Below are 115343 nucleotides of genomic sequence, written 5' to 3' on the forward strand. Positions count from 1 at the left end.
TCTACTTTGATCATTGCCGGACGATCTTTCGCATTATCGTCTTTCCATGTCTTCGTTCCTTCTACTTTTGTTTGGCTTACTTTTGTATTCGTGATGTCATAACCTTTTACTTCGGATTGATATCCATCTACCGGTTGTTCTTTCACTTCATACTTGTATGCCTTACCTTCGGCATCGTATGCCGCTAAATCTTTGAATTCATACTTCCAACCGCTTGCTGCGCTCACTTCTTGCGTTGCGATTACTTTATTATTTTGTAGTAGGTCTACTTTGATTGTTTCTGGACGTCCTTCACCATTTCCGTCCTTCCACGTCTTCGTTCCTTCTACTTTTGTTTGCGCCACTTTTGTATTTGTAATGTCATACCCTTTGACTTCTGATTGATATCCATCTACCGGTTGTTCTTTTACTTCATACTTATATGCTTTTCCTTCGGCGTCGTATACCGCTAAGTCTGTAAATGCATATTTCCAATCGCTTGCTGCGCTCACTTCTTGCGTTGCGATTACTTTATTATTTTGTAGTAGGTCTACTTTGATTGTTTCTGGACGTCCTTCACCATTTCCGTCCTTCCACGTCTTCGTTCCTTCTACTTTTGTTTGCGCCACTTTTGTATTTGTAATGTCATACCCTTTGACTTCTGATTGATATCCATCTACCGGTTGTTCTTTTACTTCATACTTATATGCTTTTCCTTCGGCGTCGTATACCGCTAGATCTTTGAATTCATACTTCCAATCTTTTTCCGCTGTTACTTCTTGTGTTGCGATTACTTGGTCGTTTTGTAGTAATTCTACTTTGATCGTCTTCGGACGATCTGGTGCGTTATTGTCTTTCCATGTTTTCGTTCCTTCTACCTTTGTTGTTTGTACCACTTTTGTATTCGTAATATCATAACCATTTACTTCTGATTGATATCCATCTACCGGTTGTTCTTTTACTTCATACTTATACGCCTTACCTTCGGCATCATATGCCGCTAAATCTTTGAATTCATATTTCCAACCGCTTGCTTCTGTTACTTCTTGCGTTGCGATCACTTTATCATTTTGTAGTAAGTCGACTTTAATTGTTTTCGGACGATCTTTCGTATTATCGCCTTTCCATGTTTTTGTTCCTGCAATGGATGTAGTTTTCACTTTATTTGGAATTGGCAACTTAACTCCATTTACAACACCTGATTTAACTTCGAAACTTACTTTTGCTTGAGGATCGAAATCAACATAGTCTGGAGCTGAAACCTCTTGCACATAATATTTACCTGGTTGTAAATTAGGAATTTCGATTATACCTTGCCCATCTGTTGTATATACATCTCCAACTTGTTCACCCGACTCTTTATACAACTTAAATGAAACATTCGGTATGAATTTATCTTCATTCCCTTCAAGATACTTAACAATTTTTAGCGTTCCTTTTGAAGGCAAGTCACCTTCAGCACCACCGCCAGCTGTCATATTTTCGACTGGGTAACTACCCGATTCAGTAACTGGGTCTTTGTGCAGAACTTGGTAATCAATCGTATAATCATTCTTAAAAAACTCTTGCTTCTTTCCGGCTTCCGTTATAGTAGATGTATAACCAATCGAAAAGGAGGCAAGACGTGCTTTATCCTTATAAAGCACAACTTTAAATGATTTGTCACCAGTAAAGGTAATCGTTCCGTAACGTTGCTTTTCAAACTCTTGTAGCGTTAAAGATCGACGACCTATATAATCATCAATAATTATATAGAAACTATCCTTATTAAGTGTTTGACCTTCCTGTAAATTATCAGTCACAACAATATCGCGACTTAACTCTTCTTTATTTAAGTTTATATTCAAGAACCAACGTACTTCATTGTCCTTACCTGAGTTCATATCACCAGTTTTATAAAAAAACGGTGGCTTTCCAGGATCTGTACCACCACCACCGCTTGGGCCGGTAATTGTTACAGATTGCTTATCTACATTTGTACCGAAATTGGTTTCAATCTCTTTCTTTTGATCCGTTCCTACATTAGCGGCTTCCACGTAAAAGTTTAAATACCCTTTAATATTTTGATGTGTACTCACTCTATCATTAAATGTACATACCACAGTACCTGCAGTGACTTTACAAGTACCATAGTCATCTAATAGAAACTCTCTATCTAATCCTTTTAATTCTGGAGGCAGCGTTAATGTTAGTGTATCTACAGGCTTCAGCCTAAGTCCATTTTTTTCACTGAAGTTTACAGTTACTTTAGTCCGTTCTGTGGTCTGTAGATTTGTTTTACCAATCTGAAAACTATCCACAAACCCTGCTGTATTTAACTCTTGTGCATTTGCTACTATACCTAAAAAACTCTGACCTATAGTAAACATAAAAATCATTATAATCGAAAAAATCGAAGTTATTCTTTTTAAATACATGCTTTATGTTATCCTCCCTATAAAATTAAATGTTGCTAGATTCTGGTACAAACATACTATGACAAAGATTCTATTATTCAATGTCATTAAGCTATTTTATTTAAATATGTTTGATAGCTATTATCATCTTTTTCTCTTTTTTCAACTCTTCTATTGTTTAGAAACTTGAAATTTGCTTTTTATATAGATTCATCTAATTTCTCCCACATGTCTAAACTGTGTTATTTCTGGTCTATATTGTTTACCAAAAATAGATAAGGGAAAGGACAAACTTTGATAAAGGAATTCCAATTACAAATACACATGAATGGGCCATAGAACAGCTTCAGAGTCAGGAGAAGGCAATTCAACAAGCATTCACGATAAAACTCATGGCAGTCATTCGTCTTATTATGCCGTAGAGTTTCCTAAATTTCTTCATATCTAGCGCAAACGATTGCTCCATACGCAAAAAATTTTAGTGTGAGCAAGTATAGACGAGCTACTTCACAGCAAATATGCATTTGGTCAACCCCCATAATTATCCTCATAAAGAATAACAAGAAGTACAGCGTATAATCGAATTTAGCACCCCAGCCGAAGAGAGTTATGGCTTTGAAACGTGCTAGGATACTCGTATTCTAAAGGATGTCATTGAAGATATGTCTTCGTTTTCTGTCATCATGAGTTGAAGTGAAATTAGCCATATGTTAAAACGTTTTATGTTTCGTTGCACAACTGAACTACACACCGAAACAATCAGACAAGAAATGTTCCAATATAAACGCTATATGATTAAAAATGCTCCGGACGAAGTATTTTGCCTATGAAGATAAAAGTCATATTCTCCAAATCTGAATACAGTGGAACGAATTTGGGGGTAAATAAAAAAGAGTGTACTGGGCAACTAATTTCATGTGAATCGTGCAGAAATATGAAATTCAGCCTTTTCATTTTTGGAGTCTATAAATGAGTGTCGAGAAAAAGTAATTTACCTAATGGATCTATGGCTATGTCGAAGAATTAAAATGAACTTATACATACATTTCACTTACTCGCTAAGAAGAGTTAGCTTTTCTAGGGCGACATTACATTTTAATATCGAGAGATTTATATATATAAGTGATGATAATATCAAAATCGAGAGATTTATATCCTTTCATTATTTTTATCAAATCATGAAAACTTTAGTTGGACTATATGTACTATTTTAGACATAAAATCCCTAGTTTTTTGACTAGGTTGGAAGTTTTCAAGATTAATTACTAATTGTGTAGATACTTGGTTAGATGAAGTGTTAGTTTAGTATTTGGCATAGTTGTAACAACATCATTTACAACAATCACACCATTTACTGGTAACATTTCATCTACTAATACTACATGTATAGCTTTTTGATAATTTTACCCCCGACAACCTATTATTCTAGAATTGTTCTAAAAAATCAATAGTTAATTGATGTTTTTCTATTTTCACTTCATCACCATAACATATATTTAGAGTAGAAAACTGAAACAGAAAAAGAGATAGCTTTGCTATCTCTTTTTCTGCCCAGCTTCCCCTCATCAAGCCGTACGTGAGGTTCTCCCCCATACGGCTTTTCGATGGTCTGCTTTCTTTGCCATCTAATCAGTCTATAGACTGATCAGATGTTTTTATATCAACCTGTATATCACTTTTAAACAAAAATAAGCATCTTTTCTTTTGCCTATTACATTTTCTCAGGTGCAGATACACCAACTAATGCTAATGCATTTTGAAGTGTAATGCGTACTGCACGCATTAAGTCGTAACGAGCTTTACTTAATTCTAAGTTATCTGGGTTTAATACTTTTTCTGCATTGTAGAAGCTATGAAGCGCTGCTGCTAATTCAAACGCATAGTTTGTAATGCGGTGTGGCAGACGTTTTTGCGCTGCTTCTGCAACTGCTGCTGGGAATTCACCCAGTTTTTTCAGTAAGTCTACTTCTTTTTCAGAAGCAACAAGTTTGTAATTGATATCTCCACCTGCAGTTAATCCAAGTTCTTCACCTTGACGAAGGATACTGCATACACGTGCATGAGCATATTGTGCATAGTATACAGGGTTTTCGTTAGATTTTGATACCGCCAAGTCCATATCAAAGTCTAAGTGAGAGTCACCGCTGCGCATTGCAAAGAAGTAACGCATTGCGTCCACGCCTACTTCTTCCATTAGCTCACGAAGTGTAACAGCTTTACCTGTACGCTTACTCATTTTTACTTTTTCACCGTTTTGGTATAGTTGTACCATTTGGATGATTTCTACTTCTAACGTCTCTTTATCGTAACCAAGCGCTTGAATCGCTGCTTTCATACGAGGAATGTAACCGTGGTGGTCAGCGCCCCAAATGTTGATTAATTTATCAAATCCACGCTCTAATTTATCACGGTGATACGCGATATCTGGCGTTAAATATGTGTAAGAACCATCATTTTTAATTAATACGCGGTTTTTATCATCACCATAAGTCATAGAACGGAACCAAGTTGCTCCGTCTTCTTCAAATATTTCATCGCGCTCTTTTAATACCGCAAGAGCTTGATCAATTTTTCCATTTTTGTATAGTGATGTTTCAGAGAACCATACGTCAAACTTAACACGGAAGCTTTCTAAGTCTTTTTGAAGTTTTGCTAATTCGTATTTCAAACCGTACTCACGGTAGAATTCATAGCTTTCTTTCTCATCAGCTTTTGCATAACGATCGCCAAACTCTTCAGCTAAGCGTTGTCCGATTCCGATGATATCCGCACCATGGTATCCATCTTCTGGCATTTCTTTTTCTAGCCCTAATGCTTGCATGTAACGAGCTTCGACAGAAAGCGCTAAATTATGAATTTGGTTACCAGCGTCATTAATGTAGTATTCACGAGATACATCGTATCCTGCTTTTGCTAATACGTTGCATAATGTGTCACCTACTGCCGCACCACGTGCATGTCCTAAGTGAAGGTCACCTGTTGGGTTTGCAGATACGAACTCAACTTGTACTTTTTCACCTTTACCAGTGTTTGTTTCACCATAATTCGTGCCAGCTGTAACAATTACCGGAATTAAGTCTGTTAAATAGCTATTATCCATATAGAAGTTAATAAAACCAGGACCAGCAATTTCAATCTTTTCAATAGAAGCTTTTGCTTTATCGAAGTTTGCAATTAATTCCTCTGCAATCATACGAGGAGCTTTTTTTGCTACGCGTGCAAGCTGCATCGCCATGTTTGTAGAGAAATCACCATGCGTTTTATCTTTTGGAGATTCTAATACAACGTTTGGAATTTGTTCTTCTGTTGCTAACTCTGCTTTTAATACGGCAGCTTTAATTTCTTCTTTAATCAATTCTTTTACTTGTTCTAAAGAGTTCATTATTTTGCCTCCTTCAAATTAATCGTAATTGTATATCGACCCGCTTCTTGTTCACTTAGAAGCAATGCGTACGTTAAAAAGAGTTGTCCTTTTTTCTTCTCGTCCGACCATTTAAAAAGAACGTTATCAGTTTTCGTTTGCAATGCAAACGTACCAAGTTCACTCGTATACGTACCAGTTGTCCATTCACCTTTTGCATGCGTCTGACGCATAGAAACAGCACCTGAACGCATAATGAGAACTTGTTCACCTTGAATTTTAATGATTGTCTTTACTTCGCCTTGTTCGTTCGGCTCTTGAAACGTTACATATGTACCTTGACCTTTTACATAGTATTGACCATTTGCCTCAAAAGCAACGGTCTCCTTTCGTGCCCCTTCACGGATTTCTGTTACGAAATGAACGTGTACTGGCAAGCCTGCAAGTTGTTTCTCCACGTCTTGCACACCTTTCAATATGTTATAGATATTAAATAAATTTTATAATAAATCACTTTTCCTATCATATCAAAAAAAACCTATGTCTGTCTGCTGAAAAATCAGGAAAACCCTGTTTCGAAAAAACAATTTATAAAGATCTATCTCTTATGATAAAATGTCTTTTAAATCTAAATTTTCTTTCATTAAAAGGAGTGCTCCAAATGATACCACCAAAGTTAAAACAAGGTGATGAAATTCGAGTCATTTCACCCTCTTGTAGTTTAAGTATTGTCTCAGATTATAATCGTGAGCTTGCTATGAAACGAATAGCAGATATGGGATTTCGTGTTACATTTTCAAAAAACGCTGAAGAAATTGATCGTTTTGCTTCTTCTTCCGTTTCTTCTCGAGTTCAAGACCTCCATGAAGCTTTCGCAGACTCCAATGTAAAAGCAATCTTAACAACACTTGGAGGATATAATTCCAATGGGCTACTAAACCATATAAATTACGACTTAATTCGTAGCAATCCAAAAATTTTATGTGGTTATTCTGATATTACAGCTCTAGGCAATGCGATTTATGCAAAGACTGGTCTTATTACATATTCAGGTCCTCACTTTTCTTCTTTTGGAATGGAGAAAGGGCTCGATTATACGATAGATTACTTTTTAAAATGCATGACTTCTGAAGAGCCAATAGAAATACAACCTGCTGAAACATGGAGCGATGACTCTTGGTATATGGACCAAGAAAATCGCACTTTCTTCCAAAATGAAGGTTATATTTCCTTACATGAAGGTGAAATAGTTGGCGAAATTATTGGCGGTAATATGAGTACCTTTAATTTACTACAAGGCACAGCATATATGCCGAGCTTACGAAATAAAATATTATTTTTAGAAGAAGATGCTCTTACAGGGAAAGCTACAGTTAAGACTTTTGATCGTTACTTACACTCTCTCATCCAACAACCAGATTTTGAACATATAAAAGGCATTGTAATTGGAAGACTACAAAAAGGTTCTGAAGCTGTCATAGAAGATATTCAAGAAATGATTTATTCAAAACAAGAGCTTTCCCACATTCCTGTAATTGCAAATGCCAACTTTGGTCATACAACTCCAATCTTCACTTTCCCAATTGGCGGACGTGTAGAAATTGTTTCTACTCAAACAAACACATCGATTACAATTTTAAAACATTAAAAAAGGAGCGAACAATTCGCTCCTTTTACACTTTCTGTAATTGTTTTAAGGCTTTTTCTGGAATTTCTTCTTTTGAAATTTCAGCCCAGCCTTTTCCTTGCATGCCCTTAGCATAAATTTTTATAAAAGCACCTGAATGTAGCTGACGATTCATGATCTTTTTAATCGTTTGTTGCTTTCCATCCTCTGTATATCCTTTGAATGTATACAAATATTCATCGTCTATTTTCTCACCCTTATTTATAACTGCGTAATAATCTTGTATTTCTTTATTTGAAAAGAAGTTATCGACAAAAGCCTCTACACCTTCTGTTTTTGATTGTAAATAATATGCCGTACCACCTAAAAGAATGGCAAAGACGACTAACACTTTTATTACCAATTTCATATATAGCCTCCTGTTTATTCTTATCAGTCACATATTTATATCTGTATTATACAGATAAGGGCATACTATATACTATTGAAATGTATTACAATTTCCTTACACTATTGTAAGGAAAGCGCTCACAGTATTTTCCCAATAAAAAAATTTTCCGTTTAAACAACTTTTGTATTATTATTGAATAATACAAATTTTTATAAACAAAATTAAAAAGGGGACATTTTTCAAATGGCTATCTTGCAAGGTTTAGCACTACTACTCGTTGTACTTTTTCTTTTTACACTGTTTAGCTTTCGTGCTCCTTACGGAATGAAAGCAATGGGGGCCCTGGCCAATGCTGCAATCGCAAGCTTTCTTATTGAAGCATTTCATCGATATATCGGCGGCGAAATGTTTCATAACAACTTTTTACAATCGGTTGGACAAGCTTCCGGTAGTATGAGCGGTGTCGCGGCTGCTATTTTAGTAGCACTCGCAATTGGTGTATCTCCTGTATATGCTGTTTTAATCGGTATCGCCACTAGTGGATTTGGTATTTTACCAGGATTTTTTGCTGGATATGTATGCGCCTTTGTCGTTAAATTTCTAGAAAAGAAATTGCCAGCTGGTGTAGAATTTCTTGCCATTTTATTCGTTGCAGCACCACTTTCTCGCGGAATGGCTATGCTTATGGACCCCGTTGTAAATGCTACACTTGGAAAAATCGGCTCTATTATTTCAATCGCAACCACAGAAAGCCCAATTATTATGGGAATTATGCTTGGCGGACTCATAACAGTTATTTCTACATCTCCATTAAGCTCCATGGCGCTAACTGCTATGCTTGGATTAACAGGTTTACCAATGGCTATTGGTAGTCTTGCAGTAGCAGCCTCTGCTCCAATGAATTTTATTTTCTTTAAACGTTTAAAGATCTGTTCAAAGAAAGATACAATTGCTGTAGCAATTGAACCATTAACACAAGCCGATGTCGTAGCAGCAAATCCCATTCCAATCTATACGACAAACTTCGTGGGTGGTGCACTTGCTGGTATTATTACATCCTTATTCCAACTTGTGAACAATGCCCCCGGTACAGCATCACCAATTCCAGGACTCCTTGTTCTCTTTGGGTTCAACGATGTAATGAAAGTAGCCATTGCAGCTATATTATGTGGAATCGTGACCACAATTATTGGTTATATCGGAACAATTATTTTCCGTAAGTATCCAATTCGTTCCGCTGATGAAATTCGCGGAATCGCTTCGGAAGAAAAAGTTGCATAAGAAAAAAGGAGCTAGTTCCATCAGGTTGGACTAGCTCCTTTTTTCTTATACGTTTTGTAAACGGATGTCGAATTTTGCAGAAGCGTCGATATATCGATGCTGCGAGCCGGCTTCCGCTTTTACTTTATCCAGCTACAGCGGCTAGAATCTCTGGCCATTTCACACTCTCGGTCGAAGCCAAAAGCGCTTCTCGGTCGAGTGCTCCAATGACCTGCGATTCTGAGCAAACTGCCTCCGCTTTTACTTCACCCAACCAAGAAGCATTTCCCGCACGAATTTGCTTGCTGCGATTGGTGTTTGATCACTATGATCATAGACTGGAGCTACTTCTACTAAGTCTGCTCCAACTACTTTTATATTTGAATTTGCAATTGCTACGATGGAATCTAATAATTCTTTAGATGTGATACCACCAGCTTCTAGTGTTCCTGTTCCAGGAGCATGTGCTGGATCTAACACGTCAATGTCAATTGTGACATAAACTGGGCGTCCTGCAAGCTTTGGTAATACTTCTTTCAACGGTTCTAATACGTCAAATTTGTATAGGTTCATGCCCACTTCTTTTGCCCATTCGAATTCTTCTTTCATTCCAGAACGAATTCCGAAAGAATATACGTTTTCCGGACCAATTAAATCGCACACTTTACGGATGGGTGTAGAGTGAGATAAAGGCTCCCCTTCATATGACTCACGCAAATCAGTATGAGCATCCATATGAATGATTGCTAAATCCGGATATTTTTTTGCCATTGCCTTAAAAATTGGCCAAGACACTAGGTGCTCACCGCCAAGACCTAGTGGAAACTTACCGGCATCTAATAGTTTTGTTACATATTCTTCAATCATGTCTATACTGCGTTGTGGATTTCCGAATGGTAGCGGAATATCACCAGCATCAAAATATTTTACATCTTCTAGTTCACGATCTAAATATGGACTGTACTCTTCTAGTCCAATCGATACTTCACGAATACGTGCAGGACCAAAACGAGAGCCTGGACGGTAACTTACTGTCCAATCCATTGGCATCCCATAAATTACTGCCTCTGCATCTTCAAAACTTGGATGACTTTTAATAAATACTTTACCTGAATAAGCTTCATCAAAACGCATATTCTTTTCCTCCTTATGTGGAACTTAAGGTATCCCAACCTTTCATTATTTCTCAAATTTGGAGTGCTACACTCCTCTTTCTCGATTTACCTCAATCTTCTTTTAGCGATAGAAGATTATTTTATTATAATAGCGTCAGCAGCTAGCATGTCCGTTCTATCGCACACCTTGAATGAGCTGCTTCCGCTTTTCTTTTGTCCAGCTACAGCGGCTAGAACGCTCGGTGGCTTCGCTTCTTCCTACGAGGGCAAAAGACGCCTCTATGTCTGAAGCTCCATCCCCCTCCCATTCTGAACGAGCCGCTTCCGCTTTTAATTATTATTTAATTAAGTCTCCAACAAACTTCGGTAATACGAATGCTGCTTTATGCAGTTCTTTTGTGTAATATTTCGTTTCGATTTCGTGGAAACGCTCTTCGCTTACTTCTAATGGGTCATATTCTTTAGATCCAATTGTAAATGTCCACATTCCACTTGGGTATGTTGGGATATTCGCTGTGTATAAACGTGTAATTGGGAAGATTTCTTTTACGTCTTTAAACACAGTTGAAATTAATTCTGGTGTAAACCAAGGGTTATCCGTTTGAGCAACGAAAATCCCATCTGCTTTTAACGCTTTTGAAATTCCAGCGTAGAATCCTTTTGTAAATAAGTTTACTGCTGGTCCTACTGGCTCTGTAGAGTCAACCATAATTACATCGTACTCATTTTCGCTTTCTGCGATGTGTAGGAAACCGTCTCCTACTTTTACTTCAACACGCTCGTTATCTAACGCACCTGCAATTGATGGTAAGTACCGTTTAGAGTACTCAATTACTTTACCGTCGATTTCAACAAGTGTTGCTTTCTTTACGCTTGGGTGCTTTAATACTTCACGGATTACACCACCATCACCACCGCCAACAACTAATACGTTCTCAGGGTTTGGATGTGTAAATAAAGGTACGTGTGCCACCATTTCGTGATACACAAACTCGTCCTTCTCTGTTGTCATAACCATGCCATCTAAAATAAGCATGTTTCCGAACTCTTCTGTCTCAACCATATCAAGCTTTTGAAATTCTGTTTGCTCCGTATGTAATGTGCGGTTAATACGCGCCGTAATTCCAAAATGTTTTGTTTGTTTTTCAGTGAACCATAGTTCCATCGTACAATCACGCCTTTCATTGCAAATTTATAATAGGGACATCATTAATGTCCCCTAACAAAAATAAAACAAAACATACAAAATGTATAGTTAAAAGTACAAAAATACCGAAAATATATTTTGGTAAAAGTATTTTTATTCATATATTATTTAAACACTATATTTAACAACAAAGAAAACCCTTTCTTAAGAAAGGGTTTCTGATTCTAATTTAGAACCTTCTCGAACAGGAATCAAAATCATAACACAACCAACTAATACAACAATTCCCCCAACTAAAAATGGACTTTGCGGTGAAATCGCATGGCCGATAATTCCTGATAAAATTGGTGCAATTGCCCCGCCAAGCCAACGAACGAAATTGTATACACCGGACGTAATAGATCTTTCATAAGGTGAAATATCCATGACATAGCTTGTATATAAAGCGTTATTTAGTCCCGATGCTAATCCAGATAAGACGATAAGAACAATTTGTAACCACATAACTTTAACAAAAAATAATGCGATTAGCAGAATTGCAAATACAAGTAAGCTAAATCGTAACAATGCTTTCGGTTCATATTTCCCTTCTAATTTATGCGCTAATATTGCAGATCCATATGCTAAAGCAAGTCCCCAACCGCAAAATACGAAACCTAACTGAATTGCCGATAAATGCATAATAAGTGGTGAATATGCTAATACAACGAAAAATCCGTAATAATATAACATACCTGAAATTGCACCTTGCATAAACGGTTTATACTTAATAAGATTAAGTAATTCCTCCACTCCAGCTGCTTTTCGCTGTACTTTTCGCTCCGGCTCTTTTACAAAAAAGAAAACAAGAATAAATGCTAATAAAATTAAAAGACTTGTCGCAAAAAATGGGTAACGCCAAGAATGTCCACCTAGTAGTCCTCCTAATAATGGTCCACCGGCCATCCCTAAACCAATCGCAGCTTCATATAAACCAACCGCTTCATGTACTTCTTTACTAAGAGCAATTAATAATGTCATCGCTGTTGCGAAAAACATCGCATTACCTAGCCCCCAGCCAGCACGGAAAAGAGATAACTGGGCAATCGTTTGTGATATACCACATATAAAAGCAAATACAGTTACAATTGATAAACCAATTGTCATCATTCTCTTATCACCAAACCGTGCTGCGAATAAACCAGCCGGTAGCATCATAATTGCCATCGTTAAAATATAAGCTGTAAATAACATCTCCACTTGCCAATGCGTTGCCCCTATCTTCTCAGCGATAATCGGCAAAATAGGATCAACTACTCCGATGCCTGAAAAGGCAAGGAAAGTAGCCAGCACTGTAATCAATCTCCCCAATTTTTGTTTGCTCTCCATATTCATTACTCTCCTTTTGTGTCCTCCAAGAATTTACGTGCACGCCCTAAACTATTCTCTAATTCTGCTTTCACGCGCTCCATTTGTTTCATTTTTGTATCCAGCGTTTGCACTTGGTTCTCAAGCATATCCTTAATTTCTTGAATCACTTCACGGTCACGTGGATTGTCACTATTTCGTCTTTGTTCCATGCGTTCTTTTAATGATAAGAAATGCTGCATTTCTTGAAGTGTGATTCCTAATACTTCTTTCGCTTCTACAATCTTTTTAATACGTACAATATCTTCATCTGTATAAAGACGAATATTCCCTTCGCTACGCTCCGGCGGATAAATTAAACCAATTTCCTCATAATAACGAAGTGTACGTTTTGTTAATCCAACTTGCTTCGTTACCTCATCAATCTTATACATGTTTATTCCTCCCCTCATCACATTATTACATTTTACGTTAACGTTAACTTTTATGCAAGTGTTATACTTCTGTAAATGTTTGGCATATGGATTGTATTTTTCTCGTCGCAGTTTCATAATGGAAGAAATGAACTCATAAGGAGATTTTCAGATGAAAAAACCACTTATTTTTGCCCATCGCGGAGTTAAAGGAACACATCCGGAGAATACAATGATTGCTTTCCAAGAAGCAGAGCGTGTTGGTGCCCATGGCATTGAACTTGATGTTCACCTTTCGAAAGATGGTGAGATTGTTGTGATTCACGATGAAACTGTTGATCGCACAACAAGTGGAATTGGACTTGTTTCTGAAAAAACAGTAGTGGAATTACAGTCTCTTGATGCCGGTAGCCATAAAAGCCCTTCTTTTCATGAAGCAAAGATTCCAACCTTACGCGAAGTATTCATTTGGCTCTCTACGACAAATTTACAACTTAATATTGAATTAAAAACAGACGTAATCCACTATCCAGGTATCGAAGAAAAGGTTGTCGACCTCGTTCGTGAATATCATCTTTCAAACCAAATTATATTCTCATCTTTTAACCATGATTCCGTTTCCCTACTCGCGGAAATTGCACCTGAAATTCCAAGAGCTATTTTATACGATGAACCACTCAGTGATCCAATTGCTGAAGCCAAGAAAAGGGAGGCGTCCGGATTACACCCGAATTTTCAGTTACTAACAAAAGAATTTGTGCAAACTGCACAGCAACAAGGCTATGTTTTCCGTCCCTATACAATCAATGAAAATAAAGACTTACAAACAATGATCGATTACGGTGTAGATGTAATTATTACGGATTGGCCAATGCGCGCTTTTGAGCTTCTTTCTTAATTGAAAAGGCTCTTTTTCATTTTGTGTTTAAAATACGAAAAAACCCTCAATACTAATAAAAGTATACGATGAGGGGATGAAAAAGATGGATCAAACTGTGAATCCAAAACTGAAAAAATATAAACGTCTTTTCTTCACCGCACTTTTTTCATGCATTCTTTTTTTCGTTTTTTCGTTTTTTATCATCATCATAGTAGCAAAGATTATGGGGCCGCCTCCCATCGCTGTCCCGCAAACGAGCACCTTTTATGCCAATGATGATACTGTAATAGGACAAAGCAAAGGGCTGCAAAAGCGCTATAACGTATCTCTCGACCAAATCTCTCCTTATGTGAGAGAAGCGACACTCTCTATTGAAGACCAACGATTCTATGATCACCATGGCTTCGATATAAAAAGAATTGCTGGTGCAATCATTGCAGATATAAAAGCAATGGCAAAGGTCCAAGGTGCTAGTACGATTACGCAGCAATATGCCCGCAATCTATATTTAGATCATGATAAAACTTGGAAACGAAAAGCGTTAGAAGCAATATATACCATTCGTCTTGAGGTTAATTACAGCAAGAATCATATTTTAGAAGGATATTTAAATACGATTTATTACGGACACGGCGCTTATGGTATTGAAGCCGCTTCCCGTCTTTACTTTAATAAAACTGCTAGTGACTTGACATTAGCAGAGGCTAGTATGTTAGCTGGTATCCCAAAAGGCCCTAGCGTATATTCTCCCTATTTAAAGGAGGAACGAGCAAAAACAAGACAATCAATCATTTTAGATGAAATGGTAGAGCAGGGCTATATTACGAAAGGGCAATCTTCCTCTGCCAAAAAGGAAAAGCTTACATTTGCTTCATTAGAAACAAAAGAAGTCGCAGAAATAGCACCTTATTTCCAACACGCTGTACACTCCTCTCTCCTGCATGATATTGGACTCGATGAGCAAACATTACAGCGCGGTGGATTCCATATTTACACAACACTAGACCCAAAACTACAAACAATAGCCGAGCAATCTGTAAAAGATACGATTCCAGAAACAACTAATATACAAACGGCTCTTGTCTCAATGAATCCGAAAACAGGAGAAGTAGCAGCTCTTATTGGTGGAAAAGATTATAAAGAAAGTCAATTTAACCGAGCGATTCAGGCATCTCGCCAACCAGGATCCACCTTTAAACCTTTTTTATATTATGCTGCACTCGAAAAAGGATTTACACCAGCGACTCGCTTAAAAAGCGAATATACAGTATTTACATTAGGAGACGGTGTTTCTAAATATAAACCGAAAAATTATAAAGACTACTATGCCGATGATTTTGTGACGATGGCGCAAGCCCTTGCAGTATCAGATAACGTATATGCCGTGAAAACACATTTATTTTTAGGAGACGACTCTTTAGCAAAAACCGCTAAACAATTTGGGATTATAAGTTCATTAAAAGATGTACCATCCCTTGCCCTTGGTACGTCTCCTGTAAAACCAATTGAAATGGTAGGTGCGTACAGTATGTTTGCCAATGGGGGAAAACAAGTAAAACCAACCTTTATTCGCCGCGTTGTCGATCATGAAGGGAATATTTTATATGATGCACATTTAGAAAGTAAACAAGTGCTCGATAAAAATAATACGTTTGTAATGGAAGAAATGATGACAGGAATGTTCAATAAAAAACTAAGTGGGTATGCTTCTGTTACAGGACAATCCCTGCTTCCAAAACTATCACGTACGTATGCAGGAAAATCTGGTTCCACAGAAACAGATAGCTGGATGATCGGCTTCACTCCGCAAATAGTAACAGGTGTATGGGTCGGATACGATCAGCCAAAATCCATCACAAACCCAACAGAACAAGGCTACGCAAAAAAAATATGGGCCGATACGATGGAAAAAGGACTAGAGGGTCAGCCTAAAAAGGAATTCAAGCAACCAAGTGATATTATTGCTGTAAATATCAATCCTGAAAATGGAAAAATCGCAACGAAAGGCTGTCCAGTTTCCGTGAAAATGTATTTTGCAAAAGGAACAGAACCGACTGAATACTGCATGGATCATATTGATGATAAAGAAGAATTCGAGAAGGCTAGCAAAGAGAAGAAAAAAGAGAGCTGGTGGAAAAAATACTTTCCATGGTAAATACTTATCTTATTTGTAGCATCAATATATCGGTGCTTCGACACAACATATCGACGTTCCGACAATATACGACATAAAGAGAAATACTACCATACCCCAAAAACACCAAAGGCTACCAGAATTTCTCCCGGTAGCCTTAAAATTATTCTCCTAATAATGCATGACGCAATTCTTCACTAGACTCGTTCCAAATTGCTTCATTATGCTCTTTTAAGAATGTACCAAGCACCTTCTTAGATGGTTCATCCATATGGTCAACCATGATGTAACGTTTTAATGATTTATCCATCTTGTTTACATGCTCTGGAAGTGATTTATAACCACGGCGAATTTCACGATCAACTGTCATCTCACAAGCTGTTACACCTGCATAGTAAGCACCTTTTGCCGTTCTCTCAATTGTTACCCACACAAGCCAATACGGTTTTCCATTTGGAACTTCATCTTTATTTGTTAAAAACTTAATCCCTTTTTCCACAGTACTACGCGCATGCATCGCACCAATATCAACAAATGCAGTTTGCTCTAATACATCTACAAAAACAGGTGAAATATTTTCTAAACTTAACGCCCCAACACCAAAGCCACCATGCCCATCTGTTGAATCATTCTTCACAATATTAAAACCGATTTTTTTCTTTTTCTCTGTCATATGTAAACTCCTCCTCACTCATGTATTACATTAGCCCAAATATAGGTGCAATAATACTTTGTAAAAATCCTAGTACGTGCGGGATTACTACACTGAAAATTGGTTGAATTGTATAACGGTCAAGCGGTGTAATAACAAGAATCAATAAAGCAATTGCTCCATATTTCTCATATTGCGTCATTTTCGCACGAACATTTGCCGGTGCTAAGTCTTCAATTACACGATATCCATCCAGCGGTGGAATCGGTAATAAGTTGAAAACAAATAAAACGATATTAAGAACAATAAAAATTTGGAAGAATTGACCTAATGTATCCGCCACCGCAAATGGGATGGCATCTAGTACTCCAAACCTTAACAAACTGTACCAAATGATTAAACCGATAGCACTTAAGATTAGGTTACTAATCGGTCCTGCAATAGAAACTAGTACACCAGCAAGACGTGGTCTTTTAAAGTTATAAGGGTTAACAGGTACCGGACGTGCCCAACCGAACCCAAGAATTAATACTGCAATCATTCCGATCGGGTCTAAATGAGACATTGGTGATAAAGTTAAACGCCCCTGCCTTTTCGCTGTATCATCACCAAACTTATATGCAACATATGCATGTGCAAATTCATGCATAGACAACGCGATAATAATAGCCATTGCTACCAGTGGAATTTGGTGCAGTGGATATCTAAATAACTGATCCATACTTCATCTCCTCTTCATTATGTCAAAAAAGAAAATATTTGTTTTTTCGATTGTTCTTCCTTAGAATCCGTTATAATAAGATTGTAACTTACATAAAAGGAGCGATTGTACATGCCATACGTAACAGTGAAAATGCTAGAAGGACGCACAGAAGAACAAAAGAAAGCTCTTGCTGAGAAAGTAACAACAGCAGTAAGCGAAACAACTGGTGCTCCAGAAGAAAACATCGTTGTTTTCATCGAAGAAATGTCTAAAAATCATTATGCAGTTGGCGGAAAACGCTTAAGCGACAAATAATTTCAGTTTTCTTTACTAAGAAGCAGTCCTATGACTGCTTCTTATTTTTTTCCTTCTAATAACTCAATAATTTTCTCTTTATATTTTCCTTTTCTTCCATCTTCATAGATTAAATCATGCGGATAGAAAAGTTTTTGATCCCTTCTCTTCTTACCAGTAATCGCTTCTACAATATCAGATTCACGCGAAAGCTCTCTGAGATCTCCATTTGGCATAAGAAGCAAGATTGGAAGCCGCTCTTCTTCTTCTCCGGCACGATAAAAGTCATACGGTAAGTCCGATGTTGAATCAACAACTAAATAGTACTCTGGATCGAGTCCAATCTTTTTAAATAAACTACTTAATTCCATCCAATTATCTAAACCATGATTCTCTGTAAACTCTACATATTTAAAGAGATTTCGGTTCATAAAACGGCGACATAAATCACTTAGAATTTGGTCATCTTCATCTTGCCATACCTGGAAATAATAATACATTACATTCTCGTCTAACTTTAAATAATCCTCTACTGTTACCTCTTCTTCAAATAAAGAATAGAAATGAACAGGATGATACTTAAATGTATAATACTGCTCATGCAATGTTTTCGCACGGTGTAAAATCTTTGTTAAAATAACTTCTGCACTGCGCGTTACCGGATGGAAATACACTTGCCAGTACATTTGATAGCGACTCATAATATAATGCTCAACAGCGTGCATACCGCTATTTTTAATTACTACTTGATTTCCGTATGGGCGCATGACACGCAATATACGTTCCATATCAAAATTCCCATACTTCACACCAGTAAAATAGGCATCTCTTAATAAATAATCCATACGATCTGCATCAATTTGACTAGAGATCATACTAATTGCTAATTTATTATCAGACGTTTTCGCAATAACATCTGCTACTTTTTGTGGAAACTCTCGGTCTACGCGGCCGAGTACATCATTGATTTCCGTATCACCAACAATAATTTTTTGTGTGAACTTCTCATGATCTAATGAAAAAACTTTTTCAAAGGAGTGTGAGAACGGACCATGTCCAACATCATGCAAGAGCGCTGCACATAAACATAATAATCTATCTTCTGCATTCCAATTTGGTCTGCCATCAAACACATCATCAATCATACGACGAATAATCTCATATACACCTAATGAATGAGTAAAGCGACTATGTTCCGCACCATGAAATGTAAAAAATGTCGTTCCAAGCTGCTTAATACGGCGCAAACGTTGAAATTCCTTCGTTCCGATTAAATCCCAAATTAAGCGATCACGCACGTGTACATATTTATGTACTGGGTCTTTAAACACTTTTGTTTCGCTGAGTTTGTCGTTTAAATATACCATATCGACACCCTCCTTCCTTACTACATTCTTATCTTTATTATAAACGAAAGACTATAGAAATGCATAAAATTCCCCTATATACAGAAAATCACCTTCGCCAAAACGAAAGTGATTTTTCTGTATATATTATTTTCCTAAAACAAACTCAGCAATTTCGTCTAAGATCATTTCTTTACCAAGTGGGAAGTACCCTTTGTTTAGGTCTTCGTTTTTGATTGTGAATACGTGGTTGTTCTTAACAGCGTTCATGTTTTTCCAAATTGTTTCTTCTTGGAATTCTTTTAAGCGCTGAGAACCATCACCAGTTGTAAATACGAATAAGTAGTCTGGGTTGTAATCAATTAAAGCTTCTTTTTGTACTTGTACTAGCGGTTTATCAGTTGGTGTACCTTGAACAGCTGGTAATTTTAAATCTTTAAAGAGTACGCTACCGTAACCGTAGTCACCATATACACGGAATGCATTTGGATATGCAGCCATCTTCATGAACTTCGCATCACCAGTTTTTGCAACGATTTTATCGTGTAATTTACTTGCTTTTTCATCATATTCCTTGAACCATGCAGTTGTTTCTTTTTCTTTACCGAAGATTTTACCTAGTTCTTCAAACTTGGGACGCCATTGATCTAATGGAGTTTTTAACATAACTGTTGGTGCAATTTTAGATAATTGATCATAAATTTTTTCTTGGCGGTTGTTCACAAGAATTAAATCTGGTTTTGCAGCAGCTACTGCTTCAATGTTAATTTTATCGCCCCATGCAGAGCCAACTGGTTTTACATCTTTTAATTTATCTGCAATATGTGCATCGATTTTCTCTTGAGACGTATTTGCAGTAATGATTGGTTTCATTCCAAAGATTAATAATTCTTCTGTTGAACCACTAAGGTCAGCAATTTTCTTTGGATTTGCAGGAATTTTAATTTCCCCTTTTGCATGTTGTACAGTGCGCTCTTCAACTTTCGCATCTGCTTTCTTTTCTTCTTTCTTATCAGAAGAACAAGCTGCAAATAGTACAGAAGTAACTACTAGTACCATTGCTAGTAACGTCGCTTTGAATTTCTTCATATTCCCACTCCTTCTGGATGTATTTCTCTTATAAGCTACATATCACTATAAGAAACTACAACCAACAATTTATTAATATATATTTATTAATCGTTATATGTAACCCGCTCTAACGGGCGTTCAACTTCCCAGCTCGAATGAGAAGCTCAACGTCCATTAGAATCCCTCCCCTCTATCAAAGTAAGAGGGGAAGATTCCATCTATGCTTTCTCACGTAACTGATTATTAATCATCATTAAATCGTATGTTAAACAAATTGGTTTACAGTTTACAGGACATGGAACAATTTGTGCTTCTATTTCAAACACATTGCGAAGCGTTTCACTTGTCATTACTTCATCTGGTGTCCCTTGCTTCATTAACTTACCAGCTTTCAAAGCAACCATATGATCTGAAAAACGAGAAGCATGGTTTAAATCATGAATAACCATGACAATTGTGCGGCCTTCTTCTTGATTTAATTTTTTTAATAAATTTAATACTTCCAGTTGGTGAGCCATATCTAAGTATGTAGTTGGTTCGTCTAATACGAGTAAATCCGTACCTTGCGCAAGAGCCATTGCAATCCAAACGCGTTGACGTTGACCACCCGATAAGGCTTCTGCTGAACGATTCGCAAATTCTGTCATCCCTGTTACCTCAAGTGCCCAGTGGATGTAGCGATAATCTTCTTCCTTCAACGTGCCAAACCCTTTTTGATGAGGGAAACGGCCATAAGAAACAAGTTCAAACACAGTAAGACCAGTTGGCACTTCTGCAGTTTGTGGCAAAATCGCCATTTTCTTTGCGACTTCTTTTGTTGGCTGTTTCTCAATTGCTTTTCCATCTAAGTAAACAGTACCTCGTTTTGCTTTCAAAATACGAGAAGCTGTTTTTAACAATGTGGATTTTCCGCATCCATTCGGCCCAATAATTGTTGTAATTTTCCCTTCTGGAATTTCAACTGACAATCCATCAATAATTAATCCTTCATTATAACCAACAGATACCGAATCAACCGCTAAAGTTGCCATACAAAATGCCTCCCTTTATTTTGTTCTCATAAGTAAATAAATGAAATACGGTGCACCAATTACAGAAATAACAAGACCGACCGGTATTTCTGATGTCGTTAACACACTTCGTGAAATTAAATCTGCAAATAACAGCAAGAGCGTTCCAATTAATGCCGCTGTAGGCAACATAATTTGATGCTTTCCGCCAACGAGTCGCCTTGCTAAATGCGGTGCCATTAAACCAATAAAACCAATTCCACCAGCAACCGCAACAGATGCTCCCGCTAAACAAACAGCAATGAATAATAATTTGCGTCTTTCTTTCTCTACGTTCACACCAAGTCCAACTGCCGCTGCATCTCCTAAATTCATTACATTTAACACATGCGCTTTCCGAATCGCAATTGGTAAAAAGATGAGCATCCAAGGAAGTACGCTTAATACGAATTTCCAATCTGTTCCCCATAAACTTCCCGCTAACCAAATCGTGGCAAAACGGAAATCATTCGATGTCATTTTCATTGAAAAAATTAAGCTAACAGCGCTAAACCCAGCTGCTACTGCAATACCGACAAGTATTAAACGAGTTGATGAAACGCCGTCCTTCCATGCCAGTGCATAAATGATAACTGCTGCTAACACTGCACCAACTAATGCAAAGAATGGAAGAATGAATACAGATAGAAATGTACCCGTCCCGACTTTTCCAAAAAAGAAATATACGAAAACAACAACTGTCAATCCCGCCCCGGCATTAATACCAATAATTCCAGGATCAGCAAGTGGATTTCGTGATAATCCTTGCATAATGGCACCGGATACCGCTAATGCTGAACCAACTAAGATGGCAATAACCATACGTGGCATACGAAATTCGAATAAAATAACGGACTGATCTTCTGCTCCTAGCCCGACCAATGACTTTAACACATCCATTGGTGGAATTTTAAACGTTCCTGTATTTAAACTAATAAGGAATACTGAAAAGATTAATCCAGCCAAAATCGTTACAATTGAAATGTTCTTTTTTGTTAAGACGCTTGTTCTCACATTTTTCCTCTCCCTTCATTACGTGCTAAGTAGAGGAAGAATGGAACGCCAATTAGTGCTGTAATCGCACCGATTGGTGTTTCAAACGGCGGATTAATAATACGAGATAACATATCCGCACATTCAATTAACAATCCGCCTAATATAGCAGAACATGGAATAACCCATCTATAATCTGAACCGACAAGAAAACGTGTCATATGGGGGATTACAAGCCCAACAAACCCAACGGATCCTGCCATAGATACAGCTGAACCTGTTAAAACAAGAACAAGTACAGTTCCGATAAATTTAATTAATGTTGTATTTTGTCCAAGTCCAATCGCAATTTCTTCACCGAAACTTAAGATTGTAATGTACCTGGACATCATAATCGCAATAACGAGACAAATAAGTCCAATCGGCAATAACATATCAATGCTTTGCCACTTCACACCAGCAACACCGCCTGCATTCCACATACTCACCTCTTGAGCAAGATTGAAATACAAAGCGATTCCAGATGAAATGGCCCCAAGTAAAGCACTAATTGCCGCTCCAGCTAACGCTAACTTAACAGGTGTTAATCCTCCTGGTGAAGAAGCTCCAATGCCGTATACAATACTTGCACCAAATGCTGCTCCAACAAAAGAAGCGATAACAAACATTAAATACGGTGAATTTGGAAAAAACGCATACATAATTGCAATTCCAAACACAGCCCCATCAGTAATCCCCATTAATGATGGAGATGCGAGCGGGTTTCGCGTCATTCCTTGCATAATGGCACCGGATACCGCTAAAAACGCACCAGCAACAACACCGCCAATTGCTCTAGGCATGCGCAGCTCCCAAATCACATTATGATGCGTCAAAGAACCATCAAACTGAAAGACAGCTTGCCATACAGTCTTTAAACTAATATCCGCTGCACCAAATGAAATTGAAGTTGCCATACTTAAAGCTAATAAAATTGTTCCCGCTATTAAAATAATAGAAGCAATAAGCGGTCTGCTCTTAATCTCTTTCACATTTACTTCTTGTTGTTCTATACTCCTCGCACTAGCTTCCATCCCTCAACCATCCTAACCAACAACATATATTTAACAAAATGAGATTTATTCTCAAGAAACAGCAAAAAGAAAATTGGGTGTATCTACCCTTTTGATAATGATTATCAGAATCACATTTTCTATTCTACCTACCATTACAAAAGGCTGTCAACCATTATTTTGCAATATAAAACTAATGTAGTTCATACGAAACCGATATCATAATAGGAAGTTTATCCACTAGTAAATGACCCAATAACAGTCCTCTACCTTTCCTTATTTAAAAATAATTTTTCTTTTTTAGAACATAAAAAAAGAAGAGTAGATTGTTTACTCTTCTTTTTCTTATTTATTTAGTTTTGCTTCAATTTTTTTAATCAGTTCATCTTCATTTGGTGCTGCAACTGGACGATTATTAACAAAAGCGAACGACTTTTTACGTCCCGGTCCACAATATGATTGACATCCAACTTCGATATTTGCACATGAATCTACCTTTTTGAGTCGTGGTATCAGCGTCTTAATATTCGTTGCCTGACAATCATCACACACACGAAATTCATTTCCCATTCTATATAACACTTCCTCTATTTTCAACTTTTCACAAGTACATTTAAAAATAAACACTAAATGGTATTTTACCGCTCTTTGAAGGTTGATGCAAGTTTTCCTCTGTACGATTCATTTCTAATATTTTCTCGTTATCCCTCTCTTTATAAGCACAATTCATCCACATATATAAGTACAAATTAAAAAAACGATATAAAAACCTTTCTTTTTAGGTAGGAGAGAGCATCCGGCCATGCATAGGCGCGGTCTCCTGCCCCATGCCAAGTAAAAACAAAGAGAGAAAACGGGTGCTTCTTCATAACCGCGACTTTTATGTTGGAAAATCAAAATGGATTTGTATAGAAATTCTTCTTTATCAAAATCTACCATATTTTTAAAAGCTTTGTATAAAAGCAATTTCTTTTGTCCATTATAAAAATAGGAAGTTTATAAAAAGAAAGGGAGTTGAATCTATGAAAGTAAGACAAGATGCTTGGACAGACGAAGATGATTTATTACTCGCTGAAACCGTACTACGTCATGTTCGAGAAGGAAGTACACAATTAAATGCATTTGAAGAAGTTGGCGATCAGTTAAATCGCACATCAGCTGCTTGTGGTTTTCGTTGGAATGCTGTCGTTCGTTATAGCTATGAACAAGCGCTGCAACTAGCAAAAAGACATCGAAAAGATAAAATGAGAGCTGCTAGTGGTGAACATGCGAAAAAACGCCTGCTTTATACGCCATCAGCTTCAGCAGTAATTACAGTCGATGAAGAGCCAGTCGTAAATAACACCGTTCTACGTTCGGAACCAGCTGTATCTAGTACCTCTATAACAATGCAAGATGTAATTTACTTTTTACAAACGGTAGGGTCTTCAAGCGTAAAAGTAACAGCTCTTGAAAATGAGAATGTGAGATTGAAACAAGAAATTAAGGCGCAAATGCTTCGAAATGAAGAATTAGAGAAGAAACTAGAAAAGCTAGAACAACAATCTAATACAGTACAAGAAGACTACGAAACGCTCATGAATATTATGAACCGTGCTCGTAAATTAGCATTAATGGATGATGAAGAGCAAACGCAAACCTCATTTCGCATGGATCGAAACGGTAATTTAGAAAAAATTGCAGAATAAAAAGGATGCGATGAACGCATCCTTTTTATTTTGATTCAATCATATAAGCTTCTTCTATATAAGTACAAATTGAAAAACCGACATAAAACCTAATCTTTAGGTGAGAGAGAGCAAGTGCAGGTCACCTTTTGTTCTTCGAGGCAGCGACTTATATGTTGAAAAATCAAAATGAATTTATATATTTTAGACTCTCTCTTTATATCTGGGAAATCTCTTTTTTTCGGATTTCCTTTACATGCTACTACCCCAATTGTTTTTACTGACTGACTAATTGTTTGATATGATACATCGCTTACGATTGCGTACATATCTGCATATTTACGTGCATCGCCAATAATTACATTACCTTCATATTTCATTTTCTTTCCGTCAACCACTACATCATTTTGCTCCATGTTTGCTATAATAAAGATTGTCATTTTATAGATAAGGGGTTAGTTATATGAGCAATTCCCGTTCGATTTTATCTCAACCAGAGTGGCGTATCGTGGATCAGTCTAGTTTAGGCCAGACTTTTCATGCTCTACAGTCATTTGCAATGGATGATACGCTATGTACAACAATCGGAAATGGTACATCTGCTTCAGCAATGCGCTCTTGGGTTCATCACAATACAATTGTTCTTGGCATTCAAGATTCTCGCCTTCCTCATTTAAATGAGGGGATTTCCTTTTTAAAAAAGAACGACTTCCATGTCATTGTCCGCAATTCAGGTGGTCTTGCAGTCGTACTTGATGAAGGGGTTTTAAATATATCACTTCTATTCCAAGAAACAGAAAAAGGAATTGATATCGATCTTGGATACGATACGATGTGGCATTTAATTAAGGAAATGTTAAAAGATTACGATGTCGATATCGAGGCAAAAGAAATCGTTGGCTCTTATTGTCCAGGTAGCTATGATTTAAGTATTCGTGATCAAAAATTCGCAGGTATTTCACAACGCCGCATTCGCGGAGGGATTGCCGTACAAATTTATTTATGTGCTACAGGCAGTGGCTCCGAACGCGCGGCACTTGTTCGTGATTTCTACAACTTAGCAATTCAAGGAAAAGAAACAAGATTCACGTATCCTGAAATTGTTCCAAGTACAATGGCCTCATTGTCTGAACTACTTGGTAAAACGATTACCGTTCAAGACTTAATGATGCGCCTGTTAAAAACATTACAGCATTTCGCACCCAAATTAACACCATCACAATTAACAGTTGATGAAGTTCCTTTGTACGAAATGAATTTACAACGTATCATCGATCGCAATAATAAAGCACTTGATCTCGAAAAGTAATAAAAGCCCCGCTATATAGCGGGGCTTTTTAATTATAGTGCTTGAGCTGCTGTAATTAAAGCTAGCTTGTACACTTCTTCTTCGTTACAACCGCGAGATAAATCGTTTACTGGCATGTTTAAGCCTTGTAAGATTGGTCCCACTGCTTCAAAGTTACCTAGGCGTTGTGCAATTTTGTAACCGATATTACCAGCTTCTAAGCTTGGGAATACAAATACGTTAGCATCACCTTTAATAACAGAACCTGGTGCTTTTTTCTCAGCTACAGATGGTACGAATGCAGCGTCAAATTGGAACTCACCGTCTAATGTTAATTCAGGAGCCATTTCTTTCGCAATGCGAGTTGCTTCTACAACTTTTTCTGTTTCTGGAGATTTCGCAGAACCTTTTGTAGAGAAGCTTAACATTGCAACACGTGGATCGATGCCGAATAACTCAGCAGTTTTCGCACTTTCAATACCAATTTCAGCTAAATCTTGGCTGTTTGGTGCAATATTGATTGCGCAATCAGCGAATACATACTTCTCATCTTCACGTACCATGATGAATACGCCTGAAGTTTTTGTAACACCTGGTTTTGTTTTAATGATTTGAAGTGCTGGACGAACTGTGTCAGCTGTAGAATGAGCTGCACCACTTACTAAACCGTGTGCTTTACCCATGTATACAAGCATTGTACCGAAGTAGTTTTCGTCTTTAAGGATTTTACGTGCATCTTCTTCTGTCGCTTTCCCTTTACGGCGTTCAACGAAAGATGCTACCATTGCATCCATTTCTTCATATGTAGCTGGGTCATAAATATCAACACCTGCTAATGTTAAGTTCATGCTAGCAGCTTTTGCACTAATTTCCTCTTTATTCCCAACTAAGATTGGCTTTACTAACTCTTCTTTTGCTAAACGCTCTGCAGCGCCTAAAATTCTTTCATCAGTTCCTTCAGGAAGTACGATAGAAATACCTTTTCCTTGAACTTTTTCTTTTACTGCTGTAAATAAATCGCTCACGAATAAACCCTCCTACAAATGTTAAAAAACTCTACTTTTAAGAATACTTCTTTTCATCTATATTTTAAACTTATAGCTCTTAAAAAATAGGTAAAATAAAAATGATTATATTTTCATAAAATTCAGCATGGTTAATTTGTTATAAAACATTGATGAAAAACCTTTCTTTTTAGATGGGAGAGAGCATCCGGCTATGCATAGAAGCAGTCAGGAAATTTTTCCACCCCATGCCAGGTGAAAACAAAATGGATTTATACATATTCTCTTCCTAGCATTTTTAAAATGTGACAATTTTATGCACCCAAGCTTTACACAGGTGACTTTAAACCTATATATGCTATAGTTAACGTGTAAAATATCATTAACTGAGGTGAATAGAATGAGTGAAGCAGCAAAAACGTTAGATGGTTGGTATTGTTTACATGATTTACGTTCTATCGACTGGGCAGCTTGGAAAACATTATCTAGTGACGAACGCGGACAAGCAATGTTTGAATTTTTAAACGTCATCGAAAAATGGAACAAGGTCGCATCCTCAAAACAAGGTAGTCATGCAATGTATACAGTCGTTGGTCAAAAGGCGGATATTATGTTTATGATTTTACGTCCAACAATGGAAGAATTAAATGAGATTGAAACAGAATTAAATAAAACAACATTAGCTGAATATATGGTTCCTGCATACTCTTACGTATCTGTTGTTGAGTTAAGTAACTACCTTCCAGCTGATGAAGATCCATACCAAAACCCTCAAATCCTAGCACGCTTATACCCTGAATTACCAGAAGCAAATCATATTTGTTTCTATCCAATGGACAAGCGTCGTCAAGGTGATGATAACTGGTACATGCTTCCAATGGAAGAACGCAAAAAACTTATGTACAGCCATGGTAAAATTGGTCGTCAATATGCAGGTAAGGTACGTCAAGTTATTACAGGTTCTGTCGGCTTTGACGATTACGAGTGGGGTGTAACGCTATTCGCTGACGACATCCTTCAATTTAAAAAGCTTGTATATGAAATGCGCTTTGATGAAGTAAGTGCTCGCTATGGTGAATTCGGAACATTCTTTGTTGGTAACATCTTACCACGCGAAAAAGTAGCAAAATTTTTATACGTATAGTACAAAAAAGGAACGAAATTCGTTCCTTTTTCTTAATATCCTATCAAAACTCTTCAAAATCCTCTTTTTTCGTCAAATTCAAACAATATTAGACAAGAAATCGTCAAATTCCCCGTTAAATTATAACTTTCTTATATTCAAAATTATGCTAAAATGGTACGAGCTATATGCTAATAACGATGCGAAGGTGATAATGTATATGAGGAAAATTTTATCTATTTTACTAGCGTTTCTATTGTCATTTTCTCCCTTAGGAGTAACAACCTCCCATGCAGAAGAAAAAATACATATAGAAGCGGCTGCTGCCATTCTTTTTGATGCAGATACAGGAAAAATACTGCATGAGCAAAATCCAGATGAATTACTAGCTATTGCTAGCATGTCAAAACTTATTGTTGTTTACTCCGTTTTGGAAGCAATTAAAGAAGGAAAAATAACATGGGATACAAAAGTAAACATCTCTGATTACGCTTATGAAATTTCCCGTAATAATGAATTCTCTAACGTTCCTTTCGAAAAAGGCCGACAATATACAGTTAAAGAATTATATCATTCTATTGTTATCTTCTCTGCAAATGGATCCAGCATTGCGCTTGCTGAACTTCTTGCGGGAAATGAAAAAAACTTCTTAAACCTTGCAAATGAACACGCAAAAAAACTAGGGTTAAAGAAATATAAATTTGTAAATGCGACTGGATTAAATAATGCTGATTTAAAAGGAAAACATCCGGAAGGAACAGATCCGAATGGAGAAAACTCCTTATCAGCTCGCGACATGGGTATTCTATCAAGAACAATCATTACAAAGTATCCAGAAATACTAGAGGATACAAAACAAAGATTTAGAAACTTTCCAGATAACCATCCAAAACCAATTCGCATGGAAAACTGGAACTGGATGTTACCAGGTGCTGCTTTTGCTTATGAAGGAACAGATGGTTTAAAAACGGGAAGTTCAGATACAGCTGGGTATGGATTTACAATTTCTGCAAAACGCGGTGATCTACGTCTCATCTCCGTTATTATTAAAACAAAATCAATGGATGAACGTTTCACAGAATCACGCGAATTAATTGATTACGGATTTAATAACTTTGAAAAGCAGAAATTAAAAATAGATAAAAACAATACAATTTCTGTTGTAAAAGGAAAAGAAGATACTGTAACTGTGACACCTGAAAAAGAGATAATGGTGATCACAAAAAAAGGAAGTAAACCATCTTATAAAGTTTCTACTGAGGCAGATAAATCACTTGCCGAAGATGGGAAATTAGTTGCGCCAATCAAAAAAGATGCTAAAGTAGGTTCACTTGTTTTAGAATCAACTGATCAATACGGTTTCTTAGACGGAAGTAAGAAGATGAAAATCGCTGCAAAAACAACAGAAGAAGTAGAAAAGGAAAATTGGTTCGTATTAACAATGCGATCAATCGGTGATTTCTTCTCAAATATGTGGTCAAAAATATTCTAATTCATAAAAAAGCTAGCACATTTGCTAGCTTTTTCATTATCTTTCTCCCTCTAACGCTAAAATTCCCCTCCCTAAAACTTTGTTTGGTTGTCATATCTGAGTCCTTTTCCTCATACGTATGAACTAGTAATTGCTCCACAATTCATCTAGAAATAAACCTCTTTCTCTAGTGCAATCCATAAAGAGAGGTGAGACATAATGGGCGTTATCAACTATACAGAAGAAGACGTAAAATTATTAGCTAGACTCATGCGTGCAGAAGCTGAAGGCGAAGGGCAACAAGGCATGCTGATGGTTGGAAATGTAGGTGTAAATCGAGTTCGAGGAAATTGCTTAGATTTTAAACAAATACGGAATTTACGCCAAATGGTTTATCAAAATCCGGGTGGTTTTGAAGCAACGCAAAAAGGATACTTTTATCAACGAGCCCGTGAACAGGACATTGCCCTTGCAAGGCGTACAATTGAAGGGCAACGTTTTTGGCCTGCCAATTTTGCCTTATGGTTTTTTAGGCCCGAAGGTGCTTGTCCACCAACTTGGTATAATCAACAAAATTCAGGCCGTTTTAAGAAACACTGCTTCTTTCAACCATCCGCCGGGGATTGCCCAGCAGTATATTAAGGAATGAAAACGAGGAGGGACTTGTAATGGCACAGCAACAAAATCCATACTATGGAACGGGTTTTTATCAACCTTCAGGGGGATATATGCAACCACAACAACAAATGACGCCGCAGCAGCAACAAGCTATGCAACAGCAAGCTATGCAGCAACAAACTGCTCAAGCACAACTTGCAGTATCTCAAGGTATGCTCCCACTAGAGCAATCATATATTGAAAACATCCTTCGCTTAAACAAAGGAAAACCAGCAACTGTTGTTATGACATATGAGCGCGGTAGTTCACTTGGCACACAATCCTATACAGGTATTATTGAAGCAGCTGGACGCGATCACATTGTCATTAGCGAACCAAAATCCGGAAAACGATTCTTACTACTTATGATTTACTTAGATTATGTAGAATTCCCTGGAGAAATCACGTATTTACCTAGCCAACCAGCAACCTATGCTCCAAGACCATAAAAAAAGCTGGCATTTGCCAGCTTTTGTTTTTGTCTTTATAATCCTTTTACAACTGCAGTTCCTAGTAAAATCCAGCCTACAATAAACGCTACACCACCAAGTGGTGTAATCGGTCCGAAAAACTTAATACCCGTCGTACTTAATGCATATAGACTTCCAGAGAACATAATAATTCCCGCTACCATAAACCAGCCTGCTGTGCTTACAAGAGAAGATTGAATCTTATCCATTAATAACGCAACAACAAATAATCCTCCAGCATGAAACATTTGATATGTAACACCTGTTTTCCAGACTTCTAACATTTTTGCAGAAACCTTATTTTCTAAACCGTGTGCGCCAAAAGCACCTAACGCGACAGATAACCCGGCTGCAATACAGCCCAATAAGAAGAAAATTTTCATTGGAATTCCCCTTTTTTATCTTTATAATAAGAAATTTTTACATATTAGCCAACCAATTTAGCTTTTAGAAGTCAAATAACGAATTACCATTTGCATCTTCTTCTTTTATATAGACAGGTTCTTCAGAAACCGCCGCAATCGGTTGAACCGTCATCGTCGGATGTGGTGTTATAACTTGTGATTGTAGCCTTGGCTCTACATATGCAGAAGTTTCAACCTGCTCATCTAATAATAAATCACATAAAGCACGAACCACTAAAAGATGTTCTTTTGCCTTTCGTCCTTCACTATTTTTTGCTTTCGCAACTTCATTTGCCATTTTATTTAAAATTTTATCGCTCGATATTTGCATTCCTAATCACCTCGTACTTTGTAGTTCTTTCTCAAATTGCCCCAGCTTCTCTACTGGACCAAATACTATTATCATATCATGTTCTTGTAATTTTTCCTGCCCTGTTGGATTATGAATAATATTTCCATCTCGTAAAATCGCTAAAATTGTAACATCAAATTGATTTCTCACATTGCTTTCTATCAATGTTTTTCCAATTAAAAAAGACCTTTCGCCAATTTGAACTTCCTCTATTGCAAAAGCCTGATCTGTTCCATAAAGTACCGTATCAATATAATGAACCGTTAACGGATTTGCGATTCCTTTTGCAATATGAATTCCAGCCATACTGGATGGATTAATAACTTTATTGGCACCAGCACGGCGTAATTTCCCTTCCGTTTCTGGCTTTTCAGCTCTAGCCACAATTTTAATTGTACTATTTAATCCTCGTGCTGTTAATGTAATGAATACATTTTCAGCATCATTTGCAACAATCGCTACTAAGCCAGCAGCCCTTGTAATTCCCGCCTTACGTAACACCTGATCTTCCGTGGCATCACCATGTACATATAAAAGCTTTTCTTTCTCTAGTACTGCTTCTTCTTTATCAACAACAACAAATGGAATATTCTTTTCTTGTAACTCGTGTACAACTTGGAGCCCTACTCTACCACAACCGCATACGATAATATGGTCTTGTATTTGCGCTATTTGTTTGTCCATTTTCTTCCTCCGCACTGCATGAAATAAATTCCCCTCAATAATCATTGCTGCTACTACCCCGATTGCATATGTAACAATTCCTACACCAACAGGAATAATAAGAAGTGCAAAAATCTTCCCAGCTTGTGTTAATGGAACTGCATCTCCATATCCAACCGTTAATACTGTAATCATTGTCATCCAAAAGGCTTGAAACAAACTAATCTCTTCTATCATCATAAATCCGATTGTTCCAAGAACTACAACAAAACACATACATATAACTGCAATCCATAATTGCCTGCGTGCATTCATCTCATTCTTCAACTCTTTTCTCTACTACAATCTTTGCCAGAGGAAATGAAATACGTATATACTAGAAGCGGAATCTACGAAAGAGGTTGATATAATGAAAACATTTCTTTCTGCCTTGCAATGGGCATTATTTATTTTGGCCGGTAGCCTCATTGTACCAATTAGTGTTGCTGCTAGTTATGGCCTTGAAGGTGCTGAAGCAATTGCATTTGTACAACGAACGTTATTTGTTCTTGGCTTTGCTGGCCTTCTGCAAGCTATATTTGGTCATAGGCTACCGATTCAAGAAGGGCCAGCTGGTCTTTGGTGGGGAATCTTCTCACTATACGCGAGTTTAGGTGTCGTATTATTTGGATCAAATAATGAAACACTCCGCGTCTTACAATACGCATTTCTGTTAAGCGGCATCATCTGTATTATCCTTAGTATTTTTGGACTTATTGATAAACTTGTCCGTTATTTTACACCAACAGTAATTGGAACATATTTATTCCTTCTCGTTGCCCAGCTCAGCGGTTCTTTTCTAAAAGGAATGTTCGGCCTTGATGGACAACATACTGAAGTACAAGCAAACGTCTTTATTCTTTCACTCATTGTTATTTTACTATCTTTTTTTATTATGAAGCTACCTATTATTGGACAATACTCTGTTCTGTTCAGCATTGTCTTTGGATGGATCCTATTTGCATGCTTCGGATTATCTAATCAGGTTACACCGGTAACAGATATCATCCGTCTACCGTCTCTATTCGTGTTTGGATTGCCTCGTATCGAATGGAACATGGCAATTACCGTTGTCTTTGTCACACTGTTGCTCTTAACGAATATGTTGGCAAGCATCCGTGTTGTGCAAAAGGTTGTTTCTAAATATGAAGAAAGTGCAGTTCAAAATCGATTCAAACATGCCGGAATTATAACGGGCATAAATCAGCTTTTAGGTGGTCTTTTCTCAGCAATTGGACCAGTAGCTATTTCAGGTTCAGCTGGATTTATTGCAACAACAAATATTTATAAACGCCTTCCTTTCCTATTAGGGTCAAGTTTTATTATTGTAATTAGTATATTTCCAAAGATTACATCATTCTTCGCCGCTATTCCTGTCGCCGTTGGATATGCTGCTATTTATCCTGTATTTGCAAGTATGATTGGTCTTGCCTTCCGTGAATATGACACCGTAGAAAATAAAGAGCGTTTATTCCGCGTCGCTGGTCTGTCTCTTTTCACGGGAATCGGGGTTATGTTTGTCCCGCCGCAGGCATTTTCGACCCTGCCACCATTTTTAGCATCATTTTTAAGCAATGGCCTTGTACTTGGTTCTGTCATGGCTATTTTACTTGAAGTTTTATTTTCCCGTTCAAAGGAAAAACAACCATCGTAAATTGGAAAACTTCCATTATTGCACTCTACTTTCAGAGTTGTTACGATAGAATTATCATGGGCAATATGCCCATGATAATATATACTAACAATACAGTAATCAGGCTCACTATATAAAATGAAACTTCCATCACCAATCAGGTTTTTGGTTTTTCACATATACATTACTGCTTTAAAAACAAAAGATGACCTGCACTCATTTTCTCCCTTTGTTTTAACTTGGCGTGGTGGCAGGAAAAGGATCTGACCGCTTCTATGCATGGGCGGATGCTCTCTTCCATCTAAAAAGGAAGGGTTTCTATCTTTTTTTCAATTTATGTACCTTTAAAGAGGTTCGATGTCTTACTATTTAATCCTCATCGTTTTGCTAGAACGAATTTCTAACAATATCAACTTTCAACAAAGAAAGGAACTTTCTATATGTCTTATAAAATGATTGTTTTAGATTTAGATGATACTTTACTACGTGATGACCATACGATTTCAGAACGTACAAAACAGGCCTTAATGACTGCTCAAGAACAAGGTGTAAAAGTTGTGCTTGCTTCTGGCCGCCCAACATTTGGTATGCGTCATATTGCAAAGGAGCTTCGTCTAGAAGAATATGGAAGCTTCATCTTATCGTTTAATGGTGCAAAAATTATTAATTGTAAAACGGATGAAGAATTATTCAGCAGTACACTATCTCCTGAAATCGTTCACAATCTATATGAAATTAGTAAAGAAGAAGATGTTTGGATTCATACGTATATGGGCGATGATATTATAACGGAAGAAAATAATCCATATACAGAAATTGAAGGAACTCTTACAGGCATGTCAATTATTGAAGTAGACAGCTTTATCACTGCTGTACAAGAACCTGTTGTAAAAGTATTAATGAATAAAGAAGCTGAACGCCTTGTAGAAGTAGAGAAAAAACTTCAAAAACAACTAGAAGGCAAACTAAGTGTAATGCGTTCAAAACCATACTTCTTAGAGTTCACAGAAGCTGGTGTAACAAAAGGAACAAGCTTAAATCAATTGATTCAAAAACTTGGTATTAAGCGTGAGGAAGTAATCGCAATGGGCGATAGCTACAACGATCAAACAATGATCGAGTTCGCTGGCCTTGGTGTTGCGATGGGCAATGCTCCAGATGACATTAAAGAAATTGCAAACTACGTAACAGACACGAATATGAATGATGGCGTTGCTAAAGTTGTAGAGAAATTTGTGCTAAAAACCGAAGTTCTTGTTTAATATATAAATTTTTCAACATACAAGTTACTGCTTTGAAAACAAAAGGTGACCTGCACTCATTTTCCCCCTTTTTTTAACTTGGGGCATGGGGCTAAAAAAGGACCTAACCGCTTCTATGCATGGACGGATGCTCTCTCCCATCTAAAAGGAAAGGTTTTTTGTACTTATATAGATGCATTCACAAAACCCATTTGAAGTCAAATACTTCAAATGGGTTTTTATTTAAATGTACGTAGCTTTGTGAAGATATTTTGAACTTTACAACATTCTCGTAGTGTAAACTTTGTTTTTGTATATAATGAAACAAAACATACTATTTTATTTGGAATAAGAATACAAATTTACTATATACAAGCGCATGTTTAAGGAGGCACTTTTATGTTATCTACACCAATCGGAAGATTAAGAGCAATTGGATTAGTCGAAGGGATTTCCTTTCTACTACTATTATTTGTAGCGATGCCGCTAAAATACTTTGCGGGGTTTGCAACAGCAGTTAAAATTACAGGTATGGCTCATGGCGTTCTATTTATATTATTCATCTTTGCCGTGATTCAAGTAACAATCGTACATCGTAAGTCTATCTTATGGGCTTTAGGTGCGTTGATTGCTTCCGTTATCCCATTTGGTACATTTGTACTAGATGCAAAATTAAAAAATGAACCGCAGTGATTAAAAAAGGTAGCTAACAGAATGACTGTTAGCTACCTTTTTTATAGATTTGGAATTTGCCAATCAATTTTTTTCTCATCCATACTAGATAAGAGGTCATTTACTTTTGAAAACGGCTTGCTGCCAAAGAAACCTCGTCTTGCTGATAAAGGACTTGGATGTACAGATTCAATAATATGATGATTCGAGTTTGTAATCAGTTTTTTCTTTGCTTGTGCATGGCGCCCCCACAATATGAAAATTAAAGGTTTTTCACGTTCATTTAACAGTTCAATAACACGATCTGTGAAATGCTCCCATCCTTTTCCCTTATGAGAATTTGCTTCTCCTTGTCTCACAGTTAACACCGCATTAAGTAATAATACGCCTTGCTCTGCCCATTTCACTAAATAACCGTTATTCGGAATTTCACAACCAAGATCTGCATGCAATTCTTTGTACATATTTTGCAGTGATGGTGGTGTTTTCACGCCAGGTTGCACAGAAAAACTTAACCCATGCGCTTGATCTGGTCCATGATATGGATCTTGTCCTAAAATAACAACCTTTGTATCCTTATAACTTGTATAATGTAGTGCATTAAAAATATCATTGGCTTTCGGATATATGACATGGGTACTATATTCTTCTTTTAAAAACTGTCTTAGTTTTTGATAATATGGTTTCTCGAATTCTGGTGCAAGTAACGGCTCCCAATCATTCTTTAAAATATGTTCCATCTCTTCACTTCCTATTCATTTAATTGACCATGTCTTGCTTCGTAAATACGACAAATGAAATGATAAGAGAAACTACAGCCCAAGCTGTTAAATTCATCAATGAAAAGCTCATCGATAGACCTTGCAATGCCGGTAACTTCCCTGATAAATAATCTGTGAGCGATAAATTTACGCTAAAAATATATTTTGCCCCTTCCCAAGACGTTGCGAAGGAACTTAAGATACCACCTGCAATTAACGCCGCTAGCATGACTCCCATACCAGCTGGTGTATTACGAATTAACACAGAAACCATAAAGGATATGGTTCCCACAACAATCGCAACAAACCAAGCTAATCCATATGCCATTAAAATATATTGCCACTGCGGAATGAGGTGGACAAAATTTGTATTCAATGTTTCTTTATCAATTCCAAAACCCGTCAGTACCGGTAAATTCCACCCGGCATATCCGAAAACAACGCCCGATAATACATAGGAGAAAATCCCCACCAAGAGCAATATAAGTGAGATAAATAACAACATCGTCACATATTTACTGAGAAGAATTTTAAAGCGTCGAATCGGCCGCGTTAGAAGCATTTTCATCGTTCCATCACTTCGTTCTCCCGATACAACGTCAATTGCAACAATCATTACAAGTAGCGGAATAAACAATGTAATTCCTTGTTCAATGAATGCTCGTACAAACGTTGGTGCTCCTGGTGCTGTTGGATTAATATCATGATCTAAATAATATTGTTGCTGCTCCACTCGTACTTTCAGCCAATCCCGCCATTCTTCTGGCAACCTAGAATTATTTAAACGATTTTGCGAATCAACAATTTGCTGCTGAAGTGCTACCTTCCAATCGCTCGTACCAAGGCGTTTTTGCGTTGTCTGCACTTCACGATACTGTGCATAAACAAACAAAGGAATTAAGATTGCCAATATGAGCATGACGACAACAATACGTTTCTTTCGATAGATTTTTTCTGATTCATTTAAAACAAGATTCGCAAATTCACGCATGTTTCTCACTCCCTGTGAGTTCAATAAATAAATCTTCTAGTGTAAATACAAGCTCCTTCAAACTATGTACATCTATTCCGTTTTCTACAAAGCGTTTATTCCAAGCACTAATTGTATTAATATCCATTCGGCACAATAAACGTTCATCATCTATGCTAATTTCCCTAACTTCTTTTGAAGTTTTTAAAAGTTCTAATGCTCGGGAAATCGGTGTAACAATCCATTCAACACGATCGCTCGCAGTTTTAATCAACTCTTCAATAGGTGCAACTGTAATCATTTTTCCCTTATGAATAATAGCGACACGATCACATATCATTTGTACTTCACTTAGTAAGTGACTCGAAATAAAGACACTCATGTTTTCTTCTTTCACAAGCTTATGTATAAACTCCCTCATCTCTCTTATACCAGCTGGATCTAGGCCATTTGTTGGTTCATCTAGTATAAGGAGTTTCGGGTTTCCAAGAAGAGCCTGCGCGATTCCAAGGCGTTGTTTCATACCCAGAGAATACGTTTTCACTTTATCGTGAATACGTTCATCTAAATGAACCATTTTCGCAATTTCTAAAATACGTTCATCTGATATACCGCCAAGCATACGTGCAAATTGCTTTAAATTTTCCCACCCTGTTAAATATGTATAGAGCTCTGGATTTTCCACGATGCTACCAATTTGCCGCATCGCTTCTCGAAAGTTCTCTTTAATATTATAACCACCAATAGAAATCGTACCTTCAGTCGCTTTAATAAGACCAACTAGCATCCGAATTGTTGTTGTTTTCCCTGCTCCATTTGGTCCTAAAAATCCAAACACTTCTCCTTGGTTCACATCAAATGAAATGTTTTCAACAAGCGTCTTTTTCCCAATGACCTTTTTCACATTTCGTACTGAAAGTACCGTCGTCATTTCGCACCTCCTTCATTTAGCTTCAGCTTACTTACAACGCCTTGTAATAAGCGATCCGCCATATATGAGTAGCCAATTTCATTCGGATGAAAATGATCTGAGTATAATAATTCTTTCCCTCGGTTTTGAAACAGATCAAACGTTGGCGTTATATATACATTTTTATTATCTATTGCTAACTTCTCTAAAGATGCATTCCAATCTACAACAATGGATGAAGAACCTTTTAAATCTTCAACATCCTCAAAAGGATTGTATAAACCGAGCCAGAAAATCGGGCTATCTGGATTTAGCTTTCGAATTTCTGTTAAAATTTGTTTTGCCTGATTTTGAAATGTTTCTGTATTAGGGCGATATGTTTCTAGATCTATCTTTCCAAGTGATTCCCATCCTGGAAATAAGTCATTTCCTCCAATTGTTAAAATGATAAGATCCGCTTGCTTAATTGAGTATTGTGCACCACTACTTGCTATTTGTTTCAACAAATCCGGCATTTTCGCACCACTAACAGCTAAATTCGTTAACGCTACCTTTTGTTTGTAATCCTTCTGCAAACTTTCTTTCACTCGTCCCACATAGCCAATTCCTTCTTTATCTCCAACGCCACGCGTTAAAGAATCGCCTAAACTGACAACTTGTAATGTTCCAGGGTGCTGTTTCCCCTTTACTTGTATTTGTGCTGTCTTCATAGTTAAATTTGAAGCTTTCGGATTTAATACATCATTAATCCCCGAAATAAAACCATATGCAAATAAACAAAAAGATGCAATTGTAATGAGTAAAATTCCTTTTACTAATTTGGATCTCATGTCAAAACCCCTTTTAGCCTCATAGATTGTCCCTAATTATACCAAACGCCTTTTCGAAAAGCGATTTTCATACTTTATGCATTATGTAGTTTCACGAAGGGTCAACTGTGGTAAAAGTTCAATGTTCTTCACATCTATTTTTTCATCCTCTATCTTCTCATATAATATTTCAAATGCTTTCGCACCAACTACTTTACTAGAATGAGCAATTGTTGTAATTCCTAACACATCAGCCACCTCTTGGTCATCGCACCCAATAATTGCAAGATCTTCAGGAATACGAATTCCTTGTTTTTTTGCTTCCGTTACCATACCTGCTGCGATTGGATTACAAGAAACGAGAAATGCTGTTGGTTTCACAGACATGTTAATCCACGCTCTTATCACTTCACGACCATCCTCTACTGTAAAATGCTCTGTAAACTTCCATTCTTCTCGAGATTCTATAGAAATCTCCTGAAGCGCTTCCTCATAAGCTTGTTTTCGTTTTTGACTATTTACGCTATGACTTCTGCCAATACAATATCCAATATGGGCGTGTCCGTTTTCTATTACGTATTTCATCCCCTGCGAAAACACCTTATAGTGATCAATATGTACGCTAGAAATACACTTAGATTCTATTTCTTCACATGTTACAATCGGACCAAAATTTGTATATTCTTCTATTGTTTTGCAGCCATTCATTCTCGAGCATATAATTACACCATCAAGCTTCTTCATTTTTAACATATGCAAAATTTCAAGTTCTTTTTCGGCACTATAGTTCGTCTGACAGAGCATCATATTATAATTTTTTTTGGCCGTTTCTTTAGAAATCCCCTCAATAATTGCACTGTAATATTGATCATTTACATGCGGCAAAATAACACCTATCACATTCGTCTTTCCTCTTACTAAATGAATCGCATTCACATTTTGGGTGTAATTTAGCTCTTCAATGATTTCTAAAATTTCCTGCCTCTTTTTATCACTTACATACGGATGATTATTTAATACACGTGAAACCGTTGACACTGATACACCGGCAATTTCCGCAATCTTTTTTATATTTGTCATCTTATTTCCTCCCCTTCCCATCATTTAAATAAACCTCATCAAAAAATTCTTTCTTGACCTGGTAAGCTTTCCACAATATATCCTTTTCTAGCAAATACATTCAGAAAGGATTTGAAACATATGATACGTCTAAAACTAGACTATATATTTTTTATTAGCGGACTACTCATCCTATCTCTTGGAATTAACATGATGACAACTATTACTTCATTTGGCCTTAGTCCTTATGATTCGTTTTTTATTGCGCTATATCAAAACTTTGGAGTAAGTATTGGCTTTTGGATTTTTATGATTAACTTCGCCTTTACACTTATTGTGCTATTTTTGAATAAGAAGCATATTACAATCGGAACAATTGTTACTATGGTTCTTATTTCTGTTTTTGTTGATTGGATTGGTTCTATTACTATCATTATGGATTCAATCCGCTCTCTTCCAAAATATATAACACTTGTGTGCGGAAATCTATTTGTTGGCGCTGGAATTGGAATTTATGTCTCCACACAATTATGTGCAGCACCACAAGAGGCCTTTGTCTTAACAATGTCTGAAAAGAAAAAATGGACGTTTCGCAGAACAGAAATTTCATTAGCTTTGCTATTTTTGACACTCAGTTTCTTATTAGATGGGCCTATTTACTTCGGAACAATTATCCTTTCCTTTACAACAGGCTGGATCATTCAAGCATTTATTCAGATTGGTACAAAAATCCTCCACATGAAAAAAGCCTATTGAGCGAATAACGCTACAATAGGCTTTTTTCATCTATTTTACCGAAAGACAGCTCCCTGAATATAGTCAAAGACAACCTTCTCATCATTTTGTAACACGACTGGTTGAATTCCCTTCGTATCAATGGCGATATTTGGATCCTTCAAACCGTTACCTGTTAATACCGCTACAATTTGGCTTCCTTTTGTAATTTTCCCGCTTTGCAATTGTTTATAAACACCTGCAAGAGAAGCACATGAAGCCGGTTCTGCAAAGATTCCTTCATACTTGGCTAGCCATTCATACGCTTCAAGAATTTCACGATCTGTTACTTCATCAATTTTACCTCGAGATTGTTCTGCAGCTAGGGCGGCTTGCTCCCAACTTGCGGGATTTCCAATTCGAATTGCTGTTGCGATTGTTTCTGGCTCTTCAATTTTATGTCCGTGCACAATCGCCGCTGCTCCTTCAGCCTCAAAGCCGCGCATCTCTGGTAAACCCGTACCAAGTCTTTCGTGATACTCTTTGAAACCTTTCCAATACGCTGTAATATTGCCTGCATTACCAACTGGAATTGCTAAAATATCCGGCGCCTTCCCAAGCGCATCACAAATCTCAAATGCAGCTGTTTTTTGCCCTTCAATTCGGTATGGATTAACAGAATTTACAAGTGTAATTGGTGATGATTCGCTAAGCTTACGTACAATTTGCAAAGCATGATCGAAATTCCCATCAATACTTATAATCTCAGCACCATACATGACAGCTTGCGCTAATTTACCGTATGCAATCTTCCCATTTGGAATAATAACGATGCACGACAGTCCTGCCCTAGCTGCATAAGCTGCCGCAGATGCAGACGTATTACCTGTAGATGCACAGATAATCAATCCGCTCCCTGCTTCTTTTGCTTTTGCTACCGCCATTACCATACCGCGATCCTTAAACGATCCGCTTGGATTTGCCCCCTCTATTTTCCCGTAAATTGTTACGCCCCACCGCTTTGAAAGGTTTTCTAGTAAAATAAGTGGTGTATTACCTTCATGCAATGTTAAGGGAGGTGTCTTTTCCGTAATAGGTAAAAACTCCTTATACTCAGCAAGCAAACCTTTCCACATTACCTAGCATCTCCTTCGATTCGATAGTTTGCTTTCACACAATCTATTTCTTCGTATGTCCCCAATGTATGTAAAATATATTCATAGTCTGCAAGTGATGCACGATGTGTTACGATAACAATCTCAGCCTTTCCTTTCTCCCCGAGTGGCATTTGAATAATTTTTTCAAAGCTAACACCGCGTTCAGAGAATAAAGATGTAATTTTTGCAAACACACCAATTTCATCTTTTACATGTAGGCGTAAAAACTTCTTCACAAAAATTTCATCTGGCTCTTTTAATACCTTTTCATACTGCGGAGAAACTGCGCTATTCCCAGTTACGCCAAGGCGCACATTTTGCATTACCGCAACTAAATCAGAAACAACCGCTGTCGCTGTCGGTAAACTTCCTGCACCAGGTCCATAAAACATTGTTTCTCCTACCGCTTCACCATATACATATACGGCGTTATATTCATTTTGAACAGCTGCAAGAGGGTGTGTATTCGGAAGTAATGTTGGCTCAACTGTTACCTCTAACTTTTCACCATCACGCTTCGCCAGTCCAATTAATTTAATTGTATATCCTAAGCTTTTACTATATGCGATATCTTCCTCAGTAATGGAAGTAATCCCTTTCACCTTCACATCTCCAAGCTCTACATTTGTAGAAAAACCTAGAGTAGCTAAAATCGTCATTTTCCTTGCTGCATCTAAACCTTCAACGTCTGATGTTGGATCTGCTTCCGCAAATCCAAGCTGCTGCGCTTCTTTTAACACGTCGTCATATGCTCTCCCTTCGTCAGACATTTTTGTCAGAATAAAGTTTGTTGTTCCGTTCACGATTCCCATCACTTTCGTAATAAGATCCGAAGAAAGTCCTTCTACAATGCTGCGCAGAATTGGAATCCCTCCAGCTACGCTCGCCTCGTAAAATAAGTCAGCTTGATTTTCCTTTGCCACCGTCAGTAATTCTGCTCCGTGCAATGCCATTAAATCTTTATTAGCAGTAACAACATGTTTACCATTTTTCAAAGCTTGTAAAATATATGCTTTCGCTTCCTCTATGCCACCCATCACTTCAATGACAACATCAATATCAGGATTATCTATAATTTCATTTGCATTTTTCGTTAATAAGGTAGAGGGTACTTGGACCTCTCTCTCTTTTTCAATATTTTGCACTAATACTTTTGTTACTTTCACTGGGCAACCAACTTGGTGCATAAGACGATCTTGATGATTCGTAATAATACGAACCACACCGCTGCCAACCGTTCCAAGGCCTAATAAGCCCACTTGAATTTCATTCATGATACTGTCCACCCCTCTAAAGAATTGTATTTAGATGCCATTATATAAGTTAAGATTCTGAAAAACAATATATTTTGAACATTCGGAAAAATATAAAGTAATCCGTGTAAAGAAAACGTTGCCACGTGTTATATAATGATCAGCTTACAAAATATAAGGGGTTTCTTGATACACATAATAATTTAACCAATTTGAAAATAATAAGTTTCCATGACTCCGCCATCTTATAAGTGGCTTTTCAGCTGGATTATTATGTTTAAAATAGTTTTTGGGAACCTTAATATCTAGCCCTCTTTGTTTATCGCGTTCATATTCTTGTTTTAACGTATCGCAGCTATATTCGCTATGACCAAGAACAAAAATATGCTTTCCATCTTGCCCCATAACAAGGTGGACACCTGCTTCTTCTGATGTTGCTAGTAATGTCAACTCTCGTACTTTTTCAATATCAGCTGCGCGTACTTCCGTATGGCGTGAATGTGGTGCAAAAAAGAGCTCATCGAATCCTTGTAACAATTTCACATGCTGCTCATGCACTTCATGCTCGAATACACCAAACATCTTTTCTTCAAGCGAGTATTTCGGAATTCCATAGTGATAATACAGACCCGCTTGTGCTCCCCAACAAATATGCAATGTAGATGTTACATTCGTTTTTGAATAGTCCATTATGCGTCCAAGTTCTTCCCAATAATCTACATCTTCAAAAGGAAGTGTTTCAATTGGGGCCCCTGTAATAATGAGACCATCAAATTTGTCTCCCTCAATATCGCGAAATGTTTTATAAAAACTTGTTAAATGGTCTTGCGCTACATTACGGGATATATGAGACTCCATATGAAGCAAATGCACATCCAGTTGAAGTGGTGTATTACCGAGTAACCTGAGCAATTGCGCTTCTGTTTCTTGTTTTGTTGGCATTAAGTTCAAAATTGCAATTTTTAGAGCACGTATATCTTGTGTTTCAGCTCGCTCTTTTGTCATTACAAAAATATTTTCTTTTTGCAATATTTTACGGGCTGGTAACTCCTTATCAACAATGATCGGCATGCGCTTTGCCTCCAACTAATGCTTCCTCTAGGTCCGCAATAATATCAGAAACATCTTCGATACCGACTGATAAGCGAATTAAATCAGATGTAACACCTGCTAAACGTTGTTCTTCTTCATTTAACTGTCTGTGCGTTGTACTAGCGGGATGAATCACACATGTTCTTGCATCTGCAACGTGTGTCACAAGAGTTGCCAGCTTCACATTTGCAATGAACTCTTTCGCAGATTCTAGTCCTCCTTTAATACCAAATGTTAAAACACCACTTGCACCTTTTGCTAAGTACTTTTGCGCTAACGGATAATTTTCATTACTTTCTAATCCCGGATAATTCACCCATTCAATACGATCATGGTTAGCAAGCCACTTCGCAACTGCAAGAGCATTTTCACTATGACGCTCCATTCGTAAATGTAATGTTTCTAAACCGATGTTGCTAATATACGCATTGAATGGGCTCATACAGTTTCCATAGTCTCTTAATAGTTGAACACGAGCTTTCACAATATATGCCGCCTGGCCAAAATTCTGCACATAACTTACGCCATGATAACTTGGATCTGGTTCGACAAGCTCAGGATATTTTCCATTTGTCCAATCAAAATTTCCTCCATCAATGACAATTCCACCTAATGAACTCGCATGACCATCAATATATTTCGTTGTAGAATGAACAACAATATTTGCGCCATGCTCAAACGCTTGGCATAAATATGGTGTCGCCAAAGTATTATCCACGATAAACGGTACTTCCAGTTCTTTTGCCGCGTTTGAAAACTCTTTAAAATTTAAAACATTCATCGCTGGATTTCCAAGGGACTCTGTATAAATCAGCTTTGTTTTTTCAGTTGCAAGTGCCACAATCTCATCAGCAGTTAAGTTCGGATTAAAGAATGTTACATCAATACCAAGCTTACGCAAACTTACTCCAAACAGGTTAAAGGTTCCCCCATAAACGGTTGAAGAACAAAGCAAATGATCACCACTGCCACAAATATTTAAAACAGCAAGCATAATAGCCGCTTGACCAGAGGCTGTCGCAACAGCTCCGGCTCCGCCTTCTAACTCTGTTAACTTTTGTTCAAATGCTGCTAGTGTCGGATTCCCAATACGCGTATAAATATAGCCCTCTGCCTCTAAATTAAAGAGCGCTGCTAAATCATCGGACGTATCGTATTTATACGTCGTACTTTGATAAAGTGGTAAAACACGTGGTTCACCATTCTTCGGTGTATAACCACCTTGCACACAAATGGTTCCTTTTCCCCATGATTCTCCCATTCCTTATTCTCCTTTCTTTTATAGAAAATAAAAAAACTGCTTCTTTCCCGAACAAGAAAGAAGCAGTTTGAAAACACGCTCTAAAGTCTCTTTCTTATCTCTCAGGGTTATTACCTGCAGGATTTGGCACAATTCCGTTACACGGCTGTTGCCAAGGTTTCATAGGGCCTGTCCCTCCACCTTTTCTTGATAAGACTATGCAATTACCGTTGATTTTATAGCAATAATTTCCTAATGTCAATTATTTTTCTGAATATTTACAAAAGATTTTATTAACTGTTTATTATCGAAATTCGAATTTAAAGAAACAAGGGAAATATCCCCTTGTCCTCAAGGTAAGCTTAAATAAGAATTACAATGATGAATACGAAGAATAGTAGATACCCTAGAGGTTATGCTCTAATTACTCGAATCCCTTTTACAATATTCCAAATAAAAAAGTATAGACTAATTAGGCCGCAAATACATACCATAATCATTGCGCCAATAGCCATTGTTGTACCTGGTTGCTTAAAACCGACATCCATAATTCCCAATACTACAATTCCTATAAAAGTAGTAATTCCCGGAATAAGATGTGTCCATAGAGCTCGTTTCGCATGACCTTTTGTTTCATGATCTCCGAGAATCCAAACAATTAGTGGGAATAAGGCAGGGGCAAAAAGAACACTCCAGTATGAAAAAGAAGATAAAACTTTATTTCCATTCATATGTATCACCTCATGAAATTGTGTTTGTTGTTATACCTTTATTATGTAGGGAAATCTATTCTTTTACTATCGCTAGACCTTACAACAACATGACAGTTTTGTAAGATTCTATAGTGGTAATTTGGTAAGCCTACTGCTTGATATCATGCACGTGATATTCTAAAAAAATTAAGGGCCAAGGATTTTTTGAAAGAATCCTTGGCCATTTTCGTATTTATGAAATATTTGCTTATTTTGCGTGTAAAGCATCTACTGTAAGTGATATATAGATCATATACCATAACACAATCGTTAAAGTAAGAGGTCACAAGTCGTTCAATGGTATAACAATTTATAAAATGCTTATAAAGAACAGTAAGCATGAACCATTAACATTTATGCTTTGTTGTTTTTAAACATAAGATTTTCTTTTATAATAGTCTGTTGAAACTTTCTCATAAAACGCTGCTTTTGTAGTATAAAAATATGGAATCAACCATAAGAAACCGATTCCTAAAGTAAGGATACTTAGTATAAACCAGCCAATAAAACTTAAACATATTAAGAAATAATCTATCTTATGTCCGTTCATCATACGACGACTTTCCGTAATAGCTTGGTTCATTGAAAATTCCGGATAATCATTTAAAATAAAAAATGTCATAGTGTAAGAGAAAATTTTAACAATCCCTGGAATGATAAATAGCAATGTCCATAAAGTAATATAGATATCCATTAGTAAATATATTAAAATTGATTTAATAAGCTTATTTAACCCTTTACACCATTTAAATAATTGCCCAATCCCAACTGTCTTGTCACGAACTGTATTTAAGGCAAGATAGTAAGCACCTAAAGTTAAGGGCCCAACCATTAGCATGACAATAATATCCATCATAAACGATTCTATTACTTTACTCCAGCTCCAAGACCATACGAAAGGGAATATAAAGAACAATGTAGTAACTCCTACTGCTAATCCCCATCTTTCATCAAGCTCATCAAGCGCTTGTTCTTTCAAATCACGAATCAAACAAGAGACCTCCTAAATCTAATGCGTATTTTAACTTATACTAGTATACAATTCTCGTAGGGATTACAATAGCATTTTAAACAATTTATATTTATTTCCGTACATGACATGATCAGTATCATTTCGATGAAATCAAAAGCTTTAAACATCACTTGTATTTTGCTTCTTTAAAAGAAATAATACTAATGATGTTTATAATATATGTTGAATAAGTAATTCTTTAAAAAGATAATATGCATATTCAATTCATTATTTTCGTATTAGAATCTCTAATTTTTCATAATAACGTATAAATAGAGGAGGCATAAAAATTGACTATTAGGAGAAATATGCACTATTTACTCATCGTGTACGGTATATTTCTAGGTTCTATCGTTGGTGCCACAGTCTGGTTATTTTTAGTTGTCACCAATGCTGGAATTCATTTCGTTTGGGAATATTTACCGAAAGAATTTGCATTACCATCTTATTACACAATTTGTGTAACAATAATCGGTGGTTTTCTTATTGGACTATCACAAAAGTACTTTGGTACATACCCACGTTTAATGCCAGAGGTAATGGCTGAATATAAGAAAACAGGTAGGATTGAATACCGTTTTGTACATCAAGCTACATTAACAGCTATTATTGTTTTAGTATTTGGAGCAAGCTTAGGGCCCGAAGCAGCACTTGTCGGGATTATAGGCGGGCTTTGTACATGGGTTGGCGATCGCTTTCATTTTGCTGTAAAAGGAATGCAGGGACTAACAGAAATTGGAATTGGCGCTACTTTAAGCGTTATTTTTAATGCACCGTTATTCGGTTACTTAGCTCCAAGTGAAAATGAGAATGAACGACTTGCTGAAGTTTCCAAAGGGAAAAAAGCTATCGTATATGTCGCTACTACCTTGGCTGGTTTTTCTGTTTATTTATTGCTTAGTAAATTTGATAATCGAGGATCTTTTATTGTTAATTTTGGAGAAGGATCTTTTGCGCTTCATGAATGGGTTGCCTTTCTACCTCTTGCTTGTATAGGTGCTAGTATAGGTTATTTTTACTTCAAGGTAGAACATACATTGGAAAAAGTAGTACATCCTTTTCAAGAATATAAACTAACATTAGGGATTATAGGTGGCATTATTTTAGGGATTGCCGGAACTTTCCTCCCATATACTATGTTTTCAGGAGAACACCAATTAAAAGAATTAGTGAATGAGTGGACAGAATTATCATTTGGGGTGCTGTTTCTTTCAGGTGTTTTAAAATTATGTATAACGGCAGTTTGTTTAAATACAGGTTGGCGTGGAGGACACATTTTTCCGATTATATTTGCTGGAGCAAGTATTGGATATGCTATGGCCACTGTCATACCGCTAGATCCAATTGCTTCTGTAGCTATCGTGACGACAGCCATTTCAAGCTATGCATTACGAAAACCAATCGCTATTACAGTGCTATTACTTATGTTTTTCCCGATTAATTTATTATTACCGATGCTTGGAGCTGCAATGATTGGAAATTTATTTCCACTCCCTAACAATAGTGAGAATAAACAAGCGGCTAGCGCGAATATCGAATAGTAAATTGAACTACCCCCACCTTCACTTCGTTTAGAGGAGGGGGTCTTCTCGGCTAAAATGATAAAATTTCCCTTAAAACCTCAAAAGAACTAACATTTTAAAATTTCATACAGCTCATCAAAAGTTTGAATTTCATAAGTCGGAACTATCCCGCTATCGTTTAACTTCTTTTCAGGATTAAACCAGCAAGTATCTAGCCCGGCTAGCTGCCCACCTTTAATATCTGCACTTAAAGAATCCCCGATAATTAATCCTTTCTCCACAGAAAAATTAGAAATTCGTGCAAAGACATAATCGAAGTATTCCTTCATTGGTTTTTGATAACCAGTGTCTTCTGAAACAAAAATGCCCTTAAAGAATGAATGTAATCCTGAATTATGCAGACGTTTATCTTGCGTTTTAGAAACACCATTTGTCACAATATATAAATCATATTGGGTTTGAATATTTTGTATGAATTCAAACACTCCATGAATAAGCTGATTTCCTTCTTCTAAATAACTACGATATTTTTTTTCAAGCAAAAGGCCATCCACCTCTTGACCATACTTCTTAAATAAAATTGAAAATCGAGTATTCACTACCTTATCACGCTCTATTTTTCCTTCTTCAAAGGATTTCCACAGATTTTGGTTTATTTTTTTGTAATGTGCTGCAATTTCATCAGTTAAAGGAATTTTTTGTTCCTTAAAAAGCAAATGTAACGCTGTTCTTTCCGCTGCTTTAAAATCTAATAACGTATCGTCTACATCAAATAGTAATGTTTGATATTTCTTCAATGATGGTATTGTAGTCCCCTTCATGCTGATTCTCTTCCTTTCTTATATAAAAACACAATTTTTCTTTTGTTCTCAAATAAATCGTATCACTACCGCTTGTAAAAAGAATAGGAGATATCTCATACTAAATGAGAGGTGAAAAAATGAAAATCGAAAAAAATTCAGATGAAATTTATAGCTATGTACAACGCTTCAACTTCCAAATGTTCTTTTCGTTTGATATTTTGCCATATATAGAAGTTCATTCATTTCAAAAGAATGAAACCATTTGTAACGAAGGAGAGGAATTTCCCTACCTCTATTACTTAATTTCAGGAAAAGCAAAAATATATATGAGCCATCAGAATGGCAGGATTTCCTTAATTAATTTTATAAAAGCACCATCAATCATTGGAGAATTAGGATTAATTGGAGTAGAGACATTAACAAAAGGGATTGAAGCTATGGAAGCATGTATCTGTTTAGCTCTTCCCTTGAAAGATTGTCGCCATCTCTTATTACAAGACGCCCCTTTCTTACAGCAATTGTGCAAATTCATTGGAGAAAAAACAATTACTCGAACTGAACAATATGCCAAAAGCTATAACTACCCTTTAGAAAATCGATTAGCGGCGTTCATTTTGTTAACAGAGCAAAGCAATTGTTACCTTGAAAAACATACAGAGGCCTCTGAATACTTAAATGTTAGTTATCGTCACCTCTTGTATGTATTAAAGCAGTTTTGTCAGCAAAATTGGTTAAAAAAAGAAGGAAGAATGTATTTGATACAAGACAGAAAGCAATTACAACAGTTAGCAGATGAACTCAAACGACAATAAAAAAAGCAGTACCAATGCCATAAAGACATTGATACTGCTTATTGAGTAACGATTATTTTGTTCATTAGAATATGCTTGCTACTTTAACAGCTTTCTCAAGACCTTCTGCAATAATCTCTTCTGCTTTATCTGGGAATTGATTATGACCTTCAATGATAACAGTTTCCATATTTGTTACACCGAAGAAGCCCATCATGCTTGCTACATATTTAACAGCCATTTCTACTTCTGCTGCTGGTCCTTCAGAATATACACCACCGCGTGCGTTTAATAACGCAATTTTCTTATCTCCAATAAGACCTACTGGGCCTTCTGGTGTATATTTAAATGTTTTACCAGCGCGATTTAAGTAATCGATATATGTGTGCAGTACAGCTGGAATTGTTAAGTTCCATAACGGGAAACCAAATACCACTTTATCAGCTGCAAGGAATTGCTCTAAATATTTATCAGCAACAGCTACTGCTTTTGCTTCTTCTGCTGTTAAATCAAATCCTTTTCCCGCCTTAAATGTACCATTAATCATATCTACGCCTACATATGGTAATTCTTCATTGTATAAATCAAGTTCTACCACTGTATCATTTGGATGTGATTCTTTATAGCTTGCTAAAAATGCTTCATATAATTTCACACTAACTGCTTGGTCTGCTGGACGGTTGTTAGCTTTTACAAATAAAACTGTTGTCATGCCTTTTTTCCTCCTATTACTCACTCTTACGTTGTTTATTATCTACTCGCTAAAAAGGGGCAATCCCCTGTAATTATTGTTGTTTACAAATACATTTTATCCTCTCATCCTAACAATTTCTTCCTCACATAGACGTATCTTTTCATAAAAAAAGTCCACCTCCTAAAGGCGAACTAGTCCTACGACTTTTGTCTTATACGATCCCATTTTTCACTGCATATAAAGCTGCTTGTGTACGATCCGATAAATTTAATTTTCCTAAAATACTACTTACATGAGCTTTTACTGTTTTTTCTGTGATCACTAACACGGATGCAATTTCCTTATTACTCATCCCTTTTGCCAAGAGCTGCAACACTTCATTCTCCCTTGCCGTTAGTACATCTACATGAATATTTGATGACTCCTGTTTCTCTTCTTGCGGCAAAGTTTGGGAAAGAAGCGCACTTGCTATATCAGGATGAAGCTGAATATTTCCTTTATATGCACTACGGATAGCTTCCACAAGTTGATCTGGTTCAACATCTTTTAGAATATATCCGCTCGCTCCGGCCTTTAAAGCTGGTAAAACATGCGCTTGATCAGAAAAGCTGGTCAATACGAGCACTTTCACATTTGGATATTCTTTTTTAATACACGAGGTTGCTTCAATCCCATCCATCTCTGGCATATATAAATCCATTAAAACAATATCTGGCTGTGCCTCCCCTATTTTCTTTAACGCTTCTTTTCCGTTATTTGCTTCTCCAACTAGCTCCAAATCTTCTTGCGTGCTTAAGAAAAATGCTAATCCTTTTAAAACAACTGTATGATCATCAACTAATAATACTTTTATTTTCACAAGTTCCCCTCATTTTCACATCATAATGGTACGATAACCTTTATCCTTGTTCGGTTCTTTTCACTTACAATTGTAATACATCCACCGATTAACTCTGCTCGTTCTCGCATTGTAGTCATACCAAGTGATTTCTTCTCTTTTATATCTTTTTCTATAAAACCGAGGCCATAATCAACTACCTCTAAGGACACTTCTTTCTCTGTTACTTTCAAATAAATTGTCGCCTCTGTTACCCTCGCATGTTTACTCACATTATTTAAAGCCTCTTGTCCAATTCGCCATAATGTTTCTTCCACTACACGCGGTAACTCACGCACACCTTTAACTTGCTCACGAATGTTCAGCCCTAAGTTCTCTCCATATTGCTTTAAAGCGAGTAGCAAACCCTTTTCTAACCCTGCTGGACGAAGTTGCCAAATAAGTGCTCGCATTTCTTTTAAGGCACCTTGTGCTAATTCCCTCATCTCATGAAGAGATTGATCTACCGTTTCATTTTGTCCCTTTAAAACAGCTTCGGCACCCTTCGTCATAAATGTTAATGAAAATAACTTTTGTGAAACTGAATCATGCAGATCCCTTGCCAAACGGTTTCGTTCTTCCATCCGAGCAAGTTCACGCCGCTGTTCATTTAACCGTAAATTCTCAATCATTAATGAAATATGATTCGTTAACGCTTGTACAATATCTACAGTGTTCTCATCAAACTCTCCATGCTTCGAACTCACGCATAAAACACCAAACACTTGATTTCGAATTTGTATTAGAGCAACAATGCTAGAGGCATTAGACTGTCTTTTCAACAAAACAGGCTGATTTTTTTCTATCGCTTCTTTTGCAATACTCTCTAACTCCATATCTCTTTCCGATACATATTTCTTATAGCAAGCTCGCATAGATAATTTCTTTTCTTCCTTTATAAAAAACGAAACTTTCTCCCACTGAAATACATCTCCCACTTGTTTTACAACTTCTTCTGGTAATGTATTTAACTTATGGATTTTTCTTAGTTTTTGAATAAAACGTTCTAGTTTTACATAATAATGAGCCCTATTCTTTTCATTTTCATATAATTTTGTCCGTTTTAAAGCTGTTCCGATTTGCAAAGCAACCGATTGCAGCAGCATAAGTTCTTCCTCAGAAAAATGTGTTTTTCCTGGGCTTGCTACATTTAGTACACCAAATTCTTCTCCACCAGCTTTTAATGGGACAGTTGCATGATGAAGAATCCCTTCGGTGTCACCCCATTCATATTCAATTGCATTATTAATTCTCTTACATTCAATAATATTAACCGCTCGCTCTAATTTTCCTTCCACAAAGCGGCGCAAACACCAGCACTCTCCTTCACACATTGGTCGTTTATTTTCAAATGTAAGTGCTGCTGGTAAATGATAATCAATTAATTTTGTATATCTACCATTCTCATCAGCAAGAAAAATCCATCCGGTTGTTAATCCTGTAACATGCAGCAATTTTTCTAATACCGCCTGTAGCACATGATATGTATCATTAGATGTATTTAATGTTTCTGCAATTTCTTTTAATATAGCTAATTCGCTTATACGGTTCTCTTGAAACATAAATTGTCTCCTACATACAATATTTTCTTTTCTCATTGTACCAAATTCAATGTATTCTCAAACAAACAAGTAACTTTTTCACTTTGTACTTATTCACAACATTGATATAATGGTTAAAAATGTAGTTTTCATTATATTACCTAAGGGGGCTTTCACAATGACATTAAACAAAGCACTTACAATCGCTGGTTCTGACACAAGCGGTGGCGCTGGTATACAAGCGGATTTAAAAACGTTTCAAGAACTTGGTGTATACGGAATGACGTCTCTTACAACAATCGTAACAATGGATCCACATAACGGCTGGGCACATAACGTATTCCCGATTCCTGCTTCTACACTCAAACCACAATTAGAAACAACAATTGAAGGTGTTGGTGTTGATGCTTTAAAAACGGGTATGCTTGGATCTGTTGAAATCATTGAAATAGTTGCTGAAACAATTGAAAAGCATGATCTACAAAATGTAGTAGTAGACCCAGTTATGGTTTGTAAAGGTGCAGATGAAGCATTGCATCCTGAAACAAATGGCTGCTTACGCGATGTACTTGTTCCAAAAGCATTAGTTGTTACACCAAACCTATTTGAAGCATATCAACTAAGCGGTGTGAAAATTAATTCTCTTGAAGACATGAAAGAAGCTGCTAAAAAAATCCATGCTTTAGGTGCAAAATATGTACTAATTAAAGGCGGTAGCAAGCTAGGTACAGAAACTGCAATCGATGTATTGTACGATGGAGAAACATTTGATCTTTTAGAATCAGAGAAAATTGATACAACAAATACACACGGCGCAGGTTGTACATACTCTGCAGCAATTACAGCAGAACTTGCAAAAGGTAAATCTGTAAAAGAGGCGGTAAAAACTGCAAAAGAATTCATCACAGCAGCAATTCGTCACTCATTCAAAATTAACGAATATGTAGGACCAACACATCACGGTGCATATCGTAAATTTGCTGCTGGAAAAGAACTTGTATAAGGAATAAAGTGAAACTTTAATCAGTGGGGCTTCATCCCCACTGATTATCAGCCCTCACCAATCGGAATTTTACGGGTAGTTTATCTCCCACGTAATTTCTTTGCTTTCGCTGAACTTTGAGGTGGGAGTATTACTGCCCGCAAATAGCATCATAAAAAACAAGCTATCTATAGATAGCTTGTTTTTTATGATGCTAAACTTATTTTACTTCTATCAATTCCAAAACTTTTTACTTTCTTGCTGTTTCACGTGAAACAACAAAAAAGTAAAAAAAGAGCGACGAATCGCTCTTTCTCTTCAACAACACCTTGATATTTTTCCACCTTTCGCATTGAACCTAGCTTCTTGCGCCTCAGCAAAAAACTGTTTTCGACATAAAATCGGTGCTTCTGGGTGGTACTCTTTCATATGGATAACGTACGTTTCATAACTTGGTACTCCAACAAGCAAACTAATAAATTGCTTTCGTGTTCTCCACACCTTCTCCAATTTTTTAAGCATAATTTCTCGACTCACTTTCATCTCTTGGAATATATGGTGCTTCTTTTAATGGTATAGATTTATTTTGCAATACTTTAATCCATATACGAATAGCAGAAATAAGAACTGCTATTACAACTAACATGAAAATTCCACAAAGCGTAGCATCGATATAATCATTGAAGATAATTTGCTTCATTTGTGCCACATTTTTGGCCGGTGCTAGTATTTTCCCTTCATCTAAGGCGCTCTGGAATACTTTTGCATGCGATAAAAATCCAATTTTCGGATTCTCATGGAATAATTTTTGGTAGCCTGCTGTCATCGTAACAATCAGCAAACCTATCGTTGGGATAAGCGTAACCCAAACGTACGCCTTTTTCCCCATTTTGAACAATATCGTTGTTCCGAGCAATAACGCAATACCCGCTAACATCTGGTTAGCAATTCCAAAGAGTGGCCATAATGTATTAATTCCACCGAGCGGATCAACTACACCTTGGTATAAGAAATACCCCCATCCTAACACACATAACGTTGTTGCAATCACATTAGCCAGTGTAGAATCTGTTTTCGCAAATGGTTTATATACATGCCCTAAAATATCTTGAATCATAAATCGCCCTACACGTGTACCAGCATCAATTGTCGTTAAAATAAATAGTGCTTCAAATAAAATAGCAAAATGATACCAGAATGCCATCATCGCAGTTCCACCGATTACTTGTGAAAAGATGTAGGCCATCCCAATTGCTAATGTTGGCGCTCCTCCTGTACGAGATAGTATCGTTTGTTCACCAACATTTACAGCAAGATCCTTTAATTCATTTGGTGTAATTGCAAATCCCCAAGAAGAAATAACTTGAGCTGCTTGTGATACATCCGTTCCGATAAGAGCTGCCGGACTATTAATTGCATAATATGTCCCTGGTGTTAATACACAAGCTGCGATCATGGCCATCGCCGCAACGAACGATTCCATTAACATTGCCCCGTAACCAATTGGTTGTGCGTGCCCTTCTCTTTCAATCATCTTCGGCGTAGTACCAGAGGAAACTAAAGCATGGAATCCTGATACAGCCCCGCAAGCAATTGTAATAAATAGAAACGGAAATAGATTTCCGGAAAACACTGGACCTGTTCCGTCAATGAACTTGGATACAGCCGGCATTTGTAAGTTTGGTGCTACAATTAGAATTCCAATTGCTAGCCCAACAATCGTTCCGACCTTTAAAAATGTACTTAAATAATCACGTGGAGCAAGGAGCATCCACACCGGTAATGCAGACGCAATAAAACCGTATACAATAAGCATAATTGCAATTGTTTCACCGCTAAAAGTAAACATGCTTGCAAGCGTAGGATTCTCAGCTACATACTGTCCTCCAACAAGAGATAAAAGAAGTAAAATAATACCGATAACTGATCCTTCTCCAACACGCCCTGGGCGAATATAACGCATATAAACACCCATTAAAATAGCGATTGGAATTGTCGCTGCGATCGTAAACATTCCCCAAGGGCTACCGACAAGTGCTTTCACAACTACTAAAGCTAATACTGCTAATAAAATGATCATAATACCTAAAATACCAATCATCGCAATTAATCCTGTTACAGGACCAATCTCATCTTTAATCATTTCGCCTAATGATTTTCCATTACGTCTCATGGAAGCAAATAAAATAACAAAATCTTGTACTGCTCCTGCAATTACAACTCCAACAATAATCCAAATTGTTCCTGGTAAATATCCCATTTGCGCTGCTAAAATCGGCCCTACTAATGGACCCGCTCCTGCAATTGCCGCAAAGTGATGTCCAAATAATACCCATTTATTTGTTGGAACATAATCCTTTCCATCATTTAGCGTCTCAGCAGGTGTTTGCCGATTATTATCTAGCTCAAATACTTTTTGTGCAATAAATCTACTATAGAAACGATAAGCAACTGCATATACAGAAACAGCTGCTACTAATAGCCATACAGCATTAATTGTTTCACCTTGTGATAGGGCAATTACACCAAATCCGGTTGCTCCTAATGCTGCGATGATACCCCAAAGTAAAATTGACTTAAACGCCTTCACATACAATCCCCCCTATACTACTTCTTAGTGGAGATTGTACTAAATTTTCTGAATATTTAATTTGAATCCTCCTTATCATGAAGGATTCTTATGTTAACATGTTGAAATTCACTTACAACTTGTCATAATTCAATTTTATTTCGAAGTCGTTTTACATAGTTTCGACTAACAGGAATCGGTTTCTCATCATACCTATCTAAATAAAGGTTATACGTTCCATTATAATAAGGCTTTAATGCCTGAACATGCATAACATTTATTAAATAACTTTTATGAACACGTAAAAAATCATATGCTGTTAATTTATTTTCCAATTCTTGAAGTGTATATGTTGAAATATACTGATTATTCGCTGTATAAATTGAAACCGTTTTATTCTCCTTATTCTTACTTACATATACAATATCCTCTGGAAAAATATACGTAATCCCTTCATGACTTTCAATCGGAAGTTTTCGCAAATGGCTTTTTATTTTCTTTCCTTTGTCTTGTTCCATTCTATATACGAGAAATTGTAAATCTTCTTCACGAAATGGTCGTAGTAAATAATAAAACGCTTGGAAGCGAAAAGCTGTTATCGCCTCTTCTATATCCTCACCGATAAAAATAAACTTTGTATCGCAATTTAATTGTTGTAATAAACTAGAGAATTCAAACCCTGTACCATCTTTTAATTCTGTATCTAAAAAAACGAAATCAGGAATATGCTTTTTAGCTACTTGTAAAGATTCCATTCCTGTTCCTGCTTCAAAGCACTCTACATTTCGCATATTTTCTGTAAATATCTCAATAAATCGATTTCGATGTTCTGCATCTTCCATGATAAGTAAAATTTTCATCTGCCCAACCACCTAATTCTTTTGTCCATATGTCTTGTTGTATACATTCGCCTTAGTAAGAAACAATCCCTTTTTCTAGCCTTATTTTCTATTTACTATACCATCACTTTCCTTAAAAACAACAAAAAAGGAAGCCTCTTGGACTCCCTTCTTTCGTTATACCAACTCTTGCTGCTTCGTTTCTTGCCCTAGCACAACTACTGCAAGCACCCCAATTAAAATGGAACCGCAAAAAATTGTAAAGATCAATGAAAGAGACGCTTGTGAAGCAACAAGATAACCTACTAGCAATGGACCGAGAATACCACCAATACGGCCAAATGCTGCAGCCATACCTGCTCCAGTACCGCGAATTACTGTCGGATACTGCTCAGGTGTATATGCATATAACGCACCCCATGCTCCTAAATTAAAGAAGGACAGTAACATTCCTGCTATCACCAATGTTGTAAGCGATTCGGCTACTCCAAAGACGTACGCACTGCATGCTGTGCCAATTAAATACGTAACTAACACAAACTTACGGCCGAGGCGTTCAATAAACCATGCAGCAGTAAAGTATCCGGGAAGCTGTGCCAATGTCATAATTAATACGTACTGGAAACTTTTTATTAGACTAAATCCTTTTAGTACCATTACACTTGGTAACCAAAGAAACATGCCATAATAAGAAAAGACAACACAGAACCATAAGATCCATAACATAATCGTCGCTTTTCGATATTCTCCAGACCAAACCGCCTTTATATTTGTAATAACAGATTGTTTGTTCTCAACTTTTTCAAATTGCGGCGAATCTGGTAGATTCCATCGTAAATACAGTGCATAAAGAGCTGGAATCGCACTTAATACCATCGCTACTTGCCAGCCATACTTTGGAATTACAAAATAAGAAATTAGAGCTGCAATTAACCAGCCAACCGCCCAAAAGCTTTCTAGTAATACAACAATTCTCCCGCGTTCATGAGCCTCGACACTTTCAGATACAAGTGTCGAAGCTACTGGTAATTCTCCACCAAGCCCCATACCGATTAAAAAACGCAATATAAGAAACATAGCTAATGTTGTTGTTAATGCCGTTAACCCACTACCGATAGAAAATAATAATAATGTCATAATAAAAACAGACTTGCGCCCCAACTTATCTGCTAATATGCCAAATAAAAGTGCTCCCACCGCCATACCAATAGAATTGATACTTCCGATCCACCCCATCTCCTGACTACTTAATCCCCATTCTTTTTGCAGCGCAACGATGACAAATGAAAGCATGCCAACATCCATTGCATCAAATAACCAACCAAGCCCCGCTATTCCAAGAAGCTTGCGCTTTGAAATTTCTTTTATATCCCCCACTAGAAGTCCTCCTTACACAGGTGTCTTTACACTTCATTTTACATGTGTATATTGTATAAGTAAAATACTTTTATCCCTATTTTCACTTAAAAGCTTCTTTTTAATCTTCCCATAAAATAGGGCTTCCATTAGTGGAGAATACTACATTTTTAGCTTTCACAAATAAAAAAAGTAGCGATATTTCGCTACTTTTTCGAACGCATCACTTCTTTTAGAAATTCAGCTAATACAAGCTGACGACGCCAACGCGTCGGATTGCTACATAGACGGTAAAACCATTCTAGATGAATTGCTTGAATCCATTTTGGTGCACGTTTTACTTCTCCTGCCCAAACGTCCAGACTGCCACCTACACCAACAGCTACTTTTGTTTGTAAGCGATGCTTATTATTTTGAATAAAGTTTTCTTGTCTTGGGAATCCAAGAGCTACAAGTAAAATATCCGGTTTTACTTCTTGAATGCGAGCAATGATGCCCTCTTCCTCTTCTTGTTTAAAATACCCATCCTGCGTACCAACAATAGATACAGCTGAATAAGTTTTTGTTAAATGATCAGCAGCACCCTTCACAACATGTGGTTTCGCTCCCAGTAAAAAAACAGATACAGATTTATTCTCTTTCGATAACGCTCCAAACAAATCACTCATTAAATCAAAACCTGCTACGCGCTCTTTTAATGGTGTCCCTAGCATACCACTTGCCTTTACAACACCAATACCATCCGGTGTAATCAAATCTGTTTCTAAAAGGGTTTGATGAAAACTTGGGTCTTTTTTGGCACACATTACGATTTCTGGATTCGCTGTTACAACTTGAAATGTATGAGTTTGTTCTGATTCTAGCTGCTTCATGATATATTGAATTGTCTCTTCCATTGTCATCGTAGAAAAAGGGACACCTAAAATATCAACTGTTTGTACTGCCATAATTATAATCCTCTCTATTTCAATAAAAGTTTTTTATATGCTTTATAAGTATCTTCATATAGATTTCGTAATGAGAAATGAGAAGAAGCATGCTCATACAAACGTTCACCCATCGCCGCTAATTCGCCATTCTCCCACTTCTTATATCCTTCCTCTAATGCACTTGCTAATGCATGTGCATCACCAATTGGCACAATCCATCCGTATGTAGGATCGACAATCAACTGTTCCATATCACCAACATTCGTTGCAATAGACGTTAAACGTTGATTTGCAGCTTCTAATAACACAAGCGGAAAGCTTTCACTATAAGAAGTTAATAAATTAATATCGGCGGATGCATATAATTCTTTTACATCCGAACGATGACCTAAAAATAATACTTTATCTTCTAACCCTTTCTGCCTTACTGCTTCTTTCAACTCTTCTTTAATCGGGCCATCGCCAACTAACAATACTTTCATATTAGGAATTGTTATTTTTTGCAAGGCATCGAATAAAATATTATGCCCCTTTACAGGGTGAAGACGGGCTACTTGAATCGCTGTAAATACTCCTTCTTGTATACCTAATTCATCTTTTAAGTCATAAGGTTTCGCTGGAATGTCATCATACTCAATCCCGTTATAAATGGTACAAATTTTATCTGCTGGCACACCGAGTGCTACAGTATTTTGCTTAAAACGTTCTGTAATTGCAAAAAACAAATCAACTTTCTTATATGAATGTAAATTTAACTTTGTAAAGATCCAACCTTTCAAACCACGCTTCATAAAATCAAGAGTTGGATCACTATGAACTGTTGTTACCCATTTTGCACGTATCTTCCTTTTTAGAAGAGAAAGATAAAAGTTCGCGCGCGCACCATGTGTATGCACAATATCAAAGTGTCCTTCGTTAATAAACGTACGTATTTTAGAAAGAATCGATATGTCATAACGAGATGATTGAGAAAAAACGTGCACTTTAATTCCGAGCTCTCTTGCTTCTCTAGCAATTGCACCTTCTTCAAACGCAACTAGTTCAACTTCAGCTTTTGGAAATTGCGACAAAAGTGAAATAATGTGAGTTTTCCCGCCACCTTCTTCTGCTCCAGCATTCATATGCAACACTTTCATCTCTTTCTTCCTCCATCTTTATGTTCTCTTATAGTTTACTATAACAAAAAATAAAAGCTAACGTGACGCTAGCTTTTATTTTTCTATCATTCAATTTCTAAATCAACGATTAAATATGCAAAAATCACAGCAAAATAAATACTTACTCCAGGCGCTGTAAATACATGTCCCGCTATAAATGCAATACCCATACTTAATCCTAGTGCGGTTGCTAATAACCCGTATCTTACTGTAAATACCTCTTTAAACCTAGTTACTAGTACGAGAAGAATTTTCACACCGAAGTATAAAAATGGGATTAAAAGTAGAATGAAACCGACAATCCCAAATGTATAGAACCAATCATGAAAGTCCCTTTCAATTAACTTCGGTTTCTCTTTGAAATTCCCAGCATATCCCATGCCGAATAATTTTTGAGATGTTGGAGCCTCTGCATAGTAATCTTTATACATTTTCTCAAATATCTCACGTCCACTGAAGATTATTGCTTGTGTTTCCTCTTTCTTCTCTATTTCTTTTTCTTTTGCTTTTTCTTTTGCTTTTTCCTTTTCTGTTACAGGCGGTTTATGGTGTGCCTTGTCTTCTTTCTTTTCTTCCGCCTTTTTCACTTCTTTTTTCTGTTCAAGAATTTGGACGTGAAATCCCATATTTTTTAAGAATGGCGAAAACGGTGTATATGCTAGTGTTCCAGCAAAAACAACAGTCGCAAGGATGCCATTCAGTAAATATGACTTCTTATTTCTATCTTTACGCTGTAAAAATGCCTGAACAAAACACATGAAAACAGCAACAACCATTGTGCCAAAAATGGCTCCAACTCCCACCTTCGTACCAACAGCAAATAATGAGAAGATAATTAAAATAGAAGGAATCCAAAAATAACTTTTCGCTATGCTTGTTGTTTTTTCAATTGAATATAGAACGACGATTGGGCATACAACTGCTAAAATGGCCCCTAATTCATTTCCTGCATAGAACCAACCACGTGAACCAAGTTTCACCCAATCGTAGCTATTATAATCAGTTCCTGTCGCAATCGAAATAACCATGATACTATTTATAATTAATGTTGAATACACAATATAGTTACGCATTTTTGAATATGCATTTGCTTTTTCACGTAATGATTTAAACACAAAAATGTAACAAGTAAGCATAATAAATGGGTATAATGCTTTTGCTATAAATTTAATTTCTTCTCCCAACATGATAGGGCTTTTAACCAATTTATTATTTACTAAACCTGCAGCAAGAACAATTCCAACTACTATTAAATATATGATATATTTACGATTTTCTTTTTCTCTTGCCTGAAATAAAATATAGATTCCACCAAGAACCATTACAAATATACGCGTAATAATTCCAATTGTCGTATCAACCTTTAAAACCATGATGCAAAATGACGTGAGTAAGTCTAAAACCGGCTGTAACATAATGAAAATCAATAAAAAATTCCCGAATTTATTACTTAAATTATTATTTCCTAACATCTCGAACCCCCATAACTATCATTACCTTATCTCACTTTATACAATTTACAATAAACCTCTAACTCGTCTCAAATATTTATTATACCATAATTTTTTAGTTAACCACTTCCTATTTATGCAGATAAAAGATAATAAATCCCCTTCTCACATGTCACATATCTCGTATCTTCAAACGCTTTCTTTCCCCATTTTTTCTTTTTTTCTACATGTAACGAAAAGTAATTGTTATTTCTAAAACTTTAGTGTATATTTTGCTCTGGAACATCTTTAAGAGGAAGGGATTAGAGCTATGTTATTAATCGAAATATTTACGTTTCTTGGCATTGTCGCCGCTGCCATTTCTGGTACATTAGTTGGTTTAAAGAAAGATCTAGATTTATTTGGTGTCCTTTGTTTAGCTGTAGCTACTGCACTCGGTGGCGGAATTATTCGTGATATTATGATTGGTAACCTACCTCCCGTTGCATTTGTACAACCGATTTACTTTTTGGTCAGTGTATTAGCAGCTCTCTTTACTTGTATGTTTTTTGAACGCATTAATAAACTTCAAGTTGTAATCATGCTTTCAGATGCTGTCGGTTTAGGCGTTTTTACTGCTATTGGCGCAAACGCTGCAATGTCGCATCACGTTGATGCTTCATTTTTAGTTGTTTCGATGGGTGTTATTACAGGTATTGGTGGAGGGATTATGCGCGATATTTGCGCTCAAGATATTCCCTATGTATTCCGTAAAGAAATCTATGCAATTGCTTCTATTCTAGGTGCAATTAGTTTCCTAATTACGTATGAAATGGGTGCACACGTATTAGCCTTTTATATCTGCTTACTAGTAACGTTCATCATACGTGTAGTCACTGTTATATATAATGTGCATTTTCCAGTCTTCTTTAAGGCTCATGCAAAAGCTAATAAAAGTCATTAAGAGAATTCAAATCGAATTCTCTTTATTTATAATAGTTACTCCTTATTGCCTAAATATAAGAAAAAACTCACCATTTTAAAAAACGTTGAGTTTTCTTTTATCACACGCTTCAAGATTCCCCTAAAAATATAAGATCAAACCTTCCTGCTACGCAAGGCTTCACTTTATTTTTTGAAAAATAGCTTTTGACAATAGGATGACAACATATATACACCTAAACTTTGTAAAATGAAAAGACTTGGTATCGTTAAACCATCGTACACAATATCTGCATTAAAAAGCTTCATTCCAATATATCCTGTTATAAGTAACAGTAACAACATATAGCCTTCGCTCTTTTGTTTCTGAATAAGGAAATGTAAAAGCGCAATTGACATAAATAAAGTTACAGCTATAAAGATGAGTTTTTCACCTTTTAGCAATATCCCATTCATTCCCTCTGATGATACCTGATCTATACTTGGCTTAACCACAGCTAACCGCTCTGTTTCTAACTCTTTTAACTTTTGACTCAAGCGCTCTTTCATACTTTGTGCTTGAACGGTTTCTTGTTTATTACGCTCTTCCCCGATTAAAACCGATTGCACATACGCATCGTTAGAAATGGCATACTGTTTTATTCCCATTGCTTGAATCCCATAATTCACAGCAAAATGAGTAACATAAAATACGACTAAAATCCCTATCAATTTTAACAATACATTTTGTTTATCTGCACTTTGGAACACTTCCACTAGCAAGACATACACAATTACTAAAATAAGTATAAATATGCCTACTGGATACATCATATTACTAAGAGCAAATAGTATCGCAGCACATGCCCACATGTAAGAATGACTCAATCCTTTATGTAGTAATATATAACTCGCAAAGTAAAATAAAAATATAGAGAATAATTCCCCTGTTAATAATGAACATGAAAGAATATTTGGCAAATATAGCGAGTAAAACACTGCAGCAATTCGGCCACATTCTTCTTGAAATAAACTTGCAGCAATTCGATAAATGAAAAACGCTGTTCCTGCGCAATACAAAACATTAAAAAATTGCAAAACAAATGTAGCATCGCCAAACACACGAATCAATACTGACTCATATATAATGAAAGGTAATTGACTAACAACAGTTACATTACTGCTTCCTAGCGCAACTTGTTTTGCAGTCTCATACATAGCTCTCATATCACCTATAACTGGAGCATCAAAAAAGAGAACTGCTCCAAGTCTAACCAGCACTGTCATACTCATTAGAAAAATGAGAAACTGTTTATCCGTAAATCGATATTGCAAAATAGAAGCAAGAAGTAAAAGGAGTATCACGAAAATTGATAGCACAATCGTTAAACTTGTGGCGCTTCCTCCCAAAAATTGCTTACTTCCCTCGAAGGCGTTCCAGCAAGAATAAACAAAAAAGGCAAGCATAGTTCCAATAATTATTTTACTAAAAAAAGATGAAAACCCTGTTTGTATGTTATTCATATGTATATTGCACCTCTATTTTCATTCATAACACAACGATTCTATCATGAATGGGCACATGACAGTTAGAAAATTTATCCCGCTATTTGCGAGCAAGTAATACTCTCACCACGAAATTCAAACAGAAGGAGCGGAATTAACTAGGAGATGAACTGCCTGTAAAAGTACTGATTGATTAGTGCTAATAATCAGTGAGGGATGAAAAAAACTACTGATTAAAGTTTCACTTTATATAGAAAAATATAACATTCACTTTTTCGCTTGCAATGTAAGCGAAACCTCTTTTACACTACAATCTATACAAATTAAATTTTCTTTCAGTTACACGCATAGAAATACAATATTATTCTATTTTAATGAAGTAAACTTTTTATCGGATCTCAATCGTCTAAATAACAAATAATATTCGATAGAAAATACCCATCTTTTTTATATAGGAAACAGAAATAGGAGTAGATTATATGGATAAGAAATTTATGAGAGAATCAAAAGCAATTAAAACAACGCGTGTTTTCCCAAATGATTTAAACAATCATCAAACATTATTTGGCGGAAAACTATTAGCGGAAATTGACAGCATCGCATCTATTGCAGCAGCAAGACATAGTAGGAAACATTGCGTAACGGCCTCCATTGATTCCGTTGACTTTTTAACTCCAATCCATCAAACGGATTCCGTTTGCTATGAGGCATTCGTTTGCTATACGGGAAAATCATCTATGGAAGTATTTGTGAAAGTCGTTGCAGAAAATTTATTAGAAGGGGAACGCCGCATTGCTGCTACTTGCTTCATTACATTCGTAGCATTAAAAGATGGCAAGCCGTCTTCTGTACCTCAAGTGTTACCAGAAACAGAAGAAGAACATTGGTTATACAAAACCGGAAAAGAACGTGCACAAAGCAAAAAAGAAAACCGTTCAAAAAGTAAAGAAATGGCTGATGTATTAACATTGAATAAGCCTTGGAATGTATAAGTGAAAACCTTTTAGCGAATATAGTCTTACTATATTCGCTATTTTTTATCAAAAAAATGCTTAGTCAGACCTTTCCTTTTACAAAAATTACATACTTTATCCTTTATTTTGTTATAATTTTAATGATATATTAAGTAAAGTATGCTTAAATTAGCTCATTTAATTTAATGTCATTACATATTTTTATATAGAGGATGGTGCAAAAATGTCTGTTGAAGTACCAATTTCAATACCTAAAACATTGATTATTATTCCTGCCTACAATGAAGAAGAAGCAATCGGAGATACATTAACAAGACTATTAGAGCTTAAAAAACATTTCACGCAATTAGATATTTGTGTTATTAATGATGGTTCACGCGACCGAACATCAGAAATTGTAAAAGAATTCCCAGTTAATCTTGTAAATTTACCATACAATTTAGGAATTGGCTCAGCTGTACAAACTGGCTATAAATATGCTGATATAAACGGATATGACATTGCAATTCAATTTGATGCAGATGGTCAACATAATCCTGAGGACTTATACAAAATCATTCAACCTATCGCTGAAAATAAGTGCGATATGGTACTAGGTTCACGTTTCACTGAGAAAACAGCTTATAAAGGTAGCCTCTCACGCAGAATTGGTATTTTTTACTTTACAGCCTTATTAAAATTATTAACAAGACAAACATTTATGGATCCAACATCTGGTTACCGTGCAATTAACCGAAAAGTAATTGAAATCTTTTCTTATAACTATCCAAAAGATTATCCAGAACCAGAGGTCCTAATCCACTTAAAGAAAAAAGGTTTACGTATCAATGAAATTTCTGTAAATATGCAAGAAAGACAAGGAGGACAATCATCTATTACTCCTTTAAAATCTGCATATTACATGATTAAAGTAAGCCTCTCTATATTAATGCAAAAAATCGTGAAGGATTGATAGTAAATGCCAATAATCACCTTTTCATTTATCTTCATTATCTTACTGTTTTTAATTATTATTAACTCCATTCGTAAAGGAGCCCTAGAAACAAAATACTCAATTCTATGGATTTTCGTTTGTATATCCATGGCTATCTTAAGTTCTACTGATAGAATTATAAATTGGATTGGGAAACTACTGAAAGTAGAATATCCACCATCTATTTTATTCTTGTTCGGCTTGTTATTTTGCTTTATCTTAATTTTTGATTTGACTCGAAAATTATCTAAACAACATCACCAGCTTGTGACATTAACACAAGAATATGCATTATTAAAACAAAAGCTAGCAAAAGCAAAAGCAAAAGAGCAAGCAGAATAAAAACTAAATACAAATTTCAAATTGATTTTCTCCTCTTATTTTATAAGTGGAGAAATTCTTTCTTTACTGGCAACAGCTAACCGGTTCTTTATTCTTTTTAAAATCTATTTATTTGAAGTTAAATTCATTCTTTTAAATGCATATTTTATTACAAAATAACAACCAATTTAAAGTGAGGTGTCCCCATGCTATCCAATAAAGTATATAAAGCGATGAAAAGTCCACTTTTATATATTTTAATCATTGCATTTCTAATGCATATGTACTTTTTATTAAAACACCCTGGATCTGTTTTCAATGAACCTGAAGTGTTTGGAAAACCTGTTTCGACTTACGGTTCTCTTGACGCCTCTAAATATTCAAATATGGCTTGGCAATTATTACATGACGGAATATATGGTTATGCCGATACAAAATCGAATGCTTTCGTAACTCCCGGTCAACCGTTGTATTTAGCTGGATTATTCCAAATTTCTGAATGGCTGCACATTGATCATATTACTTTATCACGTATTTCGAATATGGTTTTGAATTTAGGGATAATTTCCATCATTTATGCTATCTCACAATTACTCTTTAAAAATATATTCATATCGTCATTAGCAAGTATGTTATACACAACATACTTTTCTGCTTATCATCTTTTTAGAACATTACTAACAGAAATACCATCTGTATTTTTCTTTATGTTATCTATACTTATTTTTCTGCTACTATTGCAGCAAAATAAATTTCGTCTACATGTTTTATTTGGGATTATTGCTTCTATCACATTAATGTTTCGACCTACACCCGGACCATTATTACTTCTCGCATGGGGCATGATGGTTTATAAGCATGGACTAAAAGAAGCTATTAAAATTGGGTTTATTTGGTGCATCGGTCCTGTTCTAATTATGGTTCCTTGGGTTATTCGAAACTTTATGGTGTTTGGAAAAGCCTATTTATTTTCTTCCCATGCAGGTGACCCTTTACTATCTGGTGCAAATCCGTTTTACTTATGGGATGAAAATAATATGACACAAGACATGATAAATGCAGGTTATCCTGACACATCAGAAGGTAAAGGTGATTATGCCAAACATTTAATTAAAGATGGCCTTACAAATCAATTCCCTATCTGGTTTTCATGGTTTACTATAGGAAAAACCATTTACTTGTTTAATGAAGCACACGCCTTAAATTTTTATACAAGTTATTTTAAACCTTGGATTATAAAATTCTTTGACTATCAACATCTCTTTGTTGTATTAACGGGATTAAGTTGCTTCCTTGCATATAGAAAAAACAAACAAATCTTGCTTTTATCTATTGTTGTATTCGTCTATATTGCGCTTTCAAATATGTTTTTAGTTATGTCTAGATACGGATTTTTTATTATTCCTTGTATCTGTATATTAAGTGCCTTTTTCACTATTCAATTTTTCTCATCTCTCTACAAAAAAGCAATACGATAGATTCTAAGATTGTACAAAAGCGCTCTTTCACCAAAAGAGCTCTTTTCATAAATATATCAAAAAGATAAAAGTGGTTATACTACATAAAATAAACTATACTATAAGCTTGATAATATTCAATTCCTAAATAACGGTAATATATTGCTACATAAAAAGAAAGGGGACTATTATGTTAGGGCTTTTAAAAAAATTACCTAAATCACTATATATCATTTTAACTTTATCTCTAATAATACATATTATTTGCCTAGTAAAACAACCCGGCGTAGATGCAGAACTAATCAAAAAAACGTATGGTGCCAATGATGCATATAACTATACATTATCAGCTCAGCAATTATTAGAACATGGCGTATTTGGATATGTATATATGGAACCGAGCGATCCACCTCAAAAAAATGCTTATGTAACACCTGGACAGCCTTTATTATTAACTGGGGCACTGATCATATCAAAAATAACATCTATACCATACTACTATGTTGGTACTGGTTTTAATACTATTTTTGATTTACTAACAATTCTCCTCTTATATTTAATTGGAAAAGAGTTGTTTGAACGGAAATCATATGGCCTTATCGCAAGCGGCCTATATGCTAGTTACTTTAGTATGTACCACTATTTCCGTACGTTACTGACTGAACCACCTTCTATGTTTTTATTATGTTTCTCAGTCTATTTATTTGTTCTAGCATGGAAGTATAACAAGGTGAAATTTCATGTTTGGTTTGGTATTGTAGTATCGATTTTACTAATGTTCCGACCAAATCCCGCACCTATGCTACTAATTCCAATGATTGTCGTTATCTATTCGTATGGAATAAAAGAATCAATAAAAATTGGCTTGCTTTGGTGTATTGGCCCTATCTTTATTATTGGAGCATGGGTATTCCGAAACTTCCTAGCTTTAAACCAATTTGTTTTATTCTCTACTCAAGGAGGAGATCCTCTCATAGCAGGAGCTGATCCATTTAATAAAACAGGCTATATCAATATCGTTAACGATATGAATGCCGCTGGATATACAGATAAATCAGAGTATGCAAAACATTTAATAAAGCAAGGCTTTTCTACTGACTTTACTTATTGGTTCTCCTGGTTTACTGTTGGTAAAACAATTGAATTATTTATACGACCATCTTGGGTAGGTAATTACTCCTTCTCTCTATTCGTAAAAAAATATCATCAACTGTTAATGGCTTTTACTGCTCTAAGTTCTTTCTGCTTTATGCTAAATTCCTTTAAGCACAAACGATTTATGATGTTAGTAAGCAGTGTGATCGTATACGTAGCATCTACAAATATATTCCTTGCTATAGACCGCTACGGATATTTCATAATACCACTGATATGTCTAATTGCCTCCTATGGTATTGTACGTATCATACAGGCACTTTCTAATTTGAAATATAGATAAAGCAAATGCCCCAATTTTATTTGGGGCATTATTTATATCTCTTCCGAATCAACCAATGGTTGCTTTACAAAGTTTATGTGAGGTAAACTTATACCCGTGGTTATTAACTACGGGTAGTAATTGATTCATTAAGGAATCTATTCCAATAACTAATATGATTCACATGAAAGGTACTTTATTTGACTTTCATTTGTATGGAAAGGTGAAATTATGCAAAAGTCACTTGTATCAAATATTTTCTATAAAATATTGCTCAATACCTTTAATATCATTCTTCCAATTTTAGTAGGCCCTTACGCATACCGAACACTCGGGGCCACTTCAATAGGAACTGTTAGCTCCGCTGAAACCATTTTTAATTATTTTTTCATTTTTGCTGTATTTGGTGTATATCAATATGGATTACGTGAAATTAGCTTAGTAAAAAATGATAAGAAAAAAGTTTCACAATTGTTCACAAGTCTATATGTAATTAACTTTACAACCAGTATCCTAGCTCTAGTAACATTCGTACTCTTTAGCTACCTTGGATACGGCGACAAGAATTTATTTCCTGTACTGCTCATTTTCGGATTCAATTTTATTTCAAATTTGTTTTACGTAGAATGGTTTAACGAGGCACATGAAAATTATGATTTCATTACGAAGAAAACAGTTATCGTCCGACTTACTTATGTCGTGCTTCTTTTCGCTCTAATTCACGGAGTGGATGACTATAAAAAATTCGCTGGCTTATTAGCCTTATCAACATTTTTAAACCATATCATTAGCTTTATATATGTGAAGCGTCAAGTCAAATTTGATTTTTCTAATTTAACAATTGTTCCACATTTAAAACCTTTAGTATTAGTCGTTATCTTTTCAAACGCCAATATGTTATATACACAATTAGATCGCCTCTTCTTATTAGAAAATAAAGGCGAAGCTACGGTCGCTTTCTATGTAATGCCCTTTCAAATTATGACCATTATTAATACACTTATGCTAAGTGTTGTCCAAGTTACAATTCCAAGGCTTTCTTATTTATCAGGAAACTCAACTGAAGGAGAATATGAATCATTACTAAACAAAATCTCAAAAGTATATTTCATTACGTTGTTCCCAGCTGCTATTGGTTTAATGCTTATCGCTCACGGAGCCGTTATTATTTATGGCGGAAAGCAATATGCCGGAGCTGGTGACACATTAATGGTTTTCGCATTTTATATGATTTCGGTAGGAATTGAATCTATTTTATCCAACCAAATTATTTATGTAAAAAAGAAAGAAAGTATTTTAGTTCGCTTTTTATTCATTTGTGGTTTTACAAACCTTATATTAAATTTTGCGCTTGTATTCTTCCATGTACTTACACCAACAACAGCAATTATTACAACAACGATTGCTAACTGTACATTGATTGTATTGGAATATATTTATATAAAAAAGAAATTAAAAGTAAATTACACATTATTCGATATGCAAAAGCTAAAATACCTGTTTTATTCACTAACATTTTTACCAATAGCATTCTTAGTGAATACGATAATTTCCGGACAAGTTCTACAAGTTATCGTCACAATGTTAGCATGTGGATTGGCTTATGCACTTATCCTATTCATAGCGAAAGATGAAATTCTCTTTATGCTGTTAGACAAAATAAAAGCAAGATTTAAAAGAGCTTAATGTAAAATGACGTAAGAAATACAAACTATTTTCTGTATATGAACAAATGAACCCTCTTGAAGGAGCTGTTACAATTGAAATTTTCTTTAATCATGGCCACTTGCGGCAGACGTGATGACATTCTTGATTTACTAAACTCATTAGAAAAACAAACTTATAAAAACTTTGAGCTCATTGTAGTTGACCAAAACGATACACCAATTTCTGATCTCTTTGCAGACTATAAAGAAAAATTTTCCATCAACTATATTTATACGCCTATTAAAGGATTATCCCGTGCCCGTAATGCAGGATTAAAAGTAGCTGATGGTGATATTATCGCATTTCCGGATGATGACTGTATTTATGAAACAAACGTGTTGGAAAGCATCCTAGAAACATTTAATAAAGATAAGGATATTCAATTTATATCAACAAATACTACAAATGTTGAAGGAACAGGCTCATTAGTGCATGCACCAGAAACAGATATTATTTTAAATGATAAATATGGATTCATGGGACCGTCTTTCACACTATTCTTTACGAAACAATTTGTGCAAGATGTTGGTACATTTGATGAAGACTTAGGTGTTGGATCAGGAACAATTTACGGAGCTGGTGAAGAAACTGACTTCGTACTACGCGGTATGAAAAATGGATATACAGGACTATTTAAAAAAGACCTATTCGTATACCATCCAGTAAAAGAAGAAGTCATTAATGAGCAATCATTAAAAAGAGCCATTTCCTATGCCGGTGGTTTCGGAAGAGTAATTCGTTTACATTATGGCTTCCCATACTTTTTACGTGCGGTTGCAGCCGCTACATTCCGTATGACGCAAAATATTTCGAATGATAAACGCAAATTCCATGCAAATCGTTTAAAAGGAATCGTTCGAGGTTATTTTAAATAGAAGAAAAAAGAAGAGCAATCGTTCAATATTAGAACAGTTCGCTCTTCTTTTTTATCTAATTTCTCCCCTCCAAAAACAAAATAGTCTCCTTTAGTCCCTCACGGTAAGATGTCTTTGGCACTTTACCAATACACCTCTCATACTTTTCTCCACTCAATACAACCGGTTCTTCTGTCAAATACAACATTTCTACAAACTCTTTCATTTGTTTATCAAATAAGCCAAGCATTCCAATCATGCGTTTTTTTACAGTCATTATAGGTTTTGTATATCCGGTTAATTCTCTTATATGCCCAATCATCTCTTCCCCTGTAATCACACCAGAACCCGGTATGTTCCAGTTTTGCCCATATGCACTATCACGTAATGCTAATTCAACAATCGCCTTAGCTCCATCCGGCGTAAAAATATATTCCCTAGCAAGCTTCTTATCCCCGACAAAGCTAGATATTTTATTTGCAAGAACACCTTGTAACGTATGATGAACAAGCGTACTTTCTGCATTTGGCCCATAAAAATCTGGAAAATGAGCAGTAAGTACCGGTACACCAGCCTGTTTTGCCATCAATTCAAGCTGTAAACGAATTTTCCCCTTCTTTGTATGTGGGTTCTTTACAGCCTCTTCCGTTACCTTCCCTCGTTCTTGTCTTCCATACGCATAAATATTATCTACCATCGCTAATTTAGCACCGTGATGTTTTGTCGTTTCTAATATATTTTTTAGTAACTCTGGCTGTTTTATCTCCCAATCTGTATACGGAATATTTACAGCATGAAAGATCACATCTACATCTTTAGCAGTCCCCATTATATCTGCTTGCTTAAATACATCTCCCGCTATTATTTGTATTCTTTCCTCATCGTAAAACAGCTTTTCTAGCTTCTCCTTATTTCTCGCAAAAGCAATTACATCAATCCCGCTCCCGCACAATTCCTTTGTAATTGCATATCCCATTGCTCCAGATGCTCCCAATACTAACGCCTTTTTCATCTTAATCCTCCTTTTAATTAACCACCGTTCAATTAATTGTAAAAAGAAAATCACTTACATAAGAAGTGATTTCGCAATAAAATTCACATGTGCTTTAGCTAAATCTTGTACATCTTCAAACGTTTGGACATTTCTACAATAATGCGATACAAACCCATGTAATGATAAAAAAACAGACCATATAGTCATTATGCTTACCTTTCCATTACATAAGGAAGATATAACATTAGCGAACTTATCATAACTAGCATTTGGCTCATCTGCTAGACATTCTTTTAATTCTTCATCTTTAATCAAAAACATAATTTCATAATGACTTTGATTTCGTAGACCAAATTCAATAAAACCTAATAACACTGCTTTTAATTGTTCTTCTCGCTGTAAATTTTGAGCAATCGTTTCATCTAGCCTTTGATCCAATAATTGAAAATCTTGTTCAACCATCGCATAAAAAAGCTCTGCTTTATTTTTAAAATGATAATAGATTGATCCATGACTATATCCTAATTCTGCTGCGATTTTACGCATTGAAGTATGCTGATACCCTTGTTTTATAAATAAATCCCTTGCTGCATTCATAATCATTTCTCTCGTTAATTCTTGTTTAACTGCTCTTCTTGGCGACATTTCTCATACCTCACAATTTAATTAACCACCGTTCAATTAAATTATATTCTTTTTCCAAAAAAAAGCAATCCTATTTTTGAAAAAATATACATTTTGAAAGGATAGCATTATATCCGAGAATTTAGTATCATGATTCAAGGTACTATTTTGAAATGGACGGAGGACATTATGAGCTTATTAACAGTTGAAAATTTAGGTCATACATTTGGTGATCGTACACTATTTAAAGACGTATCAATGCGCTTATTAGCAGGAGAACATGTTGGTTTAGTTGGTGCAAACGGCGTTGGTAAATCAACATTTATGAATATTATTACTGGACAACTTATCCATGATGAAGGACGCGTAGAATGGACACCTGGTACACATTACGGATATTTAGACCAACATACAATATTAACACCGGGCAGAACGATCCGTGACGTATTAACAGATGCGTTCTTACCTTTATTTGAGAAAGAAAAAGAACTCAATATCGTTACTGAGAAAATGGGAACAGCTACGCCGGAAGAATTAGAAGAACTTCTTGATCAAATGGCAGAGATTCAAGATGCACTTGAAGCAGGTGGTTTCTATTTATTAGATATTAAAATTGAAGAAGCTGCACGTGGTCTTGGAATTGATGCAATTGGATTAGACCGTGATGTTTCTGCATTAAGTGGTGGGCAGCGTACAAAAGTATTACTTGCAAAGCTATTACTTGAACAACCAGAAGTACTATTACTTGATGAGCCGACCAACTATTTAGATGTTGAACATATTCAATGGTTAACAAATTACCTAAAAGAATATCCACATGCGTTCCTTTTAATTTCCCATGATACGGAATTTATGAACAAATGTGTTGATGTTATTTTCCATCTAGAATTCTCAAAAATGACGCGTTACACAGCGACATATGAAAAATTCCTAGAGCTAGCTGAAATCAATAAAAATCAACATTTAAACGCTTATCAAAAGCAGCAAGAATTCATTAAAAAACAAGAAGATTTTATCGCAAAAAACAAAGCTCGTTATTCTACAACAGGTCGTGCAAAGAGTCGTCAGAAACAACTAGATCGCATGGAGCGTATTGATCGCCCAGAAACAGCAATTAAACCAGAATTCTCTTTCAAAGAATGTCGCGCAAGCAGTCGCTTTGTCTTTGAAGGTGAAGATGTAGAAATTGGATACACACATGCATTATTACCAAAATTAACGATGACAATTGAGCGTGGAGAAAAAATCGCGATTGTTGGATGTAATGGTGTTGGTAAATCAACATTATTAAAAACAATCCTAGGTAAAATTAAACCATTAAGCGGGAAAACAAGCCTTGGTGATTTCTTAGAACCTGCATACTTCGAACAAGAGGTAAAAGCTGAGAATTTAACGCCCATCGATGATGTATGGAATACATTCCCAAGTCTAGATCAGCACCAAGTTCGGGCAATGTTAGCACGATGTGGTTTGAAAAACGAGCATATTTCTCGTCCATTAAGCCAATTAAGCGGTGGAGAGCAAGCGAAAGTCCGTCTATGTAAATTAATGGGTGAAGAAAGCAACTGGATCCTGTTTGATGAGCCAACAAATCACCTTGATGTTACAGCTAAAGAAGAATTAAAAAAAGCTTTAAAAGCATATAAAGGAACAATCCTTCTTGTATGTCACGAACCAGATTTCTATGAGGATTGGATTACAAAAGTTTGGAACGTAGAAGAGTGGGCACAATCTAATAACTAATAAAAAAGGGGATCTATTATGATCCCCTTTTTATTATGGATGAACAAATCCATCCTATATAACTTTTATATGATAATACCCAGCTAATCTCAACCGAAAATCCTTCAAATCATCGTAAGCTTTTAAATTAGCCAGCATCCCTTGAATAACTGGAACTCTTGGATTTAGCAACCTCATTTCAGCTTCGAGAACATCTAAAGTAACTAACAACTCATCATTTTCTAATTGATCTGCTAATGTACGTTTGAACATAACAATTTCCTGTAAAAAATGCTCTTTTGCCTGCTCTTTAATAAGCTCTGAACTACAAAAGAATTGTCCCAGCTTTTCTTCATGTAAAACAGGCGTATCCTTAGATTGTACAAGACCTGCTACAAGATCATCCACCCTCTTTAAAATAAATGATGAAACATGAAATAAATCTATTTCAGCTACATTTAAAATAATTAACTCTAAATAACCCCTGCATATCCCTTCTACCATAATAACAAGATCTAAAAGATATGGAGTAACCTGTCCACCATAAATTGATAATAAACTATTTCGATAAAATGCATGTGACTCGAGCTTCATTCTCATCATAAATGCTTCTACTTCTTTATTAAAAGGAATTGCATTTTCTCTCGCGTGCATAATAATGAATTCCTTATGTTTTTGTACATCATTAAATTGACAATGTAGTTGTTTTTCAAACTTTTCACGTGGCAGCAATGATTCTCCATCAATAGCCATCATCTTTTTATGGATTTTGTCATAATAATATCGGAGTGTCGCTAATAACAATTCATCTTTCGATTTAAAATATAGATAAAATGCTCCTTTTGATATACCGCATGCTGTTACAATCTCTTGTACCGACGTTGCGTTCACACCTTTAGTTGCAAATAACTTCATTGCCATTTCTATAATTAAACGTTCTTTTTCTTTCATATTTTCTCTCCTAATTCAATCTCGCATCATACAATTTCACCTTAACTTTATCCCGCATTAACAGGCAGTCCCTCCACCTCTAGGTTCAGAGAAAAACGAGGAAGATAGATGGAGGATAACTGCCTGTAAAAGCCCAATTGGTAAGGACTAACTATCAATGAGGGATGAAGAACCCTCCCCACTGACGGAAGTTTCCCTTTATTATACCATTCCTTTTCATTGACGACTGACCAATCAGTCAGTTATATTATGTATTAGACTGACCGATTGGTCAATACACGTTAAAAAGGGAGCGCAAACATGAACAAAATCATTAACTTTTCTTTAAAAAATAAGTTCGCAGTTTGGCTACTAACCATTATTGTTACCATTGCAGGGATTTACTCCGGCCTTAATATGAAGCTAGAAACAATTCCTGACATTACAACGCCAGTTGTAACGGTAACAACGGTTTATCCTGGTGCTACACCAGCAGAAGTAGCTGATAAGGTATCGAAACCGATGGAAGAACAGCTGCAGAATTTAAATGGCGTGAACGTTGTAAGTTCTTCCTCTTATCAAAATGCTTCGTCTATTCAAGTAGAATATGACTTTGATAAGAATATGGAAAAAGCTGAAACTGAAATTAAAGAAGCACTTGCAAATGTAAAATTACCAGAAGGCGTGAAAGATCCAAAAGTTTCTCGAGTAAACTTTAATGCCTTTCCTGTTATTTCATTAAGCATAGCAAGTAAAGATGAATCTTTAGCTTCCTTAACTGAAAAGGTTGAAAAAAATATTGTTCCAGGGCTAAAAGAGCTCGATGGCGTTGCATCTGTTCAAATTGCTGGACAACAAGTAGATGAGGTGCAACTCGTCTTTAAAAAAGATAAGATGCAAGAATTGGGTTTAAGTGAAGATACTGTTAAAAATATCATTAAAGGTTCTGATGTATCTTTACCACTTGGTCTCTATACTTTTAAAGATACGGAGAAATCAGTTGTTGTAGATGGTAATATTACAACAATCAAAGCTTTAAAAGAAATGAAGATTCCTGCCGTCCCTTCAGCAGCAAGTGGTCAAGGCAAACCAGGAGCAGGAGCTCAAACGCCACAGATGAATCCGGCTGCAGCTAACGGAATTCCCACTGTTACATTAGAAGAAATTGCTGATATTAAAGAAGTAGGAACAGCCGAATCTATTTCCCGTACAAATGGAAAAGAAGCAATCGGTATCCAAATCGTAAAAGCTGCTAATGCAAATACAGTTGATGTCGTAAATGCGGCCAAAGACAAAGTGAAGGACTTTGAGAAAAAATATAAAGACTTAGAAATCATCTCAACATTTGACCAAGGTGCACCGATTGAGAAATCAGTTGATACTATGCTTAGCAAAGCAATATTTGGTGCCATCTTTGCTATTGTTATTATTATGTTGTTCTTACGAAACATTCGAACAACATTGATTTCTGTTGTCTCTATACCACTTTCTTTATTAATTGCTGTTTTAGTATTAAAACAGATGGATATTACACTTAATATGATGACGCTTGGAGCGATGACCGTTGCCATTGGGCGCGTTGTCGATGATTCGATCGTTGTTATTGAAAATATTTACCGACGCATGTCCTTATCAGACGAAAAATTAAAAGGTAGAGACTTAATTCGTGAAGCGACAAAAGAGATGTTTGTTCCGATTATGTCTTCAACAATTGTAACAATTGCAGTCTTTTTACCTCTTGGACTTGTAAAAGGTATGATTGGTGAAATGTTCTTACCGTTCGCTTTAACAATTGTCTTTGCCTTGTTAGCTTCATTACTTGTAGCAGTTACAATTGTACCAATGTTAGCACACTCTTTATTTAAAAAGGAAAGTACAAGAGAAAAACAAATACATCATGAAGAAAAACCAAGTAAATTAGCAAATGGCTATAAACGCCTGCTTGGATGGGCATTAAACCATAAAATCATTACATCTAGCCTTGCTGTTCTTTTATTAGTAGGTAGCCTTGCACTTGTACCAATTATCGGTGTAAGTTTCTTACCATCTGAAGAAGAGAAAATGATTATTGCAACGTATAACCCTGCACCAGGGCAAACTTTAGAAGATGTTGAAAAAATTACAACAAAAGCTGAAAAACACTTCCAAGATAAAAAAGATGTAAAAACAATTCAGTTCTCATTAGGTGGAGAAAACCCAATGAGTCCAGGTAAAACAAATCAAGCTATGTTCTTCGTTCAGTATGATAATGACACAAAGAACTTCGACAAAGAGAAAGAACAAGTTATTAAAGACTTACAAAAGATGACAGGAAAAGGTGAATGGAAAAGCCAAGACTTCGGAGCAAGTGGCGGTAGCAATGAAATCAAGCTGTACGTATACGGAGATAGCTCAGAAGACATCAAACCTGTTGTTAAAGATATTCAGGACATCATGAAAAAGAATAAAGATTTAAAAGATGTTGACTCTAGTATTGCAAAAACATACGCAGAATACACATTAGTCGCTGATCAAGAAAAATTAAGTAAGATGGGGCTAACCGCTGCCCAAATTGGAATGGGACTTTCTAACCAACATGATCGCCCTGTCCTTACTACAATCAAAAAAGACGGTAAAGATGTTAACGTATATGTAGAAGCAGAAAAACATGATTATCAAACAATTGATGATTTAACAAATCGTAAAATTACAACACCACTTGGCAACGAGGTTGCTGTTAAAGATGTTATGACTGTAAAAGAAGGTGAAACTTCCAATACAGTAACACATCGTGATGGTCGCGTTTATGCAGAAGTAAGTGCAAAATTAACATCTGATGATGTTTCTAAAGCATCTGCTGCTGTCCAGAAAGAAGTAGATAAAATGGATCTTCCTTCTGGTATAGATGTTTCTATGGGTGGTGTTACAAAAGATATTCAAGAATCATTTAAACAACTTGGCCTAGCAATGTTAGCTGCGATTGCCATTGTATACTTCGTTCTTGTCGTTACATTCGGCGGTGCACTTGCACCACTCGCAATCTTATTCTCGCTACCATTTACAATCATTGGTGCCCTTGTTGCCTTATTGATTTCTGGTGAAACGTTAAGCGTATCGGCAATGATTGGTGCCCTTATGTTAATCGGTATCGTTGTAACGAATGCAATTGTTCTCATCGACCGTGTTATTCATAAGGAGCGCGAGGGGCTATCAACACGCGAAGCATTGTTAGAAGCTGGCGCAACACGCTTACGCCCAATTCTAATGACTGCAATCGCAACAATTGGTGCCCTTATCCCGCTTGCACTAGGATTCGAAGGAAGTGGATTAATTTCTAAAGGTCTTGGAGTAACGGTAATTGGTGGGTTAACAAGTTCAACATTACTAACACTTCTTATCGTTCCAATTGTTTATGAGGTACTCAGTAAGTTTAAAAAGAAAACAGTAGAATAAAGAAGTAACCTCGCAATATGCGAGGTTATTTTTTATTTCCGAACAAGATTAAAAAATCTCCATAGCCTTCTTTCTCCAATTCCTCTTTCGGAATAAACCGAAGCGCCGCTGAATTAATGCAGTAACGAAGACCATTCGGACCTGGCCCATCTGGGAACACATGCCCAAGGTGAGAATCGCCTTCTTTACTTCTTACTTCCGTACGCGTCATATTGTGACTAACGTCCATTTTCTCTTTTATACTAGCGGACATCACTGGTTTTGTAAAACTCGGCCAACCGCATCCACTATCGAATTTATCTAAAGAAGTAAATAGTGGTTCACCGGAAACAATGTCTACGTAAATTCCTTCCTCTTTATGATTCCAATATTCGTTTTGGAACGGAGGCTCTGTACCATTTTCTTGTGTTACATAAAATTGCATATCTGTTAATCGCTCTTTTAAATGCGCATTATCTTTCGGCCAATGTTTTTTAATAAACGCATCGCGTCCTGATCCTTGGCGATATAATTCATAGCGAAATGCATTTTTCTTATGATATCCTTGATGATACTCTTCAGCTGGATAAAATGTAGTAGCAGGGAGTATTTTTGTAGCAATTGGTTCCGAAAACCAACCGCTCTCAGCAAGTGCCAATTTTGAAGCTTCTGCTTGTTCAAGTTGTTCTTCACTATGATAAAAAATTACAGTTTCATAAGATTGTCCACGATCATGAAATTGACCTCCAATATCTGTTGGATCAATTTGCCTCCAATAAATGTCTAATAATTTTTCATATGGCATTTTATTTGCATCGAATGTAATTTGTACCGCTTCATAATGCCCTGTTGTTTCAGAACAAACTTCTTTATAAGTCGGGTTCTCTTTATACCCACCCGTATAACCTGAAATAACCTGTATAATACCTTCCATCTCTTCAAATGGTGAAACCATACACCAGAAACACCCTCCTGCAAACGTTGCAATTTCTACCTTTTCATTTATAGCCATTTATTTCACCCCAATTATTTAATTCTTCTTACAGTATGGCATAAGAAGTTAGAAGTTATAAAAGAAAAAGCACCGGCGTCCGATGCTTTTTTTACTCTATTTTTTAGCAGAATCTTTTTCTATCTCATCGCTCGTCACATCTAACACATCTAATAGGAACACAAAAATTGGTATACCAATAATAAGCCCCCACACACCTAAAAAGTGTTCAGAGAAAGTTAATACCATAAATGTATAAAAAATCGGTAAATTCGTTTTTTGTGACATGAATTTTGGATTTAACACATAACTTTCAAGTGCATGAATAACAGCAACAATTATTAAAATATAAACTACATACGTAATGCTACCAATATTATAAGCAATCATACAAAGCGGAACGAGCGAAATGATTACACCAGCTACTGGAATTAAGCCGAGTAAAAAGATCATTAACGCTAAACCAAGCAATTGTGGAAATCCTAAAATCCATAGCGCAATAACAGATAAAACGCAATTAACAATAGCAATTAAAAACTGCGCTTCAATTACTTTTCCGAAAGAACGTGCGAATTTCTTTCCGAAATATTCAATTTCATTATAAAAAACGGCAAGTCTGCTCTCTTTAAATTTCGCGGTAAAAGCGACAATACGTGCCTTCTCAAGTAAGAAGAATAAACTTAAAATAAGAGAAAGGAAAAATTGCAGCCCAAATTTCCCAACATTGGCGATGGATTTATAAAGAATGTCCACACCTTGCCCAATATATTTGGAAAGCTCCATATGGTTAATGGCATTAATTGCTGCCTTTATAATTTCATTATCTGGTGGATTTTTAAAGAATACATTAAACTGGTAGATTAATTGTGAGATTTGCACCGTTAGTACTGGCAGATACTTAACTAACGTAACAGTGATTCCACCAACTAACATCACATATAATAACGATATAATAATTTTTCGATTAATCGGCATAAAATGATCGAGTTTTCGAGAAATAAACTTTTGGAATCGATCCATTAAATACGTAAGAATGAACGTAATTAAAATTAAATTAAACATACTTTGTAGCCCATATAATATAAGAGCCAACAAGAGCAGTACAAGTAATCTTTGGAATCCTTTGCTTTGAAACAGGCTTTTCATTTGCATAATCGACGAGTGATCTCTCCTGTCCTATAAAGTGAGACTTTAATAAGTGGGATTTTCTTTATCTCCCCCACAAATCGAGTGCTTATGGACTCTCCTACCTATCTTCTTTGCTTTCGCTAGATTTAAGAACAAGATACATTAGCTACTTTCTATTTTACAATACAATAGTCCTTTTCAGAACGTATTATCCAAAGTATTAATGAAGATTTAAGGAAAATCTCATTTATTTTTATATAAAATAGGTCTTACCACTACTGTAACACAAAAAGCAAGCTATCAGTAGAAATCTGTCCTACGAATAGCTTGCTTTTATATTTTTCACAAAACATATTCTGTTAGCCGATAAATGGCATAAACATCGGAATAACAACTACCGTTACAACCCCAACGACCGTTACTGCAATACTTGCCATTGCTGCTTCTACTTCGCCCATTTCAATCCCAACCGCAACGCCAAGTGCATGTCCCGCAGTTCCTAGCGCTAATCCTTTCGCAATTGGATTTTTCACTTTAAATGTTTTTAAGAATAAAGCACCAAGTGCGTATACAATAACTGCGTTAAAGATAACTGCAAAAGATGTAATTGCTGGAATACCACCGATACTTTCAGATATTGGTAGTGCAATTGCTGTTGTTGCTGCCTGTGGTAGCATAGAGTTCATTACAGATGTATCTAAACCAATTGCTTTTGCGACAATGAACACGACAATCACCGAACAAACAGATCCAACAACGATAGCGGATAAAATTTGCCACCAATATTTTTTTAGCTTATCAACTTGTTTGTATAACGGAATTGCAAAGGCAATTGTTGCTGGCTCTAAGAAGAAACTAATCATTTTACCGCCAGTATTATATTCTTCAAATGTAAAATTTCCAACCTTTAAAAAGACAATACCAAGTACCATTGCTACAAACAGTGGTGTAAATAAGAAGAATCCTTTTGAATGTTTAAATAAGAATGTTCCGATCCCGTATGCGATTAATGAAACGACGATTCCGAAGTATGGAGTCATTGTGCTTGCCATGTTCATTACCTCCTAACCATATATGGTCTGATATATTACGCAACTTTTCCGTGTTTGCGTCCTTTATTTACAACATCTAATTGTTTTGTATCAGTTGTTTCTTTTTCATCTTTACCTAGAATAAATTGTGCAAATAAACCTGTTACTGCTAGTAAAATAATTGTTGCGACAACAATTACAGTTATGATTTGTACAAAGTATTGCCCCATTACCCCAAGAGAGTTAATAACGGAAATACCAGATGGTACGAAAAGAAATCCAATAATACCTGTTAACGCCGTTCCAAGTGATTCAACCTGCTCCAACTTAATAACCTTTAAACATAATAGACTAAACAAAATGACTAATCCGATTACTGATGAAGGCATTGGAATTGGTAAGTGCGTTGCAATAATATGAGAAACCAACATGATAGCTGAAAAAACAAATGCTTGTGATAAGAAACTGTATACTTTTTTTGTACTCACTTTGGCCACCTCTTTCGATTTGGTACCTTCATTGTATATGATGTAAACGATTAAGTAAGCGTTTACATATCGGGACGTCAAATATACGGAATCAGTTACAAAAATAACGGGATGAAATGCAAAAGCTGCTTCTTAAATACGAAGCAGCTTTTTAAGTTCCTTTGCATATGTACGACTTACAGGTACCTTAGATCCCTCTTTCATAATTAAATTATAAGTAGAGTTAAACCAGGGCTGTATTTCCGAAATATGGTTGATATTCGCAAGAAAACTACGGTGAACGCGCATAAAGCTCGTTTGCGGCAGCTTCTTTTCTAAAATAACAAGCGTATCATGGGTTACGTATGTTTCCCGAATCGTCTTTACAGTTACTTTCCCGTCCACAAGTCCCACATAAACAATATCTTCAATATTCACGAGCACAATGGATTCTTCTATTGGCAATGCAAGCTTATGCATCTCCGCAGCTACATCTTTAGCTCTTACATCTTGGTTTTTCTCTGTTTCAGTTTGCTTTCGTTTCTTATATTTTTTCAGTGTCTGTGCAATTCGCTCTTCATCAAACGGCTTTAAAATATAATCTAATGCATCCACCTCAAATGCTTGCAGCGCATATTGATCGTAAGCTGTTGCAAAAACAATGGACGGTGGGTTCTTCATTTTCTTTAATATATTCGCAATCTCAAATCCATTATCATCTGAAAGCTGAATATCTAAAAAGACAAGATCCGGCTTATTCCCCATTAGCTTTTCTAATGCATCTTCCACGCAATCAGCTTCTTCAATTACATCCACTTCTTTCGTACGCTGCAATAAATATTTCAATTCATCCCGTGCTAACATCTCATCGTCAACTACTAATACCTTTAACACCGCTTTCTTCCTCCCCTATGTTTTGAATCGGAATTGTAAATAAAATTTCTGTCCCTTTTTCTAATTCACTCTCGATATGAAGTGTTGTATCTTTCCCAAACAGTCCTATTAACCGTTGATTAATATTATATAGCGCCGTTCCTGTTCCTTTTTCCGATGGAACGACTCCCCCTCCTAATTGCTCTAAGCGCCCTTGTTCAATTCCCTGACCATTATCTTTCACTTTAAAATGAACCATATCTCCCTGCGCGTGTGCATAAATTTCTACCTGACAAATTGGTTGTTTTTTCGGAAAGGCATGACGAAGTGCATTTTCCACTAACAATTGCAGTACAAATGGTGGGAGTAAAATTATCTGTAATCCTTCTTCTATATATGTTTTCACCTCATATTTATTTGGGAACCTTGCTTGTTCTAATGATAAATATGCATGTACATGATTCAGTTCTTGCTCTAATGGAATAAGTAACTGGCGTGCTCCCTGTAGATTACACCGAAAATAAACACTAAGTTGCAATAAGAGCTTTCTTGCCTTTTCTACATCTGTACGGCATAAAGCTGATACTGTATTAATCGCATTGAATAAAAAATGCGGATTAATTTGTGCTTGTAATGCTTTTATCTCTGCATCTTGAAGTAGTTTACTTTGTAATTCTGCCTCTCCTAACTCAAGCTGTGTTGAGAAAATCTTCGCTAACCCTTCTGCCAATTCTTCTTCCACACGGCTTAATTGGTTCGGATTTTTAAAATAAAGCTTTAATGTTCCAATTGTATTGCCATGCGAAGTTAACGGAATAACGATTGCTGCCTGCAAAGGACATTCTTCATGTTGACAGTTAATAATCTCTCGTGATTTCGCTTTCATTATTTTCCCTGTTTTTAATACTTCTTTTGATAATCCTGTAATTAAACTATGAGAAGGGATATGGTGATCAGATGCTAATCCAACGTGCGCCAATATTTTTTCTGTATCTGTTAAAGATACCGCATCTGTCCCTGTAAAACGATGGATAATTTGTGCCACATGTTTACAAGATTCCTCCGTTAAGCCTTGGCGAAAATAAGACAATGTCTTATCAGCAATCCGAAGTACTTTATGAGTTTGTAAAGCCTTGGCATTTTCTTCTTGGCGTAAAATAGCTTGTACCATAGACAATAAAATAAAACTCCCGAAACTATTCACAAGAATCATCGGTATTGCGATTTTTTTTACAACGTCAAATCCATCTTCTACAATAGATAAGATCATAATCATTTCCAAAGATACAATAAAAACACTTAAAACAGCTGAGAATTTAGGTGTAATCACACGGTTATGCTTTTCAAAAACACGGCCAATATAACCGGTAATAATTCCTGCTAAAATAGATGAAATCGCACAACTAAGGGCTGTTGTTCCCCCAAGCATATAACGATGAATGCCAGCAATAAATCCAACGCCAATCCCGACAATCGGTCCACCTAGTAAACCACTAATTCCAACTCCCATAATACGTGTATTGGCAATCGTACTCGATGAAGAGACACCTTGCAGCCAATTTTCATTCATAATGGTATTCCCTGCAATTTCAATTCCTGTGTAATTGCTTATAATTGTAAATAACGAAAAAATACAAATAAGCATGAGCTTATCTTTATATCCATCTTGTTTATGAAGAAGGCGCCTAAATGTTTTAATATGCGAAAGTAAAAAACCTAATATAACAATTAATCCAACTCGTTCAATCATCATAAGCACTAAATCTAGCATCTGTGATTCATCCTTTATTTGTTTAATTAGTTTTATTATCGAAAAATAGTGAAGGTATCGTCAAGAAGAATGATATGTATCTCGCAGGATTTGGCCCTGTTATTATCGGTTTACTTGCTACAGGTAGTAATTTATTCGGAGCTCTATCACTTATTTTCATTATCTATCCAATTGGATTAATTACAATGCTAGTGTGTGTACCGGAAACGAAAGGAAAAGTACTGGATTAAACTTAATCAAAAAGCATTGAAATTCTACATTTCAATGCTTTTGTTTTTATTTATGAAAGAAATTTGGAGTCAGAATATCATTCGGATAAGGTTTATGATAGATGTGGGTAGTAGCTGGCGATAATGGTGGAATGAGCCATACCCAATTTCCCGTCACGACACGGCCACAAGCCGCCTCTTGCTTTTCAAATTGTCCAAACTGCTGTGCTGCTGTATGATGATCTACAATACTTACTCCTTGCTTTTTGAAAGAATGCAAAACAGCTACATTTAATTCAACTAACGCCTTATCTTTCCATAATGTACTGTTTCTCGAAGTATCCAAATTCATTATTTCTGCAACAGCTGGAAGTAAATTATAACGATCATGATCTGCCAAATTACGAGCCCCAATTTCTGTTTCCATATACCAACCATTAAAAGGAGCAGCTGTATAAGAAATGCCACCAATCTCTAGACGCATATCTGAAATCATTGGTACCCCATACCATTTTGCACCTAAGGATACAAATGGATATTCTGGGTGCTCAATCTCAACCTCTTTTACCTCTTCTTTCGGAATTTCCCTATATACAGGTTCTCGTCCATCAACAGAAAATACGAGTGGCAATACATCAAAATTCGTACCTTCTCCATTCCAGCCAAGTTTCTGACAAAACGCTGTAAATGGAATCGAATGAGAATCACCTATCACTTCCATTTCTGTTTCAAATCCCGCATAACGAATCAACTGATGGTTATAAATTCGAATGTTATTTTGTTCACCGTTATACTGCTTAAAAATTGTAATTGTCGGTTTAATTTTTCCGTTATTCGTTGCATATCGAATATGATGAATAAGTGCATTATATACTCCTTCCTCATCATTCACTTCACGAGCATCTAATATATGCATTTTATTCCAAAATAATCTTCCAATACATCGGTTACTATTTCTCCAGGCCATACGTGCACCATGAACAAGTTCCTCAAAGGTGTGTTCATATGTTCCTGTCCGCTCTATTTCCGACACAATTTGGCTGAGACGCTCTTCTATTTGCTGCTCTCTAGCAAGCTCTTGATAACAAATTGTAATAAACTTCCTTGCTTCATCTATTAATTCTTTCATTTTATCCATAAACAATCTCCTTCTACTTTAACAAGACACTATTACTTTACAGTATAAGCAAAAAAGAGTGTAGTAACAAACCAAATCAAGATACACCCTTGCAAGAAGGAAAAATCCCATTGCTCGTAATTGATGTATGGGGACATGCTTATTATTTGCAGTATCAAAACCACCGTCCAGAATTTATTACAAATTGGTGGCATACTGTTAACTGGGATCAAGTAAATGAAAATTACATGCAATTAAATCACAAAAACACTAGTCATGCGTATAAGGTAAATTTGATAATGTAAACTAGTATCGTCGAAATCCTCCAAAATCCCCGGATTACCACCCGGGGATTTATGAATAATCATTATATTACTTCAATATAGTATTTCAATATATTGTTTACATCCGTCTCTAAATTTCTAAACTGAAATCCTAATTCTTTTGCTTTCGTATTATTTATCGTACAATTTTCCATCCCATTATACGGGGCCACGTTCTCACCTTTTGCTTCAATATAAGCTTTTATGCCTGTATTTTTTTCTACAAAACGAATAACTTCTCGCATAGAAATCACACCATTACTACATGCATTAATTGGACCATCTATATTCATCGTACTAAGATATGCTAGAAAACCACCTGCTTCTTTTTCATGGATAAAAGACATTTTGCCTTCTATATCTTCTACTACAAAAGGCTTTCTCTTCACGATATTTTCAACATAAAACTGCAATCGTTTTGTATAATCATTTTCACCAATAACAACTGGAAAGCGCACTGCAATTACAGGAAATGTTGCATGTTTAAACAAAACGGCCTCTGCTAATCTTTTTCCTTCACTATAAGAAAAATCTTGCCTATCTCCATAAACAATCGGATACTGATACGGATTGAAATCATCTTCTTTTAAAGATAGTGCCGACTCATATACAGCCATTGAGGATGTAACAATATATTTCTTCACCTTACTATGAAGTACTTTGTATATAATCTTCGCTGCATTCGGACTATAGCATAGGTTATCATACACAACGTCATAACTTGCACCCGCTAACATTTCCTTTAGCATCCCTTCATCTTCTCGATCTACAACGACTCTTTTAACAGCACTACCAAACGAGTCTGTCTTAAGTCCCCGCGTTGCAATTGTTACATCGTGCCCAGCTTGCAGGAGGCTTTCAACTAATCGTTTTCCGAAAAATCTTGTTCCGCCTAACACTAATATTTTCGTCATATGTATCATTCCCTTAGTTACTTTAATGTTCTATGGTGACTGAATAAGTATTTGTAACTTCATTATACTTGAATTTATTTCCACATAAAAAAGAGAATCCAGTCAGATTCTCTTTCCCTCATCTTACTACTATTAAAGTACTCGATATTTTAAAATGCAATAACAGAAATATAAAATAGAAACTACCGATACATAAATCCATGCCTGATAAACTACTGGTGTTCCCCATATCCCCATAAAATAAAGAAGCGATGGCAACGTGAGCGTTACCCATGATTGTACAAATGCGATCCTACCAAGGTATTGGTTTATATTCTTTTTTTGTACATTTAACACAAAGAATAAATACCAAAGAAGCGCCCACATAAACCAAGTCAGTGCATTAACAATATCTTGGAATTGAACGAATGACACAACCATATAAAATAGTGCAACAAGAGCCACCCAGAGGCAAAACCATCCTAGCCCATTGCCACTCACTCCCGTAATAAAGGTGATACCCACATACAAATACGTTAAACCAAATAAAAAAGTGGCTGCATATGAATATACAGTCCAATTACTTTGATCAGAAATCATAATAAGGTAAAACGGAATGACAATTTGCAGCACCCCTACAAATAAATTAAAAACACCTGCGCTTTTTTCCTCTGCTTTTCCTAATATGACAAGACTGTTTAAAAACAAAGCTGCGCCTGAAAGCAATAACCCAACGTAACCCATATATGTTCGTGTGAAAATCATATTTTTTCACACCTTAACCTCCTCGTAACATAAAATTATACTAGTGATATTGTCCTACCCATTTCAAATTGCATACACAAGAAACAATTATTATTTCATGCGTACTAGCACTTTTTATTCAAAATAAGTCAGACTTCCTACCTCAAAACAAAAAGAAATCCAAAGAATGCAATCACTGTACCATATCATTAAAGCGTTTTCAAAATAGTATATTTCTTTCCAACAGTAGATAAAGTCAATCTCATATAACACAATCTGAAAACGATAACATCATCATAACAGCATTATATCTAAAAATAAACGCCGAAAATTCTGGAATAAAATTCAAAATCTATATTATTCCCTACCCATTTCTTTTAGAAACAAGTAGAAGCAAGCATTTGCCATATACCAAACTATCACTTCTATCATAAAATATCGTAAATTAAAATTTATGTTTTATGAAAGGTGAGATTATATGCCTAAACAAGTCGTTCACTCAACAGGTGTATTAACACGTGAACCACAAACAGCTTCTGTCGTAGCAAACATTGTAAACTTAGATAGAAATTATGCACGTTATATTAATGTAGAGATATGGGATTGGTCCAACCATTCTAATCCTATACAACTACCAATCCTAGTTGGAGAAAAGGAAGAAGCAAATTTCCCCTACTATCTTGATAGTGAAAAATTAGTAGTTCTGTATGCGAACTTAGATGACAAAATTAGTCTTTATGAAATTCGTATCACTCACTTCGATCATTCCAATATTATTACAAATTGCTTCGGACGTAGCTCATCTTCATCTACAGGACAAGAAGGTGATAAAGTATATCATAAACAACTTGTTCGAGTTCATCAAGGATATATTCCTAATCAAATCCTTTAATGAACATGCACGTAATTGAGCAAAATTAGAATCGCCCTATCTTAGGTTGATTCTAATTTTGCCGTCCCCCTCACTCTTCCTATCTATAATATAGTGAGATTAAATTTTCACTTTAAATTATTCCCATTAAAAAGGCCACATACCTCGTGATATGTAACCCTTACATAGAACTTATTAAATCACATAACAATATACACATACAAAGTGGGCCAGACTACCTAACAACACAAAAATATGGAAAACTTCATGATGCCCCATATATTTAAATTCTAGCCATTTTGGTTTTGCTCCGTAAATAAATCCACCAATCGTATAAAAAACACCACCAAGTACTAAAAACAAAATACCCTCTATGCTGAGATTTTCTGATAGCGGTGCAAAGAATAAAACAATTAACCATCCCATCATAAGGTAGATTGCTGTTGATAACCATCTCGGACAGTTAAACCAAAACATTTTAAAAACAATACCACATATAGCTGTAGCATAAACTAGCACAAATAATAGTAAACCATTTGCAGCCTGTAATGTAATTAAGCAAAAAGGTGCATATGTACCTGCAATTAAAATGAAAATCATAGAATGATCCAGTTTTCTAAAGAAATAAATAACACGTTCGCTTGCTACAACACTGTGATACACGGCCGAAGCTGCATAAAGAATCATCATCCCTACTCCAAATAGAATAACCGCTGAAATTGTAGAAATAGATGGCATTTTCACAGAAACTTTCACAAGCATAGCTAGCAAAGCAATAAATGATAAAATGGCGCCTCCTAGATGGGTAAACGCATTAACTGGTTCTCTCACATAAACATTCACATTAACAACCCCTTATATAATTACATGTAGTTTTTATAACTACATGTAATTATATACACAATTCATATAGAGGTCAACATTTACAATTCATTTGTTTCGTAATACCATATTTAAAGATAAAGTGTACATTATTCCTACAAAGGTGAGGGTTTATATGGAAAACATAAAGAACTTACTCGAAACATTACATTTAGAAAAAAACATTAGGCTTGAAGATATCCCTAATGTGGATTTATATGTAGATCAAGTTGTTCAACTATTTGAAAATAACTACGGTGATACAACAAGAACAGAAGATGAAAAAGTACTTACAAAAACGATGATCAATAACTATGCAAAGGGAAAATTATTCATCCCCATAAAAAATAAAAAATACTCAAAAGAGCATATGATTTTAATTAGTTTAATTTATCAATTAAAGGGTGCCCTCTCGATTAATGATATTAAAAGTTCTTTAGCGACTCTCAATGAAAGACTCATAAACGAGGATACTTTCGAACTGGACACCCTCTACAAAGATTATCTTGAACTTACAGAAACAAATGTTGAGAACTTTAAAAGGGATGTAGATAATCGGGTGGCTGAGGTAAAAGCTGCCGCTTCATTTGAGGATAAGGAATTAGAAAAACTCTTATTGCTAACTTCATTTGTAACAATGAGCAATATGTATAGACGTTTAGCAGAAAAATTAGTTGACGATTTGAAAGAATCTTAACCATGAATAAAGCCACCTACTTCTGAAGTGCACCCCAATTGTTAGACACAGTCTAACAATTGGAGGTGCACTTTTTATGGCTAAATTTTCTTCGAAAGAAAAAATACGAGCGGTGAGACGATATTTAGAGGGGACTGAAGGTGGAAAAACAATTGCTAAATCTATTGGTGTTCACTCCAGTATGCTCTATCATAGGATATATTCAGTTATTAGATTCAAGTGAACTAACAACATATAAAAAAGAACACTATTTGAAGATTATTAAAAATAAATCAACACGTTTACAGGCCTTAGTAAATGACTTCTTTGAACTGTCCGTTATTGATTCTGTTGATTATCAATTAAACCTTCATATGGTAAAAATAAATCACTTAGCATGGGAAACCTTAGTCGTTTTTTATGATCAATTTAGTGAAAAGAAAATGGAACCAAGTATTCATATACAAAACGAAGATATTCAAATCATTGCTGATGAATCTGCCGTTAAGCGTGTCATGGAAAATCTAATCTATAACACCCTTAATCATGCAAGTTGTAATATATCCATTACTCTACAAAAGCAAAAAGCATCTTACTATTTATCATTAGTAACGATGCTGAAAATGGGTGGTTCACTTCAAGCAAAATTAAAAGATGGGCAGCTTCATATGATATGCGAATGGAAAATTCAAAAATAAATACCAAATAACTTTTTCATATCCCTATTGATCAAAAAAGTACATCTTACACCAAAAGAATGTACTTTTTCCTTTTTAATGACCTCTTTTCGAATTAATCTCTCTATCAAGGTACTTAGCTATGATATCTCTATCTGAACTATTAATAATCATGTTAATTCTCCCTTGCAAATACCCATATAACATCCAGTTTGAGCATTCTCTTAGCTGCCCATACTTATCTTTCTTGGCTTTAAAACATAATATCGTATCGTTCTTTTTTATTTTGTAATAGTATTTAAAAATATCATCATAATCTATAATGTATGCTCTTTGAATTTGATAAAGTTCCTTTACTTCATAAATCATAACTTTATGTCTTGTTCCAAAAACCACAAATCGATTTCCTACATCCATAAGCGCTAATGGCATTACGGCATAGTCTGCTGAACACATAATTGCACCCAAATAGTAGCCACCTGTAGCTCTTGCTTGGAATTGTAATTCAATAAATTCATTTTCTTTTAACTCATTATTTGCCTTTACTTCTATCTCCTGAAAATTTTCTCTAGCAATTCGTTTTCTGATATCTTTTTTCTTCTTCTCCAAGCTTCCAACAAGGAGCTCCCCTATTGCTTCAAATCGAGATATTTCTTGTTCATCCCACTGCTCGAAAACAATTTGATCTATATTATAGCTTTCACAATTCATAATATCCCTCCATTATCCTTTTTAATTTCTCCTTTCCCCTTGATAATCTAGTATAAACTGAACCGGTACTCATATGTAGTTTCCTTGAAATATCCTCTATGCTTTCATCCACAATATACCTTCGATAAAAGATACTATGATCTACACCATCTAACTGACGAACTGCTGTCAAAACGAATTCTTTTTCCTCTTCTTTGAGCAATCCTTTTTCTACATCTTCATCATCTTGTAAAATAAGTTGTTCTATTGTTTGTTCAATTCTTTTTCTCTTCAACCTTCTTTTATAATCTAGTGCCTTAAACTTCGCAATAGAAATAATCCAGTTTTTAAGTTGTCCTTTTTCTATTTGAAAACTGTCTATTTTATACCAAAGTATGAGAAGAACATCGTTATAGCACTCTTCAATTTCTGCTCTTTCATGGTTCTCTCCAAGTACACTTCCGATTACTCCATAAATCAATTTACTATATTGAAGGATCAATTGATCCAATGCTTCCGTATTTTGTTTTTTTATTTCATCTACTAATTCCCTATCATTCATACCTTCTCCCCCTTCACTTATATATACGAATATAACAAGTTTATTCTTACATAATTTCCTTATTTTTCACAAAAAAACTACCCACCTGTTAGAGTGGGTAGTTCCTTTTACTTAATAGCCTCATGAACCTTTAACTGCTTACCTTTTATTGTTGTGTTTTTCATTACTTTTAAAACAAGCGGGCCTTTTCTGTTTAATATATCAACATAAGAAACATTATCTTGTATCGTAATAATTCCTATATCATCCGCTGTGACACCTGGGATTTTAGCAATTGTACCAACGAAATCTACCGCTCGAATCTTCTTTTTCTTCCCACCGTTAAAGTACAACTTCATAATATCTTTATTTAATCCTGCACTTTTCTCTTTTTTCATAATTGGTTTCGCATTTATTTTATCTTCAAAGGCTGCCTTTCCCTTTGCAAGCTCCTCTTTTGACGGAGCTTCTATTTTTTGAATTTCAAAACCGATATACTCTTCAATTTCTACCAAGAATCTCTCTTCATACGGCGTTACGAATGTAATTGCTTTTCCACTATTACCAGCGCGCCCTGTTCTTCCTGTCCGGTGTACATAACTTTCTTTTTCTAATGGAATGTCATAGTTAATGACATGGGTAATATTTTCAATATCAATTCCTCGCGCTGCTACATCTGTAGCGACTAAATAACGAAATTTTCCTCTTTTAAAGTCATTCATTACTGCAAAACGATCTTCTTGTATCATACCACCATGAATTTTATCACAAGGATAGCCAGAACGTTTTAACTGTCTGAACACATGGTCTACATTTTCTTGTGTGCGACAGAAGATGATACAGCTATCTGGATTTTCAAGAGTTGTTATATCTTGAAGAAGTGAAAATTTCTCTTCTTCTCTCACTTCTAACAGGATATGTTCAATTTTATCTGTCGTAATCCCAGAAGCTTTAATCTCGATATGGGTCGGTGATTTCATATATGTATGAGATAAATTTTCAACGTCTTCTGGTAGTGTCGCAGAAAATAGCATTGTCATTCGATCTGTAGGTAATTCATCAATAATTGCTTCTACTTGATCGATAAATCCCATATTTAACATTTCATCTGCCTCATCAATCACCAAATATTTCAGACGCTCTAAAGAAAAAGTTCCTTTTTCAATATGATCTAACACACGCCCAGGGGTTCCAACTACAATATGTGTCTTTTGCTTTAATTCTAATTTTTGTCGTGCAAATGGTGATTTTCCATAAACGGCAGTCGCTTTAATCCGTTTAAATCTTCCTATATTCGTAATATCTTCTTTTACCTGCACAGCAAGTTCCCTCGTTGGCGTAAGAATTAAGGCTTGGGGCTTATTTTCTTCCCATTCGATCATTTCGCAAAGCGGGATACCAAAAGAAGCTGTCTTCCCGCTTCCGGTTTGTGATTTCACGACAAGGTCTTTCTTTTCTAGTGCAACTGGAATTACTTTTCCTTGTACTTCTGTTGGCTGTTCATATTTTAAACTAGTAAGTGCCCTTACAATTTCCTTACTCAATGCATATTCTTTAAAACTTTTTTCGCTCATATACTAACCTCATTTTGTTATGTATTTTAACTTATTTATATATTTATCCGTAATATAAATCCTATGCGCCATTGCCTACATTTCATTATATTGAAATCATTGCCCGAATCGAAGTCTATGTTCATCATTTGATAAAAAAACAAAAAGCAGACTTACTATTAAGCCTGCTAATTTAGCAACGATACTCATATAAAGCTTACAAAGGAGATATCATTACGGAACTAGTTTTTTTACCACTGGAATTCGTTGTAATACTAACGTTATTAACATACTAAGACCAATCGTAATCATTACATTAATAGGTATTGCTAATATTGCATGTGCATGTTCATTTACTTTAGGGAAAACTTTATATAAAAAATTATTTAATAGGAAAAAGTGAAGAATATAAATCCCAAGACTTGCTTGATTTATACCACGTAACAGAAATGGCAGCTTTCCTTCTGAATTTTGAAAAGCATATCGGAAGAATACAAATAATCCAATTGCCATAAGTAAAACATTTGGCGCAAAATATCCATACCAAAACTGGTCCAACTGCCCATTTGCTTGTACTGTATAGTAATAAGTAATGAAGAATGTACCAATAAACCCTAAACAGCCTCCAATATAAGAGATATTTCTCCATTTCTTCGTAATTTCGTAATGAGATAAATAATAACCAAGTAGAAAATAACCCACATAATTTGTGACAAAATATAGCTCTATATTGAAATTAATAGGGTAATAGTACTGCATCAAATTTAAAATAACTGACGCATACAACCATAAAATTAAAAAATATTGTATATAACTTTTTTTAGCGTTTTTAACAAATACCTTTAATAACGGTGCGATTAAATAAATTCCCACAATCATATATAGGAACCATAAGTGACCACCAATTTGATTTGTTAAAAAGTACTTTATCCCTTGTTTTAAAGAAGCAGGGAAATACCCCATATAAGCACCATACAAGTAAAATAAGGCACTCCAACCTACAAATGGAATAATTACCTTACTTGCTCGTTTCTGTAAGAATTCTAAAATTGAACTTTCCTTGTTCCCTCGTAATAATAAAGCACCGCTAATCATAACGAAAATAGGAACGCTAGCACGTGATAACGATTCGTAAAAGTTACCAGCCATCCAATTGGAAAGCTTATTTGGATCCAAAGTGGATACGGAACCAGCAGCAACGTGAATTGTAACAACTGCAATTGTTGCTAATACTCGTAACCAATCCATATAAACCAAACGATTCACATTTATAACCTCCATTACCTTATAATGATTCAAACCAAAAATGAAGGTTATCCCGAAAAGTCACAACCTTCTCCCTAATCTGTTCAACTCTAACATTATTCACTTAATAAAATAAACACTAATCTTCTTGTAATTCTAAAAAATCCTACTAAATTATAACATATTCTATTATTTCCTAGTAAAAATAACCTGTGAAAAAGGGGTTCCCACAAATTGAAAAAGCAGACTTAGGATAAAGTCTGCTTTTCTATTTCTTACTGCCCGGAAAAGCCCGATTGGTTCAACTAATAATCAGTGGGGGATGAAGAAACCCCCACTGATTAAAATTTCACTTTATACGGCTTCTGTTCTCTCATTTAATACTTTCATATTAGAGATTGCCTCTGCATGCCTCATTTCATCAAATTCATTTTCACTCTTTGCAACAACGATTGTAGCAATTCCATTTCCAATTAAGTTTACAATTGCTCTTCCCTCACTCATAAAGCGATCAACACCGAGAAGTAATGCTAATCCTTCTAAAGGAATAACCTTTAGTGCCGCTAACGTAGAAGCTAACACGATAAATCCGCTTCCTGTTACACCAGCAGCTCCTTTAGACGTTAACATAAGTACTAAAATAATAGTAATTTGCTGTCCGATTGTTAAATCGACACCAAATACTTGTGCTAAAAAGACAACTGCCATGGATAAATAAATGGATGTACCATCAAGGTTAAAAGAATAGCCCGTCGGAATAACAAGGCCAACAACAGATTTTGAACAGCCATATCGCTCCATCTTATTCATCATTCTCGGAAGTACGGATTCCGAAGAACTTGTTCCTAATACGATTAGTATTTCATCTCGAATAAACTTCAAATAATTCCATAAGCTAAACCCATATATCTTACAAATAATATTTAAGACAACAAATACGAATAGGAACATCGTTATATATACTGACATCATCAATTTTCCAAGTGGTACAAGTGAAGCAAGCCCAAAATGACCGATTGTATATGCCATAGCACCAAATGCCCCAAGCGGCGCTGCCTTCATTACATAACCAATAATTTTAAAGAATACGTGTGAAAGTTTGTCTAAGAAATCAATCACCGAATTTCCTTTTTCTCCAAGAGCAGCTAGCCCAACCCCAAATAAAATAGAAAAGAATAATACTTGTAAAATATCACCCTTTGCAAACGCATCAACCATATTAGAAGGAACAATATGAGTAACAAAATCAATCCAATTAATACCCTGTCCTCCGCCTTGTGTATATTTAGATACGTCTCCTTTTGCAAGTTCATTAAAGTTAAGACCTGAACCCGGCTTCATAACATTTACAACGATCAATCCAACAATAAGTGCAAATGTTGTCACAACCTCAAAATAAATAAAAGCCTTTCCGCCGACCTTACCAACCTTCTTCATATCTCCCATTTTGGCAATACCAAGTACAATTGTTAAGAAAATAATTGGTGCAATTACCATTTTTACAGCATTAATAAACGTATCGCCTATCGGCTTCATTTCCTTCCCAACATTTGGCCACATAAGCCCAACTAATACACCGAGTGCAATAGCCGTTAATACTTGAAAAGTTAAATTTTTGAACAGTCGTTTCACCTTCACTTCTCCTCCCACTGTTTCATCTTTGAAAACTTTACTACCCCTATGTTTTACATAATGATAGCGTTTTCAATTAAAAGTGAGAAGTTTATGGTCATAACGAATATTTTGGTCATTTTGGTCTTACTTTTTTACTTCACGATACACATAGCGATTAATTGGTCTTCCAACCCCTCCATATTGAACTGCTAAATGAATCAACCCCTTTTTTTCTAAATAATCTAAGTATCGCCGCGCGGTAACTCTGGCTATCCCAATTGCACTGGCTACCTCTTCTGCAGAACGAGGTTCATCTTGTTTTTTTACATACTCTTCAATTTCATTCAATGTAAATTCATTTAATCCCTTTGGCAAATTGTTTGCTGTTTTTTTAGAACGCCCAGAATATAATAATAAATCAAGCTGTTCCTGTGAAATCGCTCCGGATTCCTTCAGACTCATTCTATATTGTCGATATTTTTCTAAAGCTTGCTGAATTCGGTATAACTTAAATGGCTTGATAATATAATCCATCGCTCCGTTTTGAAGCATGAGTTTAATTGTTTCCCTATCTTTTGCAGCAGAAACAACGATTACATCTGCTTCTAACTCTTGTTTTCTAAATTCCTGTAATACCTTAATACCGTCCTTTTTCGGCATAAAAATATCTAAAATAACGAGATCTGGATTCATTTTTTGGACAAGGTTAATCCCCTCCTCTCCATTGTTAGCGACGGCTACTACTTGAAATCCCTTTACACTTCTAATGAACTCTTTATTTACTTCTTGAACCATCGGATCGTCCTCAACCAATAGTACTTTGATGTCCTCTTTATATTTCATACAATTCCGCCTCCATCTCCATTGGAAAAGTAATGATAAAAGAAGTTCCTTCACCTTGAAAAGATGAAACACTAATTTCCCCTCTCCCCTTTTCAACAATTTGCTTTACTAGAAAAAGTCCATAACCTGTTCCACTCATTTTATTCACAGTAAATCCTTTCTCATACACTCTTGGTAAATGCTCCTCTTTTATGCCGCATCCATTATCCTCAATCAATATTGCCCATACATCTTCTGACTGCTCAATACTAATATCAATTCTTTTATTTTCTACCTCAGTTTGCTCAAATGATCCAAACGCATTTTCGATTAAGTTACCTAGTAATACAACGAAATCATGTTGATCCAGTTGATAAGGAAACGCTTCTAAATAACTATTTTGGTCAATTATAACCTGTATCCCTAATTCCTTGCCCCGGCTTACTTTGCTCAAGAGGAGACCTGCAATAGCATCATTTTTAATCGTCTCATTTAAAAAGTTTGTTACACTCCCCTGCTCTTCTGAAGTATGAAAAGCAAGTTGTAATGCTTTATCAGCTTTACCTAGTTGAATTAAACCTGCTATTGTATGAAGTTTGTTCATATGCTCGTGGCTTTGTACTCGAAGTGCCTCTACAAATGTTTTCACTCCTGTTAATTCCTCTGCGAGCTTTGTAACCTCTGTACGATCTTGAAAGATTGCCACAGCTCCAATTAATTCATTATCTTTCTTGATGGGTATACGATTACTTAAAATTACCTTTCCGCTTACTTTTATCTCTTCATTGTATACTGGCTGATTCCTCTCCACGATTTCTGGAAGTCTTGTATCCTTTAATACTGTACGAATAGGCTTTCCTACAACATTTCCATCTACATGAAAAACCTGCTTTGCTTTCTCATTAAAAATTGTAATAACTTCTTGGTTATCAATTGCAATCACACCCTCATTAATCGAATGAAAGGTTGCTGTCCTTTCTTCTAACATCCTTTTAATTTCATATGGCTCTAACTGAAACATCTGTTTTTTAATATGGTTGGCAAGCATTAATGAGCCTATTAATCCGAATATTAAAGTTAATATAACAATAAAAGAAATCTCTTCTGCTAGCCCCAGCATAATCTCCCAAAAATTCGGGACTTTATTTCCAACAACAACAACACCAATTTGATTTAAGTTTTGATCTTTAATAGGCATAAAGGCACGAATTACAGTACCTATCTCTCCTTTTGCTTTTGAAAAGTAAATATGTTCCGCAAATGCCGGTTCTTCATCCGTCCCTTTTGACGGCCTTCCAATCATTTCTTTCACAGGGTGAGAATATCGAATTCGCTCCATATTCATTACTACAATATAGTCTGTTTCATTAATCACCCGAATATTTTCAATAACAGGATTCAATGTAAACCATCCCGTTTTTTCTTGAAGTGATTTCTTTACATCTGACAGTTCTGCTACCGTCCGAGCTGTATTCATAGATCTAATTCTTACTTCTTTTTCTTCTTTTTGTTGAATATTTGCAATGATAACAATTCCACCTATCAGTAATGAAAAAATAACTACCGCATAGGATAAAATCGTAATTTTCCAGCGGATGGGCAATTGTTTCACTGTTTGTTCCCCTTTCCCCTAAAAGCATCTTTACGAATAAAAATCTTCTCGGTATGCTTACATTAACAACCCAAGAGGAGGTTTAAAATGAAAAAAATAGTTGCTTTTATACTCCTTTTTATTGTTTTAATTACTAGTGCTTTATTTATAGGTTTTCAAAGTCTTTTTTCTCAAGGTGAGCTTGCTTATGACGATGACCAAGCAGGCTTGAAAAAACAAATTGTTTTCAAATTTAGTCATGTTGTAGCAGAAAATACACCTAAAGGGCTTGCTGCTAGTAAATTTGCTGAGCTTGTTAAAGAGAAATCAAACGGAACTATAAAAATAGAAATTTTTCCAAACGGGAGCCTCTATTCTGATATAGAAGAAATCCGTGCTTTAAAAGCTGGGCAAGTTCATTTTATTGCTCCCTCTACCTCAAAGCTCGGAATGCTATCTCACGAATGGGGTGTATTAGACCTTCCATTTGCTTTTCCAAATTATGAAGCTATTCAAGAAGGCTTGAACGGAAAAATTGGAGAACAATTACTTCAGTCCTTACAAAAAGACAACATTAAAGGGCTTGCCCATTGGTCAAATGGCTTTAAGCAAATCACTTCAAATAAGGGGCCTATTTATACACCTGCAGATATAAAAGGACAATCCTTTCGCATTATGCAAAGTGATGTTATTCAATCCCAATTTGATTTATTAAAAGTTCATGCACATCAAGATTCATTTAATTCCACATATAAATTAATTGAAACAGGGAAAGTTGATGGTGAAGAAAATACTATTTCAAATATATACTCTAAAAAATTTTATAACGTTCAAAACTATTTGACAATTAGTAATCATGGGTATTTAGGCTATGTTGTAATGATGGATCAAAAAACATGGAATCAACAAACGGAAAAAACGAAGCAAATATTACTTGAAGCAATGAAAGAAACGACTGAATGGAACAATCGTCAGTCCATCCGAATGAATGAAGAACAACTTGAGCTTATTAAACAAAGTTCACCGATTCAAATTCACGAATTGACGGCTTCACAAAAAAAAGAGTGGGAGAAAGCATTATCTCCTATATACGAAGATCTTGCTCCTACAATTGGAGAGCAATTGGTAAATGATTTAAAAGAATTGAAAAAGAAGTATCAATTTCTTGAAGACAATAAATAACAAAGAAGCAGGGTATTTTAGCACCCTGCTTCTCTGTTATTTTACTATGATATTCCGAAATATTATTTCACTATTATCGATTAAATTTTTACAATATACTTTTCCAAAAAAACGAACAATATAGATATGTACAAACTATTTAATTCGGTATTACTCATTATTCCTTTGAATTCCGTCCCTATATTTTCTAAATATCAACTAAAAGCTTTGACTTAACGAAAAAAATGATGTACATTATCTTTTGGACGAACATTTTTTTAAATTGAAAATAAAATATTCGTATTTAGGGGTGTAATTCATGGAAAAAGTATTCGACTATGAAGATATTCAATTAATTCCGGCAAAATGTATAGTAAATAGCCGTTCTGAATGTGATACAAGTGTAACTTTAGGAAAACATACATTTAAATTACCTGTCGTACCTGCAAATATGCAAACCATTATAGATGAAAAAATTGCTGTATATTTAGCGGAAAATAAATATTTCTATATAATGCATCGTTTTGAGCCAGAAAAGCGTATCTCTTTCATTAAAGATATGCACTCTCGTGGCTTAATCGCATCTATTAGTGTTGGTGTGAAAGAAGAAGAATATGAATTTGTACAACAATTAGCTGCTGAACAGCTTTCTCCTGAATATATTACGATAGATATCGCACATGGGCATTCCAATGCGGTGATAAAAATGATTCAACACATTAAAACACATTTACCTGAGAGCTTTGTTATCGCAGGAAATGTAGGAACTCCAGAAGCAGTAAGAGAGTTAGAAAATGCTGGTGCTGATGCAACAAAAGTAGGTATCGGACCTGGTAAAGTATGTATCACAAAAATTAAAACAGGCTTTGGAACTGGCGGCTGGCAATTAGCTGCACTTCGTTGGTGTGCAAAAGCTGCAAGTAAACCAATTATTGCTGACGGCGGTATTCGTACTCACGGTGATGTAGCTAAATCCATTAAATTTGGTGCAACTATGGTTATGATTGGTTCATTGTTTGCCGGACATGAAGAATCTCCAGGGGAAACAATTGAAAAAGATGGGAAACTCTACAAAGAATACTTTGGTTCAGCTTCAGAATTCCAAAAAGGTGAAAAGAAAAACGTAGAAGGCAAAAAGATGTTTGTCGAGCACAAAGGATCTTTAGAAGATACATTGATCGAAATGGAACAAGATCTTCAGTCCTCTATTTCTTATGCTGGTGGAACGAAATTAGATGCAATTCGTACTGTAGATTATGTTGTCGTGAAAAACTCAATCTTTAATGGTGATAAAGTATATTAAGCTTTATTTACCCTTTAAATACAGTAAGTATTGATTATTATATAAAAAATGAGCAAGGTACTTTATTTCGTACTTGCTCATTTTTTTATTATCTCTCTATTTTCCAAACCTCTTACGATATCCACATTTTCTACATAGTTCCTCTACTGCCACTCTTCGTGAAAATCCATCTACAAGATTTTGGGCTCTATCCCTTTCGATAATATCAGAAAATGAAGCATCATTAATATTTCCAAGGTTGATAATTCCCTCACCATCTAAACAACAAGGGATAACAGTCCCGTTTGCTAAAATACCTGCTTGATTTCGAAGACCATGACAGAAGCCTTTCCCATCGTCCTCTTCTTCATGCAATGCCGGCCACTGAAATTCGTAATCTTGGTTAATGAAGATGCGATCCGCAATCTTCACGCCACTTCCTGGTGTAATCTTCTCTTCAATTTTATATGGTAAATCAAATTCTTTCTCAATAATTTCTAATAAATTTCTGTTTCGCTGTATTTCAAGATTTGTCTTATTGTCTTGCGTAAGATTCCATAGCCTCAGCGAAACAATTAATTCCGATTGACTCGTTGCTTCTTTAATAAAGGAAAGTATGCTTCTTACATACCCTTCTTTATCTTCAGATCCTGGATGACCATCAAAACTATGAAGTGAAAAATTCATCTGTCTTAGTGCAGGTTTATTTAATAATTTATGCCTCTTTTTATTAATTAACGTTCCGTTGGTTGTAATATTAACCTTAAACCCTTTTTCATGACTTAAGTCTAACAATTGATCTATTTTAGGATGGAGCAACGGCTCACCTTTTACATGTAAATAAATGTAGTCCGTGTGAGGTTTAATTTGGTCTAATCTCTTAGAAAAATCCTCCACAGAAAGAAATTGCTTCTGTCGTTCTGTTGGCGGACAAAAGCTACATGCAAGATTACATACACTAGTAATCTCTAAATAAAACTTCTTAAACTTTTTCAACCTCAATTCCCCACTTCTTTAACTACTTAGAACAAAATGAAATATTGTTCTATCAATATTACAGCATAATTTTTTATAAATAGAAACATACTTATTCAAGGAAACTAATTTTACCATTTTCTCTGTTTGGAAAAATGCAATTGTATGTTGTTCATTACTTATCCTGCTACAATCTAAACAAGGATTCCTCCACTTATTATGACCCATTACGGTTTAGACAGTATGTAAAAGACCATCAGGAAGTTTTCTCCAATGGTCTTCTCATGTTAGTAAACTAATAAGTAGGTATAATATTGTCAAATTTTCAATCAAAGGTGTTCTCCATTACATCAATACTTCCAAAATAACTTTTGCACCACACAGCTTTTCTGAATTACTTAAGTAAATATTTCCACCATGCTGCTTTACAAAGCTTTTGGCAATATATAGTCCGATACCATAATGATTTTTTGAATTTCTACTCTTATCTCCTCTATAAAACTGCTCTGTAGCTGAATTCATTTCTTCTTTTGTAAATCCTCTTCCTGAATCCTCGACAATAAATCGGACCTTACTATTAATCGTTTCAATTGAAAAAATCAAGTCACCATTTGCTGGAGAATATTCAATTGCATTCATCATCACATTCATAATTGCTCTTTTCAAAGCAGCTTCATCACCATGAATAAAATGCGGTATTTCTTTAACCTCTTTGATTAGGTTTAACTGTTTATCCAAAGCACAAATTGCACTTTCTTCTATAAGATTATCAATAAAGTTTTGGAGTTCTATTTGCTTAAATTGAAGTGAAGTAACTTCCTCACTTTTCGTAATGTCGAGTAGAGACTTCATATACATTTCCATTTCAGCAACACTTTTCAAAATATGTTGATTATATTTATCCTGCTCCGAATCCAACGCTAATTCATCTAACAGCTCGGCATTCCCTCTTAGTATCGTTAATGGGGTTTGTATGTCATGTGCTAACGCAGCAATCTGTTCTCTTCGATTCGTTTCCATCTCCCACTGTTGACGTAAGGAATCGTTCAGTTCATCTTTCATTTTTACTAAGGAATCTAATATTTCATTCACTTCTATTATTCTAGATTGCTCTACTTGAAAATCTAAATCTTCCTTTTGAATTTTATCGGTTATCTTTTTCAAAATCAGCATTTCCTTTGACAATGATTTGCCAAAAGAACGAGATAGAAATAACACTTCCGCAACAAATAATAAGATAAAAGAGATAATCAAAGAAATGTCCGGGATTGGTAAATACTTCTGCAACAAAGGATTTTTATAACTCGTATGCAAAGTATATAAAACGACACAAATATCTTTATTTCGTTTTATAACTGTATAGTAGTATCCTCCGCCACCTATTTCGTTGTTCTGTACGTTATCCCATATTTGCCTCGCATCATTTTTATGAAGATTCCCTTGAATGATGTTTCCTGAAAAGTCATACACAACATATTTATATTGTTTTAAAATCCGATCATTGCCCTGTTCTGCTTTTACTATGGCATCTCTTTGCGATTCAATCTGTTTCTCATAATAATTTGCCGGAAGAATCACACCTTTGTTAAGTCCAATACTGAACAAGCTAAGATGAAAAATGACTAAAGCAATTGTCCCTATTGAAAATGCGAAAATATACCGTATAAAAATTTTGCGAAGATTTATTTGTTTTTTCACCTTTTCCATTTATATCCGATTCCCCACACTGTTTCTATTGGATTCATACCATACTTGGATAATTTAGAGCGAATATTTTTAATATGTTCCACAATGACTTGATTATCGCTGTCACCATCATACCCAAAAACATTTTCGTAAATTTTTTCTCTTGAAAATACTTGGCCGTGATTGAGAGCTAAATACTCACAAATTCCGTACTCACTTTTCGTAAATGGAATAACTGTGTCGTCAAACCTTACTTCTTTACACGATAGATTAAATGTAATACCTGATAGAAAAAAGGCATTTTGCTTTTCCCTATGTTCACGTCTTACATGTGCCGACACTCTTGCACGCAGTTCGCCGATTCCAAAAGGTTTTGTAATATAGTCATCTCCGCCAAGGTTAAGACCTGTAATCAGATCCTTTTCCATTGTTTTGGCAGTTAGAAACACAATGGGACTATCCACCAAGTTTCGGATCTCCTTACAGAGTGTAAATCCATCTATTTCCGGCATCATGACATCTAATAGAATTAAATCATAATGACAAAACTTGTTCTTTGAAATTGTAAGAGGATTACGAACGGCAGTTACCTCATGTCCTTCTTTTTCTAAAGCACTTTTTATAATATAAAGAATGCCTTCTTCATCATCAATTGCTAATATTTTTGCCATACAGATCCCCTCCTCCAACTTCCATTATAATGCTGTTTTTACAAAATGTGTTTACATTTCTTTGCGCCCTTCATAAAAGGAAAACCAGATAAGTGACACAATAAACGCAATAATCGTTAAGCAAATACACATAACCGCTCCTATTTGAGTATCTACTTGTAAAGCATGAAACGAATCTGGCTTCAATCTGTATGCAAAAAAGTTATTGCTCAATCTCATCCCCCACGCACACGGAATGTATTTCCAAATAACCTCCCCTAACCCGGTAAGCATTAAAGCTGCCAGCAAGCTTTCTGTAATGCCAATTCCAATGGAAGCACCTTTACTAAAGCGAAAGCTCAGGAACAGATGGAATAGATATATAAAGATTTGACATCCAAAAAGGACGAAGGAAATCTCAAAATAGAAAGACAGTGGTAGTTCATTCTGTCCTAGCAGAAAATGAATACCTGCTGCAAATCCAAATACTGCTAATATAGTAGAACAGAATCCGCATATTAACAGAAAAAAGACTTTACTAATAAATGCTTTCCGCTTTCCATATTCCGTTGCTAAAAGCTCCTTAAAGTTCCCTGCCAATGCTTCCTGTTCCACAACAGAAGAACATACAATACTAATTAACAAAGGAAAAGATATCGATAATACTTGTATATAGCCTGAAATCTTATTCATAGAATCAACTTTTGAAAAGGAGCAATAACTTAAAAACAGAACAATCCCAATGATCGGCATCACTATATGTACCCAGTAAAAAATCGTACTCTTCATCTTAAGAAAATCAGCTCTTAATACCCTTGGTAAAACTCCCATTTTAGTTTGCCTCCTGCTTTTCAAACCATTTTGTTGTCATATAAGTGAACAAAAGGAACAGCACTACTGAAATGACCACACCTGGCAGTATAACAGAATAGGAAAGAAGTTCTGGCGTGAACGTTACACTCTCTGGTTTTGCATACAAACCATTCGGTAGTATTTTTACAATAGGAATCATGAGTCTGCTTGGATATGTAAATGGATTAATCAGCCACATACTCTTTGTTGCAAATAGAATTCCTAAAAATACATTTGCTCCCATATTTAATAGAATCGTCGGAAATATACCTATCTTGTTACCTAAAAACAAGCATATGGGAATTTGCCACATAAAAGTAACGATCAAAACAATACTTCCTAATAATACATTCATCGCAGGAATGATTCGGAAATTCTCTTTATTTATTAGTAAACTAGATAACTGTATGCCACAGAAAAAAATCATGCAGGAACAGATCAAAATTCCTAAAATCAGTAATACTTTAGAAATCCATACTTGTTTTAATGAAACGGGTAAAGATAAGATAGCCCGATTATTCATTTTTTTATCCTTCTCCGCAAGAAGTACACAACTTAAGGAAAGCATTCCTGGAAGAATGAAAATGTACCACCAGTTGTAACTAGTTATTTGAAAATAATCCCCCGATATTAAAAGAGCCATCAACATTGGAGTTAATGGAGCTAGCCATATAAGTTTATTCAAAAAAGTATGTCTAATTTTTATTTTTTCAGAAGCAAGATATTGAATCATTCCTTATGCCTCCCTTTTATATTTTCTCGACACTTGTACAAATAAGTTTTCCAAGTTGTCGTTCTTATTCAATTGCCCTTGATACCCCAATACACCGTTCGATATAATCCCAACATAATCTGCAACCTGACTTACCTCGCTTAAAATGTGACTGGATAAAATAACAGTCATTCCTTTGCTAGGGAAAGAAAGAATCAATTCTCTTAATTCCTGTATGCCAAAAGGATCAAGTCCATTCATTGGTTCGTCTAATATTAAAAGCTTCGGATCATTAAGCAATGCAATGGCAATTCCTAATCGTTGCTTCATTCCCATCGAAAACTTCCCTGCCTTTTTCTTACCTGTATTCTCTAGTTCCACAACACGCAATACCTCATCAATCCTTGACTTTGGCAATCCTAAAGCAGTCGTACGAACCTGCAAATTCTCTCTTGCTGTTAAATTTTCATAAAGCGGAGGGGATTCAATTAAAGCTCCAATAGAATGTAAATCATGCCGCGTCCATTTATGACCATCAAAATAAATCTCACCAGAAGTAGGCATAAGCATGCCCGTTATCATTTTCAAAGTAGTCGATTTCCCTGCCCCATTCGCACCTAGCAATCCGTATATTGAATGTTTCGGTACAGAAAGTGAAATATCTTGTACCACCCTTTGTTTTTGAAATGTTTTGCAAAGATTCTTTGTTTCTAAAATCATCTCACTCATTCTAAACTTCCTCCTTGTATTTGGTGAGTTTAGAATAAATGACAATTATAAGGATTCTATAAGGAAAATAAAAAAACATAGCTATCTATAGCTATGTCAATTATGGTACTTCTATAGTATTGGTGAAACAAATCTAATCCTTTGTTTTCAATTCGAGGGGACTCCTCATGTACTAAATTTGGTTAGATTGTTCATTTTGCAAATCTCAAAACCTCATTTACTTGTGATAAGGTTCACCACGATTAATCCGAAAAGCCCGATACACTTGCTCTAAAAGTACCAGTCTCATCAGCTGATGCGGCAATGTCATTTTCGAGAATGAAAGTGATTCGTTAGAGCGCTTCATCACTTCCGAGCTAAGCCCGAGTGATCCCCCAATGATAAATGCCACTTTACTTTTCCCATATGTAGCAAGACGATCAAGATTCGCTGCAAATTCTTCTGATGACTTTTGTTTTCCTTCGATTGCTAATGCAATAACATGTGTATCATCTGAAATTTTATCTAGTATTCGTATTCCTTCTTTTTCTTTTACAATTAACATTTCTGCTTCACTTAAATTTTCCGGTGCTTTTTCATCCGGCAATTCAATAACTTCTACTTTTGCATACGCAGATAGTCGTTTTAAGTATTCTGCAATACCTTGTTTTAAATATTTTTCTTTTAATTTTCCGATTGAAATAATCGAGATATTCACACGTATTCCCCACCTTACAAACACGTTATCCACAAAACTTATCCACATATCCACAAGTATTACCCACATATTGTGTGAGAATCTATGTTCGATACAACATATGTCGCCTTATTTTGACAAAATTCACATGTTTTTTGTTCTTTTTCCGAGTTATCCACACTGTTGATAACTGGCGCTACTTCACACTCATCCACAATGATATCCAACGCTAATTCTACATGTTCTAAACAACAAGGTAACTTCATATTTTTCACCTCACTTTTTCACAATAGAAAACAGGAGGGCTGTCCTCCTGTTTTCTTAATAATTTTGACTGCCTAATTTCACCGTTGTTGTTGCTCGTTTTGTACCACGATAAAATGTCAGAGTCATTTTATCGTCAATTTTTTTATTATATAATATCGTTCGGAATCCAATAATATCATGTATTGGTTTTCCATCAACAGCTATAATTACATCATGTTCCCTAAGTCCTGCATCTGCACCGGGCGATGGACTTTTCACATCTAAAATGCAGACACCATCTATTACATTTCCTGGTAAATGCAGCGTTTTAGACCAGTAATAATTCGGAATTTCATTTAGAGATCTCAGTTCAATTCCAACATAAGGACGTTTTACTTTCCCATACTTTTCAAGTTCATTCATAACAGGAACTGCTCTCGAAACAGGGATGGCAAGCCCAATTCCTTCTACTTCTTTTGCTGCAATTTTCATCGAATTAATTCCAACAAGTTGTCCTGCTACATTTACAAGTGCACCGCCACTATTCCCTGGGTTAATAGCTGCATCTGTTTGCAATACTTCTACTTGCCAATCATAATGCCCATCTTGATCTAAGTCTACAGGAACAATTCTCTCATTTGCAGAAATAATTCCTTGTGTAACAGTTCCTGAAAATTGTAATCCAAGTGGGTTCCCAATTGCAATGACTGCTTCACCTCGACGCACTGTATTAGAATCACCAATTTCAATTACTTTCTTAACTGGCTTTGCATCTATTTCTAGAACAGCTAAATCTGTAACTACATCGCTACCTAATATTTTACCAGGAACCTTTTTTCCATCACTTAAGCTCACCTCAATACGATTCGCTCCTGAAACAACATGATGGTTTGTTACGATATAAGCATGACCATTTGTTTTCTTATAAATGACGCCTGATCCTGTTCCAGCTTCTGAATCTGCTTCTGAAAAATTATCACGTTGAATGTTTATTACACCAACAACGGCTTCCGATGCACGATCAACAGCATCTACAAAACCAGAATGATTCGCTGTTTGTGATTGCTTTACTACCATATTCTCTTCACTTGCCTCAGCTTGCTGCAATGGGCCAGTTTCAGATTGAGAAAATAAAGGAGCTCCAAATGCAAACAATGAAGCCCCTACGATTGTTCCTGCTATGCTAGAAATAACGATACCTTTGTGCTTCTTTTTACCTGTTCGTTTCATACGAAATTTCTCTTCATCAATAAAGGACATACTTGTTCACCAATCCTCCCGAAAACAACTATATTCCCCTTTATTGTTTACTAAAATCAAGAATTATACGTATTGAATTTTCGTTGGTGCCTTTGGATCCGTATCATGTACCTCAAACGCTTCCCCAACTGCAAAACCTTTTTCCTCTAGCACCTGTGCAACAGACATATGTGCTAGTTCTTTCATATTATTATCTAAGCTCAAATGCGCTAAATAAATGTGTTTCGTCTCATCTGTAATAACATCAGCCATTGCAAGTGCTGCATCTTCATTAGAAACATGACCCACATCGCTTAAAATGCGTCGTTTTATACTCCATGGATAACGTCCCATACGAAGCATTTCAACATCGTGATTACTTTCAAACACAAATGCGTTTGCTCCTTTAATGATACCTTTCATACGATCACTTACATAACCTGTATCTGTAATAAGGGCCAATTTTCTACCATTATGATGAAATACATAAAACATTGGCTCTGCCGCATCATGAGAAACGCCAAATGATTCCACTTCAATATCTCCAAATGTTTTCACATCGCCAATTGAGAAAACAAATTTTTGATCAGTTGGAATGTTACCAATTAAATGTTCCATAGCGCTCCACGTTTTTTCATTTGCATACACAGGTAACTGATATTTACGTGCTAAAACGCCGAGACCTTTAATATGATCACTATGCTCATGTGTGACAAGAATACCTGATATATCTTGGATATCCAATTCAGCTTGCTGAAATAGGGCTTCTGTCGCTTTTCCACTCAAGCCTGCATCAATGAGCAATTTTTGTTTCTCGGTCCCTACATATAGCGCATTTCCTGTACTGCCGCTTGCAAGTACACTAAAATGCAAACTCATTTCTGCTCACTCCATTATTTTTTCTTTTTCATTTTCCTTTTCTTTCCCTAACTTAATAACTTGTCCCTCAATGGCATTCACAAAATAATCTACTTTTCGATCTGTTTTTAAATTCCATGTCGGAGCAAGCACTTGTATATTAGAAGCAGAAGATGCTACAAGAGTTGCATATCCAATCTGTGCTTCTTTAAAATGTGTATTTTGTTTTATTTTTATTTCAGTCTTAAAGTATAAATTTTCTAAAGCTGTTTGAGCGGTAATAATCTCTTGCTCTTTTGCTTTTTCATTCTCACCCATCTCTTTTAAATCGGTTAACATTGTTTGTGTATACGAAATAAATTCACCTTTCTCATTTACATCCACAACAATCATCCCATGATCATTATAAAAGATAGGTTTATCTTTATACTTTTGAAAGAAATAGATTTTCGTTGCTTCTGCTTTACCAAACTCATATTTCTGACCATCTAGCACATAGTTTTTCAAGAACTCACTATATTTATCTTTAGAAAGTGTTTTTGCATTTAACAATGGTTCCTTTAATTTACTTTCAATTGTGTTTAAATCTCGTAAAGTAACTGTTTGATTTTTTAAAGAACGTATATCTTCTTCTTTAAATTCCTTATTTTTCGCTGTAATAAAGGAATCTTTCTTTGGTTCTTTTGGTAAATCACCAATGGTAATTTTATCATCTTTTAACTGCTGATCAACCTTTGTTTCTGCCATGAGCTCTAATTGGTTACTATCTTGTTTTTGAATGAATTGAAAAACGAGAAAGAGGTCTAAAATAAAAAAGGTAACAATAAATATTGTTTTAATCCGATTCCAGTCCAATTAGCTCTCCCTCCTTCTCTTCACTCCACTCATATGCGTGATGATCTTCACCATAAATTACGTACCAAATTGGCTTTAACTTTATATTTGTAATTTGTCCGTTTTGCTCAACTTCCGGTACTAATTTATAACCTATTCCAATGTTTTGAATCAAATTTTTAGCTATCTTCGAATTTTTTTCTAGGGATTGGATAACCGTCCGACCAGTTGGAAGCGTTGTTTCTCCATCTTTATCAATTGACCACCATTTAAATAATGGGCGTCTATAACTAATTAATTCTTCTGATCCCCATACTTGCCTTAATTCGGTCATTCCTTCTCGGTTAAATACTGGCAAATCTTCTTCATACAAACGGAATTTGGTTGTCCCTTTAGTCCCTTTAGAATTTATATAGTCAAATCGATAAGCATCAGTTAATCCACTATGACTATTAACAAATTCAAAACTCCGCTGCATAAGAGAGGTACCATTCATAGGTGCACCACCAGATACAGATGAATTTGTATACTCTAACATTCGATTCTGTTTGTTTATTCGCATAAGACGAATGCCATCTGTATATGTATCCTCTATTTCGTTAGAAAAAGGTTGCACATAACGCGGATCACTAAATAGTGCATTTTTAAATGATTCTACTTCCATGACTCGCGCAAAATATATTAAATTCTGCATTTCTGTTGAACCATCTGGTAAAAATATATTTTTCGTATCATTTATTTCATACGCAAAATACGGTCTTGCTAAAGCTAAAAATTGATTTTGTGCATTTATAATGTCCCTTAGATTCACACCTGTTAATGTCATTTTATACACTTTACGAGTACTATAAGAAACGAAATTCACATCAATATTTTGATCACGACTTTTAGAAGGATCAACAACAATACGATCAAAACTCAACATATCCAATTTCTTATCTTTAATTGTTAATACGCTCCTAATCGCATCAAACGGAACCTCTGTCGGAAAGACAATTTCAATCTTGCCTTCCCCGTGCACATAAGAGAGGAAATCACCTTTAGATATAGAGTTTGTAATATCCTTAAAATCGTGCAATTCCCCTTTTTGAATAAAAGTATATAATAAATTAATATTACTTTTCTTTTCACTTACAAAATGATTGTTATCCTTATGAACAATCATAGAAGATGGGACAATTACATTTGAAACATCTTGTTTCGGTGCTGTTGCGTTATCTGGAACAAATTTTGTGCTCTGCAATGAATTAGAATCAGGTACATAAGTCCATAAATTAAAAGTAAGAAACAGACTAATGACAACTAAGTTAATAAGGACAATGGTTTTAAAGTTTTCCATATTCATTCCCAATCGTCCTCTTCTTCCTTCACCATTGGAAGGGTGAAATAAATGGTTGTCCCTTTTCCTTCCTCACTTTTTGCCCAAATAGATCCACCATGCGCCTCAATCATTTCCTTAGCAATGGCTAAACCTAAGCCTGTTCCACCCATCTGTCTTGAACGCGCCTTATCTACACGATAAAAACGTTCGAAAATCTTCTCTACATTTTCTTTTGGAATACCCATTCCCTGGTCACTCACACTAATTTCTAACATATCCTCTCGATCGCGCAGGCGATATGTTACTGTTCCACCTTCAGGAGAGTACTTTAACGCATTTGAAATGATATTGTATAAAACCTGTGTAATTTTATCAGCATCCATATCAATGAATCGAGATTTCTTAGAGAATGAACGCTTGAAAATTACATTTTGTTCCTTCGACATTTCAAAACGATCGATAACATTGTTAAAGAAATCCGTAAAATCTACCCATTCTTTCATTAAACG

General features: G+C 35.6%; 110 protein-coding genes, 3 pseudogenes and 1 riboswitch (1 of these 114 running past the window's edge). Of the genes and pseudogenes, 36 read left to right on the forward strand and 77 right to left on the reverse strand.

All coding sequences use genetic code 11. From position 1 onward, the window contains the following. From ORL93_RS24850 to ORL93_RS24860, 3 genes are all read right to left on the reverse strand, one after another. Positions 1 to 2396: Cna B-type domain-containing protein (locus ORL93_RS24850; protein ID WP_265959646.1), on the reverse strand; the 2396-nt coding region annotated here is incomplete at its 3' end. A gap of 1690 nt (positions 2397 to 4086) precedes the next feature. Further along, positions 4087 to 5757, reverse strand: a complete 1671-nt coding sequence (argS, locus tag ORL93_RS24855; RefSeq protein ID WP_003202452.1) for an arginine--tRNA ligase — start codon at positions 5755 to 5757, stop codon at positions 4087 to 4089. Then, a complete protein-coding gene (locus ORL93_RS24860; RefSeq protein ID WP_016112723.1) occupies positions 5757 to 6194 on the reverse strand; it encodes a YwiB family protein in 438 nt (145 codons plus the stop codon). The genes argS and ORL93_RS24860 overlap by 1 nt, the downstream gene beginning before the upstream one ends. A gap of 203 nt (positions 6195 to 6397) precedes the next feature. Here ORL93_RS24860 and ORL93_RS24865 point away from each other — a divergent pair, with 203 nt between their 5' ends. After that, on the forward strand, positions 6398 to 7384 hold the full coding sequence (locus tag ORL93_RS24865; RefSeq protein WP_097794009.1) for a S66 family peptidase: 987 nt from the start codon (positions 6398 to 6400) through the stop codon (positions 7382 to 7384). A gap of 25 nt (positions 7385 to 7409) precedes the next feature. Here the strand turns inward: ORL93_RS24865 and ORL93_RS24870 are convergent, their stop codons facing one another. Further along, positions 7410 to 7772 (reverse strand): YxeA family protein, encoded by a 363-nt coding sequence (locus ORL93_RS24870; protein WP_018764896.1) that lies wholly within the window; start codon positions 7770 to 7772, stop codon positions 7410 to 7412. A 225-nt stretch (positions 7773 to 7997) separates the two neighbouring features. Here ORL93_RS24870 and ORL93_RS24875 point away from each other — a divergent pair, with 225 nt between their 5' ends. Then, positions 7998 to 9035 carry a PTS sugar transporter subunit IIC gene (locus ORL93_RS24875; protein ID WP_003209243.1) on the forward strand — a complete coding sequence of 346 codons (1038 nt, stop codon included), beginning with the start codon at positions 7998 to 8000 and terminating at the stop codon, positions 9033 to 9035. Positions 9036 to 9275: 240 nt separating this feature from the next. Here ORL93_RS24875 and speB read toward each other — a convergent pair whose 3' ends face one another. The 4 genes from speB to ORL93_RS24895 form a co-directional block, all read right to left on the reverse strand. After that, positions 9276 to 10148, reverse strand: a complete 873-nt coding sequence (gene speB, locus ORL93_RS24880; RefSeq protein ID WP_003209245.1) for an agmatinase — start codon at positions 10146 to 10148, stop codon at positions 9276 to 9278. Positions 10149 to 10466: 318 nt separating this feature from the next. After that, positions 10467 to 11294, reverse strand: coding sequence for a spermidine synthase (speE, locus tag ORL93_RS24885; RefSeq protein WP_097794008.1), 828 nt, complete (start codon positions 11292 to 11294; stop codon positions 10467 to 10469). A gap of 186 nt (positions 11295 to 11480) precedes the next feature. Then, positions 11481 to 12644 carry an MFS transporter gene (locus ORL93_RS24890; RefSeq protein ID WP_098160841.1) on the reverse strand — a complete coding sequence of 388 codons (1164 nt, stop codon included), beginning with the start codon at positions 12642 to 12644 and terminating at the stop codon, positions 11481 to 11483. A 5-nt stretch (positions 12645 to 12649) separates the two neighbouring features. Next, positions 12650 to 13057, reverse strand: a complete 408-nt coding sequence (locus tag ORL93_RS24895) for a MerR family transcriptional regulator (RefSeq protein ID WP_018764893.1) — start codon at positions 13055 to 13057, stop codon at positions 12650 to 12652. A gap of 151 nt (positions 13058 to 13208) precedes the next feature. On the opposite strand from ORL93_RS24895, the gene ORL93_RS24900 reads away from it, so the two are divergent. Beyond that, positions 13209 to 13934: a glycerophosphodiester phosphodiesterase gene (locus tag ORL93_RS24900; RefSeq protein WP_098160843.1), complete on the forward strand. Its 726-nt coding sequence runs from the start codon at positions 13209 to 13211 to the stop codon at positions 13932 to 13934. An 85-nt stretch (positions 13935 to 14019) separates the two neighbouring features. After that, positions 14020 to 16071, forward strand: coding sequence for a transglycosylase domain-containing protein (locus ORL93_RS24905; protein WP_098160844.1), 2052 nt, complete (start codon positions 14020 to 14022; stop codon positions 16069 to 16071). A gap of 142 nt (positions 16072 to 16213) precedes the next feature. Here the strand turns inward: ORL93_RS24905 and ORL93_RS24910 are convergent, their stop codons facing one another. Then, a complete protein-coding gene (locus tag ORL93_RS24910) occupies positions 16214 to 16723 on the reverse strand; it encodes a YwhD family protein (protein ID WP_003202432.1) in 510 nt (169 codons plus the stop codon). A 25-nt stretch (positions 16724 to 16748) separates the two neighbouring features. Next, positions 16749 to 17423 (reverse strand): site-2 protease family protein, encoded by a 675-nt coding sequence (locus ORL93_RS24915; RefSeq protein ID WP_003202430.1) that lies wholly within the window; start codon positions 17421 to 17423, stop codon positions 16749 to 16751. Between the two features lie 111 nt (positions 17424 to 17534). On the opposite strand from ORL93_RS24915, the gene ORL93_RS24920 reads away from it, so the two are divergent. After that, positions 17535 to 17720 (forward strand): 2-hydroxymuconate tautomerase, encoded by a 186-nt coding sequence (locus ORL93_RS24920; protein ID WP_001147172.1) that lies wholly within the window; start codon positions 17535 to 17537, stop codon positions 17718 to 17720. 41 nt (positions 17721 to 17761) lie between these two features. On the opposite strand, the gene ORL93_RS24925 is transcribed toward ORL93_RS24920, so the two are convergent. From ORL93_RS24925 to ORL93_RS24950, 6 genes are all read right to left on the reverse strand, one after another. Then, entirely contained in the window at positions 17762 to 19066 is a 1305-nt protein-coding gene (locus ORL93_RS24925) for an HD domain-containing protein (RefSeq protein ID WP_097794004.1), read from the reverse strand. A 126-nt stretch (positions 19067 to 19192) separates the two neighbouring features. Continuing rightward, the gene (locus ORL93_RS24930) at positions 19193 to 20134 is read right to left on the reverse strand and encodes an ABC transporter substrate-binding protein (RefSeq protein ID WP_016112735.1); all 942 of its coding nucleotides are present in this window, start codon (positions 20132 to 20134) and stop codon (positions 19193 to 19195) included. Between the two features lie 200 nt (positions 20135 to 20334). Further along, positions 20335 to 21147, reverse strand: a complete 813-nt coding sequence (locus ORL93_RS24935) for an ABC transporter ATP-binding protein (protein WP_265959650.1) — start codon at positions 21145 to 21147, stop codon at positions 20335 to 20337. 15 nt (positions 21148 to 21162) lie between these two features. Beyond that, complete coding sequence (locus tag ORL93_RS24940; RefSeq protein ID WP_097794003.1) at positions 21163 to 22179, reverse strand: FecCD family ABC transporter permease; 1017 nt, start codon at positions 22177 to 22179, stop codon at positions 21163 to 21165. Continuing rightward, entirely contained in the window at positions 22176 to 23231 is a 1056-nt protein-coding gene (locus ORL93_RS24945; protein ID WP_003202419.1) for a FecCD family ABC transporter permease, read from the reverse strand. The genes ORL93_RS24940 and ORL93_RS24945 overlap by 4 nt, the downstream gene beginning before the upstream one ends. A gap of 324 nt (positions 23232 to 23555) precedes the next feature. Further along, positions 23556 to 23780 (reverse strand): YuzB family protein, encoded by a 225-nt coding sequence (locus ORL93_RS24950; protein ID WP_003202417.1) that lies wholly within the window; start codon positions 23778 to 23780, stop codon positions 23556 to 23558. Between the two features lie 452 nt (positions 23781 to 24232). Between ORL93_RS24950 and ORL93_RS24955 the strand changes: the two genes are divergently transcribed. Continuing rightward, positions 24233 to 24898 carry an RsfA family transcriptional regulator gene (locus ORL93_RS24955; protein WP_097794002.1) on the forward strand — a complete coding sequence of 222 codons (666 nt, stop codon included), beginning with the start codon at positions 24233 to 24235 and terminating at the stop codon, positions 24896 to 24898. A gap of 179 nt (positions 24899 to 25077) precedes the next feature. Here ORL93_RS24955 and ORL93_RS31325 read toward each other — a convergent pair. Continuing rightward, positions 25078 to 25299: pseudogene (locus ORL93_RS31325) on the reverse strand (lipoprotein BA_5634 family protein); the annotation flags it as partial. Between the two features lie 41 nt (positions 25300 to 25340). Here ORL93_RS31325 and lipL point away from each other — a divergent pair. Beyond that, positions 25341 to 26186: an octanoyl-[GcvH]:protein N-octanoyltransferase gene (lipL, locus tag ORL93_RS24965; protein ID WP_097794000.1), complete on the forward strand. Its 846-nt coding sequence runs from the start codon at positions 25341 to 25343 to the stop codon at positions 26184 to 26186. 32 nt (positions 26187 to 26218) lie between these two features. On the opposite strand, the gene pta is transcribed toward lipL, so the two are convergent. Further along, positions 26219 to 27190 carry a phosphate acetyltransferase gene (gene pta / locus ORL93_RS24970; protein ID WP_003202407.1) on the reverse strand — a complete coding sequence of 324 codons (972 nt, stop codon included), beginning with the start codon at positions 27188 to 27190 and terminating at the stop codon, positions 26219 to 26221. A gap of 379 nt (positions 27191 to 27569) precedes the next feature. Here pta and hemQ point away from each other — a divergent pair, with 379 nt between their 5' ends. The 4 genes from hemQ (at position 27570) to gerQ (ending at position 30869) form a co-directional block, all read left to right on the forward strand. Next, positions 27570 to 28313 carry a hydrogen peroxide-dependent heme synthase gene (gene hemQ, locus ORL93_RS24975; protein WP_006096706.1) on the forward strand — a complete coding sequence of 248 codons (744 nt, stop codon included), beginning with the start codon at positions 27570 to 27572 and terminating at the stop codon, positions 28311 to 28313. Between the two features lie 193 nt (positions 28314 to 28506). Next, complete coding sequence (locus ORL93_RS24980; RefSeq protein ID WP_097793999.1) at positions 28507 to 29784, forward strand: serine hydrolase; 1278 nt, start codon at positions 28507 to 28509, stop codon at positions 29782 to 29784. A gap of 198 nt (positions 29785 to 29982) precedes the next feature. Beyond that, positions 29983 to 30405 carry a cell wall hydrolase gene (locus ORL93_RS24985; RefSeq protein ID WP_003202402.1) on the forward strand — a complete coding sequence of 141 codons (423 nt, stop codon included), beginning with the start codon at positions 29983 to 29985 and terminating at the stop codon, positions 30403 to 30405. 26 nt (positions 30406 to 30431) lie between these two features. After that, entirely contained in the window at positions 30432 to 30869 is a 438-nt protein-coding gene (gene gerQ, locus ORL93_RS24990; protein ID WP_097793998.1) for a spore coat protein GerQ, read from the forward strand. Between the two features lie 35 nt (positions 30870 to 30904). Here the strand turns inward: gerQ and ORL93_RS24995 are convergent, their stop codons facing one another. The 3 genes from ORL93_RS24995 to ORL93_RS25005 form a co-directional block, all read right to left on the reverse strand. After that, positions 30905 to 31273, reverse strand: coding sequence for a DUF423 domain-containing protein (locus ORL93_RS24995; RefSeq protein WP_097793997.1), 369 nt, complete (start codon positions 31271 to 31273; stop codon positions 30905 to 30907). Positions 31274 to 31337: 64 nt separating this feature from the next. Further along, a complete protein-coding gene (locus ORL93_RS25000; RefSeq protein WP_097793996.1) occupies positions 31338 to 31625 on the reverse strand; it encodes a YwdI family protein in 288 nt (95 codons plus the stop codon). Positions 31626 to 31631: 6 nt separating this feature from the next. After that, the gene (locus ORL93_RS25005; RefSeq protein WP_142305737.1) at positions 31632 to 32624 is read right to left on the reverse strand and encodes a potassium channel family protein; all 993 of its coding nucleotides are present in this window, start codon (positions 32622 to 32624) and stop codon (positions 31632 to 31634) included. Positions 32625 to 32718: 94 nt separating this feature from the next. On the opposite strand from ORL93_RS25005, the gene ORL93_RS25010 reads away from it, so the two are divergent. From ORL93_RS25010 to ORL93_RS25020, 3 genes are all read left to right on the forward strand, one after another. Further along, positions 32719 to 34002 carry a purine/pyrimidine permease gene (locus tag ORL93_RS25010; protein WP_265959652.1) on the forward strand — a complete coding sequence of 428 codons (1284 nt, stop codon included), beginning with the start codon at positions 32719 to 32721 and terminating at the stop codon, positions 34000 to 34002. A gap of 419 nt (positions 34003 to 34421) precedes the next feature. Further along, complete coding sequence (locus ORL93_RS25015; RefSeq protein ID WP_003209257.1) at positions 34422 to 35243, forward strand: Cof-type HAD-IIB family hydrolase; 822 nt, start codon at positions 34422 to 34424, stop codon at positions 35241 to 35243. A gap of 378 nt (positions 35244 to 35621) precedes the next feature. Next, positions 35622 to 35915, forward strand: a complete 294-nt coding sequence (locus ORL93_RS25020) for a DUF3817 domain-containing protein (protein ID WP_003202389.1) — start codon at positions 35622 to 35624, stop codon at positions 35913 to 35915. 41 nt (positions 35916 to 35956) lie between these two features. Here ORL93_RS25020 and ORL93_RS25025 read toward each other — a convergent pair whose 3' ends face one another. From ORL93_RS25025 to ORL93_RS25045, 5 genes are all read right to left on the reverse strand, one after another. Beyond that, complete coding sequence (locus ORL93_RS25025; protein ID WP_006096715.1) at positions 35957 to 36634, reverse strand: uracil-DNA glycosylase; 678 nt, start codon at positions 36632 to 36634, stop codon at positions 35957 to 35959. A gap of 19 nt (positions 36635 to 36653) precedes the next feature. Continuing rightward, complete coding sequence (locus tag ORL93_RS25030; protein ID WP_097793993.1) at positions 36654 to 37646, reverse strand: ABC transporter permease; 993 nt, start codon at positions 37644 to 37646, stop codon at positions 36654 to 36656. Continuing rightward, positions 37639 to 38556: an ABC transporter ATP-binding protein gene (locus ORL93_RS25035; protein WP_097793992.1), complete on the reverse strand. Its 918-nt coding sequence runs from the start codon at positions 38554 to 38556 to the stop codon at positions 37639 to 37641. The genes ORL93_RS25030 and ORL93_RS25035 overlap by 8 nt, the downstream gene beginning before the upstream one ends. After that, positions 38553 to 39365 (reverse strand): SGNH/GDSL hydrolase family protein, encoded by an 813-nt coding sequence (locus ORL93_RS25040; RefSeq protein ID WP_097793991.1) that lies wholly within the window; start codon positions 39363 to 39365, stop codon positions 38553 to 38555. The genes ORL93_RS25035 and ORL93_RS25040 overlap by 4 nt, the downstream gene beginning before the upstream one ends. A gap of 81 nt (positions 39366 to 39446) precedes the next feature. Further along, entirely contained in the window at positions 39447 to 40424 is a 978-nt protein-coding gene (locus ORL93_RS25045) for a LacI family DNA-binding transcriptional regulator (RefSeq protein ID WP_097793990.1), read from the reverse strand. 120 nt (positions 40425 to 40544) lie between these two features. Between ORL93_RS25045 and ORL93_RS25050 the strand changes: the two genes are divergently transcribed. Beyond that, entirely contained in the window at positions 40545 to 41159 is a 615-nt protein-coding gene (locus tag ORL93_RS25050; RefSeq protein WP_026008491.1) for a YczE/YyaS/YitT family protein, read from the forward strand. A 35-nt stretch (positions 41160 to 41194) separates the two neighbouring features. Here the strand turns inward: ORL93_RS25050 and thrC are convergent, their stop codons facing one another. The 6 genes from thrC to ORL93_RS25080 all read right to left on the reverse strand — a co-directional run bounded on the left by thrC (position 41195) and on the right by ORL93_RS25080 (position 47602). Then, positions 41195 to 42253 carry a threonine synthase gene (gene thrC / locus ORL93_RS25055; RefSeq protein WP_097793989.1) on the reverse strand — a complete coding sequence of 353 codons (1059 nt, stop codon included), beginning with the start codon at positions 42251 to 42253 and terminating at the stop codon, positions 41195 to 41197. After that, entirely contained in the window at positions 42253 to 43548 is a 1296-nt protein-coding gene (locus tag ORL93_RS25060; RefSeq protein ID WP_003202371.1) for a homoserine dehydrogenase, read from the reverse strand. The genes thrC and ORL93_RS25060 overlap by 1 nt, the downstream gene beginning before the upstream one ends. A gap of 144 nt (positions 43549 to 43692) precedes the next feature. Then, on the reverse strand, positions 43693 to 44598 hold the full coding sequence (gene metA, locus ORL93_RS25065) for a homoserine O-acetyltransferase MetA (protein ID WP_097793988.1): 906 nt from the start codon (positions 44596 to 44598) through the stop codon (positions 43693 to 43695). Beyond that, positions 44582 to 45880: a bifunctional O-acetylhomoserine aminocarboxypropyltransferase/cysteine synthase gene (locus ORL93_RS25070; protein ID WP_097793987.1), complete on the reverse strand. Its 1299-nt coding sequence runs from the start codon at positions 45878 to 45880 to the stop codon at positions 44582 to 44584. The genes metA and ORL93_RS25070 overlap by 17 nt, the downstream gene beginning before the upstream one ends. A 91-nt stretch (positions 45881 to 45971) precedes the next feature. Further along, a riboswitch (SAM riboswitch) is annotated at positions 45972 to 46076 on the reverse strand. A 196-nt stretch (positions 46077 to 46272) separates the two neighbouring features. After that, positions 46273 to 46590 (reverse strand): magnetosome magnetite crystal formation protein family, encoded by a 318-nt coding sequence (locus tag ORL93_RS25075; protein ID WP_097793986.1) that lies wholly within the window; start codon positions 46588 to 46590, stop codon positions 46273 to 46275. A gap of 391 nt (positions 46591 to 46981) precedes the next feature. Continuing rightward, a complete protein-coding gene (locus tag ORL93_RS25080) occupies positions 46982 to 47602 on the reverse strand; it encodes a DUF975 family protein (RefSeq protein ID WP_097793985.1) in 621 nt (206 codons plus the stop codon). 329 nt (positions 47603 to 47931) lie between these two features. Here ORL93_RS25080 and ORL93_RS25085 point away from each other — a divergent pair, with 329 nt between their 5' ends. Next, a complete protein-coding gene (locus ORL93_RS25085; RefSeq protein WP_371389022.1) occupies positions 47932 to 49164 on the forward strand; it encodes a chloride channel protein in 1233 nt (410 codons plus the stop codon). An 89-nt stretch (positions 49165 to 49253) separates the two neighbouring features. Here ORL93_RS25085 and ORL93_RS25090 read toward each other — a convergent pair whose 3' ends face one another. After that, positions 49254 to 49943 carry a YjjG family noncanonical pyrimidine nucleotidase gene (locus tag ORL93_RS25090; RefSeq protein ID WP_098160877.1) on the reverse strand — a complete coding sequence of 230 codons (690 nt, stop codon included), beginning with the start codon at positions 49941 to 49943 and terminating at the stop codon, positions 49254 to 49256. 143 nt (positions 49944 to 50086) lie between these two features. Here ORL93_RS25090 and yeiL point away from each other — a divergent pair, with 143 nt between their 5' ends. Beyond that, a complete protein-coding gene (gene yeiL / locus ORL93_RS25095) occupies positions 50087 to 50761 on the forward strand; it encodes a transcriptional regulator YeiL (protein ID WP_097794015.1) in 675 nt (224 codons plus the stop codon). A gap of 64 nt (positions 50762 to 50825) precedes the next feature. Here yeiL and ORL93_RS25100 read toward each other — a convergent pair whose 3' ends face one another. The 3 genes from ORL93_RS25100 to ORL93_RS25110 all read right to left on the reverse strand — a co-directional run bounded on the left by ORL93_RS25100 (position 50826) and on the right by ORL93_RS25110 (position 53873). Further along, the gene (locus tag ORL93_RS25100; RefSeq protein ID WP_097793983.1) at positions 50826 to 51452 is read right to left on the reverse strand and encodes an FMN-dependent NADH-azoreductase; all 627 of its coding nucleotides are present in this window, start codon (positions 51450 to 51452) and stop codon (positions 50826 to 50828) included. Positions 51453 to 51645: 193 nt separating this feature from the next. After that, entirely contained in the window at positions 51646 to 52293 is a 648-nt protein-coding gene (locus tag ORL93_RS25105) for a response regulator (RefSeq protein ID WP_097793982.1), read from the reverse strand. 20 nt (positions 52294 to 52313) lie between these two features. Beyond that, on the reverse strand, positions 52314 to 53873 hold the full coding sequence (locus ORL93_RS25110; protein ID WP_098160850.1) for a sensor histidine kinase: 1560 nt from the start codon (positions 53871 to 53873) through the stop codon (positions 52314 to 52316). A gap of 157 nt (positions 53874 to 54030) precedes the next feature. Here ORL93_RS25110 and pdxK point away from each other — a divergent pair, with 157 nt between their 5' ends. Next, positions 54031 to 54855, forward strand: coding sequence for a pyridoxine/pyridoxal/pyridoxamine kinase (gene pdxK / locus ORL93_RS25115; RefSeq protein ID WP_097793980.1), 825 nt, complete (start codon positions 54031 to 54033; stop codon positions 54853 to 54855). A 297-nt stretch (positions 54856 to 55152) separates the two neighbouring features. Here pdxK and ORL93_RS25120 read toward each other — a convergent pair whose 3' ends face one another. From ORL93_RS25120 to ORL93_RS25150, 7 genes are all read right to left on the reverse strand, one after another. Further along, positions 55153 to 55356 carry a YbdD/YjiX family protein gene (locus tag ORL93_RS25120; RefSeq protein WP_141556335.1) on the reverse strand — a complete coding sequence of 68 codons (204 nt, stop codon included), beginning with the start codon at positions 55354 to 55356 and terminating at the stop codon, positions 55153 to 55155. Next, entirely contained in the window at positions 55349 to 57424 is a 2076-nt protein-coding gene (gene cstA / locus ORL93_RS25125; protein ID WP_097793978.1) for a carbon starvation protein CstA, read from the reverse strand. Before cstA ends, ORL93_RS25120 begins: the two co-directional genes overlap by 8 nt. Before the next feature lie 122 nt (positions 57425 to 57546). Then, the gene (locus ORL93_RS25130; RefSeq protein ID WP_018782416.1) at positions 57547 to 58263 is read right to left on the reverse strand and encodes a LytR/AlgR family response regulator transcription factor; all 717 of its coding nucleotides are present in this window, start codon (positions 58261 to 58263) and stop codon (positions 57547 to 57549) included. Between the two features lie 156 nt (positions 58264 to 58419). After that, the gene (locus ORL93_RS25135; RefSeq protein ID WP_016112772.1) at positions 58420 to 59619 is read right to left on the reverse strand and encodes an MFS transporter; all 1200 of its coding nucleotides are present in this window, start codon (positions 59617 to 59619) and stop codon (positions 58420 to 58422) included. Between the two features lie 185 nt (positions 59620 to 59804). Continuing rightward, positions 59805 to 60545, reverse strand: coding sequence for a WecB/TagA/CpsF family glycosyltransferase (locus ORL93_RS25140; RefSeq protein WP_003202522.1), 741 nt, complete (start codon positions 60543 to 60545; stop codon positions 59805 to 59807). A gap of 14 nt (positions 60546 to 60559) precedes the next feature. Continuing rightward, positions 60560 to 61663: a glycosyltransferase family 4 protein gene (locus ORL93_RS25145; RefSeq protein WP_097793977.1), complete on the reverse strand. Its 1104-nt coding sequence runs from the start codon at positions 61661 to 61663 to the stop codon at positions 60560 to 60562. An 86-nt stretch (positions 61664 to 61749) separates the two neighbouring features. Continuing rightward, positions 61750 to 63156: an O-antigen ligase family protein gene (locus tag ORL93_RS25150; RefSeq protein ID WP_265959653.1), complete on the reverse strand. Its 1407-nt coding sequence runs from the start codon at positions 63154 to 63156 to the stop codon at positions 61750 to 61752. A 289-nt stretch (positions 63157 to 63445) separates the two neighbouring features. Here ORL93_RS25150 and ORL93_RS25155 point away from each other — a divergent pair, with 289 nt between their 5' ends. Continuing rightward, the gene (locus ORL93_RS25155) at positions 63446 to 64078 is read left to right on the forward strand and encodes a trimeric intracellular cation channel family protein (protein ID WP_003202516.1); all 633 of its coding nucleotides are present in this window, start codon (positions 63446 to 63448) and stop codon (positions 64076 to 64078) included. A gap of 164 nt (positions 64079 to 64242) precedes the next feature. On the opposite strand, the gene ORL93_RS25160 is transcribed toward ORL93_RS25155, so the two are convergent. After that, complete coding sequence (locus ORL93_RS25160; protein ID WP_097793975.1) at positions 64243 to 65559, reverse strand: glycosyltransferase family 39 protein; 1317 nt, start codon at positions 65557 to 65559, stop codon at positions 64243 to 64245. 461 nt (positions 65560 to 66020) lie between these two features. On the opposite strand from ORL93_RS25160, the gene ORL93_RS25165 reads away from it, so the two are divergent. From ORL93_RS25165 to ORL93_RS25195, 7 genes are all read left to right on the forward strand, one after another. After that, on the forward strand, positions 66021 to 66533 hold the full coding sequence (locus ORL93_RS25165; protein ID WP_003202512.1) for an acyl-CoA thioesterase: 513 nt from the start codon (positions 66021 to 66023) through the stop codon (positions 66531 to 66533). A gap of 205 nt (positions 66534 to 66738) precedes the next feature. Beyond that, the gene (locus tag ORL93_RS25170; protein WP_033796604.1) at positions 66739 to 67467 is read left to right on the forward strand and encodes a glycosyltransferase family 2 protein; all 729 of its coding nucleotides are present in this window, start codon (positions 66739 to 66741) and stop codon (positions 67465 to 67467) included. Between the two features lie 6 nt (positions 67468 to 67473). After that, the gene (locus tag ORL93_RS25175) at positions 67474 to 67830 is read left to right on the forward strand and encodes a DUF2304 domain-containing protein (RefSeq protein WP_097793974.1); all 357 of its coding nucleotides are present in this window, start codon (positions 67474 to 67476) and stop codon (positions 67828 to 67830) included. A 185-nt stretch (positions 67831 to 68015) separates the two neighbouring features. Continuing rightward, positions 68016 to 69287 (forward strand): glycosyltransferase family 39 protein, encoded by a 1272-nt coding sequence (locus tag ORL93_RS25180; RefSeq protein WP_097793973.1) that lies wholly within the window; start codon positions 68016 to 68018, stop codon positions 69285 to 69287. Positions 69288 to 69456: 169 nt separating this feature from the next. After that, complete coding sequence (locus ORL93_RS25185) at positions 69457 to 70704, forward strand: glycosyltransferase family 39 protein (protein ID WP_033796606.1); 1248 nt, start codon at positions 69457 to 69459, stop codon at positions 70702 to 70704. Positions 70705 to 70914: 210 nt separating this feature from the next. Then, the gene (locus ORL93_RS25190; RefSeq protein ID WP_265959654.1) at positions 70915 to 72369 is read left to right on the forward strand and encodes an oligosaccharide flippase family protein; all 1455 of its coding nucleotides are present in this window, start codon (positions 70915 to 70917) and stop codon (positions 72367 to 72369) included. 74 nt (positions 72370 to 72443) lie between these two features. Continuing rightward, a complete protein-coding gene (locus ORL93_RS25195; RefSeq protein ID WP_097793971.1) occupies positions 72444 to 73265 on the forward strand; it encodes a glycosyltransferase family 2 protein in 822 nt (273 codons plus the stop codon). Positions 73266 to 73320: 55 nt separating this feature from the next. Here ORL93_RS25195 and ORL93_RS25200 read toward each other — a convergent pair whose 3' ends face one another. Further along, a complete protein-coding gene (locus ORL93_RS25200; protein ID WP_265959655.1) occupies positions 73321 to 74256 on the reverse strand; it encodes an SDR family NAD(P)-dependent oxidoreductase in 936 nt (311 codons plus the stop codon). Between the two features lie 54 nt (positions 74257 to 74310). Further along, entirely contained in the window at positions 74311 to 74883 is a 573-nt protein-coding gene (locus ORL93_RS25205) for a TetR/AcrR family transcriptional regulator (protein WP_006096740.1), read from the reverse strand. 129 nt (positions 74884 to 75012) lie between these two features. Here ORL93_RS25205 and ORL93_RS25210 point away from each other — a divergent pair, with 129 nt between their 5' ends. After that, positions 75013 to 76605, forward strand: coding sequence for an ABC-F family ATP-binding cassette domain-containing protein (locus tag ORL93_RS25210; protein ID WP_003202496.1), 1593 nt, complete (start codon positions 75013 to 75015; stop codon positions 76603 to 76605). Positions 76606 to 76659: 54 nt separating this feature from the next. Here the strand turns inward: ORL93_RS25210 and ORL93_RS25215 are convergent, their stop codons facing one another. Continuing rightward, entirely contained in the window at positions 76660 to 77535 is an 876-nt protein-coding gene (locus tag ORL93_RS25215; RefSeq protein WP_018764851.1) for a TetR/AcrR family transcriptional regulator, read from the reverse strand. Between the two features lie 300 nt (positions 77536 to 77835). On the opposite strand from ORL93_RS25215, the gene ORL93_RS25220 reads away from it, so the two are divergent. Continuing rightward, on the forward strand, positions 77836 to 80946 hold the full coding sequence (locus tag ORL93_RS25220; RefSeq protein ID WP_265959656.1) for an efflux RND transporter permease subunit: 3111 nt from the start codon (positions 77836 to 77838) through the stop codon (positions 80944 to 80946). Between the two features lie 25 nt (positions 80947 to 80971). Here ORL93_RS25220 and msrB read toward each other — a convergent pair whose 3' ends face one another. The 6 genes from msrB to ORL93_RS25250 form a co-directional block, all read right to left on the reverse strand. Continuing rightward, the gene (msrB, locus tag ORL93_RS25225; protein WP_098160861.1) at positions 80972 to 81937 is read right to left on the reverse strand and encodes a peptide-methionine (R)-S-oxide reductase MsrB; all 966 of its coding nucleotides are present in this window, start codon (positions 81935 to 81937) and stop codon (positions 80972 to 80974) included. Between the two features lie 96 nt (positions 81938 to 82033). After that, positions 82034 to 83068 (reverse strand): AI-2E family transporter, encoded by a 1035-nt coding sequence (locus ORL93_RS25230; RefSeq protein WP_003202488.1) that lies wholly within the window; start codon positions 83066 to 83068, stop codon positions 82034 to 82036. Positions 83069 to 83403: 335 nt separating this feature from the next. Beyond that, positions 83404 to 84096: an antiholin-like protein LrgB gene (gene lrgB, locus ORL93_RS25235; protein ID WP_003202485.1), complete on the reverse strand. Its 693-nt coding sequence runs from the start codon at positions 84094 to 84096 to the stop codon at positions 83404 to 83406. Between the two features lie 35 nt (positions 84097 to 84131). Continuing rightward, the gene (gene lrgA / locus ORL93_RS25240) at positions 84132 to 84563 is read right to left on the reverse strand and encodes an antiholin-like murein hydrolase modulator LrgA (protein WP_016112789.1); all 432 of its coding nucleotides are present in this window, start codon (positions 84561 to 84563) and stop codon (positions 84132 to 84134) included. Positions 84564 to 84695: 132 nt separating this feature from the next. Next, positions 84696 to 85436, reverse strand: coding sequence for a LytR/AlgR family response regulator transcription factor (locus tag ORL93_RS25245; protein ID WP_018764849.1), 741 nt, complete (start codon positions 85434 to 85436; stop codon positions 84696 to 84698). After that, positions 85414 to 87186, reverse strand: coding sequence for a sensor histidine kinase (locus tag ORL93_RS25250; protein WP_265959657.1), 1773 nt, complete (start codon positions 87184 to 87186; stop codon positions 85414 to 85416). The genes ORL93_RS25245 and ORL93_RS25250 overlap by 23 nt, the downstream gene beginning before the upstream one ends. Before the next feature lie 80 nt (positions 87187 to 87266). On the opposite strand from ORL93_RS25250, the pseudogene ORL93_RS25255 reads away from it, so the two are divergent. After that, positions 87267 to 87416, forward strand: a pseudogene (locus ORL93_RS25255) (MFS transporter); the annotation flags it as partial. A gap of 46 nt (positions 87417 to 87462) precedes the next feature. On the opposite strand, the gene ORL93_RS25260 reads toward ORL93_RS25255, so the two are convergent. Beyond that, positions 87463 to 88533, reverse strand: coding sequence for a nitric oxide synthase oxygenase (locus ORL93_RS25260; protein ID WP_097793965.1), 1071 nt, complete (start codon positions 88531 to 88533; stop codon positions 87463 to 87465). Positions 88534 to 88577: 44 nt separating this feature from the next. Here ORL93_RS25260 and ORL93_RS25265 point away from each other — a divergent pair, with 44 nt between their 5' ends. Then, positions 88578 to 88817, forward strand: a complete 240-nt coding sequence (locus tag ORL93_RS25265; RefSeq protein ID WP_371399136.1) for a Fe-Mn family superoxide dismutase — start codon at positions 88578 to 88580, stop codon at positions 88815 to 88817. Positions 88818 to 88879: 62 nt separating this feature from the next. Here ORL93_RS25265 and ORL93_RS25270 read toward each other — a convergent pair whose 3' ends face one another. Next, positions 88880 to 89749: an NAD-dependent epimerase/dehydratase family protein gene (locus ORL93_RS25270; RefSeq protein WP_265959658.1), complete on the reverse strand. Its 870-nt coding sequence runs from the start codon at positions 89747 to 89749 to the stop codon at positions 88880 to 88882. A 132-nt stretch (positions 89750 to 89881) separates the two neighbouring features. Then, the gene (locus tag ORL93_RS25275) at positions 89882 to 90472 is read right to left on the reverse strand and encodes an AmiS/UreI family transporter (RefSeq protein WP_097794013.1); all 591 of its coding nucleotides are present in this window, start codon (positions 90470 to 90472) and stop codon (positions 89882 to 89884) included. Positions 90473 to 90950: 478 nt separating this feature from the next. Between ORL93_RS25275 and ORL93_RS25280 the strand changes: the two genes are divergently transcribed. Continuing rightward, entirely contained in the window at positions 90951 to 91364 is a 414-nt protein-coding gene (locus ORL93_RS25280; RefSeq protein ID WP_097793963.1) for a hypothetical protein, read from the forward strand. Positions 91365 to 91538: 174 nt separating this feature from the next. Here ORL93_RS25280 and trhA read toward each other — a convergent pair whose 3' ends face one another. Then, positions 91539 to 92186 (reverse strand): PAQR family membrane homeostasis protein TrhA, encoded by a 648-nt coding sequence (gene trhA, locus ORL93_RS25285; RefSeq protein WP_098160865.1) that lies wholly within the window; start codon positions 92184 to 92186, stop codon positions 91539 to 91541. Between the two features lie 154 nt (positions 92187 to 92340). Here trhA and ORL93_RS25290 point away from each other — a divergent pair, with 154 nt between their 5' ends. The 3 genes and pseudogenes from ORL93_RS25290 (at position 92341) to ORL93_RS25295 (ending at position 93578) form a co-directional block, all read left to right on the forward strand. Further along, positions 92341 to 92901: a DUF1836 domain-containing protein gene (locus ORL93_RS25290; RefSeq protein WP_003202465.1), complete on the forward strand. Its 561-nt coding sequence runs from the start codon at positions 92341 to 92343 to the stop codon at positions 92899 to 92901. Between the two features lie 76 nt (positions 92902 to 92977). Then, positions 92978 to 93088: pseudogene (locus ORL93_RS31600) on the forward strand (transposase); the annotation flags it as partial. Further along, a complete protein-coding gene (locus tag ORL93_RS25295) occupies positions 93042 to 93578 on the forward strand; it encodes a histidine kinase dimerization/phospho-acceptor domain-containing protein (protein ID WP_255262468.1) in 537 nt (178 codons plus the stop codon). The pseudogene ORL93_RS31600 and the gene ORL93_RS25295, both read left to right, overlap by 47 nt. 75 nt (positions 93579 to 93653) lie before the next feature. Here ORL93_RS25295 and ORL93_RS25300 read toward each other — a convergent pair whose 3' ends face one another. The 7 genes from ORL93_RS25300 to ORL93_RS25330 all read right to left on the reverse strand — a co-directional run bounded on the left by ORL93_RS25300 (position 93654) and on the right by ORL93_RS25330 (position 101634). After that, on the reverse strand, positions 93654 to 94268 hold the full coding sequence (locus ORL93_RS25300) for a hypothetical protein (RefSeq protein WP_097793961.1): 615 nt from the start codon (positions 94266 to 94268) through the stop codon (positions 93654 to 93656). Beyond that, positions 94258 to 94809 carry a sigma-70 family RNA polymerase sigma factor gene (locus tag ORL93_RS25305; RefSeq protein WP_097793960.1) on the reverse strand — a complete coding sequence of 184 codons (552 nt, stop codon included), beginning with the start codon at positions 94807 to 94809 and terminating at the stop codon, positions 94258 to 94260. Before ORL93_RS25305 ends, ORL93_RS25300 begins: the two co-directional genes overlap by 11 nt. 107 nt (positions 94810 to 94916) lie before the next feature. Then, on the reverse strand, positions 94917 to 96362 hold the full coding sequence (locus tag ORL93_RS25310) for a DEAD/DEAH box helicase (protein ID WP_097793959.1): 1446 nt from the start codon (positions 96360 to 96362) through the stop codon (positions 94917 to 94919). 213 nt (positions 96363 to 96575) lie between these two features. After that, entirely contained in the window at positions 96576 to 97607 is a 1032-nt protein-coding gene (locus tag ORL93_RS25315; RefSeq protein WP_097793958.1) for an acyltransferase, read from the reverse strand. Between the two features lie 333 nt (positions 97608 to 97940). Further along, the gene (gene dctP / locus ORL93_RS25320) at positions 97941 to 99218 is read right to left on the reverse strand and encodes a C4-dicarboxylate transporter DctP (protein ID WP_170959224.1); all 1278 of its coding nucleotides are present in this window, start codon (positions 99216 to 99218) and stop codon (positions 97941 to 97943) included. A gap of 126 nt (positions 99219 to 99344) precedes the next feature. Then, positions 99345 to 100043 carry a response regulator gene (locus ORL93_RS25325; RefSeq protein WP_033796615.1) on the reverse strand — a complete coding sequence of 233 codons (699 nt, stop codon included), beginning with the start codon at positions 100041 to 100043 and terminating at the stop codon, positions 99345 to 99347. Then, complete coding sequence (locus ORL93_RS25330) at positions 100033 to 101634, reverse strand: ATP-binding protein (protein WP_097793957.1); 1602 nt, start codon at positions 101632 to 101634, stop codon at positions 100033 to 100035. The genes ORL93_RS25325 and ORL93_RS25330 overlap by 11 nt, the downstream gene beginning before the upstream one ends. Positions 101635 to 101721: 87 nt before the next feature. Here ORL93_RS25330 and ORL93_RS25335 point away from each other — a divergent pair, with 87 nt between their 5' ends. Both ORL93_RS25335 and guaC read left to right on the forward strand, forming a co-directional pair. After that, positions 101722 to 102795: a DctP family TRAP transporter solute-binding subunit gene (locus ORL93_RS25335; RefSeq protein ID WP_097793956.1), complete on the forward strand. Its 1074-nt coding sequence runs from the start codon at positions 101722 to 101724 to the stop codon at positions 102793 to 102795. Positions 102796 to 103093: 298 nt separating this feature from the next. Next, complete coding sequence (gene guaC, locus ORL93_RS25340) at positions 103094 to 104077, forward strand: GMP reductase (protein ID WP_003202530.1); 984 nt, start codon at positions 103094 to 103096, stop codon at positions 104075 to 104077. A gap of 96 nt (positions 104078 to 104173) precedes the next feature. On the opposite strand, the gene ORL93_RS25345 is transcribed toward guaC, so the two are convergent. The 13 genes from ORL93_RS25345 to walK form a co-directional block, all read right to left on the reverse strand. Further along, positions 104174 to 105052, reverse strand: a complete 879-nt coding sequence (locus ORL93_RS25345) for a radical SAM/SPASM domain-containing protein (protein ID WP_003202549.1) — start codon at positions 105050 to 105052, stop codon at positions 104174 to 104176. 324 nt (positions 105053 to 105376) lie between these two features. Beyond that, positions 105377 to 106738 carry a sensor histidine kinase gene (locus ORL93_RS25350; RefSeq protein WP_097793955.1) on the reverse strand — a complete coding sequence of 454 codons (1362 nt, stop codon included), beginning with the start codon at positions 106736 to 106738 and terminating at the stop codon, positions 105377 to 105379. Continuing rightward, the gene (locus tag ORL93_RS25355) at positions 106726 to 107388 is read right to left on the reverse strand and encodes a response regulator transcription factor (RefSeq protein ID WP_265959659.1); all 663 of its coding nucleotides are present in this window, start codon (positions 107386 to 107388) and stop codon (positions 106726 to 106728) included. The genes ORL93_RS25350 and ORL93_RS25355 overlap by 13 nt, the downstream gene beginning before the upstream one ends. 51 nt (positions 107389 to 107439) lie before the next feature. Then, positions 107440 to 108198, reverse strand: a complete 759-nt coding sequence (locus ORL93_RS25360; RefSeq protein WP_097793953.1) for a lantibiotic immunity ABC transporter MutG family permease subunit — start codon at positions 108196 to 108198, stop codon at positions 107440 to 107442. A gap of 1 nt (position 108199) precedes the next feature. Continuing rightward, positions 108200 to 108952, reverse strand: coding sequence for a lantibiotic immunity ABC transporter MutE/EpiE family permease subunit (locus ORL93_RS25365; RefSeq protein ID WP_097793952.1), 753 nt, complete (start codon positions 108950 to 108952; stop codon positions 108200 to 108202). Positions 108953 to 108955: 3 nt separating this feature from the next. Beyond that, positions 108956 to 109660, reverse strand: coding sequence for a lantibiotic protection ABC transporter ATP-binding protein (locus tag ORL93_RS25370; protein WP_265959660.1), 705 nt, complete (start codon positions 109658 to 109660; stop codon positions 108956 to 108958). Positions 109661 to 109877: 217 nt separating this feature from the next. After that, positions 109878 to 110357: a 23S rRNA (pseudouridine(1915)-N(3))-methyltransferase RlmH gene (rlmH, locus tag ORL93_RS25375; RefSeq protein WP_003209320.1), complete on the reverse strand. Its 480-nt coding sequence runs from the start codon at positions 110355 to 110357 to the stop codon at positions 109878 to 109880. A 59-nt stretch (positions 110358 to 110416) separates the two neighbouring features. After that, entirely contained in the window at positions 110417 to 110602 is a 186-nt protein-coding gene (locus tag ORL93_RS25380; RefSeq protein WP_097794011.1) for a CxxH/CxxC protein, read from the reverse strand. Positions 110603 to 110657: 55 nt separating this feature from the next. After that, entirely contained in the window at positions 110658 to 111842 is a 1185-nt protein-coding gene (locus tag ORL93_RS25385) for a S1C family serine protease (protein WP_097793950.1), read from the reverse strand. Between the two features lie 63 nt (positions 111843 to 111905). Further along, the gene (locus tag ORL93_RS25390) at positions 111906 to 112700 is read right to left on the reverse strand and encodes an MBL fold metallo-hydrolase (protein WP_265959661.1); all 795 of its coding nucleotides are present in this window, start codon (positions 112698 to 112700) and stop codon (positions 111906 to 111908) included. Positions 112701 to 112706: 6 nt separating this feature from the next. Then, positions 112707 to 113534 carry a two-component system regulatory protein YycI gene (locus tag ORL93_RS25395; RefSeq protein ID WP_018764832.1) on the reverse strand — a complete coding sequence of 276 codons (828 nt, stop codon included), beginning with the start codon at positions 113532 to 113534 and terminating at the stop codon, positions 112707 to 112709. Continuing rightward, a complete protein-coding gene (locus tag ORL93_RS25400) occupies positions 113515 to 114858 on the reverse strand; it encodes a YycH family regulatory protein (protein WP_098160872.1) in 1344 nt (447 codons plus the stop codon). Before ORL93_RS25400 ends, ORL93_RS25395 begins: the two co-directional genes overlap by 20 nt. Continuing rightward, positions 114855 to 115343: the final stretch of a cell wall metabolism sensor histidine kinase WalK gene (gene walK / locus ORL93_RS25405; protein ID WP_097793948.1), read on the reverse strand. The gene runs 1347 nt beyond the window's last position; the window shows 489 of its 1836 coding nt (coding positions 1348-1836); its start codon lies off the right edge, out of view; it ends in the stop codon at positions 114855 to 114857. Before walK ends, ORL93_RS25400 begins: the two co-directional genes overlap by 4 nt.

The organism is Bacillus sp. DHT2 (assembly GCF_026241455.1).
Lineage (GTDB): Bacteria > Bacillota > Bacilli > Bacillales > Bacillaceae_G > Bacillus_A > Bacillus_A pseudomycoides.

Bases quoted from the DNA above. Each gene is read 5' to 3' on its own strand.
- argS (WP_003202452.1), bottom strand. From the start codon at position 5,757: ATGAACTCTTTAGAACAAGTAAAAGAATTGATTAAAGAAGAAATTAAA.
- ORL93_RS24865 (WP_097794009.1), top strand. From the start codon at position 6,398: ATGATACCACCAAAGTTAAAACAAGGTGATGAAATTCGAGTCATTTCA.
- ORL93_RS24870 (WP_018764896.1), bottom strand. From the start codon at position 7,772: ATGAAATTGGTAATAAAAGTGTTAGTCGTCTTTGCCATTCTTTTAGGT.
- ORL93_RS24875 (WP_003209243.1), top strand. From the start codon at position 7,998: ATGGCTATCTTGCAAGGTTTAGCACTACTACTCGTTGTACTTTTTCTT.
- speB (WP_003209245.1), bottom strand. From the start codon at position 10,148: ATGCGTTTTGATGAAGCTTATTCAGGTAAAGTATTTATTAAAAGTCAT.
- speE (WP_097794008.1), bottom strand. From the start codon at position 11,294: ATGGAACTATGGTTCACTGAAAAACAAACAAAACATTTTGGAATTACG.
- ORL93_RS24890 (WP_098160841.1), bottom strand. From the start codon at position 12,644: ATGGAGAGCAAACAAAAATTGGGGAGATTGATTACAGTGCTGGCTACT.
- ORL93_RS24895 (WP_018764893.1), bottom strand. From the start codon at position 13,057: ATGTATAAGATTGATGAGGTAACGAAGCAAGTTGGATTAACAAAACGT.
- ORL93_RS24900 (WP_098160843.1), top strand. From the start codon at position 13,209: ATGAAAAAACCACTTATTTTTGCCCATCGCGGAGTTAAAGGAACACAT.
- ORL93_RS24905 (WP_098160844.1), top strand. From the start codon at position 14,020: ATGGATCAAACTGTGAATCCAAAACTGAAAAAATATAAACGTCTTTTC.
- ORL93_RS24910 (WP_003202432.1), bottom strand. From the start codon at position 16,723: ATGACAGAGAAAAAGAAAAAAATCGGTTTTAATATTGTGAAGAATGAT.
- ORL93_RS24915 (WP_003202430.1), bottom strand. From the start codon at position 17,423: ATGGATCAGTTATTTAGATATCCACTGCACCAAATTCCACTGGTAGCA.
- ORL93_RS24920 (WP_001147172.1), top strand. From the start codon at position 17,535: ATGCCATACGTAACAGTGAAAATGCTAGAAGGACGCACAGAAGAACAA.
- ORL93_RS24925 (WP_097794004.1), bottom strand. From the start codon at position 19,066: ATGGTATATTTAAACGACAAACTCAGCGAAACAAAAGTGTTTAAAGAC.
- ORL93_RS24930 (WP_016112735.1), bottom strand. From the start codon at position 20,134: ATGAAGAAATTCAAAGCGACGTTACTAGCAATGGTACTAGTAGTTACT.
- ORL93_RS24935 (WP_265959650.1), bottom strand. From the start codon at position 21,147: ATGGCAACTTTAGCGGTTGATTCGGTATCTGTTGGTTATAATGAAGGA.
- ORL93_RS24945 (WP_003202419.1), bottom strand. From the start codon at position 23,231: ATGGAAGCTAGTGCGAGGAGTATAGAACAACAAGAAGTAAATGTGAAA.
- ORL93_RS24950 (WP_003202417.1), bottom strand. From the start codon at position 23,780: ATGGGAAATGAATTTCGTGTGTGTGATGATTGTCAGGCAACGAATATT.
- ORL93_RS24955 (WP_097794002.1), top strand. From the start codon at position 24,233: ATGAAAGTAAGACAAGATGCTTGGACAGACGAAGATGATTTATTACTC.
- lipL (WP_097794000.1), top strand. From the start codon at position 25,341: ATGAGCAATTCCCGTTCGATTTTATCTCAACCAGAGTGGCGTATCGTG.
- hemQ (WP_006096706.1), top strand. From the start codon at position 27,570: ATGAGTGAAGCAGCAAAAACGTTAGATGGTTGGTATTGTTTACATGAT.
- ORL93_RS24980 (WP_097793999.1), top strand. From the start codon at position 28,507: ATGTATATGAGGAAAATTTTATCTATTTTACTAGCGTTTCTATTGTCA.
- ORL93_RS24985 (WP_003202402.1), top strand. From the start codon at position 29,983: ATGGGCGTTATCAACTATACAGAAGAAGACGTAAAATTATTAGCTAGA.
- gerQ (WP_097793998.1), top strand. From the start codon at position 30,432: ATGGCACAGCAACAAAATCCATACTATGGAACGGGTTTTTATCAACCT.
- ORL93_RS24995 (WP_097793997.1), bottom strand. From the start codon at position 31,273: ATGAAAATTTTCTTCTTATTGGGCTGTATTGCAGCCGGGTTATCTGTC.
- ORL93_RS25000 (WP_097793996.1), bottom strand. From the start codon at position 31,625: ATGCAAATATCGAGCGATAAAATTTTAAATAAAATGGCAAATGAAGTT.
- ORL93_RS25005 (WP_142305737.1), bottom strand. From the start codon at position 32,624: ATGAATGCACGCAGGCAATTATGGATTGCAGTTATATGTATGTGTTTT.
- ORL93_RS25010 (WP_265959652.1), top strand. From the start codon at position 32,719: ATGAAAACATTTCTTTCTGCCTTGCAATGGGCATTATTTATTTTGGCC.
- ORL93_RS25015 (WP_003209257.1), top strand. From the start codon at position 34,422: ATGTCTTATAAAATGATTGTTTTAGATTTAGATGATACTTTACTACGT.
- ORL93_RS25020 (WP_003202389.1), top strand. From the start codon at position 35,622: ATGTTATCTACACCAATCGGAAGATTAAGAGCAATTGGATTAGTCGAA.
- ORL93_RS25025 (WP_006096715.1), bottom strand. From the start codon at position 36,634: ATGGAACATATTTTAAAGAATGATTGGGAGCCGTTACTTGCACCAGAA.
- ORL93_RS25030 (WP_097793993.1), bottom strand. From the start codon at position 37,646: ATGCGTGAATTTGCGAATCTTGTTTTAAATGAATCAGAAAAAATCTAT.
- ORL93_RS25035 (WP_097793992.1), bottom strand. From the start codon at position 38,556: ATGACGACGGTACTTTCAGTACGAAATGTGAAAAAGGTCATTGGGAAA.
- ORL93_RS25040 (WP_097793991.1), bottom strand. From the start codon at position 39,365: ATGAGATCCAAATTAGTAAAAGGAATTTTACTCATTACAATTGCATCT.
- ORL93_RS25045 (WP_097793990.1), bottom strand. From the start codon at position 40,424: ATGACAAATATAAAAAAGATTGCGGAAATTGCCGGTGTATCAGTGTCA.
- ORL93_RS25050 (WP_026008491.1), top strand. From the start codon at position 40,545: ATGATACGTCTAAAACTAGACTATATATTTTTTATTAGCGGACTACTC.
- thrC (WP_097793989.1), bottom strand. From the start codon at position 42,253: ATGTGGAAAGGTTTGCTTGCTGAGTATAAGGAGTTTTTACCTATTACG.
- ORL93_RS25060 (WP_003202371.1), bottom strand. From the start codon at position 43,548: ATGAATGAAATTCAAGTGGGCTTATTAGGCCTTGGAACGGTTGGCAGC.
- metA (WP_097793988.1), bottom strand. From the start codon at position 44,598: ATGCCGATCATTGTTGATAAGGAGTTACCAGCCCGTAAAATATTGCAA.
- ORL93_RS25070 (WP_097793987.1), bottom strand. From the start codon at position 45,880: ATGGGAGAATCATGGGGAAAAGGAACCATTTGTGTGCAAGGTGGTTAT.
- ORL93_RS25075 (WP_097793986.1), bottom strand. From the start codon at position 46,590: ATGAATGGAAATAAAGTTTTATCTTCTTTTTCATACTGGAGTGTTCTT.
- ORL93_RS25085 (WP_371389022.1), top strand. From the start codon at position 47,932: ATGCACTATTTACTCATCGTGTACGGTATATTTCTAGGTTCTATCGTT.
- yeiL (WP_097794015.1), top strand. From the start codon at position 50,087: ATGAAAATCGAAAAAAATTCAGATGAAATTTATAGCTATGTACAACGC.
- ORL93_RS25100 (WP_097793983.1), bottom strand. From the start codon at position 51,452: ATGACAACAGTTTTATTTGTAAAAGCTAACAACCGTCCAGCAGACCAA.
- ORL93_RS25110 (WP_098160850.1), bottom strand. From the start codon at position 53,873: ATGTTTCAAGAGAACCGTATAAGCGAATTAGCTATATTAAAAGAAATT.
- pdxK (WP_097793980.1), top strand. From the start codon at position 54,031: ATGACATTAAACAAAGCACTTACAATCGCTGGTTCTGACACAAGCGGT.
- ORL93_RS25120 (WP_141556335.1), bottom strand. From the start codon at position 55,356: ATGCTTAAAAAATTGGAGAAGGTGTGGAGAACACGAAAGCAATTTATT.
- ORL93_RS25130 (WP_018782416.1), bottom strand. From the start codon at position 58,263: ATGAAAATTTTACTTATCATGGAAGATGCAGAACATCGAAATCGATTT.
- ORL93_RS25140 (WP_003202522.1), bottom strand. From the start codon at position 60,545: ATGGCAGTACAAACAGTTGATATTTTAGGTGTCCCTTTTTCTACGATG.
- ORL93_RS25145 (WP_097793977.1), bottom strand. From the start codon at position 61,663: ATGAAAGTGTTGCATATGAATGCTGGAGCAGAAGAAGGTGGCGGGAAA.
- ORL93_RS25150 (WP_265959653.1), bottom strand. From the start codon at position 63,156: ATGTTAGGAAATAATAATTTAAGTAATAAATTCGGGAATTTTTTATTG.
- ORL93_RS25155 (WP_003202516.1), top strand. From the start codon at position 63,446: ATGTTATTAATCGAAATATTTACGTTTCTTGGCATTGTCGCCGCTGCC.
- ORL93_RS25160 (WP_097793975.1), bottom strand. From the start codon at position 65,559: ATGAATAACATACAAACAGGGTTTTCATCTTTTTTTAGTAAAATAATT.
- ORL93_RS25165 (WP_003202512.1), top strand. From the start codon at position 66,021: ATGGATAAGAAATTTATGAGAGAATCAAAAGCAATTAAAACAACGCGT.
- ORL93_RS25170 (WP_033796604.1), top strand. From the start codon at position 66,739: ATGTCTGTTGAAGTACCAATTTCAATACCTAAAACATTGATTATTATT.
- ORL93_RS25175 (WP_097793974.1), top strand. From the start codon at position 67,474: ATGCCAATAATCACCTTTTCATTTATCTTCATTATCTTACTGTTTTTA.
- ORL93_RS25180 (WP_097793973.1), top strand. From the start codon at position 68,016: ATGCTATCCAATAAAGTATATAAAGCGATGAAAAGTCCACTTTTATAT.
- ORL93_RS25185 (WP_033796606.1), top strand. From the start codon at position 69,457: ATGTTAGGGCTTTTAAAAAAATTACCTAAATCACTATATATCATTTTA.
- ORL93_RS25190 (WP_265959654.1), top strand. From the start codon at position 70,915: ATGCAAAAGTCACTTGTATCAAATATTTTCTATAAAATATTGCTCAAT.
- ORL93_RS25200 (WP_265959655.1), bottom strand. From the start codon at position 74,256: ATGAAAAAGGCGTTAGTATTGGGAGCATCTGGAGCAATGGGATATGCA.
- ORL93_RS25205 (WP_006096740.1), bottom strand. From the start codon at position 74,883: ATGTCGCCAAGAAGAGCAGTTAAACAAGAATTAACGAGAGAAATGATT.
- ORL93_RS25210 (WP_003202496.1), top strand. From the start codon at position 75,013: ATGATTCAAGGTACTATTTTGAAATGGACGGAGGACATTATGAGCTTA.
- ORL93_RS25215 (WP_018764851.1), bottom strand. From the start codon at position 77,535: ATGAAAGAAAAAGAACGTTTAATTATAGAAATGGCAATGAAGTTATTT.
- ORL93_RS25220 (WP_265959656.1), top strand. From the start codon at position 77,836: ATGAACAAAATCATTAACTTTTCTTTAAAAAATAAGTTCGCAGTTTGG.
- msrB (WP_098160861.1), bottom strand. From the start codon at position 81,937: ATGGCTATAAATGAAAAGGTAGAAATTGCAACGTTTGCAGGAGGGTGT.
- ORL93_RS25230 (WP_003202488.1), bottom strand. From the start codon at position 83,068: ATGCAAATGAAAAGCCTGTTTCAAAGCAAAGGATTCCAAAGATTACTT.
- lrgB (WP_003202485.1), bottom strand. From the start codon at position 84,096: ATGGCAAGCACAATGACTCCATACTTCGGAATCGTCGTTTCATTAATC.
- ORL93_RS25250 (WP_265959657.1), bottom strand. From the start codon at position 87,186: ATGCTAGATTTAGTGCTTATGATGATTGAACGAGTTGGATTAATTGTT.
- ORL93_RS25260 (WP_097793965.1), bottom strand. From the start codon at position 88,533: ATGGATAAAATGAAAGAATTAATAGATGAAGCAAGGAAGTTTATTACA.
- ORL93_RS25270 (WP_265959658.1), bottom strand. From the start codon at position 89,749: ATGACGAAAATATTAGTGTTAGGCGGAACAAGATTTTTCGGAAAACGA.
- ORL93_RS25275 (WP_097794013.1), bottom strand. From the start codon at position 90,472: ATGGGTTACGTTGGGTTATTGCTTTCAGGCGCAGCTTTGTTTTTAAAC.
- ORL93_RS25280 (WP_097793963.1), top strand. From the start codon at position 90,951: ATGCCTAAACAAGTCGTTCACTCAACAGGTGTATTAACACGTGAACCA.
- ORL93_RS25290 (WP_003202465.1), top strand. From the start codon at position 92,341: ATGGAAAACATAAAGAACTTACTCGAAACATTACATTTAGAAAAAAAC.
- ORL93_RS25300 (WP_097793961.1), bottom strand. From the start codon at position 94,268: ATGAATTGTGAAAGCTATAATATAGATCAAATTGTTTTCGAGCAGTGG.
- ORL93_RS25305 (WP_097793960.1), bottom strand. From the start codon at position 94,809: ATGAATGATAGGGAATTAGTAGATGAAATAAAAAAACAAAATACGGAA.
- ORL93_RS25310 (WP_097793959.1), bottom strand. From the start codon at position 96,362: ATGAGCGAAAAAAGTTTTAAAGAATATGCATTGAGTAAGGAAATTGTA.
- ORL93_RS25325 (WP_033796615.1), bottom strand. From the start codon at position 100,043: ATGAAATATAAAGAGGACATCAAAGTACTATTGGTTGAGGACGATCCG.
- ORL93_RS25335 (WP_097793956.1), top strand. From the start codon at position 101,722: ATGAAAAAAATAGTTGCTTTTATACTCCTTTTTATTGTTTTAATTACT.
- guaC (WP_003202530.1), top strand. From the start codon at position 103,094: ATGGAAAAAGTATTCGACTATGAAGATATTCAATTAATTCCGGCAAAA.
- ORL93_RS25350 (WP_097793955.1), bottom strand. From the start codon at position 106,738: ATGGAAAAGGTGAAAAAACAAATAAATCTTCGCAAAATTTTTATACGG.
- ORL93_RS25355 (WP_265959659.1), bottom strand. From the start codon at position 107,388: ATGGCAAAAATATTAGCAATTGATGATGAAGAAGGCATTCTTTATATT.
- ORL93_RS25360 (WP_097793953.1), bottom strand. From the start codon at position 108,198: ATGGGAGTTTTACCAAGGGTATTAAGAGCTGATTTTCTTAAGATGAAG.
- ORL93_RS25365 (WP_097793952.1), bottom strand. From the start codon at position 108,952: ATGATTCAATATCTTGCTTCTGAAAAAATAAAAATTAGACATACTTTT.
- ORL93_RS25370 (WP_265959660.1), bottom strand. From the start codon at position 109,660: ATGAGTGAGATGATTTTAGAAACAAAGAATCTTTGCAAAACATTTCAA.
- ORL93_RS25380 (WP_097794011.1), bottom strand. From the start codon at position 110,602: ATGAAGTTACCTTGTTGTTTAGAACATGTAGAATTAGCGTTGGATATC.
- ORL93_RS25385 (WP_097793950.1), bottom strand. From the start codon at position 111,842: ATGTCCTTTATTGATGAAGAGAAATTTCGTATGAAACGAACAGGTAAA.
- ORL93_RS25390 (WP_265959661.1), bottom strand. From the start codon at position 112,700: ATGAGTTTGCATTTTAGTGTACTTGCAAGCGGCAGTACAGGAAATGCG.
- ORL93_RS25400 (WP_098160872.1), bottom strand. From the start codon at position 114,858: ATGAATATGGAAAACTTTAAAACCATTGTCCTTATTAACTTAGTTGTC.